The sequence below is a fragment of the Paenibacillus sp. FA6 genome, from assembly GCF_051550225.1.
Classification (GTDB): domain Bacteria; phylum Bacillota; class Bacilli; order Paenibacillales; family Paenibacillaceae; genus Paenibacillus_AQ.
The window spans coordinates 4,613,711-4,729,053 of sequence record NZ_CP188820.1 but is presented as its reverse complement, the minus strand read 5'-3'; the positions used below and the strand labels follow the sequence as shown (position 1 = coordinate 4,729,053).

Annotated in this window: 81 protein-coding genes and 1 pseudogene (1 of these 82 cut by a window edge); 57 read left to right on the top strand and 25 right to left on the bottom strand. The window is 42.4% G+C overall.

The genetic code is table 11. The annotated features are described in order from the left end of the window. Positions 1-589 precede the first annotated feature (589 nt). The 3 genes from ACP8HI_RS21465 (at position 590) to ACP8HI_RS21455 (ending at position 3,349) form a co-directional block, all read left to right on the top strand. On the top strand, positions 590-1,225 hold the full coding sequence (locus ACP8HI_RS21465) for a 2OG-Fe(II) oxygenase (protein WP_438348178.1): 636 nt from the start codon (positions 590-592) through the stop codon (positions 1,223-1,225). 754 nt (positions 1,226-1,979) lie between these two features. After that, positions 1,980-2,777 carry a helix-turn-helix transcriptional regulator gene (locus ACP8HI_RS21460; protein WP_438348177.1) on the top strand — a complete coding sequence of 266 codons (798 nt, stop codon included), beginning with the start codon at positions 1,980-1,982 and terminating at the stop codon, positions 2,775-2,777. A 50-nt stretch (positions 2,778-2,827) separates the two neighbouring features. Continuing rightward, entirely contained in the window at positions 2,828-3,349 is a 522-nt protein-coding gene (locus ACP8HI_RS21455) for an ankyrin repeat domain-containing protein (protein ID WP_438348176.1), read from the top strand. A 526-nt stretch (positions 3,350-3,875) separates the two neighbouring features. Here the strand turns inward: ACP8HI_RS21455 and ACP8HI_RS21450 are convergent. After that, positions 3,876-4,832, bottom strand: a complete 957-nt coding sequence (locus tag ACP8HI_RS21450) for a helix-turn-helix transcriptional regulator (protein ID WP_438348175.1) — start codon at positions 4,830-4,832, stop codon at positions 3,876-3,878. A 150-nt stretch (positions 4,833-4,982) separates the two neighbouring features. Between ACP8HI_RS21450 and ACP8HI_RS21445 the strand changes: the two genes are divergently transcribed. Then, the gene (locus ACP8HI_RS21445; protein ID WP_438348174.1) at positions 4,983-5,942 is read left to right on the top strand and encodes a Gfo/Idh/MocA family protein; all 960 of its coding nucleotides are present in this window, start codon (positions 4,983-4,985) and stop codon (positions 5,940-5,942) included. Between the two features lie 608 nt (positions 5,943-6,550). Here ACP8HI_RS21445 and ACP8HI_RS21440 read toward each other — a convergent pair. After that, positions 6,551-7,180: a YfbR-like 5'-deoxynucleotidase gene (locus ACP8HI_RS21440; protein ID WP_438348173.1), complete on the bottom strand. Its 630-nt coding sequence runs from the start codon at positions 7,178-7,180 to the stop codon at positions 6,551-6,553. Positions 7,181-7,473: 293 nt separating this feature from the next. On the opposite strand from ACP8HI_RS21440, the gene ACP8HI_RS21435 reads away from it, so the two are divergent. The 5 genes from ACP8HI_RS21435 (at position 7,474) to ACP8HI_RS21415 (ending at position 24,371) form a co-directional block, all read left to right on the top strand. Next, positions 7,474-8,166, top strand: coding sequence for a DMT family transporter (locus ACP8HI_RS21435; RefSeq protein WP_438348172.1), 693 nt, complete (start codon positions 7,474-7,476; stop codon positions 8,164-8,166). Continuing rightward, the gene (locus ACP8HI_RS21430; protein WP_438351937.1) at positions 8,123-8,347 is read left to right on the top strand and encodes an EamA family transporter; all 225 of its coding nucleotides are present in this window, start codon (positions 8,123-8,125) and stop codon (positions 8,345-8,347) included. The genes ACP8HI_RS21435 and ACP8HI_RS21430 overlap by 44 nt, the downstream gene beginning before the upstream one ends. 427 nt (positions 8,348-8,774) lie before the next feature. Next, positions 8,775-18,728 (top strand): S-layer homology domain-containing protein, encoded by a 9,954-nt coding sequence (locus ACP8HI_RS21425; protein WP_438348171.1) that lies wholly within the window; start codon positions 8,775-8,777, stop codon positions 18,726-18,728. 746 nt (positions 18,729-19,474) lie between these two features. Then, a complete protein-coding gene (locus ACP8HI_RS21420; RefSeq protein ID WP_438348170.1) occupies positions 19,475-23,674 on the top strand; it encodes a histidine kinase in 4,200 nt (1,399 codons plus the stop codon). 52 nt (positions 23,675-23,726) lie between these two features. Beyond that, a complete protein-coding gene (locus ACP8HI_RS21415; RefSeq protein WP_438348169.1) occupies positions 23,727-24,371 on the top strand; it encodes a response regulator in 645 nt (214 codons plus the stop codon). Between the two features lie 135 nt (positions 24,372-24,506). On the opposite strand, the gene ACP8HI_RS21410 is transcribed toward ACP8HI_RS21415, so the two are convergent. Beyond that, entirely contained in the window at positions 24,507-25,235 is a 729-nt protein-coding gene (locus tag ACP8HI_RS21410; RefSeq protein ID WP_438351936.1) for an S-layer homology domain-containing protein, read from the bottom strand. Continuing rightward, on the bottom strand, positions 25,196-25,369 hold the full coding sequence (locus ACP8HI_RS21405; protein ID WP_438351935.1) for a hypothetical protein: 174 nt from the start codon (positions 25,367-25,369) through the stop codon (positions 25,196-25,198). Before ACP8HI_RS21405 ends, ACP8HI_RS21410 begins: the two co-directional genes overlap by 40 nt. Positions 25,370-25,860: 491 nt before the next feature. Between ACP8HI_RS21405 and ACP8HI_RS21400 the strand changes: the two genes are divergently transcribed. Next, entirely contained in the window at positions 25,861-28,923 is a 3,063-nt protein-coding gene (locus tag ACP8HI_RS21400) for an S-layer homology domain-containing protein (RefSeq protein ID WP_438348168.1), read from the top strand. 105 nt (positions 28,924-29,028) lie between these two features. Here the strand turns inward: ACP8HI_RS21400 and ACP8HI_RS21395 are convergent, their stop codons facing one another. Continuing rightward, a complete protein-coding gene (locus tag ACP8HI_RS21395; RefSeq protein WP_438348167.1) occupies positions 29,029-30,180 on the bottom strand; it encodes a stalk domain-containing protein in 1,152 nt (383 codons plus the stop codon). A gap of 214 nt (positions 30,181-30,394) precedes the next feature. On the opposite strand from ACP8HI_RS21395, the gene ACP8HI_RS21390 reads away from it, so the two are divergent. Beyond that, positions 30,395-30,766, top strand: a complete 372-nt coding sequence (locus ACP8HI_RS21390; protein ID WP_438348166.1) for a VOC family protein — start codon at positions 30,395-30,397, stop codon at positions 30,764-30,766. Positions 30,767-30,863: 97 nt separating this feature from the next. Here the strand turns inward: ACP8HI_RS21390 and gnpA are convergent, their stop codons facing one another. The 5 genes from gnpA to ACP8HI_RS21365 all read right to left on the bottom strand — a co-directional run bounded on the left by gnpA (position 30,864) and on the right by ACP8HI_RS21365 (position 36,677). After that, positions 30,864-33,032 (bottom strand): 1,3-beta-galactosyl-N-acetylhexosamine phosphorylase, encoded by a 2,169-nt coding sequence (gnpA, locus tag ACP8HI_RS21385; RefSeq protein ID WP_438348165.1) that lies wholly within the window; start codon positions 33,030-33,032, stop codon positions 30,864-30,866. Between the two features lie 17 nt (positions 33,033-33,049). Continuing rightward, complete coding sequence (locus tag ACP8HI_RS21380) at positions 33,050-33,229, bottom strand: DUF6903 family protein (protein WP_438348164.1); 180 nt, start codon at positions 33,227-33,229, stop codon at positions 33,050-33,052. A gap of 9 nt (positions 33,230-33,238) precedes the next feature. Continuing rightward, the gene (locus tag ACP8HI_RS21375) at positions 33,239-34,132 is read right to left on the bottom strand and encodes a carbohydrate ABC transporter permease (RefSeq protein ID WP_438348163.1); all 894 of its coding nucleotides are present in this window, start codon (positions 34,130-34,132) and stop codon (positions 33,239-33,241) included. A 12-nt stretch (positions 34,133-34,144) separates the two neighbouring features. Beyond that, positions 34,145-35,038: a carbohydrate ABC transporter permease gene (locus ACP8HI_RS21370; protein WP_438348162.1), complete on the bottom strand. Its 894-nt coding sequence runs from the start codon at positions 35,036-35,038 to the stop codon at positions 34,145-34,147. Between the two features lie 271 nt (positions 35,039-35,309). After that, entirely contained in the window at positions 35,310-36,677 is a 1,368-nt protein-coding gene (locus ACP8HI_RS21365) for a carbohydrate ABC transporter substrate-binding protein (protein ID WP_438348161.1), read from the bottom strand. Between the two features lie 341 nt (positions 36,678-37,018). Here ACP8HI_RS21365 and ACP8HI_RS21360 point away from each other — a divergent pair, with 341 nt between their 5' ends. Then, positions 37,019-38,440 carry a carbohydrate ABC transporter substrate-binding protein gene (locus ACP8HI_RS21360; RefSeq protein WP_438348160.1) on the top strand — a complete coding sequence of 474 codons (1,422 nt, stop codon included), beginning with the start codon at positions 37,019-37,021 and terminating at the stop codon, positions 38,438-38,440. Positions 38,441-38,527: 87 nt separating this feature from the next. Here ACP8HI_RS21360 and ACP8HI_RS21355 read toward each other — a convergent pair whose 3' ends face one another. Both ACP8HI_RS21355 and ACP8HI_RS21350 read right to left on the bottom strand, forming a co-directional pair. Then, a complete protein-coding gene (locus ACP8HI_RS21355) occupies positions 38,528-40,126 on the bottom strand; it encodes a response regulator transcription factor (RefSeq protein ID WP_438348159.1) in 1,599 nt (532 codons plus the stop codon). After that, on the bottom strand, positions 40,126-41,883 hold the full coding sequence (locus ACP8HI_RS21350; protein ID WP_438348158.1) for a sensor histidine kinase: 1,758 nt from the start codon (positions 41,881-41,883) through the stop codon (positions 40,126-40,128). Before ACP8HI_RS21350 ends, ACP8HI_RS21355 begins: the two co-directional genes overlap by 1 nt. A gap of 129 nt (positions 41,884-42,012) precedes the next feature. On the opposite strand from ACP8HI_RS21350, the gene ACP8HI_RS21345 reads away from it, so the two are divergent. Then, positions 42,013-42,987 carry a Gfo/Idh/MocA family protein gene (locus ACP8HI_RS21345; RefSeq protein ID WP_438348157.1) on the top strand — a complete coding sequence of 325 codons (975 nt, stop codon included), beginning with the start codon at positions 42,013-42,015 and terminating at the stop codon, positions 42,985-42,987. Between the two features lie 67 nt (positions 42,988-43,054). On the opposite strand, the gene ACP8HI_RS21340 is transcribed toward ACP8HI_RS21345, so the two are convergent. Next, positions 43,055-44,413, bottom strand: a complete 1,359-nt coding sequence (locus tag ACP8HI_RS21340; RefSeq protein WP_438348156.1) for a sensor histidine kinase — start codon at positions 44,411-44,413, stop codon at positions 43,055-43,057. After that, positions 44,410-45,129: a response regulator transcription factor gene (locus tag ACP8HI_RS21335; protein WP_438348155.1), complete on the bottom strand. Its 720-nt coding sequence runs from the start codon at positions 45,127-45,129 to the stop codon at positions 44,410-44,412. Before ACP8HI_RS21335 ends, ACP8HI_RS21340 begins: the two co-directional genes overlap by 4 nt. A 350-nt stretch (positions 45,130-45,479) precedes the next feature. On the opposite strand from ACP8HI_RS21335, the gene ACP8HI_RS21330 reads away from it, so the two are divergent. The 21 genes and pseudogenes from ACP8HI_RS21330 (at position 45,480) to ACP8HI_RS21230 (ending at position 69,538) form a co-directional block, all read left to right on the top strand. Further along, positions 45,480-46,178, top strand: coding sequence for a hypothetical protein (locus tag ACP8HI_RS21330; RefSeq protein WP_438348154.1), 699 nt, complete (start codon positions 45,480-45,482; stop codon positions 46,176-46,178). A 437-nt stretch (positions 46,179-46,615) separates the two neighbouring features. Continuing rightward, positions 46,616-47,383 (top strand): hypothetical protein, encoded by a 768-nt coding sequence (locus ACP8HI_RS21325; protein ID WP_438348153.1) that lies wholly within the window; start codon positions 46,616-46,618, stop codon positions 47,381-47,383. Then, a complete protein-coding gene (locus ACP8HI_RS21320) occupies positions 47,337-47,759 on the top strand; it encodes a helix-turn-helix domain-containing protein (RefSeq protein WP_438348152.1) in 423 nt (140 codons plus the stop codon). Before ACP8HI_RS21325 ends, ACP8HI_RS21320 begins: the two co-directional genes overlap by 47 nt. Positions 47,760-47,847: 88 nt before the next feature. Then, on the top strand, positions 47,848-48,552 hold the full coding sequence (locus ACP8HI_RS21315; RefSeq protein ID WP_438348151.1) for a GntR family transcriptional regulator: 705 nt from the start codon (positions 47,848-47,850) through the stop codon (positions 48,550-48,552). Between the two features lie 121 nt (positions 48,553-48,673). Then, positions 48,674-49,825: a Gfo/Idh/MocA family protein gene (locus ACP8HI_RS21310; RefSeq protein WP_438351934.1), complete on the top strand. Its 1,152-nt coding sequence runs from the start codon at positions 48,674-48,676 to the stop codon at positions 49,823-49,825. A gap of 16 nt (positions 49,826-49,841) precedes the next feature. Beyond that, complete coding sequence (locus tag ACP8HI_RS21305) at positions 49,842-50,921, top strand: Gfo/Idh/MocA family protein (RefSeq protein ID WP_438348150.1); 1,080 nt, start codon at positions 49,842-49,844, stop codon at positions 50,919-50,921. Positions 50,922-50,942: 21 nt separating this feature from the next. Next, positions 50,943-52,803: pseudogene (locus tag ACP8HI_RS21300) on the top strand (alpha-glucuronidase family glycosyl hydrolase). 224 nt (positions 52,804-53,027) lie between these two features. Continuing rightward, complete coding sequence (locus tag ACP8HI_RS21295; protein ID WP_438351933.1) at positions 53,028-54,047, top strand: LacI family DNA-binding transcriptional regulator; 1,020 nt, start codon at positions 53,028-53,030, stop codon at positions 54,045-54,047. A gap of 114 nt (positions 54,048-54,161) precedes the next feature. After that, positions 54,162-55,127: an ABC transporter permease gene (locus ACP8HI_RS21290; RefSeq protein ID WP_438348149.1), complete on the top strand. Its 966-nt coding sequence runs from the start codon at positions 54,162-54,164 to the stop codon at positions 55,125-55,127. Between the two features lie 14 nt (positions 55,128-55,141). Then, the gene (locus tag ACP8HI_RS21285; RefSeq protein ID WP_438348148.1) at positions 55,142-56,029 is read left to right on the top strand and encodes a carbohydrate ABC transporter permease; all 888 of its coding nucleotides are present in this window, start codon (positions 55,142-55,144) and stop codon (positions 56,027-56,029) included. Between the two features lie 48 nt (positions 56,030-56,077). Further along, positions 56,078-57,730, top strand: coding sequence for a sugar ABC transporter substrate-binding protein (locus tag ACP8HI_RS21280; RefSeq protein WP_438348147.1), 1,653 nt, complete (start codon positions 56,078-56,080; stop codon positions 57,728-57,730). A gap of 30 nt (positions 57,731-57,760) precedes the next feature. Beyond that, a complete protein-coding gene (locus tag ACP8HI_RS21275; protein WP_438348146.1) occupies positions 57,761-59,101 on the top strand; it encodes a glycoside hydrolase family 30 protein in 1,341 nt (446 codons plus the stop codon). A gap of 357 nt (positions 59,102-59,458) precedes the next feature. Then, positions 59,459-60,184 (top strand): FadR/GntR family transcriptional regulator, encoded by a 726-nt coding sequence (locus ACP8HI_RS21270; RefSeq protein ID WP_438348145.1) that lies wholly within the window; start codon positions 59,459-59,461, stop codon positions 60,182-60,184. 98 nt (positions 60,185-60,282) lie between these two features. Further along, positions 60,283-61,464, top strand: a complete 1,182-nt coding sequence (locus ACP8HI_RS21265; protein WP_438348144.1) for a M20 metallopeptidase family protein — start codon at positions 60,283-60,285, stop codon at positions 61,462-61,464. 59 nt (positions 61,465-61,523) lie between these two features. Continuing rightward, a complete protein-coding gene (locus ACP8HI_RS21260) occupies positions 61,524-63,071 on the top strand; it encodes an ABC transporter substrate-binding protein (RefSeq protein WP_438348143.1) in 1,548 nt (515 codons plus the stop codon). A gap of 82 nt (positions 63,072-63,153) precedes the next feature. Then, complete coding sequence (locus ACP8HI_RS21255; protein WP_438348142.1) at positions 63,154-64,071, top strand: ABC transporter permease; 918 nt, start codon at positions 63,154-63,156, stop codon at positions 64,069-64,071. Positions 64,072-64,087: 16 nt separating this feature from the next. Continuing rightward, complete coding sequence (locus ACP8HI_RS21250; protein WP_438348141.1) at positions 64,088-65,017, top strand: ABC transporter permease; 930 nt, start codon at positions 64,088-64,090, stop codon at positions 65,015-65,017. Positions 65,018-65,040: 23 nt separating this feature from the next. Continuing rightward, positions 65,041-66,018, top strand: a complete 978-nt coding sequence (locus tag ACP8HI_RS21245) for an ABC transporter ATP-binding protein (RefSeq protein WP_438348140.1) — start codon at positions 65,041-65,043, stop codon at positions 66,016-66,018. Further along, positions 66,015-67,016 (top strand): ABC transporter ATP-binding protein, encoded by a 1,002-nt coding sequence (locus tag ACP8HI_RS21240; protein ID WP_438348139.1) that lies wholly within the window; start codon positions 66,015-66,017, stop codon positions 67,014-67,016. The genes ACP8HI_RS21245 and ACP8HI_RS21240 overlap by 4 nt, the downstream gene beginning before the upstream one ends. Positions 67,017-67,068: 52 nt before the next feature. Then, positions 67,069-69,093 carry a S9 family peptidase gene (locus ACP8HI_RS21235; protein WP_438348138.1) on the top strand — a complete coding sequence of 675 codons (2,025 nt, stop codon included), beginning with the start codon at positions 67,069-67,071 and terminating at the stop codon, positions 69,091-69,093. Then, complete coding sequence (locus ACP8HI_RS21230) at positions 69,086-69,538, top strand: hypothetical protein (RefSeq protein WP_438348137.1); 453 nt, start codon at positions 69,086-69,088, stop codon at positions 69,536-69,538. The genes ACP8HI_RS21235 and ACP8HI_RS21230 overlap by 8 nt, the downstream gene beginning before the upstream one ends. 173 nt (positions 69,539-69,711) lie before the next feature. Here ACP8HI_RS21230 and ACP8HI_RS21225 read toward each other — a convergent pair whose 3' ends face one another. Both ACP8HI_RS21225 and ACP8HI_RS21220 read right to left on the bottom strand, forming a co-directional pair. Continuing rightward, complete coding sequence (locus ACP8HI_RS21225; RefSeq protein WP_438348136.1) at positions 69,712-70,110, bottom strand: hypothetical protein; 399 nt, start codon at positions 70,108-70,110, stop codon at positions 69,712-69,714. A 436-nt stretch (positions 70,111-70,546) separates the two neighbouring features. Next, positions 70,547-75,682, bottom strand: a complete 5,136-nt coding sequence (locus tag ACP8HI_RS21220; RefSeq protein WP_438348135.1) for an endo-1,4-beta-xylanase — start codon at positions 75,680-75,682, stop codon at positions 70,547-70,549. Positions 75,683-76,137: 455 nt separating this feature from the next. Between ACP8HI_RS21220 and ACP8HI_RS21215 the strand changes: the two genes are divergently transcribed. Then, complete coding sequence (locus tag ACP8HI_RS21215; protein WP_438348134.1) at positions 76,138-77,280, top strand: glycosyl hydrolase family 8; 1,143 nt, start codon at positions 76,138-76,140, stop codon at positions 77,278-77,280. 86 nt (positions 77,281-77,366) lie between these two features. On the opposite strand, the gene ACP8HI_RS21210 is transcribed toward ACP8HI_RS21215, so the two are convergent. Next, positions 77,367-77,804 (bottom strand): MarR family winged helix-turn-helix transcriptional regulator, encoded by a 438-nt coding sequence (locus tag ACP8HI_RS21210; RefSeq protein WP_438351932.1) that lies wholly within the window; start codon positions 77,802-77,804, stop codon positions 77,367-77,369. A 187-nt stretch (positions 77,805-77,991) separates the two neighbouring features. Here ACP8HI_RS21210 and ACP8HI_RS21205 point away from each other — a divergent pair, with 187 nt between their 5' ends. The 10 genes from ACP8HI_RS21205 (at position 77,992) to ACP8HI_RS21160 (ending at position 92,261) form a co-directional block, all read left to right on the top strand. Next, a complete protein-coding gene (locus tag ACP8HI_RS21205; protein WP_438348133.1) occupies positions 77,992-79,518 on the top strand; it encodes an MDR family MFS transporter in 1,527 nt (508 codons plus the stop codon). Between the two features lie 34 nt (positions 79,519-79,552). Further along, positions 79,553-82,057, top strand: a complete 2,505-nt coding sequence (gene uvrA / locus ACP8HI_RS21200) for an excinuclease ABC subunit UvrA (RefSeq protein WP_438348132.1) — start codon at positions 79,553-79,555, stop codon at positions 82,055-82,057. Between the two features lie 145 nt (positions 82,058-82,202). After that, the gene (locus tag ACP8HI_RS21195) at positions 82,203-82,394 is read left to right on the top strand and encodes a hypothetical protein (protein WP_438348131.1); all 192 of its coding nucleotides are present in this window, start codon (positions 82,203-82,205) and stop codon (positions 82,392-82,394) included. A gap of 199 nt (positions 82,395-82,593) precedes the next feature. Beyond that, complete coding sequence (locus ACP8HI_RS21190; protein WP_438348130.1) at positions 82,594-85,449, top strand: ATP-binding protein; 2,856 nt, start codon at positions 82,594-82,596, stop codon at positions 85,447-85,449. Then, positions 85,446-87,077 (top strand): diguanylate cyclase, encoded by a 1,632-nt coding sequence (locus ACP8HI_RS21185; RefSeq protein WP_438348129.1) that lies wholly within the window; start codon positions 85,446-85,448, stop codon positions 87,075-87,077. The genes ACP8HI_RS21190 and ACP8HI_RS21185 overlap by 4 nt, the downstream gene beginning before the upstream one ends. A gap of 19 nt (positions 87,078-87,096) precedes the next feature. Then, positions 87,097-87,459 (top strand): response regulator, encoded by a 363-nt coding sequence (locus tag ACP8HI_RS21180; protein WP_438348128.1) that lies wholly within the window; start codon positions 87,097-87,099, stop codon positions 87,457-87,459. Between the two features lie 468 nt (positions 87,460-87,927). Next, complete coding sequence (locus tag ACP8HI_RS21175; RefSeq protein ID WP_438348127.1) at positions 87,928-88,917, top strand: carbohydrate ABC transporter permease; 990 nt, start codon at positions 87,928-87,930, stop codon at positions 88,915-88,917. 5 nt (positions 88,918-88,922) lie between these two features. Next, the gene (locus tag ACP8HI_RS21170; protein WP_438351931.1) at positions 88,923-89,798 is read left to right on the top strand and encodes a carbohydrate ABC transporter permease; all 876 of its coding nucleotides are present in this window, start codon (positions 88,923-88,925) and stop codon (positions 89,796-89,798) included. A 46-nt stretch (positions 89,799-89,844) separates the two neighbouring features. Then, a complete protein-coding gene (locus tag ACP8HI_RS21165) occupies positions 89,845-91,197 on the top strand; it encodes an ABC transporter substrate-binding protein (protein WP_438348126.1) in 1,353 nt (450 codons plus the stop codon). A 71-nt stretch (positions 91,198-91,268) separates the two neighbouring features. Then, positions 91,269-92,261, top strand: a complete 993-nt coding sequence (locus tag ACP8HI_RS21160; protein WP_438348125.1) for a LacI family DNA-binding transcriptional regulator — start codon at positions 91,269-91,271, stop codon at positions 92,259-92,261. A gap of 60 nt (positions 92,262-92,321) precedes the next feature. Here the strand turns inward: ACP8HI_RS21160 and ACP8HI_RS21155 are convergent, their stop codons facing one another. Beyond that, on the bottom strand, positions 92,322-92,873 hold the full coding sequence (locus tag ACP8HI_RS21155) for a helix-turn-helix domain-containing protein (protein ID WP_438348124.1): 552 nt from the start codon (positions 92,871-92,873) through the stop codon (positions 92,322-92,324). 307 nt (positions 92,874-93,180) lie between these two features. Here ACP8HI_RS21155 and ACP8HI_RS21150 point away from each other — a divergent pair, with 307 nt between their 5' ends. Then, positions 93,181-93,588 carry a DoxX family protein gene (locus ACP8HI_RS21150; RefSeq protein ID WP_438348123.1) on the top strand — a complete coding sequence of 136 codons (408 nt, stop codon included), beginning with the start codon at positions 93,181-93,183 and terminating at the stop codon, positions 93,586-93,588. Positions 93,589-93,769: 181 nt separating this feature from the next. Here the strand turns inward: ACP8HI_RS21150 and ACP8HI_RS21145 are convergent, their stop codons facing one another. The 4 genes from ACP8HI_RS21145 to ACP8HI_RS21130 all read right to left on the bottom strand — a co-directional run bounded on the left by ACP8HI_RS21145 (position 93,770) and on the right by ACP8HI_RS21130 (position 98,536). Next, positions 93,770-95,479: an ABC transporter permease gene (locus ACP8HI_RS21145; RefSeq protein WP_438348122.1), complete on the bottom strand. Its 1,710-nt coding sequence runs from the start codon at positions 95,477-95,479 to the stop codon at positions 93,770-93,772. An 18-nt stretch (positions 95,480-95,497) separates the two neighbouring features. Continuing rightward, the gene (locus tag ACP8HI_RS21140) at positions 95,498-96,508 is read right to left on the bottom strand and encodes an ABC transporter ATP-binding protein (protein ID WP_438348121.1); all 1,011 of its coding nucleotides are present in this window, start codon (positions 96,506-96,508) and stop codon (positions 95,498-95,500) included. Between the two features lie 109 nt (positions 96,509-96,617). Continuing rightward, positions 96,618-97,727 carry an extracellular solute-binding protein gene (locus ACP8HI_RS21135; RefSeq protein ID WP_438351930.1) on the bottom strand — a complete coding sequence of 370 codons (1,110 nt, stop codon included), beginning with the start codon at positions 97,725-97,727 and terminating at the stop codon, positions 96,618-96,620. Positions 97,728-97,753: 26 nt separating this feature from the next. Further along, positions 97,754-98,536: an endonuclease/exonuclease/phosphatase family protein gene (locus ACP8HI_RS21130; RefSeq protein WP_438348120.1), complete on the bottom strand. Its 783-nt coding sequence runs from the start codon at positions 98,534-98,536 to the stop codon at positions 97,754-97,756. Between the two features lie 131 nt (positions 98,537-98,667). Between ACP8HI_RS21130 and ACP8HI_RS21125 the strand changes: the two genes are divergently transcribed. Further along, positions 98,668-99,426 (top strand): helix-turn-helix domain-containing protein, encoded by a 759-nt coding sequence (locus ACP8HI_RS21125; protein WP_438348119.1) that lies wholly within the window; start codon positions 98,668-98,670, stop codon positions 99,424-99,426. A gap of 87 nt (positions 99,427-99,513) precedes the next feature. Here ACP8HI_RS21125 and ACP8HI_RS21120 read toward each other — a convergent pair whose 3' ends face one another. The 3 genes from ACP8HI_RS21120 to ACP8HI_RS21110 are packed head-to-tail and all read right to left on the bottom strand — an operon-like array spanning position 99,514 to position 102,363. Then, on the bottom strand, positions 99,514-100,368 hold the full coding sequence (locus tag ACP8HI_RS21120) for a sugar phosphate isomerase/epimerase family protein (RefSeq protein WP_438348118.1): 855 nt from the start codon (positions 100,366-100,368) through the stop codon (positions 99,514-99,516). 36 nt (positions 100,369-100,404) lie between these two features. After that, positions 100,405-101,283: a sugar phosphate isomerase/epimerase family protein gene (locus ACP8HI_RS21115; protein WP_438348117.1), complete on the bottom strand. Its 879-nt coding sequence runs from the start codon at positions 101,281-101,283 to the stop codon at positions 100,405-100,407. A gap of 21 nt (positions 101,284-101,304) precedes the next feature. Further along, positions 101,305-102,363: a Gfo/Idh/MocA family protein gene (locus ACP8HI_RS21110; RefSeq protein WP_438348116.1), complete on the bottom strand. Its 1,059-nt coding sequence runs from the start codon at positions 102,361-102,363 to the stop codon at positions 101,305-101,307. A 340-nt stretch (positions 102,364-102,703) separates the two neighbouring features. Between ACP8HI_RS21110 and ACP8HI_RS21105 the strand changes: the two genes are divergently transcribed. The 10 genes from ACP8HI_RS21105 to ACP8HI_RS21060 all read left to right on the top strand — a co-directional run. Further along, positions 102,704-103,996 carry an MFS transporter gene (locus ACP8HI_RS21105; protein WP_438348115.1) on the top strand — a complete coding sequence of 431 codons (1,293 nt, stop codon included), beginning with the start codon at positions 102,704-102,706 and terminating at the stop codon, positions 103,994-103,996. 2 nt (positions 103,997-103,998) lie between these two features. Then, on the top strand, positions 103,999-104,910 hold the full coding sequence (locus ACP8HI_RS21100) for a polysaccharide deacetylase family protein (RefSeq protein WP_438348114.1): 912 nt from the start codon (positions 103,999-104,001) through the stop codon (positions 104,908-104,910). A 46-nt stretch (positions 104,911-104,956) separates the two neighbouring features. Then, on the top strand, positions 104,957-105,733 hold the full coding sequence (locus tag ACP8HI_RS21095; protein WP_438348113.1) for a metallophosphoesterase family protein: 777 nt from the start codon (positions 104,957-104,959) through the stop codon (positions 105,731-105,733). A gap of 539 nt (positions 105,734-106,272) precedes the next feature. Then, positions 106,273-107,898, top strand: a complete 1,626-nt coding sequence (locus ACP8HI_RS21090) for a helix-turn-helix domain-containing protein (protein WP_438348112.1) — start codon at positions 106,273-106,275, stop codon at positions 107,896-107,898. Between the two features lies 1 nt (position 107,899). Next, positions 107,900-109,687 carry a sensor histidine kinase gene (locus ACP8HI_RS21085; protein ID WP_438348111.1) on the top strand — a complete coding sequence of 596 codons (1,788 nt, stop codon included), beginning with the start codon at positions 107,900-107,902 and terminating at the stop codon, positions 109,685-109,687. Between the two features lie 13 nt (positions 109,688-109,700). Next, positions 109,701-110,687 (top strand): substrate-binding domain-containing protein, encoded by a 987-nt coding sequence (locus ACP8HI_RS21080; RefSeq protein WP_438348110.1) that lies wholly within the window; start codon positions 109,701-109,703, stop codon positions 110,685-110,687. 29 nt (positions 110,688-110,716) lie between these two features. Next, complete coding sequence (locus ACP8HI_RS21075; RefSeq protein ID WP_438348109.1) at positions 110,717-112,027, top strand: extracellular solute-binding protein; 1,311 nt, start codon at positions 110,717-110,719, stop codon at positions 112,025-112,027. Between the two features lie 132 nt (positions 112,028-112,159). Beyond that, entirely contained in the window at positions 112,160-113,518 is a 1,359-nt protein-coding gene (locus ACP8HI_RS21070; RefSeq protein ID WP_438348108.1) for an ABC transporter substrate-binding protein, read from the top strand. Positions 113,519-113,617: 99 nt separating this feature from the next. After that, positions 113,618-114,547 (top strand): carbohydrate ABC transporter permease, encoded by a 930-nt coding sequence (locus ACP8HI_RS21065; RefSeq protein WP_438348107.1) that lies wholly within the window; start codon positions 113,618-113,620, stop codon positions 114,545-114,547. Between the two features lie 16 nt (positions 114,548-114,563). Then, positions 114,564-115,343, top strand: partial view of a carbohydrate ABC transporter permease gene (locus ACP8HI_RS21060; protein WP_438348106.1) — the 5' portion only. It continues 66 nt past the right edge of the window; 780 of the gene's 846 nt are visible here — the first part of the coding sequence; its start codon is at positions 114,564-114,566; its stop codon lies beyond the right edge, outside the window.

Here is a 115,343-nt window from a genome sequence, read left to right as displayed (position 1 = left end):
ATTATAGACCAAATGTAGCCATGAAATGACTGAGGAGCGATTTATTCCGCGGATACATGCATGAGATTGGCGTTTTAACGAATGAGGCGGCTGCTTTATTGCGCAAGTATCACGGTAACCAGCCTGATTTCCCATTTCCAGTGCTGCAGCAATTTGGTATCCGACAAACTATTGACTTCTTCAATATGATTGGAGTTCCGGTCATGCTGCAGCGAAGACTCCCTCCGTCTTCACTATGATTAACCCCGACCGCATGAGGTCGGGGTTTTTGTTTGTCCTTAAAAAGTAACCATCCAGTAGCCATTAAGAAAAATAACTGCAAAATAGGAGAAACCCAAGTAACTATTGTAATGTGTACCCTATAGAATAGACACTTTAAAAAAGTCTATTCTATAGGGTACATTTTAGTTAGGATAAAGGGTCTTTTTTTCTTTATTAAAAATAGTCTAAAAAATAGGTGTTGAGATATATTCATATATTTAAATTGTTTTTATAGCATACTTGTAATTAATGGAAACTGTATGATTTTAATTTAAAGATTCAAGTTTTTGTCATCATAAAGAGATTATAGAGGAGATTGATTAATAAAATGATAACTGAAGTTTCTATCTTACCCATTCAATCTGTCTATTCTATTGACAATCACATCATTACTGCCACAGTTTTAAATGAAGAACCTTTAATAATGAAGTTTGATCATGTACTAAGCGATGAAGAATGCCAAGCACTTATTGAGTCTGCTGCATCTCGTCTTGAAGAATCAAAATTAGTGAATAAAGAAGTTAGTCAGATTCGTACTAGCAAAGGTATGTTTTTTGACAAAAACGAAAGCCTATTCATTACTATAATTGAGAACCGCATATCAAGTTTAATGCAGGTGCCCATAGCACATGCTGAAGGACTACAAGTTTTACATTATGAACCTGGACAAGAATATAAAGAACACTATGATTTTTTTGGGCCCGATAACCCTTCTAGTCATAATAATCGAATAAGTACATTAGTCATATACTTAAATGATGTAGAAGAAGGAGGAGAAACAACACTTCCAAACCTTGGTATTACTGTTAAACCAGTTAAAGGTTCTGCTGTTTACTTCGAATATTTTTATAATAATCAAGCATTAAACGAACTAACACTGCATAGTGGTGAACCTGTTATCCGCGGTGAAAAATGGGTAGCTACTCAATGGATGCGTAAACAACGAATTCGAGAAGGGTACTAAAGTGTAGGTGTACAGAGCGATCAATCTAATGTGATGAAGGAGACAATCAGGCTGGGTATAGCGAAAGTTGTTTGTGGAGCGGGTAAGTATCGCTTACGATGCTAGTCATTGCTTGCAATGACTTTCAGGTGACATCAGAACTTTGACTACACCCAACGCGAAGCGCAGCTTATGTTACGTTATTTTCGGACAGGGGTTCAACTCCCCTCGCCTCCATTAGAAGAACCCGCTCATTGAGAGGGTTTTTTCATGTTTATGGACTGAAATGTATACATCTCGTAGACAAGTAAAGAGTTAGAGCTTCTTTTCATGGAGATCTGGTAGACATTTTGTCTATTAACAAGCCTATTCCTTATGTTTTGACTAAACGTGGGGAATGTATAAAACTAACCTAGTTGTTACTTACTCGAAACGTGTGGAGTGCTCAGTGTTACTAAAATGGAGAGAGGCTATCGATTAAGTCCCTCGTAGCTACTTTTCCTAATGCATTATTTCTGTTAACTGTATGAATATGCTTATAATTTGTCCTATATATAGATTAGACACCTTGGAGAATGGCTAACATACGGTGATAATCTATTAAAGCAGGAAAATGTTTTAACTATTCAGAATAACAAACTATATAGTTTCTTGAAAGGATGAAGAAATGACTTCTGCTCCATATCATAATACCCAGGATTCCCTTCGAATACTTCATGCAAGAAGCAAGAATTATTTTTGGAAAGGTAAGGGTGCATTATCAATAAAAACCTTTATGAATGGACGAGCTTATTATCATGCAGGTCAAGGACACTTTGCTGTTGATGAAGGAAACTACCTTCTACTAAATCACGGTCAGGAGTACTCAATAACCATTGAAGCAGAGGTTCCTGTAGAATCATTCTGTATCTTTTTCCCTGAGAGAATGGTTGAAGAGGTCTATCGTAATTTGGTGACCTCAAATGAGAAACTATTAGATGACCCATTCTCGTCGAAGCAAAGGACAATAGATTTTGTTGAAAAAACCTACTGCTATGATCAGTTGCTAGCCCCAGCTGTATCTCAAATACGGGCTGAATATACAAATTGGCAGAGTGATCACACTTGGCTTGAGGAAAAAATGCACGAATTGTCACAGAGACTCTTACGGGTTCACAGACAGGTTTATGAGGATATGATGAAGTTGCCGTCGCTTAGAGCCTCGACGCGGGAGGAATTGTTTAAAAGGATACATGTTGGTCGCGATTATATGTATGCATACTATTTTCAACCAATAACATTGGAGGATATAGCGAGAGTGGCATGTTTATCCCCAAATCATTTTCTTAGAAGCTATAAACAATTGTTTGGTATGACCCCCCATCAGTTTTTAACTGAAGTAAGGCTTCAAGAAGCAAAGAGGCTTCTTCTTGGAACAGATAAGCCCGTTACCGACATTTGTTTGGAAGTCGGATTTCAAAGTCCTAGTTCCTTTAGCAGTTTATTTTCCAAACGTTTCGCTCTATCTCCCTCTAAGTTTCGGCAAAAAGGTGATTTTCAAGAAGTAGGTTTTAGCTCCGTTGTTATAATTTAAGTACACACAGTATTACAGTAAGTAAACCAGTTGAAATGGAGGCGTAAATATTGGAATTAATTCAAATCTTTGGCGACGTATTTCAGGCTGCACAATTAGGGGATGCTTTGCGATTAAAAGACATTTTGGAATCCCATCCAAATCTTGCAAATTTGGAAAATAACGATGGTCTTACACCTTTGGGATTTGCAGCACATTTTGGTAACAAAGATGTAGTGCAGGTATTGTTAGACCATGGCGCTGACATTGATGCGGTATCTCATTCCAAGATCACTTTCATTCCATCCAATACTCCATTACATGCTGCGATTGCAGGGGAGCGAAATGTGGATGTCATCAAAATGCTTTTGACACACAATGCTCAGACAAATATATTCGACAGTAATGGTCATACGTGTCTACATTCTGCTGCATTTCATGATGATAATATAGAGATTATTCGCTTATTAATCGAACATGAAGCCGATTTAAATGCTAGGGTTGAAGGTGGAGATACTGCATTGTCTCTTGCAATCAAGCAAGGTAACAAAAACGTTGCGGAATTTCTTCGACAAGATGGGGAATTAAAGTAATCGCTTAATGACAGTCTAAATTGCTACAAGTACGCCTAAGTCTTGAATTTGACCTAGCTTCTTTATCTCATATCATCACAAAAAGTGGTGCGTGATACGTGTTATGTTAGAGGTTTACAAAGACTTTCTGCGGCAATCGGCATCATTAAAGGTCAAATAATGATAAATTCCTGACCGTAGTCAGGGATTTTCTCTTTTATCGGTAGGGGGTTCATCGTATCGCTGTTCACACTGGATATTCCACGCATGTGGAGTGTTGTGCATCGGTAGTGAGAAAGAAGCGATTTAATGCCACATATATCTAAATGTAATATCTATTTATACCCAAGTGGACACAACGCACAGCGCTTGGGACTTTGTTTTCTTAAAGGCTCTGTCAAAGCTCTTTGTTGATGTCTTAATAAGCAGGATAGTTTAAAAGTCACTACGGTAATGCGTATCATTAAAGTGTTAAAGAGAAAGTAGAGTTATAAATAGAATCATTCCCTAGTAATTCCTAAATATATTTGAGTATTTTGGAATGTCATTAAGCATAAACATCAAGTAGTTTCAGCAGCCTTACCTTAATATATTGCCGAAGCTGTTCAGGTTCTATTATTTCTACATGATCAATGATTTCGAGTACAACCTGGCATGCAGCTTCGTAGCTATACATATTTGCTGTAATTAAAAGATGATCGGCTTGTTGTAGCGTATGATGAATTTCTAGCTTTTGTAGAAAATTCATATTGGTCTTAGTTACCTTGAGTTTCACTAGATAATGCTCAATATTTTTGCGAGCCTGCTTAAAATTAGTCTCCTCTTTTCTCCAGTGTTCTTCTATTGAAAAATCTAACGGAGTATCAAACACCTCCTCCTGTAGTTCTGCCTTTATAATTCTTTCGCACTTAAATGTACGAATTTCCTTTGCTTCTTCACAGAATGCTACAAGGTACCACTCAGCCTTTTTTACTACAAGTCCATATGTATGCAACGTTCGGGACGAGGAATCCCCATTCACCTTATTGTATATAATGTTTATTTTCTGAGAACGCAACACCGCTACTCTCAATATTTCTAGGGATGGAATTGTCTCACGTTCTGTCCACCATGGCGTATCGTCAAAATAAAACCGGGCTTTTACCTTTTGAATGTCAGCTTGATAGGACTGTGGTAAAGTTTGCTCCAATTTCAGTAATGTATTTTTCAGCTTTAAACCTGATTCCGTTTTTCCATCTGAATATATTCCCATACCCGTTAAGTATAAATTAATAACATCGTCGATATGCAGTTGTTTAGGATCTACTGTATATCCTTCCATGAGGTAGACTCCGCCATTTGGACCTGGAGTAGTGGCAATCGGGATTCCTGCCTCGGATAGAGCATCGATATCCCTATAAATGGAACGAGTCGAGATTTCTAAAGCATCGGCGAGTTCTTTCGCTTTCATTTTTCCTCTTGATTCAATTAACAACAATATACCAATCAGCCTATGTAATCTCATAAAAGCATCTCTCCTATTGTTGCCAATATGTTGTCAACAATAGAAGTATATCATAGAGATATACTAAGGAGGTAAGTCAATAAATTTGGGAATGTATTCAAATGTACATTTAAAGTTGGTTATCATAACCCAAAAAATGGAGGCCTTTGTGTGATTAAAGTAGGGATATTGGGGACGGGGTTTGGTAGAAAGCATGCAGAATTATATAAAAAAATGACGGATTTTGAGGTGGTTTTAATATATGGTAGGGATAAAAATAAATTGAGAGAAATAAATAAGACACTTAACATTGAAACTACCACAGATATATACGAAATAATAAAAAATGAGGAAATTGACTTAGTTGATATTTGTTTACCTACCTCTATTCATACTAAATGGGCAATTGAAGCTTTAAAGCATCATAAGCATGTTTTTTGTGAAACACCACTATCTTATCAAATAGATGAGGCTGAAGAAATTCTAAATATTTCAAAAGAGTATCAAAGAAACGTATTTGTGGATTTGTTTTATAAATTTTCGACTCCGCATCATATAACAATAAACAAAATTAAAAACCTTGAGTTTGGCGAGGTGAAATCATTTTGTTCGTATAATAAAACTGCACCTAATTGGGGTAACTTAGGATTGCAGAAGAATGTTTCCGATTTCCACATCCATAATTTTGATTTCTTGATTGAGATTCTAGGAATGCCTGAAAATGTCGTTTCAAATGGCTTAGACTTGGGGAACCAATCAATCGCAATCACAACGTTAAATTATAAAAATAAATTCGCAGTTGTTGAGAGTTACACAAATTTGCCCAATAATTCTCCGTTTTATATAGGATTTGAGGTTATTTGCGAAAAAGGATCTATCAAGTTTGATGCTGAATATGGGGTAAACACAAGAGAAGAATTTGTGATTTATTATAGTGATGGAAGCAAGGAAGTATTAAACCCACAAATGAAGGATGATTATGAGGAAGTCATACATCATATTAGCGATTGTTTGGAAAATAAGAAAAAAAGTGAGTTTCTCGATATTGAATCCGCAATTCAGGCGATAAAGATAAAAGATGCCGTGCTAAAGTCTTTAAAAGCCAAAAAATCTATTCACATCGGTGGATGATATGAAATCGAAGCAAATTAATCTATATTTTCGGACAGGGGTTCGCCTCCCCTCATCTCCACCATGTAAATCCACAACCGCACGAGGTTGTGGATTTTTTATTTTCCTCGACATGTAGCTTCAGGGTGAGCTCCACATACTCTTTATACACGACGACCATCTTTACATTTCTTACTGGGATTTCCGATTCCTTCATCAGGACCGTCCTAGGTGGGCAACATGCAAAACCATTTCCATGCAAGTTCCCGACTTAATGTTGGTTGGAATGTTGTTCAAGTTAATATGGCTGTTAGCGTAAGTTCTGCAAAGAAAATTGAGTGAAATGGAGGGGGAGTGAATACTTTTGAGGTTATTGTAAAGCATCTAGAGCAGATCCAGTTGTTTCCCTGCTTAGAATACCGGGGATGGTGAATAAGTCCTAGAGATATATGAATTTGCAGTAGCCTTAGTCTGAGCATGTATCAGATTAGGGCTTTAAATATCTCATGAACTGGGATTAGTATTTGTAGTCGAAGTTACGAGCAAATAAAGAAGGGAATTCAGAAATCGGAGGATAAGATACTAAAGCATAAGAGAAATCGCATTTCGCGAGGGGATAGATGAACCAACTAGAAGTCTAATGCTTCTTGTGTAATTTTTTTAATATCAACAGGACAATTGGAACTTTCCTCAACAAGATCGGGTAATATGTGCTGCAAGAAGTAATCTACACAATGTAGTTTGATGTTCTTGATTTTGATCAATGCCTCACGGTACATGATAACAAACTCTTTCTCCGTATTGCCTCTTCTTAGTTCAGCGAAAGCTTCGTAGACTTGATCGAGTTTGTCAGCCATTTCAAGAATTAATCCTTCTACGGAATCATCTTTACCTTCACGTAATTGTCTACGGAAAATCGATTTGAGTTCCTCTGGAATATTCTCATCAATAAAATGTGCAACCATTCCTTCTTCTACTTTCTGGAGCATACCACGAAGTTCGAGAGAATAATGTTTCACAGGAGTTTTAATATCTCCAATAAATATTTCGCCGTAATCGTGGCTGCTCGTAATTTCGTAAAGTTTTTTCCAATCCACAGCTACTCCATTGCTTTCTTCAATATCCGCTAATGTTTTAGCATATTGCACAACTTTCCATGAATGAGCAGATACACTGTGTTCTTCAAATTTGAATTTACCTGGACAACGAATAATACGTTCTAGATCGTTGAGCGATTGAAAATAAGTGTGAATTCCCATAAGTATCGATCCTTTCCGTATATAAAGTTATGTTGTTACCTTAGTATAGGGATGATTTGTTATGGGAGAATTAAATCGAAATAGTAGATTATAGAATATGTAAAAGTCTATCAAATGGATGCTCATGAAGTGCATGAATAAAGTATGAGGGTTATACTAAATATAAAGAAGAACCAATGTTTACCGACCGTTAGTACAATAGACCGTGTACCTTACGAGGGACGGTCTATTTTTTGTGGTTAAGATGCTTATGGGACAAGCGTATAGTCGGTATTATTGAAGGGTGATTATAGATGCTAAAAGCTTATAGTTGGCTCACTTTTTGTGTAGTCGTATGGGGTAGCAATTTTGTGTTTGGTAAGATGTTAGTTCAGGACTTCTCCCCAGGTCTGTTAACATCGCTGAGACTTTTATTTATTGTGGTATTTTTAATTGGATTAACGTCTTACAAGAAAAGTTTCAAACGAGTGAATAAATCGGATGTACTATCCATTTTATTTCTAGGTGTTACTGGTGTATTTATAAATCAATGGTCCTTTTTTAAGGGTTTGCAAACAGCTGACCCTACAACATCTGCCATTATTTTAGCAATGACTCCTATTTTAACGGGCTTATTAGCAGCTCTTTTTTTAAAGGAAAAATTAATGATTCGTATGTTGCTGGGGTCTATTGTTGCGATCATAGGCATTTATTGTGTCGTTGTAAAAGGCGGTTCATCCTCTTTACATTTTGACAAAGGACTTATGTGGATTGTTGTAACGATGATAACATTCGCAATTATGATTATTATGACGAGGGTACTCTCGCAAAGAATAGATCCGTTTACGATTACTTTATATTCGAATCTGGTGGGCTTTATAGTATCGATCCCGTTTGCCTTCACGCTAGATAAACCTTTACGAATGAGCTCGAATATGACCGATTGGGCTCTGCTGATCGGAACTGCCCGTTGTTGTACATGGCATAGCCACACTGATTTGGAATAACAATATTCGATATGTTGATGCTTCAAAAGCATCTGTATTATCTAATTTAGAGCCTTTTGTAGCCATGATTATGGGATTAATATTACTGTGCAAACCAATTACGGGTGTAGAAATATTAGGGTCTTTGTTCATTCTAGCAGGAGTTATGTTATCTACGTATCAACGGAAAAAAGCGATATAACTGAACAACGAGCTGATACTTTAGTAAATCTTCGTTGGGAATATCGATATTTATGGAGGGGTTATTCGGACAGGGGTTCGACTCCACTCACCTCCATATGTCAAAACCACAACCAAATTTGGTTGTGGTTTTTGTGTTTCTGGGATATGAAACTTCAATATAAGTTCAGGCTCCGAACGATGAAAGCAGTTGTCGCAGAGAATTCCCTGTGATGGCTACTTTTTCTGATATTGGCTCGGATTGAAGCAAGCAAAGCTTTTCTGCTCTTATATTTACATAAAATACTAATTTGTAATATGACAAAAGTGATGACAACGCTCACTATTCAATTGGATATCTTTTTAGTATATTAGTCTATTACAACCGGAATAATCAAGATCTAGTCAGATAATCAATTATAAATCATACATACGAAATGGGGAGAATCATGATGCAAGGTTGGCACAGGTTTAGAAAGTCAGTAGTTGTAGCACTTATTCTAGTTATGTTATTCAATGTGGGATTCCCCGCTTATGCACAGGCGGTTCAACTACCGTTCGCAGCAGGTACAGGTCAAACCGCGGTATCCAATAGCGATATCATGAGAATGCTTGAAGAAGAGTATGGGGCTGAACAAGTTCCCATCATGTACGATACACTTCAAAAGTTAGGAATGATTAATCAACAGGGGCAAATCCTGCAAATGGCCATTCTATTGAATGGCAAGACCTATACGTTGGATGAAATGAAGATATTACTCATTAACCCTAAGACAGATCTTACCCAGATCGCTGAGGTGGATGGACAAGCTATCAGTCTGGAATCACTGAAGAAGATCATTGAAATTGAAGTGAAAATTGCGAATTTGGCTAAGGTACAAGATACTACAAACGTTAAGATGTCAGAGGAGCATCTGGATAATCTGGAGTCTCTATTCGATCAGGCGAGTACGGAAGGCTTCCCAACCGTATCCATGGACACGTATGGAGCAGATGGGGATAGCATAGAGACAAACGCATTGGCTTCTGTTCCAGTTAAGAATGGAGCAGACGATGCCTATCAGGATGAAGTCTATGCGACAGTGACGAATATAGAGCTTGAACTTAATAATGGCACAACGGGTGTAGCGAACGGCCCGAATGATACAGCGGATACACAAATCCCTAGACTTTCCTCCTATGGTCAATTATATGTGACATTTGAATTGAACAAGGAAGTGGATAAGGAAGTATCCTTCGATTACGAGTTAATAGGTGGCTCGCAAGGGGGACTTGTTGACTTTGTTGATGCTAATGACGGCATGAGTGCAGTAGCAAAAAGTTCCATGACGGAGGGCCCGTTAACTCGGTACATGACAGATACGACATCGGGAAAAGTCACGTTTGCTCCTCACACAACAAAAGCAACGTTAACCATTTCGAGTACTTTAGAGAAGATTATTTCAACTACGAACTATGCGGGCTACGTTCCCTCCGCCGGAGGGATGTCGAATGAAACTAAAATGAAACAAATCCTCCTAAATTATTATTGGAGTGGTTTTGCCAGAGGAGATTACTTGCACTTTTATCAATTCAAAAATTTAGACGCCATACATTTTGGTGCCAATCTTGGAATAGAGAATGTGGCTTCTTTACCAAATGATCGTGAGATTATCGGCAAATGGATTATTCCTGGTAATGGAGTTCAGAGTTTTAGAACAAATAATCGTTATTTCTATCCAAATGTCCATACCTACGAGGGTGGGGCTTACCTTGCTTTTTCTATTTTCCGCAATCAAGCAGGAAATCCCGGTACCATTCCTCCCTATGGACCGAAAGGTGACTGGCCTCGATTAAATCTCTTTAAGTCCGGAGAATATTATCATGCTTTTCAAAGCTCTGATTCACCCGAAATTTCAGAGGTGCAAGCAAAACCAGGGCAATATACAACGGGACAGATTGTTCCGATGATCGTGAAATTCAATCGCCCCATGGCGCAGGGATTATACCCGCCTAAGCCGGGAGCGAGGATGGATGATCAGTATTTGTCAAACTTTATGAGCAGTTCTGTGTTACAGCTGGCGAATGGGGATGTTGCTAAGCCTGAGTTATTAGGGAACGCAGGCACGAATTCTTATTATATGACCCGATATGCAATCAGGAATTATACTCCTAAGAGCCTATTATTCGTCAAATTAGGCTCGCTTTCGCCTGTGCTTGGCTTCAGTGCTGTTGTGAAAAAGGGAAGTAGTCCTGAAGACTTAAAAGTTGTGAGTGCAAACAAAATAATTGACGGTTTTGTTTATGACAGGCCGCCTACCAACCAGGAAATAACGGAATCCGATTTTGCGCAAAGCACCATTCCAGAGCTTCCATGGAATAAGGATTTTACCAACTCGCCGGAAATTACCATTCTCCCGGCACGAGCAGATGCCTTTGCTTCTGTGACGACAGATAGAACCGACTATAAAGTCGGAGAAACGATAACAGTTACTGTTAATCCGGACGAATCGAATGGCGCTAGCAATTGGCTTATGAATGGTGCAACAACGAGGGAAGAGTTGAAGAAAAGGTTGAGGTTGTCCATTGGCGATAGGGAAAATGGACTGATCGAAAATCTGGATTGGAAAAGAGATGTAGATGGGTTGGCTGTAGAGCCCGCCGTGATAGAAGGCAAGATGGTCGTCACACAAGATACGTTGAATCTTGTAACGGTTGATCATCAGGCAAATGGATCACTTCGCGCTAAAGTGTACTATAACCAGAATCACAATAATACGGATATGACAGAAGATTTCATTTTGCTTCAGAATCGGTTTGCGCCTTTTCAAGTCGAGAACGTGAAATATATTCATCCAAGTGACTTAGCGATTGTTTATCCGGTTACATGGCCTTCTGGGGAAGAGAATGTTGTTGCCTTGATTGATCCAATGTCAACTCAATTGACGTTTACGTATCCTCAAGATGCAACATACATTGCACCGAATCAATTTGAATGGAAGAGTAGCGATGATTCGATTGCTTCCATACAGGCGGATGGAACGATTGTGCCTAAACAGGCAGGAACCGTGACATTCAAGCTTATTGCCAAGAATAACGGCGCGCTCTCGCCTGAAACCTTCATCGAATCCGTTCCTATTGAAATGACAGCAGATGGCGTGGCCGCCATCGTCATTCCGTCGTTCTCCAATCAAATAAAAGTACAGCAGAATAAGGATGCAGTTGTCCTGTGGTCGACGAATGTAATGGATAAATACAAGGATCAGGCTGCGGCTGGACAGGAGCCTGATCATGCCAACTTTACTGTGGAATTGTACGACGGGAATTGGAAGCTTGAGCAGTTGCAAGGCAAAACACCGATGCAGACCTGGGCAGCTCCCGCAAAGACAGAACTAGTCAATGCGACTTCTTTTCATATTCCGGGTGCGTTGCTCAGTAAGATCTCTGCGTCCTCTATACCAAGCTATACAGTGAAAGTCAGTACGAAACATCCGGATCCGAACAAAATAGGGAAGGTGCTCTCCGCTACTGCTCATATCATTGTGACCTCTCCTGCGGCAATCGTCACGCTTAACAAAAGCATGGGACAGTTTATTATGGATGATCAGGGTGTGTTGCCGCTTCACTGGATGTTGCAGAATTTCGATCCGCTGAATAAAGGTGATTTTGAATTCCAGGTAACGAAGAATGGACAATTGATCCCTAACAGTCTCATTACGTTTGATGCGGTGAGCAATCAGTTCAGTCATTCGAATGTCACGGAAGCTGGGGGAAGTTACGACTTGTCCATTGATCCTGTTCTGGATCCGACGCGGGTCAAAGATGTTTATGCGATTACATTAAAGGCGAAGAATAGTCTAGATTCAACATGGTCATATGATTCTTTGTATCTACAAGTGTACAAGAAGGGAGCCTTCCATATTCAAGTGGACGGGAATGATCAATCATCCTATAAGATGAGCAACATTCCTATGATTCAGTCCATGACGAGTGAACAGATCCTGGGATTGAAACGAAAGATAACGTTGTCGAATAGCATAGGAATCAATAACGATGCCTTTTCAGATCTAGGTGCCATTACAGATCAGTTTGGCTGGAAGTCAACGCAGGATAGGGTAGCAGCCCTGTTTTATCAATCGGGTAATATAACAGATAATATTCGTAATTTCTCTAACGATTCCTATCAGCCTAAACAGCAATTTACGCTTGCGGGCCAGTTAGACGGAAATACGACGATCACGGCACGGCATGCCAATACAGGAATGGAATCCCACCTCGACTTGCAGGTGGACACGCTGAAAGACAAATTGTATTTATTCCAGTTCTATCCGAAGACTATGGCGACTGTCACGTATTCAGATCAGAAGGGAACAGAGAAGACGGTAACGACCAATGCGGATGGAGAACTTGCTTTATATGATGAAGAAGGTATTGGTAGCGATGTATATGTGACATCCAATTTGGGCGGAACAACGTATACCGGTGTTATGAGTCAAATCGGGCTTAAAAGTCAGGAAGGCAACGCTATTACGCGGGACCTTTATCCGGTCAATATCCTTCAGATGCGTCAGTTGGCTAAGGTAGAAGTGTACTTCAAGAAGCCGGATGGACAACCTTATACAGGAGAGATCACATACTTTGGTGGTGTGTATAAGAATGGATATTTCGCGGAAAGGACTAAGATCGGTGGAGATGGGATAACGAAGACGTTAGGCAACGATGGGAAATTAGAGGTCATTTTTGATACCACTGACTTTTATTCCAAAGAGGCCGGGGAGACGAATGCAGCGAATCTGTCTGCCAAAGACCAGTTATCCTTTATGATTGAGGCGCATTTCGATGGGGATCACTATTATCCGCAAGTGTACACGCTCGCTGGAGATACGAATCCTGTGGATATGGTCGCTATAGGTTCCAAAATCTCGCGCCTGATCGACAACAAAAGCGGACTTCCTTCCGTCTATGCGGTCAATCAATATGTTCAGAAGACGAATACGAATGAACGGAATTATATTACGGATTATAAGGGACGTTTCGGGCCTAGCAATGCGACTCCGTCTATACAGGTTGTTACCGAATTTATGTGGTGGGAACAGCAGGTTGACGGGCAGGCTTCCGCAACTATGCAGAATGACGTAGGAACGAACACGCAAGGTCAATCGTATCAGACGATTAAATATCCCTTTTCGAAGTGGTATACCACGCGGCACGTACAACTGCTAAATAAAGATACGATCTGGTTGGATAAAGGTAAGGCCGGTGCGACCCGTTTCAAGTTATATGATAAGCCGGAACATTTTCTTCAAAGTACGACCACTCCTGCTACATTGGTGAATATGATTGGAATTCAGGAAGCGACACCGGCAGAGGTGAAGGGGAAGCTTCGGGAGATCAAGCAGGAAATGAATGGAGCAAGTGGAATCATAAAAGGGCCAAGCAATAATGATAAAATAGCCCTTGATGCGCTTAATTTGCTGAAGAATCTAAAGATGAATGTCGGCCCAATGTCGATGTCGATTATTCCGACACCTGATCCGACCGTCTATAAAACCTTTATCGTTATGAATCAAGGGGAATTGGCAAAGGTAGATTCCGAGGGATTAGGCGTGAATTATTTACAAACGGGCTCGAAAGACTTCATTCCCGGCATAGGAGATGTAAAGAGTTTCATAAATCCTTCCTATGTGCAGAAGCAGAAAGATGAACTGAAATCTAGCAAGAAAGGTTCTAGTAGTGCGGATCCAGGTCTTGCCTTCGGCGGATATTACGTGGGCGAAATTAAATTCAATCCCAATACGGGTAAATGGGAGAATATCCTGCACTCTGGCGGATTCCATGCAGGAGGGGAGTTCTCGTATACGCAATCCTGGAATATGATGGCCGGTCCTATTCCGGTGACATTCTCATTTACCGTTGGGGGAGGCGCGGAGGTTGACTTTGCGACAAATGTGCTATTCAGTCCGCTACCTGACCTGGCCTGGAACAATCCAGCATTGGATAGCGTCAATGACTATCTGACTTCTCTTCGTATCTTTGCGTATGTGGAGGCATTCGGGGGATTTGGTTTTGATTATTCGATTATTGCTGCGAAGATTGGCATATTTGGTAGAGTGACCGTTGACAATACGAGCACATGGCTGAATCGGGATTATTTAGCTACGGGAAGCAAGCAAGTACAATACGGAAATAAACTATCGCTTGAAGGCGTAGTAGGTGTTCGTGTGGTCCTCAAGTTCCTCTTCTTATCTTTCAGTCATGACTTTGCGTCACTTCGGTATAGTCATTCCTGGATGTTCAATCATTGGACAGCCATTCAGGAATACTGGCAAGCTAACAGTAAGGTGCCTCTTAGCGCGGCGAATGTAGAGATGGCGACCCTTGCTTACATGAAGTCAATTGGGGAGGACCCAATGCAAGTCATCAACTCACAGACATTGGAGAACCGGGACTATCTGAAGGAATATGAGCGAGCTTGGAATGCTTCTGGACAGTCAATTGACCATATGAAGAGTCGTTCGTGGTCACAACACTCTGGAATACAGGTAACGTCAGCCAATACGCCACAAGTGTTGCAAAGTAATGCCTATCCTTATTCAAATCCGGAAGTAGCAGCCGATGGCTCAATTGCCGTGTATTTGTCTGATGGGGGAAGCGTGAAGGTAGAGGATACGGTTGCCTCCTGGATGGTACGTAGCGGAAATAATTATATAGATCGAGGACCTATTGCTACAGATGTACCAAAGGGCTATGGGGATACGAATCTGCATGTTTCAGGCGAAGGGAATCTACTTGCAGCGACTTGGGTCAGACAGAATCAGATCATAGGCAAAAAGGCCGGTGCAGCATTGACCAATGAGGAAATCATGCTTATGAACAACAGCGCTGAAGTCATGGTATCTATCTATAACGGAACTGGATGGAAAACGTATCGTTTGACAGACAACCAGACTCCGGATGTAGCACCCGTGGTTTCGGTCAGCAATGGTAAAGTGCTCGTTGCTTATCGAAGCGTAGTCGCCGGGAATATAGATAATCCACTGGATTTCTCTCAATCCGATCATATTATGTATACTGTACACAACGATGCCACCCAAACATGGAGTGAACCGGAAACACTTTATAACGGTACCCAAGGTCCAGTGATGGGATTATCCAGCGAAATGTTGAGTAACGGTCGGGCTGCGGTTGTATACACGCTGAATCAGGAGGATAATCATGGACCGCAGGCTTCTGGCAATCAGATCATATACAGTGTTCTGGATACGGATGTGGATGCCACTGCTTCCTCGAAGACATGGAAAACGAAAGGCGTCATCAAGAACTTACAGGTTACACAAGACCAGAATGCGAATGAGAATCCGAAGCTTACCAGTGCCCGGTTCCAAGACGGACAAGAGAGATTTATACTTGGTTGGTATTCGTCAACGCAAAGCAATGGATTAACAGATTCCAATATTCGATTGCTAGCGTTTGAACAGAATGGTGAAGTGGATTCGAATTTCGTAGACAGTTTGTCAGCCATTAAAGGTGCTAACGAAGTCAAGATCAATCCAAACTTTACATTTGCCCGCACCACCTCTGCAGATAAAACATTGGATAAACTTTCGATCATTTGGAAAGATGCAGAGACGCAAATGGATGCGAACAAGATTACTTCGCGTGATTCGATCAATGCGGTCAAATTTGGGGAGGATGCAGACGGACTATTCCTATCGGGCGTCTTATCTCTAGGAACACTTCCGGATTACACGGAGGCCGATGCCATTAGTGCTTATGTATCCGCTGGGTCAGGTTACGGTGTTCAAGCTCTTATTCTGGGAACCACCTATACGACCGATACGCAGACCGTGGGAACGATTATACCGACGTCACCTACGGATACAGGGGATGCAATACCGGTCCATGTGTCTAAGAGTGTAAGTGACATGTACACGTTAAGCGCCAATTATCAAAACGGGTTTAAGGCTAGCAACATCATCTATAACCCGGAAGAAATTATTCCTGGATTCGACTTGCCTATTCAATTCAATGTGGTGAATCAAGGAATGAGTAAAATTCAATCTGTAGATATTCAATTGGATGGTCAGAAGACCAATTATGACAAGCTGACGCAAGTGCCAAATGAAACGAAGGCATACATCGCAACATATGGGGTTCCCGCATCGATCAAGGATATACCTTATGATGTCACGGTTCATTTTGCAGATGGAACCCAATTGTCAACTTCAGGAACGGTCACGTTGGATATTCCTGATGTGGGTATATCTGAAGTCCATGTGATGAAGGAAGAAGACGGGAAGCGTAAACTTTCGATTCCGATCTACAATAAATCCCAAGCTAGCTTGGCTGGAAAGGGAAGAATCGTTAAATTCGGTCTGTATAAGGACGGCGTATTTGATGCGGATCATTTAATCGGCCAAGTACTGGATATCTCTGACCATGCTTCCTTAGAGCTTATGGATCAAGGTGGATATACGAATACCCTTGATTTCGACGTGAAGAGCTATTTGAATACACTTCAAAAGGGGGAAATTCCTGCTGCTGGATTGAATGTATTCGTGCATGCATGGGTAGTAGATGCGCAAGGGGAAGTGATTAAGGAATTTGACTCTTCCAATAATAGCGTCAAAGTTACTGCTGAGCATCTTGCCACCAAATATAAGAGTGATCCGGTCCTGTTGTCGACAAGCTTAAGCAATGCACAGGCTGGGTCCGAAGTGACCGTTACGATGCAAAATATGAACATGGCGAACATTGTTTCTGGCAACGTACTCGTGAATCTTTTGGATCAAGATGGAAAAGTCATAGAATCCAAATATATCGTAACGGATGCCACCAAGCTGTTACGTTTTGGTTCAGAAGAAATCAAGGATGGCAAGGTAAGCTTCAAGAACAAGGGAGAATCCGTACAGACGATGTTCTTCCTTGAAGATGGAAAGAATCTAGATGGTACGCTTAGTGTGGTCGATCTAGAAGGTGTTCCACTAGAATTTGAAGCCGACAAGACAACCTATTCACTGAACGTATCGGACCTGAAGGCTACGAATATGCTAGCAGTGGCATCCAATCCGAATGCGACAGTAACTTTAACGGATATAAAGGGTAAGACGTTATCGACTGGAGCGGGATTTGTCTCCTTCCGTCAAGCCTTGGAACGTTCACAGGCGGGTACGCCTCATCGTTTTAAAGTTACGGTTAAGCCTGCTAGTCAGAGCGGCAAAACGATAACTTACACGTTCGATGTGACGAATACACAAACCAACAGACCAGAACTTGCTCTAAATACGAAAGGGAACAAGCTGGGCGGGGAGATATATACAGGCGACGTTGAAGTTGGCCTGACTGCATATGAGGTAGATGGATTTGAACTTGCGCAAGCGATGTTCAAGGTGAACGATGAAGCTTGGGAAACGGTCGCTTACAACGGAACGAGTGAAGAGCGTTTAGCGACCTTGTCAGATCCAGGAGTTCATAAAGTATCGGCTAAGGTGAAGCTTAAGACAGGAGAAGAATATGCCTTGGAGCCGATCACTTTGGAAATCAAAAAGGATACGGATACGACACCGGAACCAAATCCAAATCCAAATCCAGAACCAGGACCAGGACCAGAACCAGAACCAGAACCAGAACCAGAACCAGAACCAGAACCAGAACCAGAACCAGAACCAGAACCAGAAATTAAACCAGTTCCATCGATACCAGATTCGACCACGTCACCGAAGGTTCCGGATGATTCATCCGGTGTAAGCGAACCATCTAGTCCAGATGGTTCAGCTCAGCAAGCATTGTTTAACCTTCAAATGATCGACTGGAATGCGACACTAAAGAAACTGGAGACAAGCTGGAATGTGAATGCTTCGGTCCACAACAGATATTTGGATACGATCACGCATTGGGCAAATAAAACGATTCATACATGGGTTAGACTGGATGTGATTAGTGGATATCCAGACGATACATTCAGACCGAATCGTTCCATTACACGAGCTGAATTTGCGACTCTGCTGACCAGATTGTTTGTTTTTGAAGATACGAGTCAAAGGTCAACGGCCTTTAAGGATGTAACGAACCATTGGGCAGCTGAAGCCATTGATACACTTGCTAAGCATGGTGTGGTGAAGGGTTATCAAGATGTAAGCTTCAAACCCGATCATACGATTACTCGTGAAGAGATGATTGTCATGCTTATGCGTCTTGTGCAAACGGATGTTTTACCTACTCAACAGCAAGTAGACTTTAAGGATTGGAATACAGTGGGTGGATTCGCTAAAGATGCTGTACAAATTGCGGTACAAGCTGGGATCATCGGCGGATATCAAGGAGAACTGCGTCCTAAGGGCGAAGCATCTCGCGCAGAAACCAGTGTGATGCTGCTTCACTTGTTGGAACTGGAACCTCGCATTCAATCCATGGTGAATAAGTAGTAACCATTGGGCATGAAGACGATTACCATCATCATCATCATCATAAAGCGGGCACTGAACTAACCAAGCAGGCAGGTATCACAGAGGATTCTCTGAGATGCCTGCCTTTTCCGTTAACGTTCAACCATTAAATTACATTGTGTCATATGACACAATTGATGACAGTGGTTACTATTTTGTCTTTTTATAATAGATTATGATAATGGATTGGAGAAAAGTCACATTAGTCAGGGAAATCCTTGAAATGGATGTTATAGGTTCGGAGTCGATATGAATGATCTTATATAAGAAGGGGAAATGTATCTTAATAATAATATGGAGGTAGTCATGTTGAAGAATAGGAGAAAATTTGCATCTTAACCATAGTGAAGATAGTATCGGACTGTATTCGATAGAAACTTGATTTCTAATATAATCTTCGGTAAATAACATTAAATAACAAAGATCGAATGAGGCTAAGCAGAATATGTTCGGTCTTTTTTTTGTTGAGAAGCAATACATCTGTCGCCATATAAGTGAAGAATAAAATTGGAATACCATGGGTTAGCAAAAGGATGAGGGCTTCGTTAAGTTCCATGTTGCGTGTACCTACTGAAGATAAGTTTTATTTCTGTTTTAGCTTAATGTGAGAGGACTGTATTGTATCAAATTTATTATTATGAAACCGCCTCCTAATTATATGATGTTATAATAAAGTCAAAGCAATGATGAATCGGTTTCTATTTTCATTTTTAAAATATAGGCTAATGAAGCAGGTGAAGATGATCGAACTAACAGGTTTTAGAATAATCGAGGATATTGGAAATGATGGAGAGGTTCGTTTATACCGAATGCAACGACTTGAGGATGGGCTGAATGTGATCGCCAAGACGAGTGTCCAAGCATACCCTGATCGCGTGTTGGTTGCTGCTTTTCAGTATGAATATGAATGTCTTCGCAAATTGCATGGGAAGGGTGTACTCGAGCCTCATTCTTTAGAATTCGTGGGAACTCGACCAATCCTGCTCCTTAAGGATTCTGGGGGAACAACGCTTGAGCAATTGTTGTCCAAGACAAGGGCTTCGTTAAAGTTGCCAGAGCTTTTACAAGTAGCAATCTCTGCATCAGAAAGCCTTGGCCAGCTTCACCATGCACAAATGACATTGAACGAAATTACGCCATTTTCCTTGATCGTCAATGCTGATTATACAGATGTGAAATTCATTGATATTCGTCTATGTCGTACTGCATGGAATCAAAGTCCCTTGTTGCAATCCTCAGGAAGGCCAGTCTTCGTACTTCCCTATCTTTCACCAGAGCAGACGGGTAGAACAGGTATGACGACGGATTACCGTACGGATTTTTACTCACTAGGCGTTACGTTATATGAATGGTTTGCGGGAAGTTTACCATTTCAATCACATAATGCCATGGATTTGGTGCATCAGCATCTCACAGTGAACCCTGACCCTATTCATAAGAAATCACCATCTATTCCTAGAATGATATCGGAAATTATAAATAAATGTATGTCGAAGATGCCGGATGAGAGATATGCAAGTGCATACGGCATCAGCGCAGACCTGAAGGAATGTGATGTTCAACTTCGGATATTTGGAAAAGTAAGGGAATTCCCTTTAGCAACTCATGATATATCAGAACAATGGATCATGCAAGCAGGACTGGTATCAGAACAACATATTCTACCTGGTATTACTGGTGAGAATGAGCTGAGGAAGATGCCGGACCCCACATCGCTCGTACTTGGTTCAGCAGCATTTCTGGGCAAGGAATTCGAATTGTACATGTTGCAAATGGTAACAGGACTTACTATGGAGCAAGTAGTGGAATTTATCGATCATGCTACTCAATTACGACTATTACAGCCAAAGGATAATGAACGATTAAGCTATATTTTTCAAAATGAATCCATACATCATGCGGCTTATGAGCGTATTGCCGAGTTGGAACGTACCAACTTACATTTGAAAATAGGCATGCTGTTAGCTGAACGCATTAAATTGGGTGAAGATGTTCAAGTATCTGATGCTTTGCATCATTTGAATCAAGTTGTGCAATTGCTCCATCTTCCAGAACAGAAAATGGATTTGGCGGAGCTAAATCTGCAAGCGGGACTAGAAGCTAAGCAAATGTCTGAATCTACCGCTGCATTGGAATATTTACGTACAGCGACAGAGTTATTGGATGATAGCATTTGGGAAAGCAATTATACGCTTATGTTTCAATCCCATAAGGAGAGGGCTTATGCGGAATTTATTGGTGGAAACTGCACTACAGCCATTAGAATTATCGACCTATTAATGAAGAAGGTGGTTGCAAACCAAGATAAAGTTTCAGTCAACTTGATCTTGATGGAGTTAGAAATATATCGTGAGAACCACCATGAAGTAATCGCAATAGGAAAGAAGACTATGGAGCTTTTGAATGTACCCTGTGACTTTTCCCCAACTGCGACGGGGGGATCAATACAATGGGTGAAATTACACTGGAAGTTACGAAAGCACTCTGTTGAATCCATTGCTGCTCTGTCTTTGATGACAGATGAAACCCATATAATAGCCATGAAGGTTCTCAATCACATGGCCGATTCAACCTTTATAGTGGATCGGAATGCCTGGTCCTCCACAATCTTAATGATGTTGGATATGACGATGGATTATGGTATGACCCCTGAAGCAGCCATTGGGTTTGCAGGTTATACGCTGATATTGAATTTTCGTTTCTATCGCTATGAAGCAGCTTATAAATGGGGGTTACTTGCTTGTACCATTTCGAAATCGCACCCTAATCTGTATCCTAGGGCTTATAACTCTGTTTCATTATGTTATGATAGTTGGCGGCGATTTGAGCCAGATTGGTTATTGGCATTCACCGATGATGCTGGCAAGTTGCGTTTGAAGGATGGGGATACAGGGGGGATTTTCAACCACAGTATATTGCTAAATTGCGGGCTGTTGTTTAATTTTTCATGTCCGCTGCAAGATATTTATGTAAGATTATTAGCCAACGGTGACTTTTTGCTGAAAGGCAATAACAGTTTGCATATTAAGCAAGCAATAATTCTCTCTAAATTGCTTACAACTCTTACTGGTGATCAGGCAGAGGACGATCCGTTTAGGGAGATCGATATTGAAGATGCTTCATTTCTTCTAGGTACATCCGGCGTTGTACATGATTATTTACAGGAATTAATATTCGTCTATCAATATATTACGCGCTATTTGTTCGCTCATTACAAGGATGCGCATGAAGCAATAATGTTAAGTGTCGTTCTTGTAGAGAATAGCGAGGAGGCACTTTTCGATCGATCCAATCATTACTTCTATCAAGTATTAGTGCTGGCAGAAATTTATGACGACAGTCATGATAGGGAGAAAGCGGAGTATATCAAACAGATTCGCATATGCTTGAAGAAAACGCAGACTGCAGCGCATCGTTGTCCGGAAAATTATTTACATAAGTATATGTTAATGAAGGCAGAAATGGCTATTCTGAAGCGGAACGATCGCCAAGTGGAGGACTATTATGAACGTGCAATTAATGCCGCTCGCGCTTATGGACATATTCATGATACAGGTATCATTGCTGAACGCTTCGCCAAATATGCTCTACATAAAGAAAAATTCATGCTTGCGAAGGTGTACATGAATGAAGCGTGTGAAGCTTTTCAGAAATGGGGAGCATTGGCAAAGGTAGCGGATATGGAGGAGAAGTACCCACACTTGTTACACAAGATACGAGAAAGCGAATTGGAGCGGGTGGATTATCTCACTGTTGTTAAGTCCGCTCAGGTTTTATCTGGAGAGATGGAAATGGATCGATTGCTGCATACATTAATGCACATTATGCTTCAGAATGCAGGTGCGGAATATGGTGCATTGATTTTTGAGAACGACAATGGTTGGATGATTGAGGCGTACGGAACGGTCGAAGAGATTAAGATTGAATCTATTCCATTGGATGAGTCTGATGAGCTTGTACCTACGGACATTATTCAGTATACGGCTAGAACAATGAAGGAATTAGTGCTTCACGATGCTGCCAATCAAGATATTTTCATTCGCAATGCCTATGTGCGTAATCGTACATTGAGATCAGTGTTATGTTTACCTATTATGCATCAGAGTAAACTAATTTGTTTGCTGTATATGGATAATAATTTATTAACAGGGGTATTTACAGAGAAGCGGTTGGATGTACTCAAACTGCTCAGTTCTCAATGTGCGATATCTGTAGCTAACGCCAAGCTGTTTTCTCGTATCCAACACTTGAAGAATAGCTTGGAGGAGCAAGTGGAGGAACGAACACAAAGCCTGGAGAAATCAATGCAAGAAACATCTGCAGCTTTAGCTGAGATGTCCGTCTATGCAGAAAGAAATCGAATTGCTCAGGAGATTCATGATATTGTTGGTCATACGCTAACTTCGACTGTCCTTCAGATTGAGGCGGGCAAACGATTGCTACACAAAGACATGGATGGCGCTGTTAATCGCTTAAAGGAAGCGCAGGATTTGGTTAGACATAGCTTAAGTGAAATTCGCAGCTCTGTTCACATGCTTAAGGAAGATAAATATTATGATCTTGTTCAAGCCCTGAGCCAGCTTATGTTAGATACTGAGCGTAACACAGGTGTCGTTATTCATCGGGAAATGGATCCATTACCTCATATATCGGTGGTCATTAAGAAATTAATCTATCACTCTCTATTAGAAGGGTTAACGAACGGTATGCGACATGGTCATAGTAAGGAATTTAATTTCCGCCTAAATGATGATGGATCATCCTTGCAATTTCGATTGAAGGATAATGGGCAGGGAACAAGCGAGATCAAGAAGGGCTTTGGTCTAAGAGTAATGGAGGATCGTGTAGAACAGCTAGGAGGGGGCTTACATATCGAATCTGAGCCAGATCAAGGATATGTATTGCGAATGTATATACCCTATTAGATGATTCTGCTATTGAAATAGTAGATTTCCCCCATTAATGGAGGTTGTATAGGTGATCAAACTTGTAATAGCTGATGATCAGATGTTAACACGTGAAGGATTAAGAACAATTCTGGATTTGGAAGATGATATGGAGGTGGTTGGTTTAGCTAGAAACGGGAAAGAGGCGATTGAGTTAGTAAAGGAACTTGGCCCAGACCTTGTTATGATGGATGTTCAGATGCCAGTGATGGATGGAATATCGGCATTGAAAGCAATAAAACAGCTTCCAATAAAGACTTCTGTTCTTATCTTGTCTACCTTTCTGGATGATGACTATATTATCGAGGGGATGGCTAATGGGGCAAGTGGTTATTTGCTGAAGGATATGGAAGCAGATAAAATGATTGCTGCGATTCGTGATGCGATAACGGGTCAGTTCATATTGCCAACGGCAGTAGCAGCCAGATTAGCAACAAGGCTATCACATATGAATGTGCAAAAAAAGTCTGCTTTAATAGAGCGGGATGAGATTAACCTAACAGATCGCGAAGTAGAGCTGGCTAGATTAATAGTTAGTGGATTAAATAACAGAGAAATAGCGTCAAAGCTCCATATTGCTGAAGGCACCACACGTAATTATATTAGCAATCTTTATAGTGAATTAGGCGTCATTGATCGCATGCAAGCAGTTGAAATACTGCGGGAATTCTTGTAACACAGGTCTTCTAAATTGGGCTATACTCAAGTGAAAAGCGCAAGATTCGAGGTTAACCTCGAATCTTGCGCTTATTTCAAAATATAGGAAAGTATAAGTTTCACTTGTAATAGATTCATAATCATCGTAACGGCTTCAGCTAGTGTTGCCTAACTTCTTAACTCCAGCAATTGCAGATTTGGACCAGTCAGGAATTTCGCTGTCATCAGCAAAGCCAGTTGGGCTTACTTGTGTAGAAGTTATTCCAGCTACCTTTGCAATCATGACGGCCAATTCGGCGCGCGTAATTACTGCACTTGGACGGAATGTACCATTGCTATAGCCAGACATAATTCCTTCAGCTACAGCTTGTCTTACCGCTGTTTGTGCCCATATGCCGATTTGCTTTGCATCGCCAAAGCTCAGCTCAGCACCTTTGCTGATCGGCTTTATAGCATTCATCAACATGACCGTAAATTCCGCGCGAGTGACGGTTGCATTAGGCTTAAATATGTCATCGGGATAACCTTTGACAATGCCTTGCTCTACCGCTTGTTTGATCATTCCTTCAGCCCAGTGGCCGTTAATATCAGAGAATGAACGCTGTTTTGTTGGTTCTACCTTATCAACTGGCTTTGTTTCTGGTGTTGGACTTGAGCCTCCACCCGTGTTCCCACTGCCGTCGCCGCCTGATGGAGTACTGTTGCTTACAGTAATGATTAAGCTTTGGTTTGCGCCAGCGCTAAAGGTGAACCCCAGCGTGACTGTACCGTCAGTCAATGTTGCTAAATAAGTTTGCTTTATCGTAATTGTACCACCGTCTATGCTGTAATGCGTTCCTATCGTTAATGGTTTCCTCCTGCGGCGATGGCTTGGACATCCGATAACCTGACCATCTTCGTTGGAATGTAATAAGCATCCCTATCATCCCCATGTCCTAATTGACCATCGTAATTCCTACTAAAGGAATATACTTCTCTAGAATTGGTTAAGACAAGAGAATGAGAGCCGCCAGTCAGAATACTTTTTCACAAGCGACATCCTCTTCTTACTCCGAATTACTACATTAATATTCATATCTTGAATTTGTTTTACACTACAAAAGGGAGTAGCTAGTTGTTAGATTCCCAAGCCCCAATTGAAACGATGAGTTAGGGAGTACTGAATTTTTATCTCGTGCTATGGAAATTGCGAAAAGTGTATGATCAAGGTAATTCAAGGTATTATAGATTCATTTTTAAAGATGTTTATCCTTGTAAATCCACAACCGCAGGAGGTTGTGGATTTTTGCTTTTTCCTCAAACTCTTTAGTGTGTACAGCATGTCAATGATCTTTCATTATTCTTTCATTGTGCTCTGTTATACTACCAATTAATGCAATTCAGTGACCGCATCTAGAAAATTGCGGGAACTGGATTGTGGAGAGTTTTTTACTTCGAGGAGGAAAGAGAATAATGGGAAATCCATATTTTCAGAGGCATGACATCAATAAGGGTTATAGGAGGAAACTATGGTCAATTTAAGTATGAAAAGAAGTTTGTTGCTACTTGTTACAGCGCTGTTATGTATTCTTCCTATTTGGAGCAAATCGGTACATGCCGATCGTCATGAAGAGTATGGAGAATTGGTAGTTTCGATTTCAGTAGACGGAGACTGGATCGAGCAAGGCTATCTGACTTACGGTCGGTTTGTATCTGAAAAATCGCTTCAACTGAAAGGCACTCAGGCAGACAAGCCTGCGGTAATCAGGATAATGCAGCAAGGAGGCGGGAAATCACATCTTGATTCCGTTTTACTTGGCACTCAATCTCCAATCGAGGTAAACGGGGATACAGCTGCATCTGTTCGCAAGCTAGCGGCTGCAGACCAAGATTTAATCAATATCGAGGCATCCGGCGTGATCTTGCAGTTTGCTAGCGGGAATCCCGGCAGTATACTGAAAATCGATGGGCGTGTTGAACCGGAAGTCATCAGTAAAATTCCTTTTCATTATCCAACCAGCAATTTATACAAGGAGTTTGATCTCAATTCCGAGTACTATACTTATACACTAAACTCTTTTCGGGGAAATCAAGTCATGGACGGGCAATTAAATGAGATCTCTTCGCAAGCGCCGTTCTTTCAGCAGTATACCGTACCGGATTCCGGTCATCCAGAAGGTATAACGTATGGATGGGTATGGAATGACGATGACAATTTGTATGTCGCCATTGATTTTACTTCTGACAATACATTTGACGGGGATGCGGATTATACGAAGGTTTATGTTAAAACGAATTCCGGGGCCAAGGAGTTTAAAGCATCCGTGTCCGATACGGCTTGGGGCCAGCCATTCTTTACGTACACCGATAAGGTGTCCTATGAGCATAAAGTATACGAATACAAAATCCCATTAAAAAACCTGGAGATTGCGGCGGATCAAACCGAACTTCAACTGGGCTTTGCAGCCTATGGGACGGCCGCTGCCGGCAATGCCACAGACAATGATCAGACTCATGTTGGTATAGACGGCAGAGATATTTCCGTTCAATGGTTGGAATCTAACCATGCGGGTAGTTGGAGTAACGGTATTAGACAGGATTTTACGTTTGATATTTATATTTTGCCATCGGGAGAGACTCGTAATCTTGCAATCCATAAGCCTATAGCTTCGGTCCTGCACGGACCCGATCCGAAGGATTGGACTTGGAATTGGACAGGCTATTCCACCGATAATCTGGACAGTACGGGAACGCAACTGGCCGGAGGTGAATATGAGGTTTCCATTTATTTAAATTATTCTGCTGTGGACGGTAACTGGACCGCTGCTGGTAGCAAGCCGATAAAGCTCCGATCCGATGTCGATGTTTCTAAATTTTCCGTTGTAGATAACTACACGGGAACGCAGGATCAACTCCAAAGCACTCCGAATGCAGTAGGAGCAAATTTGCCGGTAACAGCGTATTTATGGAACGATAGTAATTCCAATGGGGCAGTTGATTCTAATGAGTTAGAGCCACCCATCTTACTTGGAACGAGCGCTGCGGACGGGTCAGTAGCCGCAGCCGACATCGGCGATTTAAGAAACGGAACCTATAAGTTTGTCATTACTTCTACTGATAAAGGAACCGAATCTACCAAAGACGCAGCACATGCCGTCACGGTATATTTATACAATAACGCGCTTCCTGTGCAAGTGACGTTGGACAGCATATCGAGCAGTAATCCGACGCCCGGAGTTGCCAAAGTAGGCGACACCGTGACCGTGACGTTTACAACTGATAGGGGGCTAAGCGGATGGACGGAAGTATTTATCGGTTATTCTGGATTAGCAACACCCCTCAAGAGTGTTGGCGATAACGTGTACAGTGGATCATATACGTTCACAGCTAGTGACAGCGAAGGGGAGGTGGCCATTGTCATCAGTGCGGTTGGACTCGACTATACCTATAACACCATATGGGCATTAACAGACAGCAGTGGTAACAGTGTGACATTCGACAAAACCGCTCCTACAGGGACATTGAGTATTAACGGTGGAGCGGCGACGACCGATTCGGTATCAGTTACTCTGACGGTGACAGGCGAAGATCCCGATGGGATAGGAACTATTATTTTGTCAAGAGCAGAGAAGCAGCCGATACAGATAGCGTCAACTAACCATTTGATCCTGCGGGAACTGGGTGCTTCCATGAAACTAGCAGCTGCGCTGCCTCCATCGGTCCCGGGAACAGGCAATGTCGAGATGTTGATCTCCAACGACGAGGTAAGCTGGGGCAAGTGGGAGCCGGTTGCCGGAATGAAGACATGGACATTATCAGCAGGTAACGGCATCAAAACGGTGTACATGAAGCTCAAAGATGCAGCAGGCAATGAAACGGCGACTGTAATTACCGCCTCCATTGAAATGAGATTGCTGGAGTCGCCTTCTTACGAAGGAAGCGACAGTTATCAGCAAAGTGAACCAATTAAAAAAGACGAGAAGCCAGAAGTGGAGAAGCCAGAAGTAGAGAAGCAACACAAAGCATATATTTCCGGTTATCCCGATGGTACATTTGGTCCGGATAATAGCATTACCCGCGCTGAAATGGCAACCCTGCTGTTCAGAACATCGGAGAAAGCAGCCAACAAAGCCCACATCACTTACACCGATGTCGCTTCGACCTACTGGGCCCAAGAGGCCATTGAGCAAGTGACGAAAATGGGATTGATGGAAGGTTATGCGGATGGAAGTTTCAAGCGGGAGCGGATGATTACCCGCGCTGAAGTTGCACTGATCTTATCCAAATTGTCAAGCAACGGCCTAAACGGCGGCGAAAGCTTCTCAGATGTAAAAGGGCATTGGGCACAAACAACCATTGAGCAATTGAAAATGACTGGCATCATCAGCGGTTATCCGGACGGTACGTTCCGACCTGAGCAGACATTGAAGCGTGCAGAGGTGGTTGGGATGCTCAATAGATTGCTAGGTAGAGGTCCGTTAACTACTATGGCCGCAAGATGGTCGGATGTCCCGAATGATCACTGGGCGTTTGGAGAAATTCAGGAAGCATCAATCGATCATGCTTCCGGGCAAGAGGTAAACCGCAAATAAATAACGATTAAGCTGCGGAGAATTGTGGATTTGTACAGCCATGGTTCTGCTCCACCAATACCATGAAAAACCCGACCGCGAGAGGTGGTCGGGTTTTTACTATATTTATTCAACGCTAAGGTATTTCTTGTATTCCGAAACGAGTGTTTCTTCGGATTTACCAAAGGCATTCTTGAAGGCGGTGGAAGGCAGAGATCCTTTTGCTATTTCATTATAGAGATTTAAGTATTGATCATGACTGTAGTTTTGTTGTAAGAAGAACACCATGCTTTCAAATGCGAAGTATTCATTTGGATATGCATTTAAGTCGGCAAATGACTTGATGTTGCTCCAATTAATCGGTGCCCATCCTGAAGCGCTATTACGTGTTTTCAGTTCATTTTTATAGAATGCAAGATCACGCTTGTCACCTGCTGGATCGGAGCGGGAACCATACTGAGAGTATCCAAGCACTTTCTTAGCAAGGTAGTCGGCTTGTCCTTCAAGCAGCCAGTTTAATCTGCCACTTAGCGTTGACCCAAGCTTGTGAATATCCCATTTCTGATGTAGGTAAGCATGGGCCAGTTCATGAGCAAATACGAATCGGACTGCATCATCTCCAGCCATGTTATATGATTCTTCTGCCGCAAGTTTAATGGCATTATGCTGCTCGTTATAGAATGCTCCAGTGTCGATTTTGAAGATACCGTCACCATCATGTATCCATATCTCTACTTTCTTTGTTAGCGTGTTAGCGCCGAAGAACTTCTCGTGTGCCTTCAAAATATTTTCAGCTTCTGTGTAAAGATAGTGAAACTTCTCGTCGGCTTTCGGTGTGAAATGTAGTTTCAAGTTTTTCGTTTCGTAGGTGACCCAGCCATCATGTGAGGATGACGACCCTTGATCGTTCAGTCTTTTTTCCAGCTCAGCAATTTTTTGCTCTGCTTCTTTTAAACGCTCAGCATCGGTCACGTTACCCCCAGTTTCTGCCCCTAATTGCTTTGAAGTCATTGAAATGGTGTATGTGTCGCTTTTCCACTTTACAACTTGGTTCAAGTTGTCCGCTACAAATCGAAGTGGAACGTAAGTCGTCCCTTTGTAAATGAACCCCTTGTTATCCTCAGGAGCTTTCTTTTCAATGCCATTGAAGAAGTATTTTAAGTTATAAAAGTTCACGTCAATCTTGGTAGAAGAGGCGGCGTATGCTACCCCTGAGAAGATCGTTGTTAAAAGTATGATGGCAAGTGTGATGCGTGTTAAAGCTTTGTGCTTTAGCATGGGTGTATTCCTCCGAATTCATAATTAATGACCTATTGTACTAAGCATATGTACATCATTAGCATAATGCATTATCGTATCATACATACCTAAGCCTAAACAACCAGTATGAATAAAATGAGCGTCTAAAAAGGATGATATAGTTAGGTAGGATAATCCAAGGGGAATTGTTGTGGTAATTTATCTAAAGATTTGAATAAAAGGGGTAGAAAATATGAAGCTAGGCGCATTTTCTGTAAGTTTAAACGTAAAGGATATTCATGTATCAAAATCTTTTTACGAAAGCCTTGGTTTTCAAGATTTAGGTGGTGACATTACACAAAATTGGCTTATTATGAAGAATGAAAATTGTATCATTGGGTTATTTCAAGGAATGTTTGAAAAGAACATCCTGACCTTTAATCCCGGGTGGAATGAAAATGCTGAAAATCTCGATACGTTTACGGACATTCGAGAAATTCAAAAGCTGCTTAAAGCAAAAGGAATGAATATGCTGACTGAAGCAGACGAAGCAAATGAAGGACCCTCACACTTTATAATTGAAGATCCAGACGGGAATCAAATTCTTGTCGATCAACATCGATAACAGTAATTATATATAATAAGAGCCTCTCGCCCAATTTAAGTTTAAAACATAAATTGGGTGAGAGGCTTTATATTGTTAATGGGTTCTTATTTTTATTTTAAATCTCATACCACTTGATCTCATTCGCTTCCATCTGGAGTGAGAAGCTAGAGCCATCGCCTCGATAAACGACGGTTTCCTGAGGTTCATACGTGTTGTTTACAACACAGTATTTGCCGTTCTTGACATAGGCATGGACTTCGATGTTGTAGTTGTCGCTGAACCAACGTTGAAGTTCATGGTCGCTGTGAGAACTCCAGAGGATCGCACGGTAGAGAAGTCGACTATTCTCAAAGCTATAAGGCAATCCACTGATATAGACAGCTCGTCCACGACCGAATTCATTCACTGCGAGTTGCACTTCTTTATCAACCTGACGGAGGACGGTGGTGCCTTCGAGAGCGAATATATTCTTCTTGCCTTCACCGAAATCGATGATCTTATTTCCTTCTGCATCTACACCGCAGTCTTCAGTAATAAAGTGATCTTGCTCTTCCCAGTTGTATTTATCATAACCGAGGGTGAAGCCTCGTTCTTGCTCTACACCAAGAAGGTTTGCCAGCTGGAAGTACCTTCCGTTCGCTTGATGAGCTGCAGGTTCGCCTACACCGATGAACCCACCGCCTTCGTGAACAAATTGCTTCACAGTGGTTACGATGTCTGTATCTAGCCACCAATCCCCTCCGGTATAAGCCGTATCGCCATCACCAACATTCAAGATGACATCGATTCCTTTAAGAATGGAAGGATCCTTTTTAATATCATCAAAGCTAATGAATTTGACATCGAATGGTGCGCCAGATAGCGTCTCTATGATTCCTGCATAGCTATAATTTTGCTTCTGATAGAGAGCATGATGAACCATGTGATTGCCCCATGCACGCATTTTACCCCAGCAGTTGAGTACGGCAACGGTCTTGACGCTGTAGGGTGTTGTTCCTTGTACATTATCGTACAACGTACGGAATTCATCACAGACACTCTCAATGTAGTCCATGAAATCCGGGAAATCCAGTGCTAGCTTCAGATATCCCCCATAACCAATGCGGTCGATCGGCTTGCGGAGGATTGCACGTCTTGCAGTCACCCAGTTTACTTTGGCTTCGCCTACAGGATCTCCACCTTCATGGAATGTATCAGGGAAGAAATAAGGCAGGAAACGTCCTTCTGTGTACTTCACTCCAGGTATATCACTGATCAGCCGAAGTGTGGAACCATTGCCTACACTACCGACGACAGCATCTACCCCAATCGTGGAGAACTCTTCCATAAATGGCTCGGTACCAATCCAATGGTCACCAAGGAACATCATCGCTTCCTTACCATATTCATGTGTAATATCGACCATTTCCTTGGCAAGCAAGGCAACTTCACGTCGTTGGAATGTTTGGAAGTCTTGGAACTCCTTCGTCGGTATGCGGTAGTTGTTATTGTGGTAGCCTTGATCAATGATGTATTCCGCTCTGAACGGATAGCCAACCTCTTGTTCAAATTGCTCAAGAATATAAGGGCTCACAGATGCTGAATATCCATACCAATCGACATATTTCTCACGTGCGAGCTCATCGAAGACGAGTGTGAACTGATGGAAGAAAGTCGTAAAACGAATGACGTTGACATAGGGATGCTCTTCGATAAATTGACGTAGACGCTGCATCGTGAACTCACGTGTTTTCGGTTGACGAACATCAAAGGTGATTTGAGGCTCAACATCTTTCCAATCATTCGTCACGGCATTATACATATGTACAGGGTCCCACATAATATACGCTAGGAAACTAACGGTATAATCATGGAAGGGGATGGTTTGAATAACGACACTGCCCGTTTCCTCGTTATAGCTCCATTGCTCAGTCGATACTGCTTCCCCTGTGGTACGGTCGATAACTTCCCACCAACGTTTGATATCGTCACGACTATTCACCTTCAGCATATCTGGATAAAGTCCCTTCATTAGAGGGATCGTAAGGCTGGACTGCTCAGCTGTATAGAAGGGTGTCATAAAATACAATTGCTGAATTTCTTCAGGATTTTCTTTTGCCCATCCATTTTCTTTACGAGTAGTATAGTAAGTGGAATACACCTTGGCATCGACATCCCGCAGTTCTGCTGGGAAGTCAGTCCCATCGCAATCACGTATAGCGTCCGCGCCCCAGCGCTTCATGACTTCTTTTGTTTGAGGAATAATATCCAGATCTGTTGGAATCGTGACCCGTCCTTTGTTCATGTTAAATACTCTCCTTTTTATTTGAATTTGCGATTATAGAACCAGAGAAGACCTATCAGAAGTGCAAGTCCCAAGAGCATAAGTCCGAGCCCGGGTGCACCAATATTTTTTTGTCCAATAATAACGAGTGCTACAGCGACAATAAAAACAATGAGTATCAATAAACTACGTAACAAATTGTGCATGGATTCACTCATAATAGCACCTTAACCTTTCAGCCCGCCCATGGTCATGCCTTGGGTTAGCTTCTTTTGTACTAGAATATATAGAATAAGGGTTGGAAACATGACTAGCACGAGACCTGCATACATTTGACCGTACTCGACGGCTGATTTCTGAGCTGCCATTAGATTCATTAGACCGACCGGCAATGTTCGAAGGCCTGGCTTCGTCAGTAAAGTCATCGAAATGATATATTCGTTCCAGAAGGAAAGGAAATTGAACAAGATCACGGTCACAATGCTGGGCTTAGAAATGGGCATAATGATCTGAACCATCGTTCGGAAATAGCCTGCGCCATCGACAGAAGCAGCTTCTTCGTATTCCCTAGGCAATGATTTGAAATAGCCCGACAGCAGATAAACTGTGAAGGGAAGCGCCATTGCAGCATAGACAAGCGCCAGAACGAATAAATTATTCAAAAATATAGGGTGTCCAAGAAAACCGCGAACGGCCTTGTCACCGTTATTGAGCATGAGAAAGATCGGAACGACAATATAGTTCACATTGATAAATAATCCTGCCATAAACATCATATTCCAGAAGACGCTTCCTTTAAATTTATATCGTGAAAGCACATAAGCTGCTGGTAATGCAATGACGAGCAGAAGGCCAAGGGCAATCACCGTAACGATGAGGGAGTTGAGCATATAACTGCCCATCTTTGCTTTCTGCCAAGCATCGGCAAAGTTCTGTAGATAGAACCCTTGCGGAAGAACCCAAGGATTGCCGTAAAACTCCATATCCTGTTTGACAGAGGCCATGAATGCCCAAGCTACAGGGATGATAATGATGATGGCCAGGGCGATGAGCACAATATAGATGAAGCTCTTATAGAGCCTGTCGCTGAGACCACGCTGTGTGAGTTTATTATTCTTCAAGTTGTCGCCTCCTTAATACTCCAAATGGTCGCGTCTGGTAACTGCGTTCAGGATAGCAGCTAGTGCAAATGAGAACAGGAACACAATAACACCGATGGCCATACCGTAACCATACGAGGAGTTGGTATAAGCCTCTTTGTACATATAGCTAAGGAATACCTCAGTGGAACCGTCCGGGCCACCTCCGGTCATCGCCACAACGAACAGGAAGCTCATGTTGATCGTGCTGATGATGAAGAAGGTAAGAGTAGTACGAATATTCGTCCAAATTAACGGGATCGTAATGCTGAAAAATTGATGCATTCGTCCTGCACCCTCAAGCTCGGCGGATTCATACAAACTTTCGGGAACATTTGCCATACTCGCCATATACATGACCATATAATAACCGATGGCCTGCCAGATCATAGCACCTGCAAGGGAGAAAATAACGATCTTCTGATCCCCCAGCCAAAGGATAGGGTCTGATGCTGCTCCACGGAATAAATTCAGGAATGCATTCAGCAGTCCACTATTCGGATCATATATTGCAGAGAAAATAGCACTAATAACGACGACAGACAGAATGTTCGGAATATAGAAGATGATTCTTAATAAATTTTGCCCTTTGAGCTTCTCACGTGAAAGCATAGATGCGAACACAAGTGCAAAAGCAAAGGTAACAATAGTGACTAGAACGATAAGTAGAAGACTGTTCTGAAATGCTTGATAGAATTTATCGCTTTGAAAAAGCTTGGTGAAATTTTGCAGCCCTACAAAGGTTTTGTCATCTGTATAGCCGCCCCATTTGTATGTAGACATACGGAATACATCGATTGTTGGTATGATTAGAAACACAACGAATAGGATTACGGCGGGAGCAAGACAGAAGAAAATAAAACGCCCTTGTCCCTTCTTGATTTCCATGTGCCCATCTCCTTCTTGAGGTAAAAATAACGGTGGTAGCTTTCGCATACCACCATGATTCACAAATCTAATAGAGGTTGTTCAAAAAGTCATCTTTTGATCACGAAGGTTAGCAGGAGGCGTATTCGACATCGAAGATTGAATTCAGCCGGTCCTTCCGGTGCTCACGTAGGTACTGCCTACGCTCCGCTCCTCACTCCCTAGCTTCATTCAATCTTCTCGGTGCTGAAAAGCTGACTTTTTGAACACGCACTTATAGGGTTGCCTTGATCTATTTCAATGCGCCGCGCAATGCATCGCTTGCTTTAGTAATAGATTCAACCCACTGGGCTTGTGTCTTAGCTTTCGTTACGAGGGAATCCACTGTACCAAATACCGTATCTGAAATGCTTACACCTTCAACAGGATCGGTTGTGGCAAATGCGCCCATAGCCGCTTTTGTACCATTGTCGTAGATGCTATAGAAGAGTTTATTGTCACCTTCCAGTTGCTCGGACAAACCTTTAATCGGTTGAACTGCACCAACTGCGGCAAAAATAGTAGCTGCTTCATCTGAATAGAGATATGCAATAAACTGTTTAGCTAGATCTGCATTTTCTGCTTTTGCAGGAACCCAGATTTGTTCAAAGAAGGTGTAGGAGTAACGGTCACCGCCATCTACTACAGCTGGCAGAGAAGTGAATCCCCATTTGAATCCTTCTGCACGAGGTGCCTTACCCATTTCACCAACGACCCAAGTGCCGTTTGGCATGAAGATAGCTTTGTTATCGAGAATAAGCTGTTGGTTTTTAGTAAAGTTATCTTTATTAGCATTGGCTGGAACGGTCTTCTCAGTGTAGCTTGCAAGCTTACTGATAATGTCAAATGCTTGTGTTGCTTCTGCTGATTGCCATACACCTTCCGTGTAATTCATCGCATTGGTGAAGAATGTAGGACCACCAACTTCGTTAAGTAATGCATAGAAGAATGAATCAAAGTATCCAGTCGTCGGGTAGGAGAACAATGCAATTCCTTCAGCTTGAGCTTTGTCGCCTAATGCCCACATTTCATCCCAAGTCGTAGGAACTGTCCAACCTTTCTGCTCAAGTAAGCCAGCATTGTAGAACAGGCCTGTTGGGCTATAGAACATTGGCATCAGGTAGGTCTTACCATCACCATAAGGGTTCGTAATCGTTGTATCTGTAAAACCAGGAATGAGCTTATCCTTCACGGTAACGCTTTCACCAGGGACCGTCATCGACAGCACATCGGTAAGATCAGTGAGGTTATTATCTTTTACGAAAGTTTCAGTTAGGCCTTTAGGTTGGCCTACAGCAAGATGGATAACGTCAGGGAAATCGCCGGATTTCATACCAGGTCCGATAACATCTTCAAGACTTTTATCAATGGTTGTTTCGACTTTCACGTTAGGGGTTACTTTCTCGAATCCAGCTGTGATTTGCTTCCAGACATCAGCACCGTAAGCGGTTTCCAAAGCGGCAAGCTTTAAAGTACGAGTTTCAGTTGGTGCTGGTGTAGATACTTCTGGTGTAGATGAATCACTAGGGGCAGGACTAGAACTATTGTTGGTATTACCACCACAAGCAACAAGACTAAGTGTCAATGCTGTTGTTAGCGCTAGGCTAAGAATCTTCTTCATGTTAACCCTCCTGTTATATCTTTATTTGTTTGAAGATGTGGAAATCACGAAGTAAATGACTTCTCGTAAATTTAGATTAGCCCCTGGATCTAGGCATTTCAATAGGTTTAGCTCATGTAGATAGAATCGTACATAGACATGCAAAGATTATCGATAAGTTGCAAATCGGAGATGATAGCGCTTACGAACCCGCTGTAATTATTATACTTAATAACTTTTAGTTAATGAGAATAAAGATAATATTGTACATAGATTAGTCTATTTTATTCATGTATGGTTAGGGTGCGGATACGTATAGTTGAAGTGTTATGATGGTAGAAAACAATCTAGGAGTGGACTCCATGAAGAAAGTTGCTAGCTTCATTGTACTAGCAGTGATATTGATAGTAAGCTTGGTTGCTTTAAGTAAGGATTCAACTTCAACCAATGCAGTTAGTCCAACACCGACAGCAGATGATTCACATGATTTTAAGAACAATGAACTGAATATTGCAGTCTTTCAAGGTGGATATGGACCTGAATACTGGGATGAAATCGTGAGTGAGTTTGAATCCGATTATCCAGGAGTAAAGGTCAACATGACCAATAGCCCTAGAATCGGAGATGTTGTTAGACCCCAGATTGTAGCGGGTAATCCGCCAGATGTTCTAGTCGTTGTGGACACCGAGCAAAGTGGTCTAATCACCTCGTTAGTGAAGGAAAAGGGCTTGTTAGATATTAGTGACGTTTTTGAAAGCAAAGCGTTGGATAACGATCAATTACTGAAGGATATGGTTCTTCCTGGCATGTTAGAAAGCACAAGATTCTCTCCATATCAAGATGGAAGGGTCTATCTGGCCCCACTTAATACGGGACCTATGGGGTTGATTTACAATAAGAAGTTGTTCCGAGAGAAAGGATGGAAGTTGCCAGAAACGTGGGATGAATTTTTCGTATTGGGCGAGGAACTGAAGAAAGAAGAGAATGATCTAGTCGACAACAATGGAAAAAGGACAAAAAGAGCATTATTTACTTACCAAGGTATCTATCCTGATTATTTGGAAGAAATCATGTACCCTTCATTGGCTAATGCAACTGGCATCGACAATTTAAAAAGAATTTTTGCACACGAACCAGGCTCTTTTAAAACGGGTATGGTAAAAAAGGTGCTGGATACATTCGCGAAGATTGGTACAGAAGGATATCTAATGGAGGGTACAGTTGCTCTGAATCATACACAATCACAAACGGATATGATGCTTGGAAAAGCAATATTTATCGTTAATGGAACGTGGATGGAGAATGAAATGAAGAATTCCCCTAGGGAAGAGGGTTTCGAATTTGGCATGATCCCTGTTCCAGTATTCAATAAAGGGGATAAGCGTTATATCCTTACGAGTTATGAACAATTCTCAATTCCAGTAAGAGCTAACAATCCAGAACTTGCAAAGGAATTTTTGAAGTTTCTCTACACGGATCGATCTGTCAAATTATTTGCTGAGAAATCTAATGGTGTATTTGCGCTAAAGGGTGCTAAAGAACTCTCGGAGCCTTACTTAACGCCAGGTGTATATGAAATGTTCAGTGCGTATGATGGAGCAACGACCATTTTGCAAGACTGGAAGGCCATTTCTAAAGGGTCTAAGATCGATATTAAGACTGAATTATTTAGGAATTCAATGACCCCCATTATGACGGGTAAAATGACAACGGATCAATGGATGGACAGTGTTGAGGAAGTATTTACTCAGATTGAATCGGAGAGGGTAGTCAGTAAATATTGAAATACAATGACCACGGCAATAGAGGCAGGGCTGTCCGGAAAGTCTTAAGTGACTTTCTAGACAGCCCTGTGATCGTCCTCTGTACCCTTAGTCGGTTTGTAATTGTTGAGCCTTATATTCTGTAGGAGACATACCGAAATGTCTTTTGAATAATCGATTAAAGTAGAATTGATCACTAATACCGACTAAAGAAGCTACCTCCTTGATATAGCTACAACCTTTCATAATTAATTCCGCTGCTTTGTTCATTCTTACAGTATTGATATAACTAAACAGACTTGTTCCGACCTGTTCTTTAAACATACGACATAAGTAATTTTCGCTGAAATTAGTATAACTCGAAATCATTTCTAGGGTGATCTTGTCTTGATAATGTACCTCTATATAGTGAATGACATCTAATACTTCTTTCTTAAATACAGGAGCGGCAGGAACATCCGTTAGTAAGCTGAAATACTGAAAAGCTTGTATACAGTTTACTGAAAATGATTCTATATTTTTGCAATAAAGCAAACTCTTCTTTCTGTACTCATATTGCTCTGGATCATCGATTTGTATCTTGTTCTCATACAACGGAATATAATCTAGACATTTAATGATGAAAGACTTAACAACATCTGGATGAATATAATGATGCCTGCACTCTTGAAAGAACGCTTTCAACATATCCTTGACGGAGTCCTTATCATGTTTCTGCCAATGCTTAATCATGGATTTTGAGTAATCAACATAATTTGTAACCATCGAGTCTTCCTTAAACTTGACTTCATTCACGTAAATGACCGGACGATGATCATAAAAGTTAATATTCAGGGCATCTTTACAGGCACAATATGTATCTCTCGCTTCAACGTATCCAATAACCTCATGAGAGTATACAATCGTTGGTTCTATTGAAATATACATTCTAATTAATGTACGAATTTTGTTGATGAAGTCGATAGGTTCGATCTGACGGCTCTTTAGTTGCTGTTCTGAAATTAAGGCAATGATGCCGTTGACTTCAACTTGGAATACTTCAATATCATTGGCAGTCTCTACTAAATCAAGGATCATATTCTCGATAAATGCAACCGAAATGTCAGTCTTGCCACTATGCGCTGCTGAAATATCTCGATCAAAAGTAATATAGAATAAATAACTAGGGGTATCCGCCAAATTCAATACAATCGGTTTGCTTTGCAAAAAATGAATAAGATCCAAAGACGTATCTGTGAAATATTCCTTCAAAACGGAGCCTTTTACACTCTTAAGATTGCTTCGCATAAATTGCTCTCTAGCTTCTTGTTCTTGTAATGTATGTTGTTGTTCTTGAAGGAGGCTGGCTGTTTTCTGAAGCTGCGAAATAAGATCTTCTGTCTTGATGCTAATCTTCAACATATAGTCAACGGCACCAAGAAGCAAAGCTTCACGAACAAGCTCGTAATCTCCAAAGTTGCTTGCGACAATAATCTTTCCATTATAGTTAAGTTTATTTAACTCCTTGATGAGTTGAAGACCATCCATGTTCGGCATCTTAAGATCTGTAATGATAATATCTGGTTGTAATGTCTCAACTAATGCTAAGGCCTCTACCCCATCCGAGGCAGTGCCGCAGATAGGAAATCCGAGATCATCCCAAGCGATCATCGTACGAAGTGCGATTTTGACAATAGGTTCATCATCTACAAGCAGTACATTAAACATCAAGATTGACCTCCCTGTCTAAGTTGGCTTTCATATGGAATGATGATTGTGCAGCATGTACCTTCACCAATAACACTAGTAATGAATAAGCCGTATTCTTCTCCGTAATAGAGTTTAATTCGTTCATCTACATTCGTTATACCGATGCCGGATAGTTTTTTGTTATTATCAGAACTCTTAGAAGTGTTTGTATCAAATCCTTTACCATCATCTGTGATTTCAATATGGATAAACTGGTCTTTTCGCTGAACTTTGATTGTAATCTTAATGGACCTTCCGTGTTCCGAGAGACCGTGAATGATGGCATTCTCAGCAACAGGCTGTAGGATGAACTTAGGAATGGGACAATGGAGTAGTTCATCATTGATAGCGTATTCAACTTGGAAACTGTCGGCATAGCGAATCTTTTGTATTTCAAAATAGTTCGATAAATTGAGAAGCTCTTGTTCAATCGTGATTTCCTCATTACTGTCTAAAATGGTGCTGCGAAGTAACTCTGATAACGAGGTAATACCGTTACTTAATACGGGCACCTGATTAATAATGGCGAGCCATCGCAACGTGTTCAGGGTATTGAATAGAAAGTGCGGATTGATCTGAGATTGAAGCATTTGTAACTCTAACTCTCGCTTACGCTTTTGATCGAGTTTCTGAGTATGCATCAGATGTTCAATTTTACCAACCATACTATTCATCTTGCGAGAAAGCACGCCCATTTCATCTTCATGATCATCTTGAATACGATTGGAGAATTCCCCATTTGATATTTGATTGCTGAAGGTGATAATTCCCTTGATGGGCCTTACAATACTTTTGTTCATAATAGAAATGATCACGATACAGCATATAACGATAAGACCTATAATTACGGTCATACTGGTGGTTATTTTGCTTGTTTCTGAATTAATGTAGGAAAAGGGCATCATGGAAATAAGATACCAGCCCATTTGTTCATTATAGATGTACGAAATTTGCTGATCTGTGTTATTAACCTGCCCAGAAAAGGATCGACTACCTCGCTCTTGTTGCTCCTTAATTTGATGGATAAGTTCAGCGTCTGTGTATGGTGTTCCTAAAGGAATCTCCTTATCGCTAGCAGATAGCACGGTGCCATCTCGTCCCATAATCATAAGCTTAGAGCCAGTCCCTAGATCAACGGTTGATAGAATATTCTTTGAGAATAAATCATCGCTGATGAATACAAAGGCATACCCGATCTGGGTTGAGCTATCATTTACAGCATGTATTTTTCGTCCAAGGGCAAGGGTATCGTAAGACCGAATGGTTTTGACATAAGTAAGACCATCATAGGGCGTATTCGTATCTACATCACTCATAGCCTTATCCAAGGCTTGGTTATTGATTGTCTCAAATCCAAGTTCATAAAAAAGTTTGTGGTCAGTGTCAAATATACTTACGTTCACAGCATGTGATGGAAAAATGGTTCTAAAAATAGTATCCATAGCGGCTTCTTTGGCATTCTCCTGATCCTCTTGCTCAGTAATCCTTTTTGACAAGTTCTCTTGTACAAATTCATTCGTTGATATAGATCCAATGAGATATTGATAATTCTGAAGCTCAGCAAGTAAATTTATATTGATTAACGTCAAGGCCTGATAGGTAGATTTACTTAGCTTGTCACTGATGGATTCTGAATAAAGATGATAAGCATAATACCCAAGAAAGAAGATAGGAAGAACAGAGACAATTAAGAAGGTTCCAATCAATCGATGTTGTATCTTGAATTTGCGTAACATAGAATGACCTCCTCCAGTGGGTTAAGTTTAGTTTATCATAGGTCTCAAGAATAGCTTGTGTGTCTTTATACAGTTGGATAGAATAATCCATAAAGATAATAGAATCGTCTAGCGGGAGGAGAATAAGCGATGAGAGCAATATTAGTTGGTCTAGGACGCGCTGGATATAGTTGGTACAAAAGATTGCGAGACAGAGGATTGTTAGTAGCCGTTGTTGAGGTAGATCCAGCCATGAAAGCAAAGATGGAGGGAGAGCCGTATCCATTCTACACCTCATTGGAGGAGGCTCTTGCGAACGAGCAAGCAGATTTTCTCGTTAATGTGACATCGCCGAACGCACATACGAAAGTGAATCATGCGGCATTTGACAAAGGAATCTCTGTGCTCTGCGAGAAGCCGATCTCATTTGATTATTTGGAATCGATAACGATTGTGGCTAGAGCAGAGGAAGAGAATATTCCGTTCATGATCGCTGAAAATTATAGACGGCTCCCCTATGTACGCAAAATGAAGCAACTGCTGGATGAGGATCTTATCGGCGAGATAGCGTCGATCGACATTCAGTTCCGCCGTTATCACAAGGTAAAACGTGAATATGCTGTACGGATTTTGGATGATATCGGCGTTCACCACTTCGATATGCTGCGCTATTTGACTGGTCGAGAAGGGAAGACGGTTCAAGCCAAATTATACAATCCCATTGGCAGCTGGCAAGAGGAAGGGGCTGTCCTTAATGGGAATGCGATAGTTGAAATGGATGGGGGTATTATTGCTAGTTATGCAGCTACTATAGCGTCACAAGGTCCAGAGACGCCATGGAGCGGGGATTGGCGGATTGAGGGTACGAAAGGCGTCATGATACTATCGGATAAAGAAATTAGCATTTACGGAGATAACGGATTACAAGTTATTTCTGACTTCACGGACGTGAACGAAGCGGATATACTCAGCGAGTTTCTGACATTACTAGAGCTTGGCCATGAAGTAGAATCGAGCGGAAGGGACTATCTGCATACTCAAGCGCTTGTGCATTATGCCAATTTATCAAGCGAGTTGGGTTGTAGTGTCACTGTCGTACTACCGGATTTACCTCAAGCGAAATAATGAATATAAGCATGAGATAGATCATACTTAATGGTTCCAAACCTTTTCGAAGGTTCAAGGATGCGCTCTACGAATTAGATCTGTGGGATGAGTGGAACCCAATCGAAATCACCGCTCCGCCTTCCGGACGGTTTCCTGCCGTAATCAGACCTTCGCAGCGTTCGATGATCGCACGGGATATAGCTAATCCGAGTCCGGATTCACCGTCTTTTCCTTTTACAAACCGATGGAATAGATAAGGAAGTAAATCTTCCGATATTCCCGGGCCATCATCGCTAATTGAGATTTCAACGCGCCCATCCTTGAGTGCAGCATGAATATAAATATGTTGATTCGCATATCGGGTAGCGTTAGAGACGACATTGATTAGTGCTTGCAACAGCTTATCCCTATCGGCACGGATCATGAGCGGCTGGTGATCATCGTATGTCGTATGTAGGTTCAGCCCTTTTTTGACCAAAAGAGGGTTCATACGTTCAATGGTTTCTATGAGCAGGTCCTTCAGACAAACTTCCGTAGTTTTGAATATATCTTCCTCGCTGTCCAGCTTCGCAAGTAGCGTCATTTCCGTAACGAGATTCTTCAACCGGGCGCTCTCACTCATAATAATGTCGAGGCCCTTATGGACACTATCCCCTTCGAAGATGCCATCTTTGATCCCTTCAGCATATCCAGAGATAGACATTAGAGGTGTCTTCAATTCGTGGGAGGCATTCTGAAAAAATTGCTTCTGTACATGATTAAACCGCTTCAATTCACCAGCCATATCATATACGGATTGAGCGACAGACCCAATTTCACCCCCAGCCTTGATCAATTTAACATCTGAAAAGTGACGCTCTTTCACCTTTTTTAGCTCTATCCGCAGACTCATCAGCGGTTGGATCAGCTTTTTCGTAATAAATAGACTAAAGAGGAACATGAGCACCCCTGCCACAAAGAAAACGATGAGCAGTCTTTTAAGTAGAGCTTCTTCAATGGCTCTGACCTTGCTTACAGGAGTTAGGAGAGTCAGCGTTCCTTGGGGGGTTGCCTTCACTTCAGTAATAAAGCGTTTGTCCGTCCCGTCCCAAATGTTCTGTAGACTAGAGATATCAGTCATTGAAGTGCCCAAGATGATCTCGATGTTATCCATAGGTACAGATGTGGACACTACCATTCCTGTTTTATCGGTTAGAATAGCCTCCACACTGGTTGCAGGATAGATGGTTGCCGGTAATGAGATTGTTTTATCTAAGGGAATCATTTGACTCATGCTTCCCTGACTTAACGTGGCCGTCATTGCGACGCTCATGGTCTTTAACTCTTCTTTCTGTGCTCCCATAAAATGATCTAACAACACATGATGGATCACCACAGCCGTAACGGAAAGCATCAAGACGAGCGCTATGCCAAAAGCCAAATTAATCTGATGTACTAGCTTCATTCGCCTGTTCCCTCCCCTTCTGTTCTCATGCGATAGCCATGTCCCCATACAGCTTCGATCGGAACGTGTTCTAACTTTTTGCGCATCCGCTTAATTAAATGATCGACGGCGCGGTCGCTTCCGAAATAATCGTCTCCCCACACAGATGTTAGTAGCTCGTCCCTAGTAAATGCACGGTTCGGTGACTCAGCGAACACTCTTAGCATCGTGAATTCCTTACCCGTTAGTTCTACTTCCTCTCCACACCAGAACACGCGTCTTTCCTCTAGCAACAGTTGAAGCTGACCAACTTCGAGGCGGACAGGGGTTATGGAGAGATTGGATTCTTCCGTCAGGACACTCATTTTATAGGTCCGCTGGAGCTGGCGTTTAATGCGTGCTACCAGCTCGCGAGGGCTAAACGGCTTGACCATATAATCGTCGCTCCCAAGTTCCAAACCTAGTATTTTATCCACTTCATTATCTCTTGCAGAAATCATAATGATCGGTACTTCTGTCTCATTGCGAATCCGTCTGCAAAATTCATACCCATCCATGCCAGGAAGCATGATATCGAGCACCCACATATCCGGTGGGTTGGTCTGCCATAAAGTCCAAGCTTCCTCTGCACTACCGAGGCCGATCGTTCTGTAATGATCTTTTTGTAAATAGGCTTCCACAAGATTACGTATATGTAGGTCATCGTCCACTACGGCGATGAGATAGTTGTTGTTCATGAATGATGTTACCCCCAGATTGTTTCTCCTATAAATGCGTGTTCAAAAAGTCAGGTTTTCAGCACCGAGAAGATTGAAAGAAGTAAGGGAGTGAGGAGCGGAGCGTAGGCAGTACCTACGTGAGCACCGGAAGGACCGGCTGAATTCAATCTTCGATGTCGAATACGCTTCCTGCTATACTTCGTGATCAAAAGATGACTTTTTGAACTTCCTCTATAAGTATACCAATTTGTAGGTGAGTAAAGAGGGCTTGCCATCGTTTTTCCACAAATCAACCAATGTTCTGCCACATCCTTCTAGTAAGCTTGGACTTGTAAGATCATTTGAACGAAAAGAGGAGTGTTGTATTTATGAATCACCAGTTAGTATTTGCTAAGTTAGCTCTATCCGGCCTGTTAGTGTCTGCGGTTGTTGCCCCGACTATGACGAACGCAGCTACTGGCGTACCTAAGGAAGTGAGCGCGACTGTAATGAAGGCAGCTAGCGTATCTAAGGAATTGAGCCCGAAAGACCTGTCCCAAGTGGATACGATTTCAGCTACACTCACAACGGTTGCAAGCAGTTGGACTAATCCTTTGGAACTGGCTAAAATCTACGCACCTAATACGCTAAAAGAATGGGAAAAGACATTAGAGCAATACAAAGCGGTCGTTGGGGAAAGTAGTTTACCATTTGTCATCGATATGGAGATGGCCGGTATTGAGCCTGATCAAGCCTTCGAGGTGAATATTGGGGAACTAACGGCTGTAGAAAGTACAATGGCTACACCACTTGTAGCTGGGGAAGCGAACGACATGTCATTTGTCATCGATATGGCTGGTATTGAACCGGATGAAGCCTTCGAGCTGAATATGGAGGAAATGATTGCTGTAGGAAGTACGCTTACTAAATCAGTACAAATCAGCGAAGTAGCTCCGCCCTTTATCAAAGCTCAAATCGCTCTTGATGATGCAGCTAAATCTAAAGATACTGTTGCAATTAAAGAAGCGCTAGCTAAGCTACTAGTAGAGTACAAGCAGCAAATCGCAGATTTCGAAACAGCAAAGTAAAGAGATAGAGAAAAAATCCACAAGAACACCATTTTGGGAGATATAGTAACGCAAAAAATAATCAAACGTTGAGTATCTTAATGATGCTCTACATGTTTGATTATTTTTTTTATGATCTCCCCATCGTGTTCATTCACATCGATAAGAACGGTATCAGCCATTTTTCATGGTTACTAGAAAATCGAATGAACAGGAATATTGTTTGTGCCCCGATACGACTACATTTATCGTCTATATTCGAATATTGTATATGTCCCGAAACATGTCTGTAGATTCCTTTGGAGTGATGACACTACAATCGAGTTGTACGAAACAAACACAGATGATTTGAAGTGGGGAGGCTTGAAGAGTATGTCAGCGAAAGAGGCTATGAAGTCAAATGACGGACGTTCAGTGTTATCCAAGAGACTAGGAAAGCTAGATGGTTTTATGTCTTCATGTTTCCTGGGATCTTAACGATTGTGATGGGTACTGTATGGTTTATCTTTGTTGCCCGCTTAAACTATAAGCCGATCGGAACGATTATGGATCGATTGAAATCCGCAACGGGGCTGAAGGACAGTGTGCTCGGCTCGAAAGAAAGCCACGAGCTTCAAATTATCGAAACTGCGCTTGATAACTTGATTCGTCAGTCGATCGATTATGAGAAGACGCATGAAGAGGATTTGATCTATCGGAGAAAGGTGTTTTTTCACGATGTGTTGCAAGGTAATCGCATTATCGGAATGGAGGAGTGGCGGGTGGAATTGGAACGTTTACAGCTCCCCTCGAATTCGAATCAGTTCCGGGTTGTTTTGGTAGAGATAGATAAATATGCGCGGTTTTGTTCGGAATATCATCAACGTGATCAGAACTTGTTGAAATTTGCGATGGGTAATGTTGCCAAAGAGATGGCTTCTTCGCAACAGCTTACGATTTGGATGGAATGGTTGGATAGTAATCAGCTTGGTATTTTGTTCCTAGATGATAATCAGGAGCAGCAACGATTGCCGAACGTGCTTGATGTGTGCGATTATTTTCGGACTTGGGTATTCGAACAGTTTCCATTTTCTGTGACGATTGGCATCGGTAACGTTGTTGATGATACCGAACATATTTTACTTGTGGAAAAGCTCAGTGATGCCAATGATGAACGAAACGTTCGCTACCTTCGAAAGTGTGGAGGAGGCACGAGTATCGTTTCTGGAGTCGCTAAGTGGGTTTGAAAATCAGATGAAGGAACAGCGGGAATCCAGACAATATGCTTCCATCGTTGAGCAAGTACGTAACTATATCGATGAGAATTATGGAAATGCAGATTTGTCGCTTGCCCATTTAGGGAATGTGTTTGATACAAATCCCAAATACATCGGTTTTATTTTTAAAGAGCAGGTCGGAGTTAACTTTGTCGATTATTTGGCTGGGGTTCGGATGGAGCACGCCCAACACTTTCTATTGTCTACCGACGATTCCATGTCGAAAGTTGCGGCTCGTGTGGGTTACATTCATGCCGTTTCATTTAGTCGTGTGTTTAAGAAAATCGTAGGTTTGACTCCAGGGAGCTACCGTAATCGAAGTGAGCAGGATGAAGAAATTTCATAAAAAGGTGATTTTTGATTGATTTATACTATCTTGTATACAAGTATTCATCTATACTAAAGACAAAGAATAAGAAAGGAGGAGAAGGACTTTGAGTGTACTTTCTCTCCTGCCTTTAAGCGATATACGCAAACCTCTAAGCGAGCAAGTGTATCATACAATTCGTGAAGCGATTGTTACGTTACAACTCGAACCTGGCCTCATGATCTATGAGAATGATCTTGCTGAGTCTCTTGGTGTCAGCAGAACTCCGATTAGAGAAGCCATCCGAAATTTGGTGAATGATCAATTGCTTGAGGTCTTGCCGCAGAGGGGCACTCGCGTAGCTTATATATCGGAGCGGAAGGTGCTTGAGACGAGATTCATTCGAGTGCAGCTTGAACGAGCTGCTTTTCGGATTGTAGCACAAACATGGAATTCAGAGTTAATGAGACCTTCGAGACAACTCATTCTGAATTCGTTGGAAGGGCAGCAACTCGCTGCAGAGAACAACAATATTGTGCAGTTTCTACAATTGGATGAGGTGTTTCACCGCATTATCTTGGAATTGGCTGATAACCAAACGCTTATGAATGTGGTTTACCATATGCGAGGGCATTTGAATCGGCTACGTTATTTGGTTATTCGAGAATATGATCATATGAGCCGTGTCATCGATGAGCATTATGAGTTATTAAAGGCAATTGAAGCCAACGATGAGGAAGTAACGACTCGCCTGCTTGAAGACCATCTGGGTAAGATGAACAGTGAGGTTCCTGAGCTCCGCCAAGTCTTTTCGCATTATTTCGTCGATTAGTAGTGAAGAACTCGTTCAGCTACGGGGCTTAACCCCCCGTAAGTTAGGAACTATGATGAAAGTTGATGACGATAATTTAGCAACCGCTTACATTTATAATAGAACATAGGGGGATGACATGATGTTGAAAGTAGCTATTATCGGTTCTGGAGGAATTAGCGTCGCTCATATTGAGGCATTTCTAAAATTTCCGGATCGTTGTCAGATTGTCGCGATTGCCGATATTTATTCGGATAAAGCGGAAGCTCGGAGTAATGAATTTCAGTTGTCAGCAAAAGTTGTGAAAGATTATAAGGAGCTCCTGAACGATGATATCGATCTGGTATCCGTCTGTACTCCACCCTACACCCATGCGCCTATTGCGATTGATTTTCTTCGCGCGGGCAAAAATGTTCTGGTGGAGAAGCCAATGGCTTCCTCGCTCAAAGAATGTGACGAAATGAATACAGCAGCGCGCGAAAGCGGTAAAATATTGTCGGTCGTCGCCCAAAATCGCTTTAGAACACCGATGATGAACTTGAAGTCGGTGCTCGATACCGGACTGATGGGCAAAATTGTGCACGCACAAGTCGATTCATTCTGGTGGAGAGGTCACAGCTATTATGATCTGTGGTGGCGCGGAACGTGGGAGAAGGAAGGCGGGGGCTGTACTTTAAATCATGCCGTTCATCATATCGACGCCTTCTTATGGATGATGGGACGCCCAACTGAGGTTCATGCCGTTATGAGCAATACATCACATGACAATGCCGAGGTAGAAGATTTGTCTATCGCCATCTTACGTTTCCCGAATGGATCTCTGGCGCAGATTACAAGCTCGGTCGTTCATCATGGGGAGGAACAGCAGTTGATCTTCCAAGGAACGGATGCACGCGTATCGGTCCCGTGGAAGATTAAAGCTTCCAAATCGAAACCAAATGGCTTTCCAGAACCGCATCCAGAATTGGAGCAGAAGCTGGAATCGTATTATGATTCCTTGCCTGAGCTTACGCATGAAGGGCATGAAGGACAGATAGATAATGTATTAAGAGCGATTGAGACGGGTGAATCCGTTCTGATCGATGGGGAGAGCGGTCGTGCTACGATGGAGCTGATTATGGCCATTTACAAATCAGCAAGTACAGGGCAGCCGGTTCAATTACCTCTCGCTTCTGAAGATGAATTTTATACGAAAGAAGGCACGCAAGCGCAAGCAACACATTTCTACGAAAAGAAAACTTCAGTAGAAAATTTCCAAGATACTCGCATTAATACGGGCGGTCAATATAAATAATAGGGAGTGATGAACGATGGATAAAAATGACGGTATGAATTATGCACCTAAGGGGAAACCGAGTGCGGTGTGCAAGCCTGGAGACTTTGTTTTCGCGGCTATCGGTCTCGATCACGGACATATTTACGGGATGTGCAACGGCCTTCAAGAAGCGGGCGGGCAACTGAAATGGGTGTACGACCCGGATCCAGCGAAGGTTGAGAAATTCGTTAGCCTCTATCCTGGGGTAAAAGCTGCTGAATCTGAGCAGGAAGTGCTACAGGATGCAGAGGTTCGTATGGTCGCGGGAGCTGCGATTACATCCGATCGATGTGCTCTCGGGATGAGAGTGATGTCACATGGTAAACATTATTTCACAGATAAGGCTCCACTCACAACGCTCGAACAATTGGCAGAAGCGAAGCAGAAAGTGGAAGAGACGGGATTAAAATACGCTGTCTATTACAGTGAGCGGCTACATAACGAGAGTGCTGTTTATGCTGGTCAGTTGATCGAGCAAGGAGCGATCGGAAGGGTGCTGCAAGTAAACGGTTACGGTCCACATCGAATTAACGCAGGTTCTAGACCAGATTGGTTTTTCGAACGGGACCAATTCGGGGGTATTTTATGTGATATCGGCAGTCACCAAGTTGAGCAATTTCTGTTCTATACTGGCTCGAAGAATGCACAGGTCGTACACAGCCAAGTAGCGAACTACAACAACAAGTCCTATACGACATTCGAAGACTTCGGAGATTGTAACTTAGTCGGAGATAACGGCTCGACAGGATATTTCCGGGTCGATTGGTTCACTCCTAATGGTTTAAGCACATGGGGAGATGGACGTACCTTTATTCTGGGCACGGAAGGTTACATTGAATTGCGCAAATATGTAGATATCGGCAGAGCACAGAGCGGTAACCATGTTTATCTCGTTAATCAAGAAGGCGAATATCATTTTCAAGCTCAAGATCAAGTCGGATTCCCTTATTTCGGTCAATTGATCCTCGACTGTTTGAACGGAACCGAGTATGCGATGACTCAGAAACATGCGTTCAAAGCTGCAGAATTATGCTTAATCGCACAGAGGGATGCTCGTCTAGTCGAGGGTGTTTGATCCAAGGGAAGAGTATTAATAATGACAATAGATCGTAGTTATTTAGGCTGGTTACATGTTTCGAAAATATCAGATGAGACGTCAAGAACGCAATATATAGACTGGTGCTCCGAAATCGTGTCTGCTAGAAGAAGCTCGGTCACCCTGCAGACCGCGCTTGAGGAATTGAAGAGAGGTTTTTCTACCCTATTAGGCCTTGAAGCGATCTCGACTGATCAGGCTACACAAGCCCGTTATTTACGTGTAGGCACGTTTGACGATCTGTCGGAAATAGCTGGTTTGATGGATACGAGTACCGTTTCGAGTGTAGGAGAAGAAGGGTATCTCATTCATACTTACGAGAAGAATAGCGAGCGGTTTATCGTATTGGCTGGAAAAAGTGATCGTGGTGTGTTGTATGCGGCATTTCACTTATTGCGACTTATTCGTAGCGGGCATAGTTTGGAAGCGTTGTCTATTGTCGAGAATCCAACTAATGGGCTCCGAGTGATTAATCAATGGGACAATATGGACGGATCGATTGAAAAAGGTTATGCAGGCAAATCTATTTTCTATAAAAATAACCGCATCGTATCCGATCTGACTCGCGTTCGTGATTACGCACGGTTGCTTGCTTCTGTCGGCATCAATGCCATCTCCATCAATAACGTGAACGTTCATGAGGTAGAGACACGTCTGATTAGTGAGTTCTTACCGGAAGTGGCTGGTATTGCTGGAGTTTTACGTAGTTACGGCATTCAATTATTTCTAAGCGTCAATTACGCCAGTCCGATGGAAATCGGGGGGCTGTCAACGGCAGATCCACTAGACTCAAACGTCAAACAATGGTGGGGATCAGCAGCTAAGAACGTATACGAAGCCATTCCCGACTTCGGCGGGTTCCTCGTGAAGGCCGATTCGGAGTTCCGCCCAGGCCCTTTCACCTATGGCCGGGAGCGAATATGCTGGCGGAGGCATTGGAGCCTTACGGCGGGCTCGTCATCTGGCGGTGTTTCGTCTATGATTGCCTGCAGGATTGGAGAGATCGCACAACGGATCGGGCGAGAGCAGCCTACGATCATTACAATGGGCATGACGGTGAATTCAAAGACAACGTCATTCTCCAAATTAAGAATGGCCCAATGGATTTCCAAGTCCGCGAGGCCGTCTCCCCGTTATTCGGTAGGATGACGAAGACGAACCAAGTGCTGGAACTGCAAATCACACAAGAGTATACCGGCCAACAAAAGCATTTGTGTTACTTAGTGCCACAATGGAAAGAAGTGCTCGATTTCGAAACATATGCTGAAGGAGAAGGTTCGACGGTTGCCAACATCGTGAGCGGTTCGTTATATTCCCGTAATCTTGGGGAGTTGCCGCTGTATCTAACATCGGTGATCAAGAGAATTGGACAGGTCATCTTCTCGCCCAGGCCAACCTCTTCGGTTATGGTCGTTTAGCTTGGAATCCGCAGCTATCCTCTGAAGAGATTACTCATGAATGGATCGTCATGACCTTTGGAACAGACCCGGTTCTTGTCGATACTCTATCACGCATGCTGCTCGAATCTTGGGATATTTACGAAAGCTACACTGCACCGCTCGGTGTGGGCTGGATGGTCAACCCAGGGCACCATTACGGACCGAATGTGGAGGGGTATGAGTATTCCAAGTGGAGCACGTATCACTTCGCGGATAACCTCGGAATGGGTGTCGAACGGGCGGAAGGCTTAGTTCAAGCATGGCAATCGTTGCAAACGAAGTTAGATGAGAGTCAGTATAATGAAGTGTTGATGCGACTAGCGGATCAAGCGAAACATGCTCAAGAATGGCGAGATATGATTAACACGTATTTCAGACGTAAATCAGGTATTCCGGATGAGCAAAACCGTGAAATTTATTGATGAAGAAATGGCTGAGCAGCGTGTTATACACCTGTTCAGCCATTTTTAATTAAATAAGGAGGATATCAAGAGAGGGCAACGAGTTATACAATGCAAGTGAATTCTTTGATTCAATGACCTAATTGACGGAGTTGATGAGGTGAGAAATATAAAAGGTTGTATTAAGGAGAAATATATGATAATTTAGGTTTATAAAATCGTTTTTATTAAAAAGGAAGATCATCATAGGTAAAATAACGATTAAGGATGTGGCCAGAGAAGCTGGCGTTTCAATCTCTACTGTTTCCAACGCTTTAAATGATGTAGACGTGTTGAATCCAATGACAAAGGCACATGTAATCAAGGTTGCTAAGCGTTTAAATTATGTACCTAATCTAAATGGCAAGCTTTTGAAGTCTGGGAAGAGCAATATGCTAGGTTTCTTTACAACTAGTGTGAGCGGACCTTATTTCTATGTATTAGTTGAATCAATGGCTCGTGAGTGTGAGCGTCTAGGCTATGGCTTAAACGTGTTTGTAACTAAGGATAAACAAGTTATTTTAAGTAATATTTTAGGACGACGTGTGGATGGCGTCATTATATTTGAAGAGCTAAAGATTGATGAACAAGATATTGTAGCGATGGAGAAAGACAAGATTAAGGCTGTGTTCCTGGATCGAGTTATTCACAACAAAACAATGGGAAGTGTCATTTTTGATTCCTATGTAGCTGGATATGAAGCAACTAAATATTTAATCAGTCTGGGACATAAAAGAATTGCCTATATATCTGGTGTGGATACGATGTTTGATAGTGTTCAACGGAAAGAAGGGTACTTGGCTGCTTTGTATGAGCATCAGTTGCAGGTGGATGAAGACTATATTTTACAAGGGTTTTTTGAAGAAGAAGGGTCTTATAATGCTGTGAAATCTTACCTTCACGCATATCCTTCCAAAATACCAGATGCTTTTTTAGCTGGGAATGATGTGAGCGCGATCGGATGTATCAAGGCTTTAAAATCTGAAGGATATCAAATCCCGATGGATATTAGCGTCATGGGCTTCGATGATATTGATATTGCCCAATATTTCTCTCCACCTTTAACGACAGTGAGAAATCAAATTGCCAGACAAGGTATTCTAGTGATTAATCATCTAGTTAACTTGATTCAGGAGACCGAGCACGGCAAGATTGAAAAGTTACAGGGTGAAATTGTAGTGCGTGGTTCTAGTAATGTAAAGACAATTCGGAATAGTCGTATGTAAGTAAATATAAACAACGATTATTCCTGGAATGATATAATTTTTTTATGTGAGAAGGGGTATCTTTGTTAATTTATAAAAACGTTTTTATTTTAAAAAAGGGAGGAATGTAAGCGTATGAAGGACTCAGCATCTGCAAAGTTTACAGCTAAAGTGCCGATGGGACAAAGAATAAGGAAGTTTGTGACCGATTTTAAAAATCAATGGGAGCTTCAATCCATGATTATACCGGGAATTATTTTCATGATTATTTTTTCTTATCTTCCGATCTATGGGCTGACGATAGCCTTTAAGAACTACACCGTCATTGATACGTTAGATTCCGCTCCATGGGTTGGTTTGGATAACTTTAAGATTATTTTATCTGATAAATACTTTTGGGATTCCGTAGTGAACACCTTGGGGATAAGCTTTCTGAAGTTAGGAATAGGATTTGTGATTCCAATTATTCTATCCATTATGATTTACGAATTAAATACGGGTCGGTTCAAAAAGATTGTGCAAACCATTTCGTATTTACCACACTTTTTATCCTGGATCGTACTGGGCGGGATGTTAATTACTTGGTTCTCGACATCAGGATTGTTCAACGAGCTTTTAATGAGCTTTGGCATAATTAAGCAGCCACAAAATATTTTGCTGGATGCAGGTAAATACTGGTGGATTGCAACGTTATCTGATATTTGGAAAGAGGCTGGGTGGGGTACAATTCTATATTTAGCTATTATGGCAAAAATTGATCCTACATATTACGAGGCAGCTAAAATTGATGGTGCAAATCGTCTTAAGCAAATTTGGCATATTACAATTCCTATGATGAAAACTATTATTAGCTTAAATTTGATACTGACTGTAAGCGGTTTACTTGGATCGAATTTAGATCAAACCTTAGTGTTGATGAATTCTCAGAACCGAGCCAAGGCAGAAGTTATTAACTCTTATGTGTATCGCATGGGGATGACGCAAGGTGACTTTTCTTATGCAACGGCGGTTGGTTTAGGTGTTTCCATTGTTTCTGTCATTCTGTTAGTTGTCGCCAATAAAGTAACCAGTAAATTAAATGATAATCAATCCGTTTTATAGAAGGAGGCAATTTTGTGAATCGAAAGGTAGTAAAACAAGATGTAGATAGTCGAATTTTTGATGTAATTAATATAACTTTACTGATTATTTTTACGGTTATCATCGTTGTTCCACTGTGGAACGTTATTGTTTCATCTTTTAGTTCGGGCAGGTCACTTGCAGAAGGTGGCTTTATATTTTGGCCTAAGGAGTTCTCTTTGGAGAATTACCGTGCTGTTCTTAGAGATACAACGATGTTGCAGGCATTCGTGATCTCCGTTTCCAAAACAATCCTTGGAGTTGCAACCCATGTATTCTTCTGTGCCATGGTTGCTTATAGTTTAAGCAAAGGCAATTTACGTGGTCGCAAGCTGTATGTCACGATGGGAATTATCACCATGTTTTTCTCAGGCGGAATGATTCCAACGTATTTATTGATTAAATCATTGGGTCTATTAAACAGCTTCTGGGTTTATGTTATTCCAGCTATGTTCAGTTTTTTCGATGTTGTCATTTTAATGAATTTCTTTAGAAATGTACCCACTTCACTTGAAGAATCAGCCAAGATTGATGGCGCTGGTGATTGGCGTATTTTCCTTAAGATATTTGTACCTCTTTCCATGCCAGCTATGGCTACGATCGCATTATTTAATGGGGTTGGACAATGGAATGATTTCATGACAACTAAATTATATATCACCGATAAAGCTCTCTATCCTTTGCAGATGAAACTATACGAAATTATTCTTCAGTCACAAACGCAATCTATGCAAAATATCGGAGGGTCTGTAGTTATCGAGACTACGACGAAAGGAGTCCAGCTGGCAACAATTGTAATTACGACGTTACCGATTATTATGATATATCCTATTTTACAAAAGTACTTTATTTCAGGTATGACGATGGGCGCAGTTAAAGAGTAAGTCTGTTTCAATGAGTTAAAGTGTTTCAATTATAAGGAGGGGTATAGTATGTATACGAAGAACAAGGGGATTGGAAAAAAGGGGATTCAAATATGTGTTGCTTTGATGGCTGTCGTTCTAATTGTTAGTGGTTGTGGGTCAAGCAATAATACAAAGAGCACTACTAAAAAGGAAAACTGGATATCCATTGAAGACCGCTACACGCTAGATAAAGAGACCCCCGCTTGGAAGCTGGACAAGAAAGAAGAAATGACAGAGCTAACCTGGTATGTGAATGCTGATTGGTGGAATACCGATTTCGGTAAAGATTTAGTTACAAAGAAAATTAAAGAAGATTTGAACATTAACATTAAGTTTCTTACAGGTGATGACACGAAATTAAATACATTCTTTGCCGCTGGGGATCTGCCGGATCTAGTAACGATCTTTGATTCAAACTCTCCACTTGTGCAAAAGGCTAATACTTGGGCGCTGCCATTAAATGATCTTGCAGAGAAGTATGATCCTTACTTCAATGAAGTTGCAGCTAAAGATACAGTCAATTGGTTCCAATTAAAAGATGGCAAGACCTACGGCTATCCTAACTACTCTAATACCCAAGCTGACTATGATAGTGGGAATATTCCAGCTAAAACAGCCTATATTATTCGTCAAGATATATATGAGGCGATTGGCAAACCAAGCATGGGAACGCCAGCAGAATTCGAAAGTGCCATGGGACTAATTAAACAGAAGTTCCCAGAACTTATTCCTTTTGGTTTCAATGCAATTGGTGAAGGTACCGGTTCATTAGGGGATGCTTTACAAGATTTCATCGGAGTACCTTTGGATACCGCAGAGGGTGGGTTCTATAATCGTAATTTAGATGAAGACTATCTAACATGGGTAAAAACTTTAAATAATGTCCATAGAAATTCAGGTATTAGCGATGATAGTTTCGCAGATGATGGCACAGCATTCGAAGAAAAGGTTAAAGCAGGGAAATATGCAACAATATTGTTAGATGGGACACCACAACAAGGAGGAAATCTCCAAATTTATTTCAGTGAAAATCCTGATAAGAAATACATTGCTATTGATGGACCACAAAGTACGGTTGGTAATCAACCCGTATTAAATCAATCAGGTATTACAGGCTGGATGATTAGCTACATTACGAAAAATACGAAAGATCCTGCTAAAGCGATCCAAGTTTTCACGTACCTATTAAGTGAAGAAGGACAAATGCTAATGAATTATGGGATTGAAGGCGAATCCTATCAAGCAATAGGGGATGGTAAGTACGAATTCTTACCTGTTGTGAAAGACCTTCAATTAAACGATGCAGACAAATTTAAGAAAGACTATCGGATGGGCGAGTTTATGTTCTTTGGTCACGATCGCTATAAAGCTTTGAGTAATGACTCATCCCCAGAAGCAATTAGACAAATGCAAGAATGGGGACAAGGCAAGATGAAGCCGCACTTTATTCTAGAGAACATTAATCCAGACTCAGGATCTGCCGAAGCACGTGCCTTAAGTGCAATTGACATTAAATGGAACACTACGTTAGTAAGTCTGATTCGGTCTAAAGATGACCAAGAATTCGAAAGTACGTTAGCGGGCTATACATCATTCTTAGATCAGAATAGTTGGAATAAGATTGTTGAGATCCGTAATGAGAAAATGAAACTGAACAAAGAAAAGTTAGGAATAAAGTAATTTAAAGAGAGAAACTTGGAGGGAAACAACATGCTGGAGCTAAGTATTTATCAATCCAATGGAGAAACTGAATTATTTGTAAACAAATCTCCACAACAGTTAAAGCCTGTTTCTTCAAATGCCGCAATAACTACTGTGACAATTGATGAAAACCAGACCTATCAGGAGATGGATGGCTTTGGTGCATCGTTTACCGATTCCTCGGCATACTTAATCCATCAAGTGTTAGATGAGGAACAGAGAACAGAGTTAATGAAGCAATTATTTGATCCCCAAGCTGGAATTGGTCTATCTGTGCTAAGGAATCCAATGGGAGCATCAGATTATGCTCGAGAAATATATAGCTATGACGATTTACCTGTGAATGAAACCGATATGGAATTAAGCCGATTTTCGATTTCACATGATGAAGCAGATATTATTCCTCTTTTACAAGAGGCCGTGAGATTGAACCCTGAAATGAAGCTAATGGCTTCGCCTTGGAGTGCCCCAGGTTGGATGAAGACGAGTGGATCCATGATTGGTGGAGAGCTGAAAAAAGAACATTATCAAGTGTATGCGGACTATTTCGTTCGTTATATTCAAGCTTATTTAGTCAATGGGTTGCCTACGTATGCTGTAACACCACAGAATGAAGCCCTATTTGTACCACCTCATTATCCTGGCATGTTAATGCCAGCGGAGGCACAAAGTGATTTCATTAAAAATTATTTAAAGCCCAATTTCGTGAAAAATAACATAGATACTAAAATTCTCTGCTATGATCACAACTGGGACCGACCGGACTATCCATTATCCGTGCTTACAGAGGCGAATGAAGCGGTAGATGGAGTTGCATGGCACTGGTATGGTGGAAGTCCAACAGCACAAAGTGAAGTTCATCAAGCTTTCCCAAATAAAGAGGTTCATTTCACTGAGGGATCAGGTGGGGAGTGGATACCTGCTTTTGAACCGGCCTTTTCTAACGTGATGAGAACAGGGATTGAGATTCTTAGAAATAATAGTAAATCCTTTGTGTTGTGGAATATGGCGTTAGATGAGAATAATGGTCCTACTGTTCCCGGATTTGGGCAAAGTACTTGTCGTGGGATTGTCACAATCGAACAACAAACGAAGAAACTTACTTATACGTTAGATTATTATGCGTTAGCCCATTTCAGCAAATATATACGTCCAAAAGCTGTGCGAATTGATTCCTCTAGCAGTGACTTAATTCGTTCAGTAGCTTATAAGAATACGGATGGGTCGACTGTTGTAGTTTTGTTTAATGATAGTGAGCAGCCAGAGAATGTTGTGTTGAAACAGCACAATCTAGATATTCTAAGCTGTCAATTAGAAGCTAAGAGTGCTTTAACGATGGTAATGAAATAGAAATGAATATGAAGGAACTTCGTGTGAATGGTGTCTTTGTCCATTTTGATTAATATCCATTCATTACACATGTACTACCCTAGCGTAGAATTTAAAAGAGGCAATCGTTCGTCTAGACGAACGATTGCCTCTTTTTGTACCTCTGAAAAAGAGTGGATATCCGGATATTGCGTATCTTCCGTGCAACAAAAAGTAGCAATATATTAAATGGGTCTGGTTAGTTGTACTTTATACATTTACCAAATGAGCTATTGCATATAAGTTTACTTGGTATTAATATAATGGGAGAGGTTTTATTTTTTTAATTTCAAAGGTATAAGGTCTATACCTTAAATGTTTATAGATTGGAGTGTTCATATGTCCATTCAATTCCCCCTACACTTTGAAAAAGTATCTGCAAAAAAAGTGAGTGACTTTATTAGGGAGCAGCTGGAAGAAGCTATTATTCTAAAGGAGGTGCTTAGCGAGGAGCAACTTCCGACAGAACGGGAGCTCGCCGAGATCTTTAACGCCAGCAGGATTACAGTCCGTGAGGCATTGTCTCAATTGGAGGCAAAGGGACTTATTGAGAAGCGGGTTGGTGCCAAGGGGGGAACCTTTGTGCTTCCAGTGACAGCGAATTCCCACAAACGTACCCGGGCAGAAATCGAAAGAGACTGGGAACATATGTTGAAGGTGTTTGAATACCGGACAATGATCGAGCCAGAGGGGGCTTTTCTAGCTGCTGAGCGCATCAGCGCAGGCGAGCTAGAATTGCTGCAGAGTTACCTAGATAAGAGCATTGAACCCGATTGTTCCCGGGAATTGTTTCGAGCATTGGATGTTAAGTTTCACTTATCCATTGCCAAGGCATCATGTAATCCATATTATGAAGCGGCTGTTAGACAGATTCGGACGAAAATTAATCCAGCACTGGATCTAATGCCCTACGATGAACATATCCGAACAGTTAACTATGATGTTCATACTGAAATTCTCAGAGCGCTCCAGGCACATGACTGTTATAAGTCACGAGAAGTGATGAAACGCCATATAGAGCATTCCGCAGATGCGATTTACGCAAGATTGACTGCAGGGAGCTAGAACGGGATGTGGGGTTCGTAGAATTGTAAGAGTCATAGGAAAAGAAGAGAGAAGGCCTCAAAGAGGAGAGGATGATTTCAATGGATATGAGCGAGCTTATGGATTTATCCAAACCGCTTCAGGAACAACTGATTGCTTGGCGTAGAGACTTTCACCGCCATCCGGAAATTGGATTCGAGGAATTTCGAACATCAGGTATTGTAGCCGAGCACTTAGTAAGCCTCGGGTTGGAAGTAATAACAAATGTAGGACAAACCGGAGTGGTTGGCATTCTATGGGGAGAGGAAACGGGCCCTACCATCGGTCTACGGGCAGATATGGATGCCCTCCCGATTCAGGATCAAAAAACGGCTTCCTACAGTTCTCAGATTCCAGGTAAGGCGCATCTGTGTGGACATGATGCCCATACGGCGATATTAATGGGAGCTGCACAGTTACTTACGAGTCTGGGGAAGCCCAAACGTGGGAACATCAAATTCATATTTCAACCAGCGGAAGAGGGACTTGCGGGAGCAAAAGCCATGATTGATGATGGGGTGCTCGAAAATCCAAAAGTTGATGCGATGGCAGGGCTGCATATGTTTCCTGGGATGAAGACAGGAACTTTAGGTGTCACCAAAGGAGTTGCTTTTGCATCGGCAGATAGTATAAAGATTAAGGTTATTGGCAAAGGAGGCCATGCTGCCCGACCGCATGAAGGAGTGGATGCTATCGCCGTATCCGCGCAGATCATTACTGCGCTGCAAAATATCCCAAGCCGAATGGTCGATCCGCTTGAACCGATTGTCATTACGATTGGTAAAATTACAGGTGGATTCATGGGCGCGGCGCTTGCCCCGGAAGTAGAAATGGTGGGCACGGTCCGAACTTTATCTGCAGATCTGCGTAGTCAGATGCCTAAGCTGATCGATCGAGTTATTCATGGAGTCTGTGATTCGTTCGGGGCGGAATACGAACTGGATTATACGGATGGCTATCCAGTTGTCCACAATAACCATGATATGGTGGACTTGATGACGGAAACCAGTGATCAATTGTTTGGTTCCAAGGAGTGGAACTACATAAAACCGTCTACAGGTGGAGAAGACTTCGCCTTTTATTGCGAGAAGGTTCCGGGCGTGTTCTTCCGGCTGGGCTCTGGAAGAGGGGATGAAGAGACCGGCTATCCATTGCATCATCCTAAATTTGATTTGGATGAAACGACACTGCCTTATGGAGTAGCAATGTTGTCAGCGATCGCTTTACATTTCTTGCAACGACAAGAATCTGAAGGCGACTGACTCTTAGAGAATAGAATTATGAAATATTACTATATTGATAAACTGATAGGAGTGGGGAAATGAAGAATAGTCAAAGATGGATTAAAGGTTGGATAACATTACTGGTAGCTGTGGTCGTGTTGGCGGGATGCGGAGGCAACTCGACAAGTGATAATAAAGGATCTACTACGGAGAGCAAAAAGCTGACGATTGCTAATGCTGCGGATATCGAGAGCTTCGATCCACATAACAATAACAATACGGCTAGTGAAGCCGTTCTAGTAAACATGTTTGATTATTTGCTAAAGAATGATAGTGAACAGAAGAAGGTTCCTGTACTCGCAACTTCGTGGGAACAGGTTGATGAAACGACATGGCGTTTTCACTTGCGTGAAGGAGTCACTTTTCATAACGGAGATCCATTCACTGCAGATGATGTGAAATTTACGATTGAGAGAGTCGCTAAGGACAGTACGCTCAAGCAGAACTCCTACTATAGAAATATTACAGAGGTCAAGGTAGTAGACGAGCATACAGCAGACATCGTTACAGATGGTCCAGACCCATTGCTACTGAACCGTTTATCCAAGATGGGAGCGGGTATACTGCCAGCAAAATATATTGAAGAGAACGGAATCGAGTCATTCCTCAAACAACCCGTTGGGACAGGTCCTTATCAATTTAGCCAATGGGTCAAGGATGACCGTGTCGAATTGATCAAGAACGATCATTACTTTACGGGTCAACCGAAATGGGATCAAGTCGTCTTTCGGGTAATACCAGAAGCTTCTACTCGTGTATCTGAACTACTTGCAGGAGAGATAAACATTGTCTCTGGCATTCCTTCTACAGATATAGAACGTATTGAAGCTAACGGAAGTAAACATATTGTCAAAGCACCGATTCAGCGGGTGCTACAATTGATCCTGCGTCAAAGTGAAGGCAGCATAACAGCTGATCCGAAAGTGAGAGAAGCCATTGATCTTGCAATCGACAAACAAGGAATCGTGGACAGTATCGCTGGTGGTGCTGGGATTGTAACACGTACTTCCGTTACACCGGGCAACTTCGGGGCAGATCCTTCCCTGTATAAGCAGTCGTTATATGACCTGGAACAATCCAAAGAAATACTGAAGGAAGCTGGGTATTCCGAGAAGGATCTAGAACTGAATATATCGGTATCTGGCCAATATAAGGAGCATGCCGAAGTAGTAGCGGCAATGTTGGATAAAGCAGGGTTTAAAGCCAATCTAGATGTACTGGATTCAAGCGCTTTTAGTGAGAAATACAGCTCAAAGTCATTCAAAGAAATATTTATAATTGGAATTGGTAATTCATTGTTTGATGCTTCTAACAATTATCAACGTTATCTGTTTGAAGAAGCTAAGGGTGAAACGGATTATAACAATCCGGAAGTTGAGAAGTTACTCCAACAGGCGTTGATCAATATGGATCCCGCTTCACGTGAACTAGAGTATCAGCAGGTTCAGCAGATTCTGGCGAATGAACGTCCAGCTGTGTACCTGTTTCAGATGGAAGGGATTTATGGAACAGATAGTCGTGTGAACTTTCAACCGAGAAGTGATGAGATGTTGTTCGTAGAGGATATTGCACCTGTGAATGAATAGATGTGAAATTGAACGGTGGGGATGATATCAAGGTCCTCGCCGTCCTTTCTAAAAGAAGCCTGCTGGTTATGGAGGTGTTGGGTTGAAGAAATATATTGTTAAATCGCTACTGCAGGTCATTCCAGTTCTGCTAATCGTCTCACTTATTGTATTTATTCTGGTAAGAGTAACTGGTGATCCCGTAGCACTGATGCTACCGGAGACAGCTACAGCAGAAGATCGCGCAGTATTAACGAAGGCGCTTGGATTGGATCAGCCATTATATATACAGTACGTAAAATTCCTCGGCAGTGCAGTACAAGGGGATTTTGGCACCTCATTTCGCTACAATGAGTCGGCGCTACCACTCGTATTGGAACGACTGCCTGCCAGTTTTGAATTGGCAGTGGCTGCTATGCTATTTGCGATAATTATTGCAATACCATTAGGCGTAATATCCGCAGTTAAACGCAATACATTTATCGATTTGATTATCTCTAGTATTTCGGTAGTCGGCAAGGCCATGCCTAACTTTTGGATGGGGATTATGCTCATTTTATTGTTTTCGGTCATTCTGGGTATATTTCCGGTATCAGGTCGAGGAGGGCTAGACCATCTTGTGCTTCCGGCGTTCACGCTAGGTGTCGGTCTTGCTGCTCAGATGACCCGGTTGATACGTTCAAGTATGCTGGACATCCTTAATCAGGATTATATCCGGACCGCTAGAAGTAAGGGGATCTTGGAAATGGTAGTTATCGGAAAACATGCCTTTCGAAATGGGTTGATTCCAGTCGTAACTATTATGGGACTGCAGTTTACAAGTTTGATAGGCGGGGCGCTAATTACCGAGACGGTATTTGCTTGGCCCGGTCTTGGTCAAATGCTTGTAGTCGCTGTAGATACGCACGACATGGCCATTGTTCAGGCAGCCGTATTTGTGATTGCAATTATTGTGGTTATAACCAATATCTTAACCGATCTAGTATACCGGCTGCTCGATCCACGGATCAAATACAACTAACAGGGGAGGAAGACATATGGCAGAGATCAATGAAATACAAGCCTTTAGTTCGGCACCGGTCGGGCAGGTGGAAGAGCTAAAGCGAGCTGGTATCGGGCGCATATGGAAGCAGTTGCTAAGAAGTAAGACGGGACTTCTTGGTGCAATACTGGTGTTGATCGTTTGTTGTACAGCTTTATTCTCTCCTCTCTTGACCAGTCACAATCCGGCGGATATTGATCCTCTAAATCGACTAAAGCCTCCAATTTGGCTTGATGGCAGTATGCCGGAACATTGGCTTGGTACAGATAATTTGGGACGAGATATGTGGAGCCGTATCGTATACGGGGCGAGAATTTCGCTTGTCGTGGGTATTGGTGCGGTACTGGTATCGGGCTCCATTGGAGCGGTGCTCGGGCTACTAGCTGGATTTTACGGTAGATGGATTGATGCGATTATTATGCGGGTCGCCGATGCCTTCTTGGCTATTCCGACGATTCTACTCATGCTAGTCGTTCTAGCGGTTGTAGGACCGGGAATGACGACGCTTATTTTTGTTATTGGAGTTACGAATTGGGTTTCTTATACGCGAGTTGTCCGGGGAGAAGTATTGAGTATTAAGGAACGGGACTTCGTCAAAGCGGCTAAGGCGGTTGGTTCAACGAATAGAAGAATTTTATTTAAACATATTTTCCCCAACGTGCTGTCTTCGTTCATTGTTATTTCCGGAATGAACGTAGCCACGACGATTATTATGGAGGCTTCTCTTAGCTTTCTTGGACTAGGGATCAAGCCACCGGCGGTGTCTTGGGGTGGCATGTTGAGCGATGGGAGACAGTATATCGCCACCAGTTGGTGGGTTGCGACATTCCCGGGGCTTGCCATTACCATTACGGTTCTAGGTGTTATCTTCCTAGGTGATTGGCTTCGCGATGTGCTGGATCCCCACATGAAAGCGAAAGAATAATGGAAGGCAGGGGATCGTAATAGATGGCAACTAAATTGCTTGAAGTTAATAATCTGAAAACCTACTTTAAGACAGAGGATGGTGTTGTTCCTTCAGTCAACGGCGTTAGCTTCGCTGTGAGTTCGGGAGAAACATTGGCCATTGTTGGCGAATCCGGTTCCGGTAAAAGTGTAACCTCACTATCTATTATGGGACTGGTGGCTGCGCCAGGGAAAGTGATAGGAGGAGAGATTAAGTTCGATGGACGGGACTTACTCAAGTTATCCAAGGGAGAAATGCGCAAATATCGGGGTAATGAGATTTCTATGATTTTTCAGGAGCCGATGAGCTCGCTTAATCCGGTATTTACTATTGGAAATCAGATTAGTGAAGTCATTCGACAGCATCAGAAACTGAGTAAAAAAGAAGCCAGACAAAAGAGCATTGAAATGCTAGAGCGGGTAGGAATTCCGGGAGCAACTAAAGTGGTAGGATACTATCCCCATCAGTTGTCTGGAGGGATGCGCCAAAGAGTTATGATTGCTATGGCATTGGCCTGCCAGCCTAAGCTACTGATTGCAGATGAGCCAACGACCGCATTGGATGTTACGATTCAGGCGCAGATACTCAAATTAATCAGCCAGCTGAGTAAGGAAGAGAACACTGGAATTATTCTCATTACCCACGACTTGGGTGTAGTTGCGGAAATGGCCGATCGGGTGGTCGTGATGTACGCAGGTGAAATCGTCGAGGAAACGAGCGTATTTAATTTATTCGAGAATCCGGGGCATCCCTATACGATCGGGTTGCTTGGGTCACTCCCTAAACTTACGGAACAAAGGGACAAGCTTGATTCCATTCCAGGCAATGTACCCAATATGATGAATATGCCGAGCGGATGTCCCTTTCATCCGCGTTGCCGATATGCAGAGAAGCAATGTACAAAAGTACACCCGGATATGCGGTTGAAGGAAGAAGGACATTATGTCAGATGTTTGCGGATGGAGGAGGTATCACTATGAATCAGTCTGCACAAGATACACCACTTCTCGAAGTGAACGGACTTAAGAAGTATTATCCGATGAATAAGGGATGGTTCTCCAAGACGAGCGGTTATGTACGGGCTGTTGATGGAGTCAGCTTTAAGGTAATGCCTGGCGAGACACTAGGTATCGTTGGAGAATCAGGATGCGGCAAATCAACAATGGGGCAGATGATCACACAACTGCTGGAGCCAACCGAGGGCGAGATATTATTTCAGGGACAAAACTTGGCTGATTTAACGGAAGTAGAAATTCGAAAAGTGAGACGGGATTTGCAGTTTGTCTTTCAAGATCCGTATTCCTCGTTGAATCCGAGAATGAAGGCGTTTGATATCGTTGCCGAACCTCTCCAAGTGCATGGGATTGCCAAAGGTAAAGAGCTTAAAACGGAAGTCTTCCGTCTATTGGAAACAGTAGGGTTAGGCGCTCATTTAGCGAACCGTCATCCGCATGAATTCAGTGGTGGACAGCGGCAACGGATCGGCATTGCAAGAGCGCTTGCGATGAAGCCGAAGCTTATTATTTGTGATGAGCCTGTTTCAGCACTAGATGTGTCGATACAGGCTCAGATTCTAAATCTGCTTAAAGAACTTCAGCAGCAGTTCCAGCTAACTTATATCTTTATCGCTCACGGTCTGCCTTCCGTCAAGCATATCAGTGATCGTATCGCGGTGATGTATTTGGGGAAGATCGTGGAACTCGCGGATCGTGATGAATTATTCTCCAGACCACATCATCCCTATACGGAAGCGCTGCTTGAAGCTGTGCCCGTGCCTGATCCGAGGTTGCGCAAAGAGCGAACTCCGTTGACTGGGGAGATCCCCAACCCGGCAAACCCGCCATCGGGTTGCTCTTTTCATACGCGTTGTCCGTACGTACAGGACATCTGTCGCCAGAAGGCCCCATCGCTCGAAGAGCATACGCCTGGTCATGTTTCTGCATGTCATTTTCCATTGCATAAACAGGCTACTAACTAGAATAAGTGCATCATCAAAGTTTGAATCGATGACGAAAGGGGGAAATAAAAGAATGAACAAACGACCGATTATGCCGGACGATTTATACGGATATCAGTGGATTAGCGACCCCACGATTAGCCCGGACGGAACGATTGCTTACGTCAATAAATCCATTGCAAGGCAAAAGAATGACTATCAAACGCATATCCGTGTTGTATCGCTTCATGATAGCGGAGATAAGCAATTAACGGATGGGAATAAAGATTCTGCACCGGCTTGGTCTCCCGACGGATCGCAACTCGCCTTTCTACGCATAGTAGACGGAAGCAAGCAGTTGTGGACTATTTCGGCTGAAGGCGGAGAAGGACAGCGACGTACTGGAGTGAAACGGGGAGTAGGAGCATTCGTCTGGTCGCCAGACGGGAGATATATCGCATTCACTAGTAGGGTCAGCATGGATGAAGGACAGGAAGCGATGACACTTGATGAATCTCGCAAGCAGTCTAGTGAGCAACCCCGCATTTTCAATCGTACGACTCCGAAGGCTGAAGGTTCGGGGTGGTGGGACGGCCTGTTCAGCCATTTATTTGTTGTGAGGCTTGAGAATGATCAGGTGACTCAAATCACATCCGGCCCTTGGAATGCTTCGTATCCTGTTTGGGCATCAGACAGTAAACAGATTTCATTTGTGGCCAAACGTGTGGAAGATGACAGACTGGATGCGGATCTAATCTTGTTCTCGGATATTTATACGATAGATTGCAGTGGCAACAATCTGGTGAAACATACAGATTCTAGTCTTACGATCAGCCAATTCTCGTACTCCCCAGACGGTAAATCATGGACTCTGATAGGTAGCGACCGTGCTTATGGCAGTGGCAGCCAGAACCAACTGTATACCATGCAGATCATAGGTGGGACACCGGAACTGTTATCTCCCGAATTGGACATGCAGATTGGTAATTTTGCCTTAAGCGATATGAAATCATTTACCCCCTCACCATCGCCATTGTATGACCAAGCCAACGTAGTACAAGGAATGTATGTGCTCGGGACGTTGAACGGTAGTGTCCATGTGTATCGATTCGCGGCAGACGGCGCTTATCAAGTGGTGACCCAAGGTAGCGATAGAGATGTCTATCAGTACACGTTATCCGCAGACGGTCGGTATCTGGTGATTGCTGCGATAGAGAGTGATCGGCCCGGAGAACTGTATCGGATTGACTTGGAGACAGGTGATGAGAAACGACTCACAGGACGTAACGACGAGTACATCAGTTCCCTTCAAATTAACTTACCGGAATCGTTATGGTTCAAGTCCTCGGATGGATTGGATATTCAGGGTTGGATCATCAAGCCGGCTGGGCTTGTACCCGGAAATCAGGTTCCTTTGATTTTACAAATTCATGGGGGACCGCATGCGATGTATACAGGCACGTACAGCCATGAGATGCAGACTCTTGTTGCCGAGGGGTATGCCATACTGATGATAAATCCTCGTGGAAGCTTCGGTTATGGCCAGGGGTTTGCCAAAGCGTGTCGTGGAGATTTCGGTGGAGGAGACTACCGGGAGTTGCTGGAGGCTGTAGATGTTGCACTCAGCAAATTTAACTTTATAGACGAAACCCGACTTGGGGTGGCTGGGGGTAGCTATGGTGGTCTGATGACCAACTGGATCATTACTCAAACGGACAGATTCCGCGCTGCAGTTACACAGCGATGCATCTCCAACTGGCTATCTTTCTATGGTCTGAGTGACATCGGTATATCCTATACGGAGGGAATCGTGGGCGCTAACCCGTGGGAGGATCCAGAACTACTGTGGTCCAAGTCACCGCTTGCGCATGCGCATAACATCGAAACTCCGTTGCTGATTCTACACGGTGAGGAGGATTTTCGCTGCCCTGTCGGACAAGCTGATGAGTTATATACAGCACTTAAACGACTGGGTAAAAGAACATGTCTCATTCGCTACCCCGGTTCTAACCATTCTTTGTTAAAGAGCGGTAAACCATCGCTTCGTGTGGATAGTTTTGAACAAGTGATCACCTGGTTTAACCAATACTTGAGTAAAGGGGAAGATCCAAGTGAGTAAAGTTCAGCTTTCGATTCCTGTAGCTCTTTTGATAGAGAATTTATTAACGAGTGGAGAAAAGAACGATATCATTATGGATTGTATGAATAATCGAGATTTTACTCCTTTACTCGAAAAGGTAAAAGACAAGACGATGAATTTTGAAGAACGCCTTGAAACAGCAGAAGAGATCGGAGACGAATGGGAAGAAGCTATACGTAGCGGGTATGAATTTAAGTTTCTTCACATTAATGCTCTCAAACGGCTGCTGGACTTTCGCTTTGATAAAATAGTGAACCAAGATTATGAGCAGGATGGGATCTCATTGAGAAGACTATACCTTGATCCGATAGAAATAGACGTACTTCGCTCCCTTATTGGTAGACAGTGGCGTGTGATCGAGGAGTCCGTAGAGCTTAACAGTCCACAAATAGAGGTCAGAATAGAGCTTAAATACCGTGATTAGTCAAATGCTATTGGGTTCACTGTTGTTACGAAAAGAAGAATCAATCGGTGAGCATCTAAATAATGCCCGACACGTTTGATTCCTTTTTATAATTGTTATGAAAGAGAGTTTGGTTATCGATCTAAATTTCTTTTATTAATTTGGCTACGATGTCGGATTACCGTTTGTAACGGTTACCCCATTAAACCTTTAATTCCCCCAATAAGAGGAATAATGGATCTAATCGTACTGTAGCCCATTCGCATAACAGGCCAAGATCTCTGTATCATACTTAGGAAGCCCAACCCTCCGAAACCTGTATTCCCAGTACTTGTAGCACCCGTAGCTCCACCCCCCATATTTCCAAAGAGTAAGCCGAATAATGGGAGCAATCCGGATACGGTTGCTTTCTGCGAACGAGAGGGAGGCTTTCTTTTCGATTTGCTATTTCTTCGTTGTGTAGAGAGGACTAGACCTTCCTTTTCAAACCCGGTTATCCATCCCACATACGAACGTCCATCATGTAACGTAACACGCACAGGTCGAGCCTTGAGCTGTTTTGCTCGCTTACGGATTTTTGTTGAATTTGCCATTCTCGGATCACCTCGTTGTTCTACTTAGTTTATATTACTCAGTACATCATGTGCTGCCTGTGCGGTTAACCATAAATGTGAAAAGATCTTCGTTGCATTCGTGAAACGTAAATGATGTTAATTGCAGACTTCATCTAACCTCCGACTCGGTATGACATCTAATAGCGTCCCGCCGCGCAAATCGTGGAGACTTATATTATACGTGTGACCTTTTTGTATGTTTTTTATGTCAAGAACAGACTTGGATGTTGGGCCTAAATAGTATGTAATGGTTACATGGTGAAACAATAAAAGACTCGAAAAGATAGTCTTATGACTAAAGTTTCGAGTCTTTTCATTTGTCGTCTCTAATAAACAGGTGTTATAAGACATGATGCTCTTGTGTTTCATCGGTGAGAGGACGGCGCCTAAGCGCCCCTCCACGTGATGGCTAGAATTATAGGTTCCAGATACGGTATAGGATGACAGCCGCTTCAGCTCGGGTGAGCGTATCATTCGGCGCAAGATTACCGTTCTTACCATTTATAACTCCAGATTTCACTAGACTTGCAACACTGTCTTTCGCGTAACTAGAAATACTATCTGCGTCAGGATAATTGCTTAAGCTTACGCTGGATCCGACTTGTTTGCCGGATGCCTCGAGCACACGTGCTGTCAGCACCATCATATCTTGACGGGTGATCTTGCTGTGTGGATTGAAGCTATTATCTCCAGATCCAAGAGCGATTCCCAGTTCCTTCGCGATGACTAGCTCATTATAATAATAAGCGGTAGGTTTGACATCGCTGAACATCGTTTCATTTTCCCCTGCACCTTGCAATTCAAGCGCTCTTACAAGGAGGGCAATAAAGTCTGCTCTATTGATGGAATCTGATGGAGAGAAGCTGTTCGCAGACGTCCCCTTGATGACATCACGTGCTGCCATTGCGTCAATGGATTGCTTCGCCCATGTTACGTTATTCAAGTCTCCGAAGGTTTTAACGACGGAGGCCACAGCATAGGTACTGAAGTGTGTAGTTTGGAATACAACTGTTCCTGTAGCTGCATCGTAACGAGAATTCGTGATCGTTGTTACCTTGCCGTTGTCAGCAATGTACCAAACGACAATTGAATCCAAATTTCTGAGCTCTTCTGTTGATGGAGTGTAAGGAATAGAAATCGTTATTGGTGCCTTCTGGTTGTTCCAGGTGATGATTTTGTCACCGTCTATCACGTTCAGATCTAGTACCGGACGGTTACCGATCTGTTCGCGAGTATCTGCATCAAAATGTTCTGCAGACGATTTAGTTATGCGAATGGATATCTCTTTAGAATTTACTGTCACATTGGACAACATATTGCTTGGAATTTGAATCGTTCCATATTCTGTCTTGAACGAAAGCACGAAGTTTTCCTGACCTTTCAAGCTTTGAGTAGGCAATTGAACTTCATACGATTTCGCGTTTGCTTGCTTGGGCAATTCGATTACGATTTGTTTCTTGCCATTTGTTGCAGGAGTAGATTGCTTAAGTGCCTTCTTCAGATTTTCATCAGAAATTGTAGCTATTACTCTACCGCCCTCGTTCCTCACTTCAGGCTTCATTGTAACAATGCCGTCTTTGTGCTCAACGTTTCCAGGCAATGGTTTAGGTGCTTCGATAATCACGTTACCACCAGTTTCACCGCCATCGCCGTTACCGCCAGTGCCACCGCCATCGCCGTTACCGCCAGTGTCACCGCCGTCGCCGACTAAGGTAAGCACACCATATACGGATGTGTCCATATATCCAGTACCGGTTGTATCGTTCCATGAGGCTACACCTTGACGGGCGCCATCTTTTGCGTCATTAATTTGAACGTCAAAGCCAAGTTTCATGTCTTTCTCTGGCGTTATATGGTGAAGTGGTATCTTCACTTCAACCGTGTAGTTTGTTCCAGAAACGATAGTTCTCGATTCGAAACCATCTGCGATGCTTGTCGGATTGAATGAAGTCTCGTTGTCAAAGTTTATTCTGTACTGTCCATCGTCAGCTTGATAGAACGATGACTTCTCATTGTTCTGGTCTAAGAAGATTTCGACGGAATCTTGTTCATGTGCGGCTGTGCTTGTTTTGTCAAGCTGAGTGTCTAGAACCTGGATTAACACATATAGGTTTTCATTATCCCAGAGAGCTTTCGCCGTTCCATGTGCTCCTTGCCAAGCAGTTTGGAAGTGATTAATCGGTATTTCAGCAGCCCCGCTCCAGACGGCGTCTATAGTACCGTCGATTACAGGTGTAGCAAAGTTAGCGGTTGATTGTTTGGCATCTACCAACTCCACATCATGCTCTGTCATAAATTTAACCGGATTAATTACCCCGTAATAAGCTGGCTTAGCTTGAAGGTCCTTATCAAACAACAATGGATTGTTTGCGGCTCTCCAACTCGTAGCGTCATTCACTCCCCATAATGTCACACGTGCAATATCAGCGGCGTGCTCCTTATAGAGATCAAACAATTGTGCGTATAAATAGCCCTGACCATTTGCAAGTTTCTCGGAGAGCTGAGAATTGCTTCCGGCTTGAATATCAAGCTCAGTTATACTAACTTCTACGCCTAAGGAAATAAATTTCTCCAGAGATAATCTAACATTATCGGGATTCGTGTTTATATTATAGTGTGCCTGCATACCGACGCCATCGATAAGGAGTTTACCCTCATTGGCTGCTGCATATCTATCATTGATTTCTTTAACCATGCTGTAAATGGCTTGAGCTTTATTTTGATTATCTTCGTTATAATCGTTGTAATAAAGCTTGATATCCCAGCCTTTCTCATCCAACACTTCTCTTGCCGCTAAGAACGACTGCTCTACGTAGTCTGATCCAATGGCAGTAGCCCAAGGGGATTGGCGTAGCGCGCCTTTCCAATTCGTCGGGTTAGACGGGTTATCGTTCATCGCCTCGTTGACTACGTCCCAGGAAATCACCTTGTCGCCATAGTGTTCCATAACTGTTTTGATATGAGTTCTCAGATTGGCGAGAGCCTCATCTCGTTCCAGGGGAATTCCATCTGCTGTCGTATTCAGCCACGTTGGTGACTGTTGATGCCATACTAGCACGTGCCCATGCAACTTCAGTCCTGCTGCCAGAACTTTATCAACAAGTGCATCCGCACTTTCAGGGGTAAATGTTTTATCTGCAGAATACATCTGATCTGGTTTCATTGCATTTTCTGCTGTAACGACATTGTGATGCATCTTGAGAAGCTCAAGTCTAACGCCTTCCATATCTGCAGAAGATACCGCGTTTCCGATTAGGAAATCGTCTTGATAAGCATCTTTTATTGGAGTTAGATCTTTCTCAATAGCGATCGGGCCGGAGCCTGTTTTCACAAAGCTGATATCATCGATATAGAAAGATGCTGTTGCGTTAGAACTTTCCACATAGATGGTCAAATATTCTTCGGGTACACTTGTATAACGGTAGGTTCCTACAAACTGGACCCAGCCGTCTTCGGTTGTGATTGTTTGTTTCATAAGATTATTATAACTTGCGCTTGTACTACCAACCTGAGTTGACAGCTGGAGCGATGTGCTATCTGGATCAATAAGTTTGACCCAGGCTGAAATTTTATATTCAGATCCCTTATCAACATATTCCTGCACTCTCAATGACGGACCATGCCAAGTATCTTGTCTACCCGCTACTTTCAAAGAGTATGAACCGTCGGCAGTATGGTTTTCTTCATTTGTAATGGTCAGAGTTTCAGTGCCTTTTCTACCTTCAAAGCCACCTGTTTCCTCATCCTCAAAGGTAATGGTAGTAAATTCTTTAGCTGGGTCTCTATCGTCCTCGACCGGTGGGGTCTGACCACCTGAAGCTACCATCTCAGTGATCAGTACATCTCCAATGTAGAACGGAACAGATTTTCCATCTTCGTTGGATTGAACGCGTAACTTTGTATCTTTGCTAGCATCAACGGTAAACTCTTTAGTTAAAGTAAGAGCTTCTCCGGCTACATAATCTTTGTTTGCCAGAAGACCATAGCTTCCGATAGTTTGAAGATACGCTTGTGCGCCCATAGGCACTTCCACACCTTCGTCAACATAAACGGAAACGGTAACCGTGTATTTTTTACCATCTTCCAGACCTGTGTCGCTAAAATTGAAATCAACGGCATCATGACCTTGCGTTCTATTGTTTACATATAAAGCAGCACCATCAGCATTACCGGTAAAAACTTTGCCAGTGACAGACTCCAACGTAGGACTGCCTGATTGCGTAGCAACAGCTCCTTGACCATCCGCAAAAGTTTCGTGATAAACTACTTTTTCTGTTGGTACTTCTTTTTTAGCCGTAATCAGTATATCTCCAATATAGAATGGAACAGTTGCCCCATCCCCGCTAGATTGAACGCGTAACTGCGTATCCTTGCTGGTATCAACGGTAAACTCTTTGGTTAAAGTAAGAGCTTCTCCGGGTACATAATCTTTGTTTGCTAGAAGATCATAGCTTCCGATAGTTTGAAGATACGCTTGAACATCTCCCGTAGGTAGAGTTGTATCTTCGTCAACAAATATGGAAACGGTTGCCTTATAGGTTTTGTCGTCTTCTAGATCTATGTCGCTGTAAAGAAAATCAACTGCATCCCAATTGTTCACTCTGTCGCTTACATATAAAGCCGCACCGTCATCATTCCCGGCAAAAACTTTATCTTTGACCAACGTCAGGGTAGCGTTACCTGATTTTTTAGCCAAACCTTGACTATCAGCAAAGGTTTCGTGATAAACGACATCTTGTTCTACCGGTGTTCCTGGTTCTTCTACCGGTGCCGGTCCGCCAATCCAACCAGCGATATCGCTTAGGGTAGTGCTCATCTGAATGTAATGACGACCCATGGCATGATCACGAGCATTCGGGTAGCCTACTTTAAAGGAATACTTAATGCCGTTGGCTGCAGCTGCGGCTTGAACATCCGCATTATAATCGCCATACGGGTAAGCCAAAAGAATAGGATCTTTGCCCGTAATGGTTTTAATAAAAGTGTTAGCCTCAGCTATTTCGACTGAAGCTTCTGCCTTAGTTATATTGCTCCAAAATTTCTGCTTGATTGTTGCTGATGGATCTACAAATTCTGTATGGGTTGCAGTATGATTCTGAAGGCTGATATTAGGAAGTGCTGCAACCGCTTGCAAATCAGCTTTAGACATACTAAATCCGGCACCAATCCAGTCACTAACAACGAATTGAACTGCTTTCATGCTGTGCGTATTCAATATCGGCACTGTATTAGTAAGAAAGTCAGGTGTAGCATCATCAAATGTTAGTAGAATCGGTTTTTCTGGTGCTGTAGCAGTACCGTCCATGATCGCAACATATTGTTCTGCAGTTAACGTATTGTAACCGTTTTCAACAAGATATTGCATATGCTTCTTGAAATTGTCTACACTTGTATCGGTCCACTCATTACTCGGATTAGGTAGCACCCGATGGTACAGAAGAACTGGGATATCCGGTGATGCAACTTGAGCTTTCAGTGAGATTATGCCTGAAGGGATAATCAAAGCAGCTGCGATTACTATAGAGATGATCTTTTTGAACTTGTTACTCATTTCTTGAACCTCCTATAGGAAAATTTTGAAAAGATTAAGCGCTTTCAATTCACTGGAATATTTGCCCTCCTGAAGGTTAATTGTAATGCGTGTCGAAAGGCCATTCTACTAGAAGAACTAAAGAATTTACTGTAATAATTAAAGATTAAGCTGAAATTAATTAGTAACTCAACTTTCGAACCTAGAAAATCGATCTAATCCCTGGAGCCAGTAAGAATAAGTCCAATGTCGGCATGACTCCTTAAGATTATAGATCGCTTAGTTGAGCGTTGTAATGATAAAGAGTATGTACGACGGCTTGCTTGATTTGGGTAAATATAAGCGTGATATGTGCATAGAACCCCGAAGGATAAAGTGGTAATTTGAAGGTGACCCATCTTATATACCTATTAATTAGGTAACTGGGGCTGAGAAAGTTACAATCAGGATCAAATTGAGGGGAAGGGTTGAAACCTATGACTGAACACAAAGGTGCTTTTCTTACGGGACAATATCGTAATTTATTGAAGGAATATGGATTTGATGAGCAGGAGATTGATGCACGACTGGCTGATACATGGTGGAAGTTGTTTGAAGGTGGCGAAGATACACGTATTTATTATCCGAGCGGTGAAGATATGGGCTATATGCTCGATACGGGTAATCTCGATGTTCGCAGTGAAGGTATGTCCTACGGGATGATGATGGCTGTTCAGCTTGACCGCAAAGACGTATTCGATCGATTGTGGAAATGGACGATGAGTTATATGTATATGGAGTCTGGTGAGAATGCTGGATATTTCGCCTGGTCTTGTAACACCGATGGTTCGCGGTTGGCGAACGGGCCCGCCCCAGACGGTGAGGAATTTTTCGCAATGGCGCTGTTCTTCGCATCCCACCGCTGGGGAGATGGAAATGCTCCATTCAATTACGGCACACAGGCGCGCGATTTACTTCGCACTTGTCTTCACAAAGGTGAGGATGGCATTGGCCATCCAATGTGGGATCCACAGAACAAGCTGATCAAGTTCATACCGAACTGTGACTATTCCGATCCATCCTATCATCTACCCCATTTCTATGAGTTGTTCGCACTTTGGGCTTACCCGGAAGATCGCCCATTCTGGATAGAGGCGGTCGCTGCTAGCCGTGCGTATCTGACAATTTCTTGCCATCCCGTTACAGGGCTAGCGCCAGAATATGCTTATTATGATGGAACGCCGAATAATGAAAGGGGCTATGGGCACTTCTTCAGTGATTCCTATCGAGTTGCCGCTAACATCGGTTTGGACTTTGAATGGTTTGGAGCGGATGAATGGGCATGCGAGGCAGCGAACAAGATCCAGACGTTTTTTGCAGACAAGTTGCCCGAAGACTACCGTAGATATACCGTAGCGGGTGAATCCTTTGAAGAGAAAGCATTGCATCCCGTCGGTCTACTGTCTACGAATGCTATGGCATCACTTGCCGCAACGGGACCTCATGCACGCGCGAGCGTCGATCTGTTCTGGGATACACCAGTGAGAACTGGTACTAAGAGATATTACGACAACTGCCTCTATCTGTTTACGATGCTGGCGTTGAGTGGGAATTATCGTATTTGGTTTCCGGAATCATAATATTGTTATTAATGTAAAGAGGACGATATTCCGAAGTCATTTGACTATTTGGAAGATCGTCCTTTTTTCTTGTCATAGTATTAGGTTCAGGAAGAAGACTTGTTGCGTGTCGTGGAGCTGAGGTCATGGATCTGCTCTTCCAGGACCGTACTTGCTTTGCCTAGAAACTGTGTAATGAGTTCAAGCTCTACTTCCGTATAGGAGGAAGCCAGTGTAATCATTGCAGCGTGAAGCGAATGGTACGCATTGCTGACCTCTTCTTTATGTTCATACAAAGGGACAATAATGACTTTACGACGGTCATTGGGATCGTTTTGTCTGCGAACAAAACCGTTCTTTTCAAGACGGTCAATTAATGAGGTAACGCTGCCAGTTGCAAGACCCGTTAGTTTGGATAGCTCACCAGCGGTGATGGGACCTTTCTCGTGCAGGATATCTACGGATAAAAAGTCATTATTGTATAACCCTAGTGATGCGGCTATATGTTGCTGGTACAGTACTGTTCGAGTTCCTAGGCCACGCATACGTAAAGTGAGATTCTCTTGAGAATCTGTTGGTTGATCTTGTCGATCGCTTGACACAAGACAACACTCCTTTTATGATATATATCTAGATGATCGAGATGCTTTTTATGGGAGACACTTGATAATCGAGCAATAACTTGAACTCAGTTTATCAAAGTCGTTAATAATTTGTAAAGGTGGTTTATGTATGGAGGTTACGAAGAGCAATATAAAGTTAGTTGTGACAGGATTATTGCTTGCGATTTTTATGTCAGCGATTGACAATACCATTGTTGCAACTGCAATGGGAACGATTGTATCCAAACTCGGAGGAATGGATAAATTCGTCTGGGTTACGTCCGCTTATATGGTTACAACGATGGCAGGTATGCCGATATTCGGCAAGTTGTCTGATATGTACGGCAGAAAGAGATTTTTTATTTTTGGTTTATTAGTGTTTCTGCTAGGTTCGATACTGTGCGGATTTGCGCTATCTATTGAACAACTTGCTATTTATCGGGCAATTCAGGGGATTGGTGCTGGAGCGCTAATGCCGATCGCCTTTACCATTGTATTTGATATTTTCCCACCAGAGAGACGCGGAAAAATGGTCGGTCTTCTAGGCGCGGTATTCGGTGTGGCAAGTGTTGTTGGCCCACTTCTAGGCGCCTATATTACAGACTATTTTGGCTGGAAATGGGTATTTTATATTAATGTACCGATCGGTATTGTTTCGTTTCTACTAATCATGAAGAACTATAAGGAATCCCCGGTTCGTACGAAGCAGAAGATCGACTGGTGGGGAGCGACGACCCTTGTCATCGCGGTCATCAGCCTGATGTTTGCACTGGAGCTGGGCGGTACACAGCTCGCTTGGAACTCGACACCGATTATTTCGTTGTTTGTCAGTTTTGCGGTCTTCTTTATTGTGTTCTTTTTCGTGGAACTGCGGGCAGAAGAACCAATACTGCCATTCTTTCTGTTCAAACGACGTTTATTTGCATCCTCACAAATTTTAGCGTTCTTATATGGCGGAACCTTTATTAGCTTGGTTGTCTTTATTCCTATTTATGTACAGGCCGTATATGGAGCCTCAGCAACCAATGCGGGGCTCGTGCTCATGCCCATGATGCTGGGCTCCGTTGCGGGAAGCGCTTCTGGTGGTATTTTCACAACGAGAACAAGCTATCGTAACCTAATGGTCATTTCCGTAATTTCCTATTTCACGGGTATGTTCCTGCTCAGCACGCTTACTCCTGATTCGGCTCAGAGTCTTCTTACGTTGTTTATGATTATCGTAGGTTTCGGTATGGGCTTCTCGTTCTCGTTACTACCGACGGCATCCCTGCATAATCTGGAGGCTCGATATCGTGGTACGGCGAACTCAACGAATGCGTTTCTTCGTACACTGGGGATGACGATCGGGATTACAATCTTTGGAACGATTCAGAACAAGATGTTTACTACTGAACTGAGCGAAGGTTTTAAAGATATGGGTGGAAATGCGGATGCTGTCATGGCTAATATGGGCGATATCAGACAGATTTTTCAACCGAGTGTACGTGCGGAAATTCCGAATGAGATTCTTGGAATAATAGTTAATGCCATGTCCAAGTCGATCACACATGTGTATCTGCTTGCACTGATTCCTATCGGCATTGCGTTCATCTTCGTCTTCCTGATGGGGAATTCACGGGTTACTATTGCACCGAAGGAAGATAGCACAGAGGCCTAATTGTAATAGCTGTTGATGATGAGGGGGGATTGTTGTGAAAGAAACGATTGATATTAAAGGTGCGCGGGAGAATAACCTGAAGAATGTTTCGCTTTCGATTCCTAAGTATAAGCTGGTTGTCCTGACAGGTCCGTCGGGTTCGGGTAAATCGACGCTGGCGATGGATACACTTCAGCGGGAATGCCAAAGACAGTATATGGAATCGATGGGTTTGAGGTCGGATTCGGTCAGCAAACCGAAGGTCGAGTCTATTCAAGGACTGTCCCCGTCCATCAGTGTTGGACAGCATGTCACCAACCGCAATCCGCGTTCGACGGTCGGGACTGTGACAGACATATACACGTATATCCGTTTTATCTTTTCCAGACTGGGGGAGCGGACATGCCCATCTTGTAGCGGCAGCATCCCGCCTTCCTTTGAGCCGGCAGGACTGTTCGCTGAGGAAGATGAGGACATGGAACGTCAGACGATGAGCTGTCCGCATTGCCATACAGAACTTGAGAAACTGGGAATGTCACACTTCTCCTTCAATAAGCCAGAGGGAGCATGCGTTACGTGTAGTGGGCTTGGTCATGTGGCAAGCATCAATGAAGCGACTGTTTTCAATCCGGAGCTCAGTTTGCGTGATGGGGGAGTTGCTTCTCTAAACGGTGTCCATCGCGATATTCAGATTCGTATTTTAATGGCGGCTGGTAAGCATTATGGATTTGACCTTGATCCTGATTTGCCGTTGAAAGATTACGGTGAAATTCAGCGTGATTTATTGTATTACGGAGTGGAGAGTGAGGCATTCAAGCGTCATTATCCGAACGCGAAGTCGATTCAAGGTACTAAGTTTGAAGGTGTAATACCTGGGTTGTGGCGGCGTTACAAAGAGAAAGAGGGTGAATCCGGCGCTCGGGAAAAGGACGGTGGATTTTTTCAGGAACAGCTTTGCTCTGAATGTCACGGAGCTCTTCTGAAAAAGGAAATTCGTCTTGTTCGGGTAGCTGACGCATCGATCTCTGATGTATCGGATTGGTCGCTTAGTGATGTATACGAGTGGACGAAAGGGTTACAGGCGGTGATCGCCCCTAAAGGGCTTCATCTGCTTGAGCCGATCCTCCATGATATGCCTGCAAGGTTAAAGCGGATTATGGATGTCGGACTTGGCTATCTATCTATGAACCGCCAGACGGTAACGCTGTCCGGTGGGGAAGCACAGCGGTTGCGGCTAGCATCGCTGCTTGGTTCAGGCCTGACCGGCGTGTTGTATATTCTGGATGAACCGACAGCAGGCCTTCATCCTCGAGATACGGCTGGTCTTATTCGGGTGCTTCAGGAGCTGCGCGATCTGGGTAATACAGTGCTCGTGATTGAGCACGATGTCGAGATGATGCGTGCTGCCGATCATATGATCGATATCGGTCCAGGTGCTGGAATATACGGTGGGACCGTTGTAGGTGAAGGTAGCTTAGAGGATTTGATGGCGAGTGAACTTTCGGTTACGGGCGCCTATTTGAGAGAAGAGAGTCTCACAACTCCCATACGCGTCCGCAGGAAGGGGAACGGACAGCATATCACGATCCGGGAAGCTCAGATCCGCAATATTAATATTCCTGTCGTTTCCTTTCCACTTGGTTGTTTAGTGTCTGTAACGGGAGTCTCCGGGTCGGGTAAGTCCACGCTTGTATTCGATATTCTTGCGCAAGGAAGTCAGCAAGGCCATGAGCTGAAGGGATGTAAGGAAATGACCGGCTTGGAGCAAGTAGGTAATATCATAATCTTTGACCAAACGCCAATGGGGAGAATTCAGCGCTCGAATGTCGCGACTTATACCGATGTGTTCACGCATCTGCGCCAGTTGTTTGCTGGATTACCTGCGGCTAAGGAAAAAAAGTTGACCTCGAAGCATTTCTCATTTAATACGCCGGGAGGTCGTTGTGAGACATGCCAAGGATTAGGCGTGTTGTCCGTAGATATGAATTTCCTACCCGATCTCGAGGTGAAGTGCCACGACTGCAAGGGTAGAAGGTTTACCGATGAGGTTCTACAGGTTCAGTATGAAGGCTTCTCGATCTCGGATCTACTGAATATGTCGGTGCAGGAAAGCCTCCCGGTTCTCAAGTCGGAGACCAAGATTGCTGGCATCATTGGGATGTTATGCGAGGTTGGATTGGGCTACTTGAAATGGGGTCAATCGGTCAAAACTTTATCTGGCGGTGAGGGACAGAGGATTAGGCTGGCGAAAGAGCTGAGTAAGCCGTCCAAGAACCATACGCTCTATCTGTTGGATGAGCCGACGGCCGGCCTTCATCCATCGGACATTAAACAGCTTCAAGTATTGCTTAATAGACTAGTCGATACAGGCAATACCGTTATTGTTGTCGAGCACAGCTTAGAATTGATCCGGGAATCCGACTGGGTGATTGATATTGGTCCAGAAGGTGGCGCAGCTGGAGGCAAGCTAGTAGCCGAAGGTACACCGGAGCAGGTAGCTGAAGTATCGGCTTCTTACACGGGCATGTTCTTGAAGCGGATTTTGGTCGAAGGGCTCTGATTAAAGATGGCTCCTATGTTAACTCACATCGAGTTAGTGTAGGAGCCATCTTCTTTAAATCAGGTGATCGACGGATTTCGTATTTCACAAATAGATACAGAAAGTACACTTAATTAGCAGGAAAAGTTCAGAAAGAGAGAATCAGTTGTACAAAGGACAGTTAAAAATGGCGATAACGCTGAAAAGTGGAGTTTCCAGTAATGTAGATGTACTCCATGCAACTAAAGTTAGCTTCAGAGGGATTGGGTTGAGTTTAGATGTAACTATTGCACCTAATAGTGAATGGCGGCGGCGGAAGGTGACTATTGGTGATGGTGTTGCAGCTCATACCTGCTAGCGATACAATGTATCACTGGCATCGGAAACTTAAAGTTCTTCACTATATGAACTCCCTCACCAAGGACGCCGAAGGGCGCTTTTCTTATTTTTTCTTTATTTTAAAGGAAAAGATCGAATGTTGTCGAATATACTTTTCCACTATATGATTACAGTGCAACAAAGTTTCGCAATGATAGAGTTTGAGGGAGACAATTGAAATGAGTAGATTGAAGGAATATTTCAAAGAGAGTATTAAAAGAAGAATTACGGCTATGATGGTCGCCAGTCTTGTACCCATTCTAATCGGAGCGCTCATCGTGCCCTTGAGTACCTTTAAGATTGTTCAGAACTACGAGAATGCAACCCATGAATTAAGTGAAAGACAGAAGCATATTACGGAAATTGCGAGCCATACGAATGAAATTATTTTGCGGGTTAGGGGCTATTTTGCCTACTTGGATAGCTATGAGTATGAGCAAATTTTTCAATCCAAGGAGGAGTTGGACAAGTCCCTAACTGCCTTCAAAAGTAAGATGTTGACCGGTGAAGAGCAGGATCTAGTCCTTCGTGTGGAAAGCTTCTTTGATAACTATTTAACGAATGTCCTACCTAAAGGTGCTGCATTCGCCGAGAATGGGGACTATGACTCGTTGCGTCATCTCATCACGCAGGGAGAGAACAACCCTGTTAACGAAGTGATCCTCTACGCCCATAAATCAGAGGAACAAATCCGAGCGCAGGTGGAATACGAGAATGACAGGTTGCTTCGAAACTTGTTTCTCCAAGCTACTTATTTCATCATATATATATTCATCGTCCTTAGCGTATCGATTGTGATTACTCGGAGATTATCGAGAGATATCGGAGATCCGCTACAACAATTGTCTCATTATGCGATGAACTATGTCGAGGGTGAAATGATGGATGTAGAAGTATTGGATCGTAAGGACGAAATCGGCTACTTGTCCAGATCATTGAATGGCATGATTTATGAGATTAAAGAAAAGGAAGAGGAGTTGCTTGCTCAGAATGAAGAGCTTCAATCCCAGCAAGATGAATTGGAGACTCAGCAAGATGAGCTTCAGAAGGCCCTTAGCAAGATGGAAGAGAATGAGGTGTATTTGAACAAGCGGAATGTATTGAATCAATCCTTATCAAATACGTTGGATAAAAGAGAGCTTCTGGACAGCATTATTCGTAATGTTGTGGAGATCACCCAGACGGATAAAGGCGTACTTTTATTAATGAATGAATTACAGGATCATGCTGCTCACGGAATCTCTCCGGAAGAAACATTACAATTTCTGAACGGATTTGAGCAGAGTGCAGCCTTACGCTCTTTGTATAACAAGCAATTGTTTTTAAGGGAAAGGGATGCCACAGTTGGGGAGAGGGGTTACATCTCAGAAAATATTCAGGCGTATGACATATTCATTCCTTTATATAAAGGAAATGGAGATATTATGGCTTGCATGGTGCTAACTCGTGTGGGTAAGGCTATAGCAAATCGGGATGAGCAGGAAATATTGGGTTTAGCCGGTCAAATCTCATTATCGCTTGAGAAGTTGGAGATGTTCGAGGCGGCGGAAGAACAAAGGCAGATCACTCAGGATATGTTGAATACGATTCAAGAGGGCGTCCAGCTAATGAACCTTGACGGGAAATCTCTTCAGGTCAACAAGAAGCTATACGATCTTATGGGGCTTTCCTATGATGATTCCCAATTGAAAGGAATGTCCCTAAACGACTTCATGGCTCATCTTACCCCTAGAATTGAGGATTCCGAGTCGATGTGCAAGTATATTAGAAATGCTTTGAACGGTGACAGGGAGCAAGCTCAGAGTATGAACTATGTGCTAAAGAAAGAAGAGAATCGATATATTCAAATTTATTGGGAGCCTATATACCATAATAAGCAGAAGTTCGGTATTCTGCTCGTTCATCGGGATATCACCATGGAGCATGAGGTGGACCGAATGAAGTCGGAATTTGTTAGCACCGTCAGCCATGAATTACGAACGCCATTAGCTAGCATTCTTGGTTTCTCAGAGTTATTGTTGCATCGGGAATTAAAGCCGGAACGACAACGCAAATATATAGCTACGATTCATCAGGAGGCTGAGCGTTTGACACAATTGGTCAACGACTTTCTAGATCTACAACGAATGGAAACCGGCATTCAGTTCTATGATTTGAAGCCAGTAGATATTATTTCTCTTGTAAAGGAAGTGAAAGAGCTACAGCAAGCTAGTACGGCAGATCATAGAATCATTTGGAAGACATCTGATGAGTTAGTATCGGTGTTCGGTGATCGGGACAAGTTATATCAGGTGCTGGTCAATTTGGTGAGTAATGCGATCAAGTATTCTCCATCCGGAGGTGAGATTACTATAACCTCGCATCGAGAAGGCGACAAGATATGGATTGATATTACAGACGAAGGTTTAGGGATTCCTGAGCAAGCGCTCTCGAATGTCTTTACCAAGTTCTATCGTGTCGATAATTCCGATCGACGTGAAATCGGTGGAACAGGACTAGGTCTTGCTATTGTCAAAGAGATTATTACCCGTCATCAAGGTGATGTGAGAGTGGAATCACAATTGGGAGAAGGAAGCACATTTTCGATTATTCTCCCAATGTATGAGAGGCCTGCCGCTCCGATAAAGATGAAGCGATCCTCACAAGGAACAAATGAAGCAGCTTCCTTGGATGTGATGCTTGTCGAGAATGACCATAATCTTTCCGTGATGCTTCAAGATGAGCTTATTGAGGGAGGATATCATACGAATGTTTTCTCTGATGGAATTAGTGCTATTCATGCGATGGAAGATCATCCGCCGGATATCATCGTCCTAGATTTGAAGCTGGAGCCAGAAATGAGCGGTTGGGAAGTAATTGAGATCATGAAGGCTTCCGACAGACTGAAGGGAATCCCGATCATTATCTCTAGCGCTTTCGAAGAGAAGGAGAAAGCATTGCAATGGGGTATCTCTCATTTTTTAATAAAGCCGTATGTTTCTGAAAAATTAATTGAAGCTATCGAGAGTATAGCCTTTGAGGGAGAAGTCAATTGACTACAGAAAAATATAAACAACTTCTTGAGAAACGGATTAGAAGTTCGTTCGATGATTGGGCAAACAGAACTTCGATAGAGGAAAGAGAAATCTATCGATTTCTGCATAATCTCAAAGGTACGGCCGGTACGATAGGTATGACGGAGATAGAGAATGAAGCGGAAGAAAAGCTAAGTTTATTTTCAGATGAGGGTACTCGTCTTTTCACGTATTCTGAATGGTATGAAGTACTAAAGCCTTTGCTCATGGATATTCCCTTGAATCTTACTGAAGTGAATCCTTCCGAAAGCCTCGTTGTTCAACAAATTGCATTACCAGAGCTTACCGAGAATCGAATTCTGATCATTGACGACGATGTCGAATTGGCTGCTTATTTAAAGGGGATATTGGAGGCGCGTAGCTATCCGGTTAATATCGCGTTAACGGCAGAGCGTGGACTAAAGCTCTTCTACGATTGGAAGCCGGATATGATTCTTTTGGATATCCTTCTTCCAGATACGAATGGGTTGGAGGTTCTCAACCAAATTGTAGAGAAGTCTCAACAGGAGCATTCACCGATCATTGTTATTAGTAGCGAGGATACGAAAGAGAATCGAATTCATTCCTACCGCTCTGGAGCCATGGACTTTTTTGCCAAACCGATAGATGAACAAATATTGATCGCATTAATAGATAATAGGTTTCAAATGAAGCGGCAATGGGAGCAATCCATTATTGTAGACGAGTTAACGGGTGCATACAATCGCAGGCATTTCAACCGGACGATGAGACAGCTTATTTCGAATTTTAAGCGTTTGGGACACGTGTTTACTCTCGTACTTATGGACTTGGATCATTTCAAACGAGTTAATGATACCTATGGTCATCTCATGGGAGATGAGGTGTTGGAGAAGTTTTGCGATATCATCATGGCTGCGAAACGTGATGAAGATATTTTATGCCGCTACGGTGGAGAAGAGTTTGCGTTGCTTCTTCCAAATACGAGCAAAGCGGAATCCACGGGCCTTCTAGCGCGTATTCATGATCAGCTTGAGTCACACTTATTCACAGTTGAGGATCAATACTTTCAAGTTACTTTCACTGCAGGTATAACGGATTGCCAAATGGACAATGCACATCCGAAAAGTCTAGTTGAAGAAGCGGATCAGGCACTCTATTTAGGGAAACAATCCGGGAGGAATCAGACGATCCACTTTTCACCGCAAATGGTTAATAACCATAGCGAGCAAAAGCTAAATATAATCATTGTAGATGATGATCGTTTTATTCGGGAAATCGTTGTCTCCCAATTCATGAAGTGGCAACCGAATAGAAATATACATGTATCAGTGCAAGGATATGAGGATGGTATTCAATTTATTGATTCTGATTGGTATTCAGAGCAAGAAAAGTACATTATTTTGCTAGATGGCATCATGCCAGAAATGGACGGAGTAGAGGTGTTGAGAAAGCTTCGTGATGAATATCCAGAACGAAATATTGTCATTGCTATGTTAACAGGTAGAACCAACCAAACGGATATTATTCATGCACTTCAACTTGGAGCAGATGATTACATCGTTAAACCTTTCCAAATATCTGAGCTAATATCAAGGATCGAACGATTAGTACAAAAAATACTTAAATAATGAGAATGTTGGAGGTACTATGAGAAAAATATTGATTGTAGATGATGATGAGATTCTTCGTATGTTGATCGCAGATACACTTGAAGACTTAGATGTGCATATAGATATCGCCGAGGATGGTAGAATCGCTCTTGAGAAGTTAAATGATACTGATTATGACCTGATGCTAATCGATTATATGATGCCGGAGCTGACCGGGATAGAAGTGCTAGACCGACTTTCAAGGGAAAAGAAAGATAGGATGGCCATTCTTATGCTAACCGCTAAAGCTCAGGATTCGGATCGAACGAAGGCATTGGAAGCGGGAGTCGGAAGATTTATTCCCAAGCCATTTAGTCCGTTAGAGCTGTTAAAAGTAGTGGAGGAAATTTTGGATAGATGAGGGTATTATATGCCTAATTCAAATCCGAACGAATGTAGTTCACATAGCAGTACAAAGAAACGGACCCTAGGGAATTTCATAGGGTCTGTTTCTTTGTACTGGAGTGAGCTTGAAGCTTGGTTATTGAGGTGATGATTTAACGAACAGAGGAATTAAACAAGCACTATATATTTCGGTAATCTATGCGAGTGTTTCGACATTATTCATCTTATTTATTTAAAAGTTTAAGCGATTAAACTATCACGATAATGAATGCAGTAAGGCGTTATTACGTGTTGATAGAAGGTACCTGAGTATAATTACAACTATATTCACCCAAATAATGGTTGACAGAGTATAAATAACAAGATAATATCTTGATGAAAGTTTAAACGCTTAAACTTTTAGGCGTAAATAAAAGGTGGGTCACAATGAGGTGTAGTAAAGGGGGGGCGTCGAAGGGTTTGTGGTAACGGAAGTTTCGCAAGTATGAGACCGCTTTCAAATTTTGTGATTTACTATTTGTTGGAGCGGAATAGACTGAATGTGAAAATACAGAAGAGGACAGAGGCGAAGATTATGCTGAAGAGGAGCAAAGGGAAAAATCGCGATAGCAAGCACTTTTACTTTTTTATTTCTCCCTGGATTATCGGCTTTATTGTGTTTGCGCTATACCCAGTGGGGGCATCATTCTACTACAGTTTCACGGATTATGACATCATCAATGCGCCTGTTTATGTTGGATTGGAAAACTTTAAGGAGCTATATCATGACGAACAGTTCTGGAACTCAATCGTTGTAACGCTCAAGTATACCTTCATTAGTGTGCCTATTATGTTGTTCCTTTCCTTGATGTTTGCGATCCTAATTAATCAGAAGGTTCCCTTTAGCGGCTTCTTCCGTACAGCGATGTATTTTCCGAGCATGATTTCGGGCGTATCCATGTCGCTACTCTGGTTTTGGGTGTTTAATCCGCAGGCGGGATTGTTTAACTATGGTCTATCCTTTTTTGGAATCGATCCTATTCACTGGTTCTTGGATGATCAATACGCATTGTGGGCGCTGATTATTATGTCGTTTTGGGGCTTGGGTGGAGGGATGCTTATCTTTCTAGCAGGGCTTCAAGGGGTGCCAGCTCATCTATTAGAGGCGGCTAGGTTGGATGGAGCGGGTAGATGGAGATCATTCTGGAACATAACGCTCCCAATGATTTCACCAGTATTTCTCTTCCAGCTCATTATCGGGGTCATTGAGTCGTTCCAGGTATTTACACAAGCGTATACAATTACGCGAGGTGGGCCGAGTTATTCTACTTGGTTTTATGTGTACAACATATACATCAATGCGTTCAAGAACTTCCGCTATGGTTATGCATCCGCTATGGCCTGGATTCTTCTAGTAGCGGTTATGCTCATTACCTACCTGATCATGAGGGCGTCGAATCGCTACGTTTACTACGAAGGGGGGAGTAACCGTTGAGAGAAGTGGCCATCAGAACGAGTACGCCATCGGCAGATAGAAAGAAGCCGAAGCCGAAATGGGTACAACTTTTTGGATTTCTAATCCTGCTCATAGTGACGATAACGATGCTGTCTCCGGTTTGGTTTATGATTACAACTTCTTTGAAGACGACTAAGGAAATGCTCGTGTTTCCTCCGACAATTATTCCAAAGGTGTTCGCATGGGAAAATTTCAGTGAATTATTTACCAATACGGACATTAAGTTCGGTCAGCAGTATATGAACAGCTTGATTGTGGCAATATTCACGGTTATCGGTACCGTATTTTCTTCGTCTTTCGTGGCGTTTGGATTCGCGAGATACCGGGTGAGAAGCAGTGGATTGATGTTCATGCTTGTGCTCAGTACCTTAATGCTACCTTACCCAGCGATTATGATTCCGCAGTTTCTTTTGTTCATGAAGATTGGACTACATGACTCCTTACTCCCACTAATTCTACCGTCCTTCTTCGGATCCGCTTACATGATCTTTTTATTGAGACAGTTCTTCACTACGATGCCCGAAGAGCTATATGATGCCGGTCGGATTGATGGTTGCAGCGAATTTCGACTGTATTGGAACTTAACGCTTCCCTTAGCAGGAGCAGCACTATCGACCGTTGCAATCTTCTCCTTTATTTGGAGTTGGAATGACCTGCTTGGTCCTGTACTATACCTGGATTCACAAGAGAATTTCACGCTTCCAGTAGGGATGGCTGCCATGCTGTCGTCAAAGTTCCGCTTAGCCCCATGGAATCTATTAATGGCGGCTTCGATTCTATCAGTATTGCCGATCGTAATGCTGTTCGCAGTGGCGCAGAAGAGATTTGTAGAAGGAATTGTTCTTACAGGGATCAAATAGAAATTCGTATAAATGGTATCTATACAAATTGAGGGGGAATTTTAGTATGATGTCTAAGAAGCCAGTGTCTAAGAAGTTGAAGTTTACTGCAGTTTGTTTGATTCTCGCATTCGGAATGTTGGCGACAGCATGCTCCGACAAGGACAAGAATAAAGATGGGCAAGTGACCATCACGCATTTTACAATTGATTCGCCTGACAGAACATTTGTTGAGAAGTTAATTCCCGACTTTGAAGCCAAGCATCCAAACATCAAGGTTAAAGTAACCAAAGCACCTTATGAGCAGTTCGATTCCAAGCTACAATCCTCCATTGCGGCCAAAAACGCTCCCGATGTGACATCTCATTGGGGATACGGTGGATTTATGGAGTACTTCAATAAGGATTTGATCATGGATTTGACGCCTTATCTGGAGGGATTTAACGGATCCGATTACAACATTCCCGATGATGTCATGAATATCTATAAGGTAGATGGTAAAACGTATGGTATTCCGCTCAATAGCTATGTAACAGTTATGCTGTATAACAAGGATCTCTTCGATAAGGCTAAACTTCCGTACCCTCCAACGGATTACGAGGATAAGAGTTGGACCTTTGAAACGATGGTAGAGTATGCTAAGAAGATGACAGTTGACTCCAAAAACCTAGAGGAAGCTCAATATGGACTTGATTTCGGATTCGGTGAGCGTGATCAGCGTCCGCAGTACTTCGGAGCTGATGTGTATTCCGAGGATACGTGGAGTAATGGAGGCAAACCTTCGGAGATCAATTTGACGAAACCAGAAGTCGTAGAAGCTTACAAAACGATCTATGGTCTCATTTATGATCAGAAGATTTCTCCGACACCAGCATTCACCCAGACGGTATCCGGTCAATTCGGTGATCCATTCTTATCAGGTAAAATAGGAATGTCCGTCGTTGGCTCATGGAGCTTGGCTGCGGCTTCAGATTTCAGCTTTAACGTTGGTGTGGCTGCGGTTCCGCAAAGCCCTAACGGTGATGTGAGAAGTGTGCTGTACGTGGATCCATTATTCGTAATGAAGGATTCGAAGCATCCGAAGGAAGCGCTGGAGTGGATCAAGTACTTGATTACGGCTGAAATTCAGGAGAAGTCAATTGAACTTAGCGGTGGAAACCCACCAGTTAACCAAGCTGCTGCAGAGAAATATTACAATAACTTTGAAGGTATCGATCCAGCAGGTATAAAGCAAGTGTTCGACGGAGCCTATAAATATGGCTTTGAATCCTATAACCATCTTATTTCCAACTACTCACAAATTAATGAATTGTTCATTAATGAGCTGGCAGGTGTCGAGAATGGCGATAAGAAAGTCGAAGATGTGCTTCCGGATATTGAGAAGAAGCTGAAGGACCTTCTGGCAAGAGTGAATAAATAATGATCCGTGGAGGGGAGCACTGTACTGCTTCCTTCCACTTTTTGCAAATAGGAATCAAGGGTGGCGTCTTTATGAAAGTAAGTATATTTGATGTTGCTAAGAAATCAGGATTGTCCATTGTGACGGTATCACGCGTATTGAATAATATGCCCAGTGTAAGACCGGGCAACAGAGATCGGGTTCTTCAGGCGATGAAAGAGTTAGACTATCATCCTAATGCATCGGCTAGAAGTCTTGCTCGAGGAAAAACGGGTATTATCGGATTAATGTTAACAACACTGCATGATTCATTTCTGGATGCTGTGGTGAAGGAGGTCAATGATTGTTTGACTGAGAACGGTTATATTCTTGCCATATCTATCTCCAATAGAGAGGATGATCAAGTTCACAGATCGCTGTTCCAGGAGGATCGCGTGGACGGAGTGATCTTATTGTCGCCCATGGATGAAGATGAATACGTTCTGGAGCTGAAGAAGAAACAAATTCCATTTGTCATGCTCGACAATCAGCAGATTAATTCGTCTGCAACATCCGTCATCGTGGACAATTTCAAGGGTGGATATGAAGCAACGAAGCATCTGATTGACTTAGGTCATAGGGATATCGCACATATTAGCGGTCCAGAACTGTTCCTTAGTAGTCGTGAAAGGGAACGAGGATACTGTGCTGCATTACGGGAGTCGGGCTTAGATCCATATTGTATTGAACGTGGAGATTTCGAAATATCGACAGGATATCGAATCGCCCGAAGCTGGATCGAAGCTGGCAGATTGCCAACTGCTGTATTCGCGTCAGATGATTATATGGCCCTTGGTGCTATGAATGCTTTTATTAATGAAGGAATCCGAGTGCCTGATCAGATCTCAATTATCGGATTTGATGATCAGATCATTGCCTCAGAATTTCATCCGATGCTGACTACGATGCGGCAACCAGCAGAACAGATCGGACGAACAGGGGTTGAATTACTGCTTAAAATCATTAGCGGAGAATCCAAACGAAGCGCCACTGTTCAATTAAATTCCGAACTTGTGATTCGGGAATCCACCTCGCGTAGAAGCTAAGAAAAATGAAGATTATAGGAGTGGATTATCGGGTCTTATTACATGCGACTTGATAATCCATCATATTAAATCCTGTTGATGTTCTGTATCTGTGTACACGGTTATGAGCACAGTTGCAGGTCCATCGCCTATATTCTTCACCAAATGGGGTGTGCAGGCATTCCAACTAAATGAATCTCCTTCTCCAAATTCAGCGGCATCTTCTCCTTGTTCGGCATAGATCATACCTTTAATGACTACATGTACTTCTTCTCCTTCATGCGCATGCGGAGATTCACCTGTTGAGGCTCCAGCTGGTAATTCGACTAACATCATTCTTACGTTTTTAGTTGAGCTTAAATGCTCCACCTTCAGATCCCCAGTGCCACTCTTCGTTATTCTCCGTTCGTCTTTTCGCACGATATTCATGCGATCCTCTTTTTGTAGCAATAAATATGCCAAGGGTACTTTCAGAGTCTTTGCAATGCTTTCCAATGTGGCAATAGAGGGGGATGTCTTATTCGTTTCAACCTGGCTCATGAATCCTTGGGATAACCCTGTTGCTTCACAAATGTGAGCAATGGTCATATTTTTTCGTTTGCGGATTGCTCGTATTGTGGAGCCGATATCCATTACTGTTCACTCCTATAAATATTTGTAATATAGATTATAACTTCATATTAACAATATTGTTGTAGACATACTAGTATAACATGTGTTAAATTTCTTATATCGATATTATATCTTTATTACTTATAAATATTAATTAAAGAGGTGGATATTCTAGAAATATTAGTTTTATCAAAATATAAGAAAGTATAAGTTTCACTTGAAACTCTATTCCTTATATTTCCGCTGAAACAGGTACCGTCTTGAAAAAGACGGCATAGCCGTTTCTACTTGGCAGAGTAAATACGATAAAAGAACAAGGTGGAGAAAAATGATGACGAAAGAAACAATGGTATCAACTTTAATGCGTGTCGTATTGGGAATATTATTTCTAGCTCATGGAATAAGTAAATTACAAATGGGTCTAGGAAATGTACAGGGTTGGTTTGACTCTATGGGTGTGCCTGGATTCTTGGCATATTTGGTGGCGGCGTTGGAATTGATCGGAGGTATTCTACTTATTATAGGTCTCTTTACTCGGTCTGTATCCGTCTTATTTACGGTTATGCTCCTTGGGGCGATTGTTACAATGAAGCTATCTGCAGGGTTGCTTGGAACCGACCAAATGGCTGGATACGAGTTGGATTTGGCTTTTATGCTGGTGACGATTTATTTAAGTGTTGCCAAACCTACGGCATTGTCTATCGATCAAGCTTTTCTTAGAAAACGTAGCGCATAATATAAAAATAAGAAGCCTTCTGATGGGCTCACATCAAACTCCAGCGAATTGTTGTTGGTAAAAATAGCATGACCCCCAGTATGGAATAACTGAGGGTCATGCTATTTTGTATTTTATTTGATGATTCCGATCCCGACAGCGCCCCATATCATCTTCAAGGAATGCATGGAGATCTACTTTTTTAGGACTTACTCTTTCTACCATATACGAAGTATAATATTAAGGCGGACATGATCATCAGTATGACAGAATAAACCAAACTAAATGCTTTTGCGTCTACCGAAGCTGTTGCATCAGTGCTGTTCTTGATAACAACACCAAGGGGTTGATATACGGGATGATACAAGAAAACGGTGAGATCGTAATCCGCTAGTATGCCGTTGAAATTTAAAGCAAGAACAGCTAAGGTTGATGGCAGAATGATCGGTAACAATACTTTTCTGAATGTGTAGAAGGGTTTTGCACCTAAATTTTTCGCAGCATCTTCAAGATTACTGTCTAAACTGAAAAAAGACGCTTTAACCATTCGGAGTGTAAATGGAATGTGTACGATCACATAGGCAATGAATAGCATCCAAACCGTTCCGACTAAAATAGTATTTCCAATAATCAGTCTTGGTGTATTGAAGGTTACGATAAGACCAATCGCGATTAATGTCGAAGGTAACATCCACGGTATGAGCAGAGAATACTCAAGAACATTCGTCCATTTATTCTTATATTTATGCAAAATTCGTGACGCGATTAACCCTATAGCGACCACGGTTACGGATGCTAAGGCTGCATATGAAATACTGACCAAATATGGTTTGAAAGCGGCCATGCTAGAAAACACAGTAATGTAATTATCTAAGGTGAACCTACTGAGATCCAATGTTGCTGTGGATATACTCTGCACGTCGGTAAATGAGAAGACAACAATAAGGATGACCGGAATGACATAGATTAAGAATAGAAAATAAGCAATGACATGTGCAGCAACATTTCCGATCTTACTATTGATCTTTTGCTTAACAAGTTCTGATTTCACTTTGGATACCGAGATGAAATTTCCCTTTCTTTCAAATCTGATCATAATCGACAATAAAATGATTGTTGCTAATCCAAGAATAAGCGCCAATAGCGCGGCTAAATCTCTTGAAGTCAGGCTTTTTGAGAACGTAAGGATCATGGGTGTAATCGTTTGGAATCCTGTTCCACCTACAATCAGAGGTGCTGATGTCGCAGCCAATCCTGTCAGGAAGAGAAGTATCGTTAAAGCAAACAAAGTCGGTTTTAATACTGGAAGAACAACGCGCCATAGAATATAAAAAGTTGATGCACCCATGTTCTTCGCTGCTTCGACCGTTTGAAAATCTATTTTTCGAATGGCATTACTTAGGAAAAGAATATGATTGGATGTACATGCAAATGTCATGACAAAAAGAACCGCCCAATAACCCTGAAACCATGTCGTATCAAAGGCGGGAAACAGACTTGTCAAGAGCTTTGTCATATAGCCGTGTTCACCATATACAAATTTGTATCCTGATACCAGAACGACACCGCTATAGATAAGAGTTGTAAAGTAACCAAGTCTTAATATTTTTGCACCTTTAATATCGAAATATTCTACAAACAGAACTAAAGCAACACCAATAATATTGACTGTGATAATAAGGGATACAGCTAATAAAAAACTATTATATAAACTCCTCATCGCGCGTTCAGATGATAACAGTTTTTCTACGGCTTCAAATGAGAACTTTCCATCGCTAAAAAATATTTCATAGTAAACATTAATATTAGGGTAGATTAGGAAGGTGATGACAAACCATGCAATTAGACCATATAAGATAAAAGTCGACAGTTTGTTTGATGTTAAAACGGTTTTTATTTTTTCTACAATCAACGTACTTCACCTCCGTCCTTAGTACTGTAGGATATCATCGATATTTATATACATGTCAATCTCGTCACCTAATTGTGTTTGATCAAGTCCACTGTCTTTCTCGATGGTCTTTAGTAACCCACCACCAGCAACTTCAATCAAATACTTTGTATAGAGTCCATAAAATTCCTGGTCAACAATTCTTCCTTGTAATTGAATAGTATCTATATGTTCAGGCAGGGGAGACAGACTCACTTTTTCATTTCGAATATAGGCTACTTTTTGCGGATCAATGAAATCTTTTAATCGACTATTCTGTATCATTTCTGGATCAAGCTTGTTGATATCCCCAATAAAGTTACAGACAAATTCCGTTTGTGATTGATTGTAAATTTCTTTCGGCGTGCCGACTTGTTCAACGATTCCATTGTTAAATACAGCAATACGATCAGATAAAGTCAATGCTTCTTCTTGATCATGTGTGACATAGATGGTCGTAATTCCAAACTTCTTCTGAAGGCTTTTTAGTTCATTTCGCAATTGTATTCTTAGCTTGGCATCCAGATTGGATAAAGGCTCATCTAAAGCAAGAATGCTCGGCTTCAATACTAGGGCTCTTGCTATAGCTACACGTTGTTGTTGTCCGCCTGATAACTCAGATACCTTTTTGAATAGTTGTTCTTCTTTTAAATCGACTTTTTGGGCAATGTCTCTGACTTCTTGATCCACTTGAGATTTCGACATTTTTTTAACACGCAATCCAAAGGCAATATTCTCATATACATTTAAAGTAGGAAACAGGGCATAGCTTTGAAAGACCATGCTGATTCCCCGTTGTTCAATGGGGACATTTGTGATATCTCTGTCACTCAAGAGAATCTGTCCACTTGTAGGCTTAATAAATCCAACTAAACTTCGAAGTATCGTTGTTTTACCGCATCCAGATGGACCAAGAAAGGTGAAGAACTCTCCTTCTTTAATGTTTAGATTGAGGTTCTTGATGGCATGAAAATCACCGAATTTAATTTGAATGTCATTAAATGTAATCATCGTGGACTCCTATAATATATATTTTATTTCTTGAAATGTAACAGACTGCATATTGAGACATCCCAATATGCAGTCTGTTTGAGGTTTTACAACCTATTGTTCTATATCTCTATTTCTTAATTTCTAATTCTATTTTCTCTACCCAATTACCAATGTTATCTGAGATGAAACCCCAATCGAAGGCTTGCGCTTTAAGGGTGGAATAGAGTTCCTTCACTGTATCATTCGCCTGTTCAGCTGCTTTTGTATTGGCAGGCATAGCATTGAACTGCGTAGCAAATGCGCCTTGAGTTTCTGTTGATCCGATCCACTCGACGAATCTTTCTGCTGTGTCTATCTTCTTTGTCCCATTAATAATGGCTGCATGTTCTACAATCATCGGAACACCTACTGAAGGACTTACGACTCCTGGGCTTATGCCATATTGTTCTTCTTTAGCTCCTAACGTACCGGATACTACTGTTCCAAGCGGTGTTTGTCCGCTTGCAAGTTTTGCGTAGTAATCTTCACCGTCGACTGCTGGAACACCATTGTCATACAGCTTCTGGATATCATCCCAACCTGCTTGCGAAATGCCATACTCACCATTCGCGTCTTGGTATCTAGTTAGAATGCCAGCAACTACAAGCTGTGGTGTATTCTGACCAAGAAGAGTAGGGGATTCGTATTTACCTTTGAACTCTGGATTATTATATAGATCTGTCCAATCCTTCGGTGCAGTCTCCGCTGTATAAGTTGTTGGATTGTAGCCTAACAGGATAGCTTGTTTAACAAGACCATGATAATAACCTTCTGGATCGTTTAATCCCGGTTCAACATCTCCAGCCCATGCTGGAACATAGTTCACAAGGACATTTTCATTCTTCAATTGTTCATAAAGCATGTTGTTCAATCCAAATACAACATCTGCAATCGGATTGTTCTTCTCTGCAATTAGACGAGCCGTTGCATCAGCCCCGCCTGCTCCAACAAGCTCGATCTCGAATCCAGCCGCTTTCGCTTGCTCGGTAATCCACTCGCCTCGACCATCTGAATTCGCGTTTGTATAAATAATCAACTTTTCATTCTTTACAGGTTCAGCCACTGGTTCAGCCGCAGGCTCTGTTTCCGCTTTCGCTTGAGGTGCAGCTGTATTGCCATTATTAGTGCCACCACATGCAGTTACAACCAAGCATAGTGTGATTGTTAGTAGAAATAAGTTCAACATTTTTTTCATTATTGTTTTTCGCTCCTCTGTAATCCTCATTAGTTAAACTCTACGGTAGTCGTTACAGGAAAATGATCTGAAGGATACTTTCCATCGAAGCTATCAACAATAGTTCTTGTATTCAGGACGTTTACGTGCTGGTTGGCAAATATATAGTCGATTTGCTTCAGCTGTTCCCATGGAATATTATAATCAAAACCTGTGAATGTACCTGCTGGTCCATAATGTACTGCATTCGCTACTTGTCGTGTATCTTGTAATTTCTTTGTGATTTCTTGATAGCATCTCTCTTCTGGAAATGCATTGAAGTCTCCCGTTAGAATAACAGGAACATCAGAGATATGTTCTTTGATCCAACCCGTAAGGATGTGTGCACTCTGAAATCTCGCCTCTTCACTTATATGGTCTAGATGCGTGTTCAAGAATACAAATACCTTATTGCTTCGAAGATCTCTTAGCCTTACCCAAGTACATATACGTTTGCAATCTGATCCCCATGATTTAGATGGAATATCGGGCGTTAAAGATAGCCAAAAGGTTCCGCCATCTTCTTTTTCGAAGAAATCTTTTTTATAAAAGATAGGTCCATGTTCGCTGACGTTGTCCTTCTCGCGGCTTATTCCTTCATATTTGTATCCTGATAGCCTTGAAATATCATCTAGCTGATTGCCGCAAGCTTCTTGTAAGCCTACAACATCCCAAGAATAATACTCCATCATGTCGAGGACATGCTGTTTTCGATATTCCCAACTGTTCTCTCTATCAGCAGGATTATCAAAACGCATGTTAAAGGATGCCAGATTGTATAAGCTCGTGTTCAACAGACTCCCCCTTACCATAAGTTCTATCTTCATTGTAGTGGACGAATATTTGAAGTGTATAAATTAATGAACTATAATTATATTAAAAATATATCTTTTTTATTAAAAATTAACGAGACTGGAGTCCTCAATTGAATAATATTACAATTCCCCCCAAAATTATTAAGGCTTTCATCGAAGACAGAGTTAGAGATGAACAGGAAGTTTTCGTCCATCCTTCATATGAAACGGAACAAAAGTTACTACTATCATTATCAAATGGATTAATTGAAGAGGCTACAATTGCTTTGGGTACGCTAAACAGCCAAATGCGTGCTACGCTAGCAAAGGATGAGACTCGATCAATGAAAAATTCGTTAATTGCCATATGTACACTTTTTACTCGGGCGATTATTAATGGTGGTGTAAATCCGGAGTATGCATTTAGTCTTAGCGATGTATTCATATTGAAGATTGAGGAAGAAAGTGATATGGATGGCTTAAAAGAGCTTGAATACGAGATGCTTAATTCATTTATAAAGACACTAGACGACAAAAGGAGACCGACCTATAACGCTATTGTTAATAAGTCGATCTCATTTATTCATGATGAAATACTAAAGCCATTATCGCTAGAATATATTGCTTCCTATTTGAAGGTGCATCCGTACTATCTTTCAAAAATATTCAAACAAGAAGTTGGGCTCTCGATTACAGAGTATATTAGTAGAAAACGTATCAAAGATTCTAAATATTTCTTGTTACAGAGTGATCTACCCATTTCGAATATTGCCATAATACTTGGATTCTGCAACCAAAGCTACTATACGAAATTGTTTAAAGAATACAATGAAATAACTCCCCTACAATTTCGCAACAAGTTTTCTAAGGGTGTGGCCATTGACGTTTAACTGTTCATAATGTTATGCATCGTTATTCTAAACATTAAAAAAGCTGTCGAGTTTAGTCGACAGCCTGTAGTAGATCAATGGGTCTACCTAGTTCCAAATCCGTTTGACGTTATCAAAGGCGATCTTAGTTCCTTTGCGGCAATCTTCCATGCCTTCATATTCGATAGACACATAGCCGTCATAACCGGATTGTTTCACGATACGTAAAATTTCGTACATATCGAGGTCACCTTGACCGGCAATCGCGCCTCGGAGGAAGGCTCCGCCTGCGCTCTTGAACCAGCCTTCACCCGGGTTGCGGTGAGAAGGACGGACATAGAAATCTTTAATATGAACCATGGAGGCATATTTCATATTTTTTTGCACGGCTGATAACGGGTCTTCATCCACACATAGAAAGTTACCGACATCAAGCGTTGTCTTGAAGTTGGGGCGATCTACAGCGTGAATAAGAGTCTGCACTCGGTCACTCGCCTGAACGTAATAGCCATGGTTTTCTACACTTGTCGTAATCCCATAGGAATTGGCGTGATCAGCGATACGCTGACAAGCACGGGTGATTAATTCTAAATCTTCATTGAATCTTGCAATGGTTGTATCACTCCGGGAAGCTACATCATGGCGCATCAGCTTTGCACCAAGACGATTGACGCGGTCTACTTCGCTAATGACACGCTGAATTTCAGCCTCATACGCTTCTTCTGTATCTGTGATGAAGTTCGCTCCAATGGCGTAATTGGAAATATCGATACCTACTTCCGCAGCCTTCTCGCGAATTTGGTCTTCGAGTTCCGGATTACTGTTGAAATCGAATCCGAGATTAGGCACAATTTCAATATGCTGAGCGCCAATGTCAGCGACCCATGCAATGACGTCCTGGATGGTCATATCTCCTGCTGCCATAGCCTGATATAAACTATAAGAACTAATTCCCAACTTCATGGATGTATGCTCCTTTACAGAATGGATGTAGTTAAATTAACCTCGGAATGCTTTGATAAAAGTAACGGCCTTCCGGATATCTTCTTCCGGATTTGTTCCTACTTCGCGTTCAATGGTTAAATAACCATCATATCCAATTTCCTTAAGGGCTGCGAAATAGGCTGGGAAATCAACCTTACCTTCACCGAGCGGAACTTCCTCAAAGGCTGCACCAGATGCTGCCATCTCAGCGATTTTGGCATGATCCATCGCACCATATCCGAGATAACCATATACATCTCTCGGATCAACAGGACGTAGACGCTTGCCATCTTTGACGTGCGTATGAACAAGGTAGTCTTTCAGTATTTTGACGCCTGCGACTGGGTCATCTCCAGTAACCATAACCATATTGGCTGGATCGAAGTTGACGGAGACTCCATTGGTGCTTAAAGTATCGAGAAAGCTCTTCAGGTGGGCGGCTGGCTCTGGACCAGTCTCAATAGCGAAGTACGCATTCATGCTCTTCGCATATACACCGAGCTCATCGCATGCCCGTTGCATCGCGTCATATATTCGACTGTTTTGGTCGTCTGGGACAATACCGATATGGGTCGTTACGACCGAACTGCCGAGTTCTACAGCCAACTCAAGGATTCGTTTGGATTTCTCAATTTTGTCAGGATTCGCCTCGGCATCTTGGAAGCCATGACCAGCCAAATCACCGCATAACGCCGAAATTTCAAGTCCTAATCCGTCAATATAACTACGAAGATCTCTACGTTTGGCACCGACTAGTATAGCCGGGTCCATTTCGCCAGATACGGCATAGATTTGTACGCCATCTGCACCTACATCTTTTGCTTTCTTCAAACCTTCCAGAACGCCTACACCAAAACTATCTACAATGACACCAATCTTGTTATTCAGATTCATTTTATTATGGTCTCCTTCATACTAGAATTGAATTTCTCGTCCCTCGGCAGCAGATTGATAAATGGCATTTAATATTTTAATCATTTCCACACCGTCTTCGACAGGGCTATTTGTTTCGATAATACCTAAGCAACTGTCTACGAAATGATTGATCTCATTACGGAAGGCGCCATTGAAATCAAAAGCAGGTTGGGTGATCTGCGGATCGATATTAATCATCGTATTATGTTGTTCCGTGACGATAGATAATTTGGGCTCAATTTCGGCACCACCCTTGGTACCATATAGATTGACTTGAGCTGAGTCTTGTTTGGCATGGAGTGTGAAACTGACATCGACCAATAGCGAAGCTCCATTCTCGAAACGGATCAATGCATTTGCCATATCCTCTACATCGTTATGTGTTGCGTCATAATCGGCTGCTTTATAGAAATCATAATTCTCTATATGGGAGCGATTGCCGAGTTTAGAATAGGTATTACCGCTGACTGATTTTACTTTCGGCCTACCCATCAAATACCAGCACAGATCAATTACGTGTACGCCGATGTCTATAAGTGGTCCCCCACCGGAACGTTCCTTATCAGAGAACCAGCCACCTGGATTACCAATACGGCGAATCATGCTAGCCTTGGCAAAGTATAGTTCACCGAGATCACCAGCATCGATAAATTTCCTTAAGACGGCAATATTAGGAGCATGACGACGAACAAAGCCAACCTGAAGTATTTTACCGGTTCTGCGTACAGCCTCTTCAACCCTTAGTGCTTCTTCCACCGTCTTACATAGCGGTTTCTCACATAATACGTTCTTACCAGCTTCAAGCGCAGCGATACTGATCTCGGCATGCGAATTATTCCAAGTACAGATGCTGACAGCTTGCACTTCAGCGTTAGCAAGCAGCTCACGATAATCTGTATATACATGAGGAATATTATATTTTTTAGCAGATTCAAGAGCTCTCTCTTCATTCAAATCACAAATGGCCCATAGTTGTACTTTCGGATTGGCTTGATAAGCTTGTAAATGAGATTCGGATATCGATCCATTACCGATCAGACCTATTTTTATCGTTGTCATTGTGTGCGCTTACATCCCTTCGATTGTCATGTAAATTTAGTAGAATTTTCTCAGAATACAATACATGAACATGTTTTATTTGTTTAATTAATGCTAAATATAGCATAGCAGCCTAATAGATAGAATGGGTAGGATAACAAGATACATGGACTATATGATCATCAGCTCTCTTGCATGATGTGAAATAGGAGGATCACTTTGGGGGAAATGGAAAAAAGATTTAAAAGTATAAGAATTATTCAAAGTATTATTACGAAAAAGCGTACAGAATAAATATGGTAAAATATTACGCCCATCGAATATAATAGAGTCAGAGTTCTTACATAGGGGAGGCATGTTCATGAAGGGTAAATGGATCAATTCACCTTACACATTTGCATTAGGGATGTTTGCGATGATGGTTCCTAGTCAGGCATTTAGTTCATTTTACAGCTATTTCTATGTGGAGAAGCTAGGTCTAGGTCTTGGGCTTGCTACACTAGCACGAATGATCTTCCTGATCTGGGATGCAGTGAATAATCCGTTATTCGGGTATTGGTCAGATCGTACGAATACTCGTTACGGACGTCGCAGGCCATGGGTGTTCGGTTCAATCCCGCTATTTATGCTGGCATTTGTGCTTGTATTCTCTCCTCCAGGCGGATTATCGGAGAATGGACTATTTATCTGGTTCCTAGTGACACTTATTCTCTATGAGGCTGTTGCTACAGTATTGTGGGTGAACTATGGGGCGCTACTTCCAGAACTTTTTCGGGGGGATCGAATTCGTGCGAAGGCATCTGCCATCCAGCAAGGTTACCAAGTCGTTGCATTGTTAATCGCTACGGCATTAACCCCTATGATTTTCGCTGCTATTAACTTCTCTAATATGGCGATTGTGTACGCATGTGTCTTTGGTATCTTTATGTACATTTGTATGATGAACGTTAAAGAGAAGAAAGATACCGGAACAGGTGAGCCATTAAAGCTGATTCCAGCCTTTCGAGAGACGATTCGGAATAAGAAGTTCTGGGTGTTTAATATTTCGAACTCTTTTGCCCAGACGGTGAATGGACTTATTAGCTCAATGATTCCTTTTTACGCCAAATATGTACTTCATATCTCAGAGGCACAAATGTCTATTTTGCTGGCATCTATATTTGTTTCGGTCATTCCGTTAGTGTTCGTATGGTACTGGATTATTCGGAAAATGGACGGGGTTAAGGCATGGCGGTTGTCTCTGATCATATACGGTTTATCAGTGATTCCGCTTTGGTTCAGTTATGATCTCATAAGCGGTGTTGCTGCAGGTATTGCGGTTGGATTCGGACTGGCCGGATTCCTTGTGACTCCAGCGATCGTAGGTGGCAGGATTATTGATGAGGATGCGGACAAAACAGGCCAGAGAAGAGAAGGCATCTATACGGCGGTTAGCGGATTTATTACACGTTCGAGCGGACTGATCTCAGCGCTGGCTTTCTTCATTGTAGGTATGATATTCGGCTATGAAAGTGGGGACAATCCGGGCTCGGACCCTGAATCGACATTTCGATATTTGATTAGTGTCGTTCCTTTATGTCTCCTAGTGATATCTGTTGCTATATCTTTCTCAATCAAATTCAAATTTACAGAACCTCTGAGAGGTGACCTATGAGCATGAGCAGAAGATTAATCATCAACTGTGACGATTTCGGGCAAAGCGCCCCCATGAACGAGGCGATCATGCATCTACTAGAAGAGGGGAAAGTATCATCAGCAACGATTATGGCTGTGGCTCCTGGATTTGAGGAAGCGGCTGATTGGTGTGCGAGACGGCGGCAGCCTAATGTGGGGCTTCATCTGACGATGACTAGTGAATTTGATGCCTTACGTTGGAGTAGCTTGACGGGCGATCCTTCTCTCCATGATGAGAGTGGCCATCAATATAAGACGGTGAAGGAGTTCGAGCAAGGGGCACAGACACGGGCTGTGCTGAAGGAGATCGATGCACAGTATAGGCGAGTTAAGAAATCGAGTATTACGATAAGTCATGTCGATAACCATATGGGAAGCTTATACGGAATGGAGACAGGTCGGAGCTTGCTTCCGCAGACACTGTGGAAGACTTCACGTTGGGGGCTGCCTTCGCGGTTCTTTCGATATATCGATGCAGAAGATCCACTACTTGGCTCGCTGACGAACATTGAACGTCCGGTCGCACTTGGAGCGGCACTGGCGGATACGTTAGGGGTACCCATTCCAGATTTTCTATTGTCGCATCCCTTTGGTGTACAAGAGGGCGAGACCTATGACAGCTTCAAGCAGTCGATCATCGACAAATTGTATAAGCTTCCTGATGGTATCAGTGAAACGTATATTCATCCTGGAATAGCGGATCCGTGGATGCTGGCGAATATTCCGCACTGGGAGAAGCGAGTATGGGAATCTCGCCTGCCCTTCGACGATGATTTCATCTATGCGATGCGTGATGCTAGAGTTGAATTGACCGACTACCGGTATGTACAGGAGCATCTTAGACGCCCGCGGGTACGATCAGCGTTTAGGCTGCTGAAGGCATTGAAAAAGTAACAGTGAATAATGTGTGCAACAGGTTAACTTGAAAGGGAATTGTAGCATGAGAAAACTGGTAATTAGTGATATTCACGGCTGTTACGATGAATTCAATGAACTATTGAACAAAGTGAAATATAGTCCAGCAGAAGATCATTTGATTCTGCTTGGTGATTACTGTGACCGAGGTATGAAGAGTAAGGAAGTTATTGAACAGGTGAAACAGCTCGTAGAACAGGGGAATGTCATTGCGTTACGTGGAAATCATGACCAAATGTTTATCGATGCGATGGAAAGCGATGAAAATGCGATATGGATTGAAAACGGGGGTCTGCCCACCGTCCAGAGTTATGTTGGTGTGGGCTGGTTCAAACAAGGGTTCAACTATCCTGAATATAATAAAGCGAAAGCTTTCATCAAAGTATACTATCAACATCATATTGACTTTTTGAAGTCGCTACCCGTTTATGTCGAGGACGACAAACACATATTTGTACATGCAGGCATGGATCCTACGTATATAGGCGACTGGAAATCACAACCGGACAGAAATTTTATGTGGGGAAGTAAAAGATTCCTAGGCAGTGCGAATCTATTAAACAAAACGATTGTGTTCGGACATACAACAACGAATCGGCTCCATAGATCAGCGAATATCTGGTTCGGCGCTAAGAAGATTGGAATGGACGGAGGTTGTTGTTTCGGTCTTCAATTAAATGGTTTGGAAATACATGAAGCGGGATACAAGACCTATGTTATACAGAAGAATAAGAGCTTGTATTCACGTGTCCTAAGATTACTTCAGAGACTTATAAACATACTTGAGCTAAAGAGGAATTAGGATGTATTTCCGTCGAATTGAGGGCGTATTGCCGTCGGTGAAATCGAAACAGCGATAGGATCACTAAGTCCCCCGCGCCCACCGCGTGATACCCTCGCTATAGTAATGGAAAGTTGAGATCACGCTTGCGAGTAGTTGCAAAACCTGCAGTTGATTAGTGGACAAAGGTGAGATAGAGAGAAATAGTTGCACAAAGGGTGCTTAAAACACGGGAAATAGTGATAATAGATGACTTTCCAGTAATTAGATGTCCTTTATACAACTAAACTTAATGATAGGGGAGTATGGTCGAATTTAAGGGTACTTTATGCATCTGTTGTGATTGGAACTAACTCTTTCGCCAAGGGCGCAGTAAGCATAAGCTCACTTCCCACCCACTACATAAACTCCGCAACCAAGGACGCCGCAAGGCGTTTTTTAAAACAATATTTATTTCGTAGTATCCGCATCAATCAATTGTAAGTAGATAAAATTTAATGCATAATGGGTTTGTAATGTTACAGCGCTTAAACTTATTCCAACAGACTGGAGAGGCTTCGATGTACAAAGTAATTATTGTCGATGATGAAGCGTTAGTCCGAATCGGATTGAGAAATACGATTCATTGGAACGAGCATGGCTTTGAATTAATTGGCGATTATGCCAACGGTCGAGAGGCTTGGGACGCAGTAGAATTAGATAAGCCTGAGTTGGTTATTTCAGACATCAGCATGCCATTCATGGATGGATTAGAGTTAGCCGGTTTGATCTCTGCACAGTTCCCTTACATAAAGATGATTATACTAACAGGATTTGATGAATTCGAATATGCACAGCAGGCGATCCGGCTGAAAGTATCCGATTTCATCCTAAAGCCGATCACAGCCCAAGAAATACGGACTCTGCTTGATCGAATTAAAGCAGAAATGGATGAAGAGAAACAACGCCGCGAGGATCTCAGTAGGTTGAATAATCAATTAAAGCAAAGCCTTCCCTTGCTCAAGGAGCGGTTCCTTGAGCGTCTAGTTGCTGTAGGGCTTGGTAAGACAGAAATAGCAGAACGATTCGCTTATTTCAACCTTCCACCAGTATCGCCATTTTATTTGGTCATGGTAGTAGATATCGATGATTTCGGAGATCGGGAACTTCATTCCTATGAACACGATGCCGAATTTCTACGATTTGCTGCATTTGATATTTTCCAAGAGACGTTAGATCGGGATAATGTCCTTACATTTCGTACTCGTGAGGAACGGATGGTTGCGATTATTTTCGGACAAGAGAATGAGAGTCTCTTATATGAGCAGGTATTCTTTCTAGCAGAGGAAGTCCGTTATCACATTGAGAAGTATTTAAAGTTTACGGTTACGATCGGGATCGGGAGAACCTGTGCACATGCTGAGCAGCTTCCGCTTACCTATAAGAGTGCGTTGTCCGCGCTGGATTATCGCTTTCTGTTGGGCAAGAATAGAGTGCTCAGTATTATGGATATAGAAGGTAAGCCTTCGATGTCCATATCACTAGTCTTGGACTGGGACCGTAAGCTAGCCACAGCTGTGAAGACAGGTGCCCTTCAAGAAGCCTACCAATTAATCGAAATGGGGGTAGCCGAGCTGAAGAATTCATTGGCTCCGGTAGAAGCATGTCTGTTGCAGATGCAGAAGGTTGTCCTATCTCTTATGAACTCTATTCAGGAGCTGGTCATTCACGAGCAAGAGCCTCCCCACGATCAACAAATAAAGCTGATGGATGTATATAAATTTAAGACGCTGGATGAAGTCGAGGTTTGGTTAAAAGAAGTAGTGTGCTCCATCATTTCGACCATTGCGGATAATCGCAACCATCTCACGGACATGCAAATTCATCGCGGGGTAGAATATATAGATACGAATTACGCTGATGAGAAGATGTCACTGCAGGATTTATGCCGCCATGTCTTAATGAGTACAAGTTATTTCAGTCTCGTATTCAAGCAGCATACGGGGGAGACATTTGTCGAATATTTAACTAGAGTCCGGATATCTAAGGCGAAGGAGCTACTCCATAACTCCACGTTGAAATTGTACGAAATCGCTGAGCGAGTTGGATACAAGGACCCGAATTATTTCAGTATGTTATTCAAAAAGCATACGGGGATAACGCCGAAGGACTATCGAGATCGCCAAATAAAGGGGAGCGGAGCCTAACATGCTCAAAGAACGTTTCTCCATTCCCTTATTCCCTCTGAAAAGCCTTCAATCGAACATCTCCTTGGCGTTTACGGTATTGATTCTAGCTGCGATCGTATTGACAAGTCTAGTTAATTATCAAGTGACCGTCGCTGCTGTCGAGGGCAATTCGAAAGGATATATTAAAGAGATTATCAATCAGGTTAATGTAAACATCCAATCTTACGTTGACAATATGGACAATATTTCGCTATTGGCGCTGACGAATAAAGACGTGAAATATTACATATCGGATAACAGCTTCATTAGTTCAGAGGATCGTCGTATGTATGAGAAACAGATTTCAGATCTGTTCCAAGCGATCTTGTATACTCGCAAGGATATCGCATCCATTATGGTATTTGGGTACAATGGGAGATTTGTCTCCGACCGAAGAATCACAAGTCTGAATCCGAACACGCAGTTGCAAGATCAAGAGTGGTACAAGATGGCCAAGGCAGCTGGTGGTAAATCCGTCCTTTCCGCTCCTCATGTGCAAAGCTTGATCGAGAATGAATATCGCTGGGTCGTTTCCTTGAGTCGAGAGCTTAAGAGCACAGACGGAATTACGGCTGAAGGTGTATTCCTTGTTGATCTCAACCTGAGCGTCATTAATGATATTTGTAACAATATTAACCTCGGCAAGAAAGGTTACGTCTTCATCGTAGATAACAATGGGCATATCGTCTATCATCCCCAGCAACAGCTTATCGAAAGTAATCTGCGGACCGAACAAGTGGCAGATGTTCTTCAGACCCCAAGTGGTCAGTCCTTCATCGTTAACAATGAGGAAGGCAAACGCATCTATTCCGTACAGGATACGAACTTCGGCTGGAGGATCGTCGGAGTCGCCTATACAGATGAGCTCATTGCCAGCAAAAGCGATTTGCGTAATTCGATTATTCTTTATTCCCTATACGGTTTAGTTATTCCCGTTCTGATCTCCATATGGCTATCTCACCGATTATCAATGCCGATCAAAGTATTGCAGTTGGATATGAAGCAGGTGGAGAAAGGAAATTTCAATATTCAGACTGAAATCCGTCAAATGAATGAAATCGGACAGTTGGGTCGATCGTTCAATCTCATGGTTAGAAGAACCAAATTTCTGATGGAGGAGACGATTCAGAACGAAGAAAACAAGCGAAAGAGCGAATTGCTGTTGCTTCAATCGCAAATCAATCCCCATTTCCTATACAATACGCTTGATTCCATCGTGTGGATGGGCGAGCAGAAGCAGCATGAAGAGGTCGTACTTATGACATCGGCGCTAGCGAAGATGTTCCGTGCAAGCATTACGAAGGATCAAGAGTTAGTACCGATTCGAGTAGAAGTCGAACATATTACTAACTATTTACTTATCCAGAAAATGCGCTATCACGATGAGCTTCATTATGTGATTGATATTGATGAATCTATTCATGGCTATAAGACGTTGAAAATATTGCTGCAACCCTTCATTGAAAATGCGATCTATCATGGCATTCGCAACATGTACGGCATGGAGGATGGCATGATTACGATACGCGGAAGACCGTCGGGGGATCACATCGTATTTGAAATTGAGGATAATGGGCATGGAATGACAACGGAACAAATGGATCGACTATTCTTCAGCAAAGAGGGAGATACCCGATCTCAAGGCATCGGCATCCGGAACGTCAACGAACGGATCAAGCTATATTTCGGGCATGAATATGGTGTTCAAATCAGCAGTGAAATTGAAGAAGGTACCTGCATTACGATAACGATACCTAAACTTGATTAAGAGGTGCAGACTCATGCTAAAGCAACGATGGACTCTATGGCTTGTTCTAGCGATGATTGTCATTGGGATATACTCTGTATTCTATTTCAAGCTACTCTCCGATGCTACCCGTGAAGGGAGAAGTGTGACGGTCATTCTAAAGAGCTTAAATATTCGTCATGACTTCTGGCAGGCCGTGGATAAGGGAGCGGAAGCAGCGGCAAAAGAGATGGGGATAAATCTTAACATCGAAGGCCCACTTTCAGAAGGAGATTCGGATACCCAGTTTCGAATATTAGAAGCAGCGATTGAACGGAAGCCAGAAGCCATTGTCATTGCCCCCATTATAGATGATCGGATGAGGAAGGCTCTAGCCAGAGCGAGTGCAGAAGGCATTAAAGTAGTCATTATCAATATGTCGCCGGATATGAAACCTTCTCCTGTAGTTGTTACTAGCGATCACGTAGAAGCAGGGCGACTAGCGGCTCAGACCTCCATTGAGGAGGCAAGTGGCCAACCAGTCATTGCTATTATTAGTAATCATGCCAATTCTATTGTGTCTGCAGAAAGATTGATGGGCATACAGCGCGCACTTGTTGGTTACGAGGAGAGTCTCAGAGGTGTCTATTATGCGGATAGTTCCGAAGATCGAGCGTACGAGATCGTTAAACAGCTGTTACTGAGTGAGGTTCCCTTTAATACGTTCATTGCGTTGAATGAATCTGCTTCTCAGGGAGTTGCTAGAGTGTTGAAGGAACAGAATAGAGTAGACGACATTAACCTAATTGGGTTTGACAGTACGAGTGACGAGGTTCCATTGCTAGAATCTAGGATCATGAAAGCATCCATTGTTCAGAAACCCTTTAATATGGGCTACCTAGGTGTAAAGACGGCGTTAAAGCTAATGGATGGTGATCCAACCGATCCAATCATTTATATCGAATCCAATGTGATAGCGAAAGGTAATATGTATACGACTGAGAACCAGAAGCTACTGTTCCCGTTCATTAATAGCAAGTAAATCCCTCTTTGGAAGGATAAGATAACCCTATGCTACGACAATCCTATCAAGTGCGACCTTTTATTATAGCTGTCATCGTTTCTCTTGTTTCGCTTATGCTCTCTTCATGTATGAAATCAAGTCCTGAGCCTTTTGTGACTCCCCAAGAGGAGCGGGCATTAATCCGCTTCGTCGCCTCTGAGTACAGTACGGAGACGAAGCCGTTGTTGGAGAAGCTTGTTAAAGAGTTCGGGCGTAGGAATCCTCTGATCGATGTAGAACTACAGGTAGCCAACTGGGATATTCTCGACGGTATCTATACGACGATGATCAGCAAGAATCAGCCACCTGATCTTTTGAATACGAATGTGTATGCACACTTTGCTCAGGACGGCTTGCTTAATAACCTGGGTGAGATTATATCTCCCGAGTTAGCGAGTAAATTGAACCCGAATTTAGTTGAGATGGATCAGATGGATGGGGTGCAGTATGCGATCCCATACGTGGCTACTATGCGGAATTTATATTATAACAAGGATATGTTCCAGAAGGCGGGTATTACCTCTCCTCCGAACACTTGGTCTGAACTTGAGGAGACCGCACGAAAGATCAAAGCGCTAGGGGTATCAGAAGTATTCGGAGTTGACCTCACGGATAATGAGACACAGGCATCTTTGTCCTATGTCTTCTTCGGCTCGGGTGGATCGTGGATTAAAGATGGGGAATGGACAATTAATTCGCCTGCTAATATTGAGGGGTTAACCTTTCTTAAAGAGCTGTTTGATGAGGGATTGACTGATCCCGAACCAACCGTGACGACTCGCGATGAGAAGCAACGGATATTGGGTGAGGGGCAGCTTGCGATGATGATATCTGGTAATTACTTCACGTCTGTCGTCCCAAGGGAGTTCCCGGAACTGCAATGGGGGAAAGGCCCGATTCCCGTGAAGGATGGGTTGCCTCCGATGACCTTCGGAGTACATGACGTGCTCGTATCTTTTAAGACGGATCATACGAACCGAGAAGCGTTGTCCAAATTTCTGGACTTCTTATATGACGATCAGGCATATGAAGAAATGATTAGACGAGAAGGTTTCCTTCCGATTACAACGACAGTAGGCATGACATTGTCAGAGCAGGACGAAGTCATGAGAGGTGATCTGGAAGCGTTAAGTAAAGCGAAGTTCTATCCCGTGCAGGAGCCATCCTGGCAGGCTGTTTTAGATTATACTCGCAAGATGGGAGACGCCGTTCTGTATGAGGGTATTACCCCACAATCGGCATTAGACCAGCTCCAGCATTTTGCTGAAACCAAAAGTCGTCAGCAAGAATTACCGAGAGCTACGAAGAAAAGAAGATAGCAAAGAATTCATGGAAGATATTCGATAGTGATTTAAGCCCTCCCATTCTATGATGAAATTAAGCGCAAAAGAGTTCAAATACGAACTCATAAATAAAGCGTATTAAGTTCATTTCGGGGAGGGTTTTCTTTAATGATTATGAAGAAAAAAATGGCAGCATTAAGTATTGCGGCTATCATGGCTCTATCGTTAGTAGGATGTGGTGCAAATAACACAGCTATCAATACGCCTAAAGAAGAACCTGCTAAAGTTGAAACGCCAGCTACGCCTACTCCTACAGATCCAGAAGTTGCGAAATTGACGGGTGATTTTGAAATCCAATACTTTGTCGGTGGTTACGGTGACAAATGGTGGAAAAAGGTTATTGCTGATTTCCAAGCTGCAAATCCTGATTTGAAAATTAAAGAATTCGGTGGTCCGAAAATCAATGATCAGATGAAACCGCGTTGGATCGGTGGAACCCCGCCTGATTTCGTATATATCGATGGAGCTGGTCTGAATGATCGCCAAATGGTTGAGGATGATCAACTTGAAGATTTGACTGACTGGCTGAAGGATGCCAAGAATGTTGACGGTGATCTCATCAGCGATATACTTGCTCAACCAGCGCAACAATTCGATGGTAAAGTATACAACATCCCACTCGTTCTAAATTCATGGGGTATGTTCTGGAACAAAACGCTCTTCACGGAAAAAGGATGGGCTGAACCAACTGACTTCGATTCTTTCCTTGCTGTAAGTGAGAAGATCAAAGCCGACGGCATTACGCCTTTCATTCATACGGGTAAATATCCATACTATATCAACGGATCCGTTCTGTTTCCTGCGATCGTATCGGCTAACAATAATGATTTCAGCATTCTTCAAGATATGGCAGCTAATAAAGTAGAAGCTTTTGAGAACCCTGCCGTTCTTACTGCCTTGAATCAAATTGTTGCGCTACGTGATAAGGGCTTCATTGATAAAGCTTCGATTCAAATTAACCACACAGATTCACAAATGCTGTTCTTGCAAAATAAAGATGCTTTTATCCCGAACGGACTTTGGTTGCCTAACGAAATGGCCAAAGATGTTCCTGATGGCTTCAACTTCGGATTCATTCCTTCGGTTACACAAGCGGCAGGTGGGAAAGTGGTTGCTAATACTTCCACGGCTACAATAGCGATCGCTAAGAAGGCTAAGAACAAAGAAGCTGCTAAGGCGTTCCTGCAATTCATTTTCTCGAAAGAGCAAGCTTCCCAATGGGCTGAGTTGAGCGGTGCACCTTCGAACATCAAAGGCGACATCAGTAACTCCAATGCTCCGAGTCATGTTAAAGATGCAGCTAAATATTTGACCGATCCGAACACTGTAGTTATCCCAACCATCACCTATAATGCGGATGTAGACAAGGCGATGATGGATGCAACAGATGCGTTGACCATTAGCACAATCACACCTGAAGAATGGGTTAAACGTGTTACTGATGCGGTGAAAAAGGTTAATAAATAAGCAATATTTAAGTGCAAGTTCAAAAGATGACCTTTTGAACAACCTCTTTAACTAAATTAAAGTGAGGGTGATCGGGGTGTACCACCCCGATCACTCTATATGAGTTTACTCGGAGGGATAGGAATCATGAACTCAGGGACGGCTAAATGGCAGAGAAACATATTTATCGCATCATTCATCATCCCTACTCTATTATTCTTTGGCGTATTTACAATTTACCCCGTTATACAAGGTTTATATTATTCTTTCTTTGACTGGTCCGGCATGTCGGAGACCAAAACATTTATCGGCTTTGATAATTTCAAGGAAATGTTTCACGACCCCATTGTGTGGAGAGCTATCGGCAACGATTACTTCCTTGTTGCAGGCAAAATAATCGGTATTATGGTGCTCGCGACGTTCTTCGCGGTAGCATTGACTCGTTTCGGGTTTAAACTAGCTGGATTCTTTCGATCAATCTTCTTCATTCCGAATGTCATTTCCGTCGTTGTTATTGGCGTATTGTGGAATTTCATATATAATCCGCAAATCGGCTTCTTGAATGCATTTCTGTCATTATTCACGAAGGAAAAGGTCACGATAACATGGCTTGGTTTCCCCGATCATACGATATGGATGCTCTTGCCACCAGCTATATGGGCGGGTATCGGATTTTATATGATTCTTCTGATCGCAGCAATTCAGAGCATTCCGGAATCGTATTATGAAGCGGCCAACATCGAAGGTGCAGGCGAGTGGCGACAATTCTGGAACATTACGATTCCTCTCGTATGGGAGCAAATAAAAGTATCTATTATTAACATCATGATGACCACCTTGAATGGTTCCTTCGTTATTGTATGGATCATGACTGAGGGTGGACCGGATAATAGCTCGCAGGTTATGGGCTCATATTTGTATCAGATGGCATTTAGACAATTTCATTTCGGTTATGGTGCTGCGATAGGGTTCGTTATCTTGGTCCTGTCCTTAATTACGACAATCGTACTTCAACGGTTAATGCGTCATGAATCCGTTGAGATGAGCTAAGGGGGACAACGAGGTTATGAATAAAAAGATTAAAAATCCGATCGCTAAGCTGATCATGTATGCGATATTGATCCTATGGGGCATATCGGTACTGTACCCGCTCTTATGGACTTTGCTGGATTCTCTAAAGAATAATGAACAATTTTTCTTTAATGCACCATGGTCTTTGCCCGAGATACCGCTGATATGGTCTAATTTCTCGTATGTATGGAGTAAATATAACTTCAGTACGTATTTCGCCAATTCAGTTATTATTACGTTAGGCTCAACATGTCTAGCTTTGCTATTATCGGCCATGACGGCTTACGTACTGGCGAGATATAAGTTTAGAGGAAGCAATGCTATATTTCTTCTCTATATCTCCTCTATGATGGTTCCTTTTGTATTAGCATTAATTCCTTTATTCTTCTTAATGAATTCAATGGGCTTAATTAATACGAAGATTGGTTTGATTTTCGTTTATACCTCTAGCTTGTTGGCGTTTGGAATTTTCATTCTTGTAGGATTTTTCAAGTCGTTACCGAAAGAGTTAGAAGAAGCTGCGATCGTTGATGGGGCTTCTTATTATGGGACGTTCTTCCGGGTCATGCTTCCATTATCTCAGCCAGGGTTGATTACACTTGGTATTGTTAACGTCTTGAACATCTGGAACGAATATATCGTAGGTACGATACTGATTAACGATCCAGATCAATACACGCTACCAGTTGAAATAGGAATTATGCAAGCCGAGATGCAGTATCGCACGGAGTGGGGGCCATTATTCGCCGCACTTCTGATCACGATCGTTCCAGTA

What these genes read in the sequence shown, in the direction of transcription:
- ACP8HI_RS21085 (WP_438348111.1), top strand. Translation starts at nt 107,900, where the DNA reads ATGCTCAAAGAACGTTTCTCCATTCCCTTATTCCCTCTGAAAAGCCTT.
- ACP8HI_RS21080 (WP_438348110.1), top strand. Translation starts at nt 109,701, where the DNA reads ATGCTAAAGCAACGATGGACTCTATGGCTTGTTCTAGCGATGATTGTC.
- ACP8HI_RS21215 (WP_438348134.1), top strand. Translation starts at nt 76,138, where the DNA reads ATGACTGAACACAAAGGTGCTTTTCTTACGGGACAATATCGTAATTTA.
- ACP8HI_RS21365 (WP_438348161.1), bottom strand. Translation starts at nt 36,677, where the DNA reads ATGAAGAAGATTCTTAGCCTAGCGCTAACAACAGCATTGACACTTAGT.
- ACP8HI_RS21100 (WP_438348114.1), top strand. Translation starts at nt 103,999, where the DNA reads ATGAGCAGAAGATTAATCATCAACTGTGACGATTTCGGGCAAAGCGCC.
- ACP8HI_RS21345 (WP_438348157.1), top strand. Translation starts at nt 42,013, where the DNA reads ATGAGAGCAATATTAGTTGGTCTAGGACGCGCTGGATATAGTTGGTAC.
- ACP8HI_RS21075 (WP_438348109.1), top strand. Translation starts at nt 110,717, where the DNA reads ATGCTACGACAATCCTATCAAGTGCGACCTTTTATTATAGCTGTCATC.
- ACP8HI_RS21460 (WP_438348177.1), top strand. Translation starts at nt 1,980, where the DNA reads ATGAATGGACGAGCTTATTATCATGCAGGTCAAGGACACTTTGCTGTT.
- ACP8HI_RS21265 (WP_438348144.1), top strand. Translation starts at nt 60,283, where the DNA reads ATGGATTTATCCAAACCGCTTCAGGAACAACTGATTGCTTGGCGTAGA.
- ACP8HI_RS21370 (WP_438348162.1), bottom strand. Translation starts at nt 35,038, where the DNA reads ATGGAAATCAAGAAGGGACAAGGGCGTTTTATTTTCTTCTGTCTTGCT.
- ACP8HI_RS21120 (WP_438348118.1), bottom strand. Translation starts at nt 100,368, where the DNA reads ATGAAGTTGGGAATTAGTTCTTATAGTTTATATCAGGCTATGGCAGCA.
- ACP8HI_RS21110 (WP_438348116.1), bottom strand. Translation starts at nt 102,363, where the DNA reads ATGACAACGATAAAAATAGGTCTGATCGGTAATGGATCGATATCCGAA.
- ACP8HI_RS21155 (WP_438348124.1), bottom strand. Translation starts at nt 92,873, where the DNA reads ATGGATATCGGCTCCACAATACGAGCAATCCGCAAACGAAAAAATATG.
- ACP8HI_RS21450 (WP_438348175.1), bottom strand. Translation starts at nt 4,832, where the DNA reads ATGAGATTACATAGGCTGATTGGTATATTGTTGTTAATTGAATCAAGA.
- ACP8HI_RS21180 (WP_438348128.1), top strand. Translation starts at nt 87,097, where the DNA reads ATGAGAAAAATATTGATTGTAGATGATGATGAGATTCTTCGTATGTTG.
- ACP8HI_RS21115 (WP_438348117.1), bottom strand. Translation starts at nt 101,283, where the DNA reads ATGAATCTGAATAACAAGATTGGTGTCATTGTAGATAGTTTTGGTGTA.
- ACP8HI_RS21160 (WP_438348125.1), top strand. Translation starts at nt 91,269, where the DNA reads ATGAAAGTAAGTATATTTGATGTTGCTAAGAAATCAGGATTGTCCATT.
- ACP8HI_RS21350 (WP_438348158.1), bottom strand. Translation starts at nt 41,883, where the DNA reads ATGTTACGCAAATTCAAGATACAACATCGATTGATTGGAACCTTCTTA.
- ACP8HI_RS21280 (WP_438348147.1), top strand. Translation starts at nt 56,078, where the DNA reads ATGTATACGAAGAACAAGGGGATTGGAAAAAAGGGGATTCAAATATGT.
- ACP8HI_RS21220 (WP_438348135.1), bottom strand. Translation starts at nt 75,682, where the DNA reads ATGAGTAACAAGTTCAAAAAGATCATCTCTATAGTAATCGCAGCTGCT.
- ACP8HI_RS21105 (WP_438348115.1), top strand. Translation starts at nt 102,704, where the DNA reads ATGAAGGGTAAATGGATCAATTCACCTTACACATTTGCATTAGGGATG.
- ACP8HI_RS21275 (WP_438348146.1), top strand. Translation starts at nt 57,761, where the DNA reads ATGCTGGAGCTAAGTATTTATCAATCCAATGGAGAAACTGAATTATTT.
- ACP8HI_RS21335 (WP_438348155.1), bottom strand. Translation starts at nt 45,129, where the DNA reads ATGAACAACAACTATCTCATCGCCGTAGTGGACGATGACCTACATATA.
- ACP8HI_RS21425 (WP_438348171.1), top strand. Translation starts at nt 8,775, where the DNA reads ATGATGCAAGGTTGGCACAGGTTTAGAAAGTCAGTAGTTGTAGCACTT.
- ACP8HI_RS21325 (WP_438348153.1), top strand. Translation starts at nt 46,616, where the DNA reads ATGTTTCCTGGGATCTTAACGATTGTGATGGGTACTGTATGGTTTATC.
- ACP8HI_RS21210 (WP_438351932.1), bottom strand. Translation starts at nt 77,804, where the DNA reads ATGCGTGGCCTAGGAACTCGAACAGTACTGTACCAGCAACATATAGCC.
- ACP8HI_RS21305 (WP_438348150.1), top strand. Translation starts at nt 49,842, where the DNA reads ATGGATAAAAATGACGGTATGAATTATGCACCTAAGGGGAAACCGAGT.
- ACP8HI_RS21225 (WP_438348136.1), bottom strand. Translation starts at nt 70,110, where the DNA reads ATGGCAAATTCAACAAAAATCCGTAAGCGAGCAAAACAGCTCAAGGCT.
- ACP8HI_RS21150 (WP_438348123.1), top strand. Translation starts at nt 93,181, where the DNA reads ATGATGACGAAAGAAACAATGGTATCAACTTTAATGCGTGTCGTATTG.
- ACP8HI_RS21270 (WP_438348145.1), top strand. Translation starts at nt 59,459, where the DNA reads ATGTCCATTCAATTCCCCCTACACTTTGAAAAAGTATCTGCAAAAAAA.
- ACP8HI_RS21330 (WP_438348154.1), top strand. Translation starts at nt 45,480, where the DNA reads ATGAATCACCAGTTAGTATTTGCTAAGTTAGCTCTATCCGGCCTGTTA.
- ACP8HI_RS21175 (WP_438348127.1), top strand. Translation starts at nt 87,928, where the DNA reads ATGAGACCGCTTTCAAATTTTGTGATTTACTATTTGTTGGAGCGGAAT.
- ACP8HI_RS21165 (WP_438348126.1), top strand. Translation starts at nt 89,845, where the DNA reads ATGATGTCTAAGAAGCCAGTGTCTAAGAAGTTGAAGTTTACTGCAGTT.
- ACP8HI_RS21260 (WP_438348143.1), top strand. Translation starts at nt 61,524, where the DNA reads ATGAAGAATAGTCAAAGATGGATTAAAGGTTGGATAACATTACTGGTA.
- ACP8HI_RS21250 (WP_438348141.1), top strand. Translation starts at nt 64,088, where the DNA reads ATGGCAGAGATCAATGAAATACAAGCCTTTAGTTCGGCACCGGTCGGG.
- ACP8HI_RS21090 (WP_438348112.1), top strand. Translation starts at nt 106,273, where the DNA reads ATGTACAAAGTAATTATTGTCGATGATGAAGCGTTAGTCCGAATCGGA.
- ACP8HI_RS21420 (WP_438348170.1), top strand. Translation starts at nt 19,475, where the DNA reads ATGAAGCAGGTGAAGATGATCGAACTAACAGGTTTTAGAATAATCGAG.
- ACP8HI_RS21395 (WP_438348167.1), bottom strand. Translation starts at nt 30,180, where the DNA reads ATGCTAAAGCACAAAGCTTTAACACGCATCACACTTGCCATCATACTT.
- ACP8HI_RS21310 (WP_438351934.1), top strand. Translation starts at nt 48,674, where the DNA reads ATGTTGAAAGTAGCTATTATCGGTTCTGGAGGAATTAGCGTCGCTCAT.
- gnpA (WP_438348165.1), bottom strand. Translation starts at nt 33,032, where the DNA reads ATGAACAAAGGACGGGTCACGATTCCAACAGATCTGGATATTATTCCT.
- ACP8HI_RS21435 (WP_438348172.1), top strand. Translation starts at nt 7,474, where the DNA reads ATGCTAAAAGCTTATAGTTGGCTCACTTTTTGTGTAGTCGTATGGGGT.
- ACP8HI_RS21070 (WP_438348108.1), top strand. Translation starts at nt 112,160, where the DNA reads ATGATTATGAAGAAAAAAATGGCAGCATTAAGTATTGCGGCTATCATG.
- ACP8HI_RS21245 (WP_438348140.1), top strand. Translation starts at nt 65,041, where the DNA reads ATGGCAACTAAATTGCTTGAAGTTAATAATCTGAAAACCTACTTTAAG.
- ACP8HI_RS21205 (WP_438348133.1), top strand. Translation starts at nt 77,992, where the DNA reads ATGGAGGTTACGAAGAGCAATATAAAGTTAGTTGTGACAGGATTATTG.
- ACP8HI_RS21380 (WP_438348164.1), bottom strand. Translation starts at nt 33,229, where the DNA reads ATGAGTGAATCCATGCACAATTTGTTACGTAGTTTATTGATACTCATT.
- ACP8HI_RS21190 (WP_438348130.1), top strand. Translation starts at nt 82,594, where the DNA reads ATGAGTAGATTGAAGGAATATTTCAAAGAGAGTATTAAAAGAAGAATT.
- ACP8HI_RS21390 (WP_438348166.1), top strand. Translation starts at nt 30,395, where the DNA reads ATGAAGCTAGGCGCATTTTCTGTAAGTTTAAACGTAAAGGATATTCAT.
- ACP8HI_RS21465 (WP_438348178.1), top strand. Translation starts at nt 590, where the DNA reads ATGATAACTGAAGTTTCTATCTTACCCATTCAATCTGTCTATTCTATT.
- ACP8HI_RS21095 (WP_438348113.1), top strand. Translation starts at nt 104,957, where the DNA reads ATGAGAAAACTGGTAATTAGTGATATTCACGGCTGTTACGATGAATTC.
- ACP8HI_RS21440 (WP_438348173.1), bottom strand. Translation starts at nt 7,180, where the DNA reads ATGGGAATTCACACTTATTTTCAATCGCTCAACGATCTAGAACGTATT.
- ACP8HI_RS21065 (WP_438348107.1), top strand. Translation starts at nt 113,618, where the DNA reads ATGAGTTTACTCGGAGGGATAGGAATCATGAACTCAGGGACGGCTAAA.
- ACP8HI_RS21340 (WP_438348156.1), bottom strand. Translation starts at nt 44,413, where the DNA reads ATGAAGCTAGTACATCAGATTAATTTGGCTTTTGGCATAGCGCTCGTC.
- ACP8HI_RS21400 (WP_438348168.1), top strand. Translation starts at nt 25,861, where the DNA reads ATGGTCAATTTAAGTATGAAAAGAAGTTTGTTGCTACTTGTTACAGCG.
- ACP8HI_RS21355 (WP_438348159.1), bottom strand. Translation starts at nt 40,126, where the DNA reads ATGTTTAATGTACTGCTTGTAGATGATGAACCTATTGTCAAAATCGCA.
- ACP8HI_RS21290 (WP_438348149.1), top strand. Translation starts at nt 54,162, where the DNA reads ATGAAGGACTCAGCATCTGCAAAGTTTACAGCTAAAGTGCCGATGGGA.
- ACP8HI_RS21240 (WP_438348139.1), top strand. Translation starts at nt 66,015, where the DNA reads ATGAATCAGTCTGCACAAGATACACCACTTCTCGAAGTGAACGGACTT.
- ACP8HI_RS21235 (WP_438348138.1), top strand. Translation starts at nt 67,069, where the DNA reads ATGAACAAACGACCGATTATGCCGGACGATTTATACGGATATCAGTGG.
- ACP8HI_RS21360 (WP_438348160.1), top strand. Translation starts at nt 37,019, where the DNA reads ATGAAGAAAGTTGCTAGCTTCATTGTACTAGCAGTGATATTGATAGTA.
- ACP8HI_RS21140 (WP_438348121.1), bottom strand. Translation starts at nt 96,508, where the DNA reads ATGATTACATTTAATGACATTCAAATTAAATTCGGTGATTTTCATGCC.